118 protein-coding genes, 1 pseudogene and 1 riboswitch (1 of these 120 cut by a window edge) are annotated in these 114,505 nt (G+C 51.9%); of the genes and pseudogenes, 74 read left to right on the top strand and 45 right to left on the bottom strand.

The features are described from left to right. Positions 1-301: the 5' end (the start) of a DMT family transporter gene (locus tag AC1W8Y_RS11700; RefSeq protein WP_482014656.1), read on the bottom strand. It extends 605 nt beyond the left edge of the window; the window shows 301 of its 906 coding nt (coding positions 1-301); its start codon is at positions 299-301; its stop codon lies beyond the left edge, outside the window. A gap of 74 nt (positions 302-375) precedes the next feature. Here AC1W8Y_RS11700 and AC1W8Y_RS11695 point away from each other — a divergent pair, with 74 nt between their 5' ends. The 5 genes from AC1W8Y_RS11695 (at position 376) to AC1W8Y_RS11675 (ending at position 3,829) form a co-directional block, all read left to right on the top strand. Further along, positions 376-1,092: an ArsR/SmtB family transcription factor gene (locus AC1W8Y_RS11695; RefSeq protein WP_482014655.1), complete on the top strand. Its 717-nt coding sequence runs from the start codon at positions 376-378 to the stop codon at positions 1,090-1,092. 85 nt (positions 1,093-1,177) lie between these two features. Further along, a complete protein-coding gene (locus AC1W8Y_RS11690; protein ID WP_482014654.1) occupies positions 1,178-1,435 on the top strand; it encodes a type II toxin-antitoxin system Phd/YefM family antitoxin in 258 nt (85 codons plus the stop codon). Beyond that, complete coding sequence (locus tag AC1W8Y_RS11685) at positions 1,425-1,688, top strand: Txe/YoeB family addiction module toxin (RefSeq protein WP_482014653.1); 264 nt, start codon at positions 1,425-1,427, stop codon at positions 1,686-1,688. The genes AC1W8Y_RS11690 and AC1W8Y_RS11685 overlap by 11 nt, the downstream gene beginning before the upstream one ends. Before the next feature lie 289 nt (positions 1,689-1,977). Further along, positions 1,978-3,237, top strand: a complete 1,260-nt coding sequence (locus AC1W8Y_RS11680) for an MFS transporter (RefSeq protein WP_482014652.1) — start codon at positions 1,978-1,980, stop codon at positions 3,235-3,237. 7 nt (positions 3,238-3,244) lie between these two features. Next, positions 3,245-3,829, top strand: a complete 585-nt coding sequence (locus AC1W8Y_RS11675; protein ID WP_482014651.1) for a uracil-DNA glycosylase family protein — start codon at positions 3,245-3,247, stop codon at positions 3,827-3,829. 74 nt (positions 3,830-3,903) lie between these two features. Here AC1W8Y_RS11675 and AC1W8Y_RS11670 read toward each other — a convergent pair whose 3' ends face one another. Then, positions 3,904-4,833: a Bug family tripartite tricarboxylate transporter substrate binding protein gene (locus AC1W8Y_RS11670; protein WP_482014650.1), complete on the bottom strand. Its 930-nt coding sequence runs from the start codon at positions 4,831-4,833 to the stop codon at positions 3,904-3,906. A gap of 554 nt (positions 4,834-5,387) precedes the next feature. On the opposite strand from AC1W8Y_RS11670, the gene AC1W8Y_RS11665 reads away from it, so the two are divergent. The 4 genes from AC1W8Y_RS11665 to AC1W8Y_RS11650 all read left to right on the top strand — a co-directional run bounded on the left by AC1W8Y_RS11665 (position 5,388) and on the right by AC1W8Y_RS11650 (position 7,692). After that, positions 5,388-5,894 carry an HPP family protein gene (locus AC1W8Y_RS11665; RefSeq protein ID WP_482014649.1) on the top strand — a complete coding sequence of 169 codons (507 nt, stop codon included), beginning with the start codon at positions 5,388-5,390 and terminating at the stop codon, positions 5,892-5,894. Positions 5,895-5,961: 67 nt separating this feature from the next. Then, a complete protein-coding gene (locus AC1W8Y_RS11660; RefSeq protein ID WP_482014648.1) occupies positions 5,962-6,867 on the top strand; it encodes a DNA-3-methyladenine glycosylase 2 in 906 nt (301 codons plus the stop codon). A 98-nt stretch (positions 6,868-6,965) separates the two neighbouring features. Further along, positions 6,966-7,166 (top strand): DinB family protein, encoded by a 201-nt coding sequence (locus AC1W8Y_RS11655; protein WP_482014647.1) that lies wholly within the window; start codon positions 6,966-6,968, stop codon positions 7,164-7,166. A gap of 127 nt (positions 7,167-7,293) precedes the next feature. Beyond that, a complete protein-coding gene (locus tag AC1W8Y_RS11650; RefSeq protein WP_482014646.1) occupies positions 7,294-7,692 on the top strand; it encodes an MAPEG family protein in 399 nt (132 codons plus the stop codon). Between the two features lie 159 nt (positions 7,693-7,851). Here AC1W8Y_RS11650 and AC1W8Y_RS11645 read toward each other — a convergent pair whose 3' ends face one another. Together AC1W8Y_RS11645 and AC1W8Y_RS11640 are read right to left on the bottom strand one after the other, a co-directional pair. Then, positions 7,852-8,430: a phosphorylase family protein gene (locus AC1W8Y_RS11645; RefSeq protein ID WP_482014645.1), complete on the bottom strand. Its 579-nt coding sequence runs from the start codon at positions 8,428-8,430 to the stop codon at positions 7,852-7,854. A gap of 27 nt (positions 8,431-8,457) precedes the next feature. Further along, positions 8,458-9,123: a DsbA family oxidoreductase gene (locus AC1W8Y_RS11640; RefSeq protein WP_482014644.1), complete on the bottom strand. Its 666-nt coding sequence runs from the start codon at positions 9,121-9,123 to the stop codon at positions 8,458-8,460. Between the two features lie 155 nt (positions 9,124-9,278). Here AC1W8Y_RS11640 and AC1W8Y_RS11635 point away from each other — a divergent pair, with 155 nt between their 5' ends. Then, the gene (locus AC1W8Y_RS11635; protein ID WP_482014643.1) at positions 9,279-10,151 is read left to right on the top strand and encodes a DMT family transporter; all 873 of its coding nucleotides are present in this window, start codon (positions 9,279-9,281) and stop codon (positions 10,149-10,151) included. Between the two features lie 115 nt (positions 10,152-10,266). After that, on the top strand, positions 10,267-10,848 hold the full coding sequence (locus AC1W8Y_RS11630) for a nitroreductase family protein (protein ID WP_482014642.1): 582 nt from the start codon (positions 10,267-10,269) through the stop codon (positions 10,846-10,848). 60 nt (positions 10,849-10,908) lie between these two features. On the opposite strand, the gene AC1W8Y_RS11625 is transcribed toward AC1W8Y_RS11630, so the two are convergent. Beyond that, positions 10,909-11,481, bottom strand: a complete 573-nt coding sequence (locus AC1W8Y_RS11625; RefSeq protein ID WP_482014641.1) for a TMEM175 family protein — start codon at positions 11,479-11,481, stop codon at positions 10,909-10,911. A 120-nt stretch (positions 11,482-11,601) separates the two neighbouring features. Between AC1W8Y_RS11625 and AC1W8Y_RS11620 the strand changes: the two genes are divergently transcribed. Continuing rightward, positions 11,602-12,774 carry a mandelate racemase/muconate lactonizing enzyme family protein gene (locus AC1W8Y_RS11620; protein ID WP_482014640.1) on the top strand — a complete coding sequence of 391 codons (1,173 nt, stop codon included), beginning with the start codon at positions 11,602-11,604 and terminating at the stop codon, positions 12,772-12,774. A 3-nt stretch (positions 12,775-12,777) separates the two neighbouring features. Here AC1W8Y_RS11620 and AC1W8Y_RS11615 read toward each other — a convergent pair whose 3' ends face one another. The 4 genes from AC1W8Y_RS11615 to AC1W8Y_RS11600 form a co-directional block, all read right to left on the bottom strand. Beyond that, positions 12,778-14,319, bottom strand: a complete 1,542-nt coding sequence (locus AC1W8Y_RS11615; protein ID WP_482014639.1) for a hypothetical protein — start codon at positions 14,317-14,319, stop codon at positions 12,778-12,780. 79 nt (positions 14,320-14,398) lie between these two features. Continuing rightward, positions 14,399-15,580 carry a hypothetical protein gene (locus tag AC1W8Y_RS11610; RefSeq protein ID WP_482014638.1) on the bottom strand — a complete coding sequence of 394 codons (1,182 nt, stop codon included), beginning with the start codon at positions 15,578-15,580 and terminating at the stop codon, positions 14,399-14,401. A gap of 20 nt (positions 15,581-15,600) precedes the next feature. After that, positions 15,601-16,266, bottom strand: coding sequence for a cupin domain-containing protein (locus AC1W8Y_RS11605; RefSeq protein WP_482014637.1), 666 nt, complete (start codon positions 16,264-16,266; stop codon positions 15,601-15,603). Positions 16,267-16,406: 140 nt separating this feature from the next. Beyond that, entirely contained in the window at positions 16,407-16,748 is a 342-nt protein-coding gene (locus AC1W8Y_RS11600) for a BON domain-containing protein (protein ID WP_482014636.1), read from the bottom strand. On the opposite strand from AC1W8Y_RS11600, the gene AC1W8Y_RS11595 reads away from it, so the two are divergent. From AC1W8Y_RS11595 to AC1W8Y_RS11585, 3 genes are all read left to right on the top strand, one after another. Continuing rightward, positions 16,747-17,028 (top strand): hypothetical protein, encoded by a 282-nt coding sequence (locus AC1W8Y_RS11595; protein WP_482014635.1) that lies wholly within the window; start codon positions 16,747-16,749, stop codon positions 17,026-17,028. The genes AC1W8Y_RS11600 and AC1W8Y_RS11595 overlap by 2 nt on opposite strands. Positions 17,029-17,042: 14 nt before the next feature. Next, positions 17,043-17,429: a translational machinery protein gene (locus AC1W8Y_RS11590; protein ID WP_482014634.1), complete on the top strand. Its 387-nt coding sequence runs from the start codon at positions 17,043-17,045 to the stop codon at positions 17,427-17,429. A gap of 61 nt (positions 17,430-17,490) precedes the next feature. Then, positions 17,491-18,300, top strand: coding sequence for an SDR family NAD(P)-dependent oxidoreductase (locus AC1W8Y_RS11585; protein ID WP_482014633.1), 810 nt, complete (start codon positions 17,491-17,493; stop codon positions 18,298-18,300). 114 nt (positions 18,301-18,414) lie between these two features. Here AC1W8Y_RS11585 and egtB read toward each other — a convergent pair whose 3' ends face one another. After that, entirely contained in the window at positions 18,415-19,653 is a 1,239-nt protein-coding gene (gene egtB / locus AC1W8Y_RS11580) for an ergothioneine biosynthesis protein EgtB (RefSeq protein WP_482014632.1), read from the bottom strand. Continuing rightward, complete coding sequence (gene egtD, locus AC1W8Y_RS11575) at positions 19,643-20,593, bottom strand: L-histidine N(alpha)-methyltransferase (protein WP_482014631.1); 951 nt, start codon at positions 20,591-20,593, stop codon at positions 19,643-19,645. Before egtD ends, egtB begins: the two co-directional genes overlap by 11 nt. Positions 20,594-20,681: 88 nt before the next feature. Between egtD and AC1W8Y_RS11570 the strand changes: the two genes are divergently transcribed. From AC1W8Y_RS11570 to AC1W8Y_RS11515, 12 genes are all read left to right on the top strand, one after another. Beyond that, positions 20,682-20,966 (top strand): DUF427 domain-containing protein, encoded by a 285-nt coding sequence (locus AC1W8Y_RS11570; RefSeq protein WP_482014630.1) that lies wholly within the window; start codon positions 20,682-20,684, stop codon positions 20,964-20,966. Between the two features lie 399 nt (positions 20,967-21,365). After that, positions 21,366-22,967, top strand: a complete 1,602-nt coding sequence (locus tag AC1W8Y_RS11565) for an ABC transporter substrate-binding protein (RefSeq protein ID WP_482014629.1) — start codon at positions 21,366-21,368, stop codon at positions 22,965-22,967. Further along, complete coding sequence (locus AC1W8Y_RS11560) at positions 22,968-23,909, top strand: ABC transporter permease (RefSeq protein WP_482014628.1); 942 nt, start codon at positions 22,968-22,970, stop codon at positions 23,907-23,909. Continuing rightward, positions 23,909-24,799 (top strand): ABC transporter permease, encoded by an 891-nt coding sequence (locus AC1W8Y_RS11555; RefSeq protein WP_482014627.1) that lies wholly within the window; start codon positions 23,909-23,911, stop codon positions 24,797-24,799. Before AC1W8Y_RS11560 ends, AC1W8Y_RS11555 begins: the two co-directional genes overlap by 1 nt. A gap of 15 nt (positions 24,800-24,814) precedes the next feature. Next, positions 24,815-25,807 carry an ABC transporter ATP-binding protein gene (locus AC1W8Y_RS11550; RefSeq protein ID WP_482014626.1) on the top strand — a complete coding sequence of 331 codons (993 nt, stop codon included), beginning with the start codon at positions 24,815-24,817 and terminating at the stop codon, positions 25,805-25,807. Beyond that, positions 25,800-26,813 (top strand): ABC transporter ATP-binding protein, encoded by a 1,014-nt coding sequence (locus AC1W8Y_RS11545; RefSeq protein ID WP_482014625.1) that lies wholly within the window; start codon positions 25,800-25,802, stop codon positions 26,811-26,813. The genes AC1W8Y_RS11550 and AC1W8Y_RS11545 overlap by 8 nt, the downstream gene beginning before the upstream one ends. A gap of 150 nt (positions 26,814-26,963) precedes the next feature. Further along, positions 26,964-27,347, top strand: a complete 384-nt coding sequence (locus AC1W8Y_RS11540) for a VOC family protein (protein ID WP_482014624.1) — start codon at positions 26,964-26,966, stop codon at positions 27,345-27,347. A gap of 57 nt (positions 27,348-27,404) precedes the next feature. Next, on the top strand, positions 27,405-28,460 hold the full coding sequence (locus AC1W8Y_RS11535) for a hypothetical protein (RefSeq protein WP_482014623.1): 1,056 nt from the start codon (positions 27,405-27,407) through the stop codon (positions 28,458-28,460). Between the two features lie 27 nt (positions 28,461-28,487). Then, positions 28,488-29,738, top strand: a complete 1,251-nt coding sequence (locus AC1W8Y_RS11530; RefSeq protein ID WP_482014622.1) for an MFS transporter — start codon at positions 28,488-28,490, stop codon at positions 29,736-29,738. Between the two features lie 70 nt (positions 29,739-29,808). Beyond that, complete coding sequence (locus tag AC1W8Y_RS11525; RefSeq protein WP_482014621.1) at positions 29,809-30,591, top strand: class II glutamine amidotransferase; 783 nt, start codon at positions 29,809-29,811, stop codon at positions 30,589-30,591. Between the two features lie 34 nt (positions 30,592-30,625). Beyond that, entirely contained in the window at positions 30,626-31,636 is a 1,011-nt protein-coding gene (locus AC1W8Y_RS11520; RefSeq protein WP_482014620.1) for a CorA family divalent cation transporter, read from the top strand. A gap of 11 nt (positions 31,637-31,647) precedes the next feature. Further along, positions 31,648-32,511, top strand: a complete 864-nt coding sequence (locus AC1W8Y_RS11515; protein WP_482014619.1) for an ion channel — start codon at positions 31,648-31,650, stop codon at positions 32,509-32,511. A 6-nt stretch (positions 32,512-32,517) separates the two neighbouring features. Here the strand turns inward: AC1W8Y_RS11515 and AC1W8Y_RS11510 are convergent, their stop codons facing one another. The 11 genes from AC1W8Y_RS11510 to AC1W8Y_RS11460 all read right to left on the bottom strand — a co-directional run bounded on the left by AC1W8Y_RS11510 (position 32,518) and on the right by AC1W8Y_RS11460 (position 42,623). Then, positions 32,518-33,606, bottom strand: coding sequence for a YeiH family protein (locus tag AC1W8Y_RS11510; RefSeq protein ID WP_482014618.1), 1,089 nt, complete (start codon positions 33,604-33,606; stop codon positions 32,518-32,520). Between the two features lie 100 nt (positions 33,607-33,706). Beyond that, positions 33,707-34,882 carry a UxaA family hydrolase gene (locus AC1W8Y_RS11505; RefSeq protein ID WP_482014617.1) on the bottom strand — a complete coding sequence of 392 codons (1,176 nt, stop codon included), beginning with the start codon at positions 34,880-34,882 and terminating at the stop codon, positions 33,707-33,709. A gap of 15 nt (positions 34,883-34,897) precedes the next feature. After that, positions 34,898-35,179: a UxaA family hydrolase gene (locus tag AC1W8Y_RS11500; RefSeq protein WP_482014616.1), complete on the bottom strand. Its 282-nt coding sequence runs from the start codon at positions 35,177-35,179 to the stop codon at positions 34,898-34,900. A gap of 88 nt (positions 35,180-35,267) precedes the next feature. After that, positions 35,268-36,068 (bottom strand): inositol monophosphatase family protein, encoded by an 801-nt coding sequence (locus AC1W8Y_RS11495; RefSeq protein ID WP_482014615.1) that lies wholly within the window; start codon positions 36,066-36,068, stop codon positions 35,268-35,270. Then, the gene (locus AC1W8Y_RS11490; RefSeq protein ID WP_482014614.1) at positions 36,065-37,066 is read right to left on the bottom strand and encodes an alcohol dehydrogenase catalytic domain-containing protein; all 1,002 of its coding nucleotides are present in this window, start codon (positions 37,064-37,066) and stop codon (positions 36,065-36,067) included. The genes AC1W8Y_RS11495 and AC1W8Y_RS11490 overlap by 4 nt, the downstream gene beginning before the upstream one ends. A 17-nt stretch (positions 37,067-37,083) precedes the next feature. After that, entirely contained in the window at positions 37,084-37,848 is a 765-nt protein-coding gene (locus AC1W8Y_RS11485; RefSeq protein WP_482014613.1) for an SDR family NAD(P)-dependent oxidoreductase, read from the bottom strand. Next, positions 37,845-39,158 (bottom strand): sulfopropanediol 3-dehydrogenase, encoded by a 1,314-nt coding sequence (hpsN, locus tag AC1W8Y_RS11480; RefSeq protein ID WP_482014612.1) that lies wholly within the window; start codon positions 39,156-39,158, stop codon positions 37,845-37,847. Before hpsN ends, AC1W8Y_RS11485 begins: the two co-directional genes overlap by 4 nt. Before the next feature lie 29 nt (positions 39,159-39,187). Next, positions 39,188-40,228, bottom strand: coding sequence for an ABC transporter substrate-binding protein (locus AC1W8Y_RS11475; RefSeq protein WP_482014611.1), 1,041 nt, complete (start codon positions 40,226-40,228; stop codon positions 39,188-39,190). A 30-nt stretch (positions 40,229-40,258) separates the two neighbouring features. Further along, the gene (locus tag AC1W8Y_RS11470) at positions 40,259-41,056 is read right to left on the bottom strand and encodes an ABC transporter ATP-binding protein (protein WP_482014610.1); all 798 of its coding nucleotides are present in this window, start codon (positions 41,054-41,056) and stop codon (positions 40,259-40,261) included. An 8-nt stretch (positions 41,057-41,064) separates the two neighbouring features. Continuing rightward, on the bottom strand, positions 41,065-41,820 hold the full coding sequence (locus tag AC1W8Y_RS11465; protein WP_482014609.1) for an ABC transporter permease: 756 nt from the start codon (positions 41,818-41,820) through the stop codon (positions 41,065-41,067). Next, positions 41,817-42,623, bottom strand: a complete 807-nt coding sequence (locus tag AC1W8Y_RS11460) for an ABC transporter permease (protein WP_482014608.1) — start codon at positions 42,621-42,623, stop codon at positions 41,817-41,819. The genes AC1W8Y_RS11465 and AC1W8Y_RS11460 overlap by 4 nt, the downstream gene beginning before the upstream one ends. A 196-nt stretch (positions 42,624-42,819) precedes the next feature. On the opposite strand from AC1W8Y_RS11460, the gene AC1W8Y_RS11455 reads away from it, so the two are divergent. The 6 genes from AC1W8Y_RS11455 to AC1W8Y_RS11430 all read left to right on the top strand — a co-directional run bounded on the left by AC1W8Y_RS11455 (position 42,820) and on the right by AC1W8Y_RS11430 (position 50,082). Then, positions 42,820-43,830 carry a LacI family DNA-binding transcriptional regulator gene (locus AC1W8Y_RS11455; RefSeq protein WP_482014607.1) on the top strand — a complete coding sequence of 337 codons (1,011 nt, stop codon included), beginning with the start codon at positions 42,820-42,822 and terminating at the stop codon, positions 43,828-43,830. Next, a complete protein-coding gene (locus tag AC1W8Y_RS11450) occupies positions 43,808-44,269 on the top strand; it encodes a hypothetical protein (protein ID WP_482014606.1) in 462 nt (153 codons plus the stop codon). Before AC1W8Y_RS11455 ends, AC1W8Y_RS11450 begins: the two co-directional genes overlap by 23 nt. A 61-nt stretch (positions 44,270-44,330) precedes the next feature. Continuing rightward, positions 44,331-46,388, top strand: coding sequence for an O-linked N-acetylglucosamine transferase, SPINDLY family protein (locus tag AC1W8Y_RS11445; RefSeq protein ID WP_482014605.1), 2,058 nt, complete (start codon positions 44,331-44,333; stop codon positions 46,386-46,388). 33 nt (positions 46,389-46,421) lie between these two features. Then, positions 46,422-47,573, top strand: coding sequence for a DUF3095 family protein (locus AC1W8Y_RS11440; RefSeq protein ID WP_482014604.1), 1,152 nt, complete (start codon positions 46,422-46,424; stop codon positions 47,571-47,573). 153 nt (positions 47,574-47,726) lie between these two features. Next, positions 47,727-49,070, top strand: a complete 1,344-nt coding sequence (locus AC1W8Y_RS11435) for a 2-hydroxycarboxylate transporter family protein (RefSeq protein ID WP_482014603.1) — start codon at positions 47,727-47,729, stop codon at positions 49,068-49,070. Positions 49,071-49,101: 31 nt separating this feature from the next. Continuing rightward, complete coding sequence (locus AC1W8Y_RS11430; RefSeq protein WP_482014602.1) at positions 49,102-50,082, top strand: Bug family tripartite tricarboxylate transporter substrate binding protein; 981 nt, start codon at positions 49,102-49,104, stop codon at positions 50,080-50,082. Positions 50,083-50,105: 23 nt separating this feature from the next. Here AC1W8Y_RS11430 and AC1W8Y_RS11425 read toward each other — a convergent pair whose 3' ends face one another. Next, a complete protein-coding gene (locus AC1W8Y_RS11425; protein ID WP_482014666.1) occupies positions 50,106-51,101 on the bottom strand; it encodes an alpha/beta fold hydrolase in 996 nt (331 codons plus the stop codon). 154 nt (positions 51,102-51,255) lie between these two features. Here AC1W8Y_RS11425 and AC1W8Y_RS11420 point away from each other — a divergent pair, with 154 nt between their 5' ends. Both AC1W8Y_RS11420 and AC1W8Y_RS11415 read left to right on the top strand, forming a co-directional pair. Next, positions 51,256-52,005 carry an alpha/beta fold hydrolase gene (locus tag AC1W8Y_RS11420; protein WP_482014601.1) on the top strand — a complete coding sequence of 250 codons (750 nt, stop codon included), beginning with the start codon at positions 51,256-51,258 and terminating at the stop codon, positions 52,003-52,005. 10 nt (positions 52,006-52,015) lie between these two features. Then, the gene (locus AC1W8Y_RS11415) at positions 52,016-52,525 is read left to right on the top strand and encodes an N-acetyltransferase family protein (RefSeq protein WP_482014600.1); all 510 of its coding nucleotides are present in this window, start codon (positions 52,016-52,018) and stop codon (positions 52,523-52,525) included. Here AC1W8Y_RS11415 and AC1W8Y_RS11410 read toward each other — a convergent pair. Next, the gene (locus tag AC1W8Y_RS11410) at positions 52,522-53,571 is read right to left on the bottom strand and encodes an NAD(P)H-dependent flavin oxidoreductase (RefSeq protein WP_482014599.1); all 1,050 of its coding nucleotides are present in this window, start codon (positions 53,569-53,571) and stop codon (positions 52,522-52,524) included. The genes AC1W8Y_RS11415 and AC1W8Y_RS11410 overlap by 4 nt on opposite strands. A gap of 185 nt (positions 53,572-53,756) precedes the next feature. On the opposite strand from AC1W8Y_RS11410, the gene AC1W8Y_RS11405 reads away from it, so the two are divergent. The 5 genes from AC1W8Y_RS11405 to AC1W8Y_RS11385 all read left to right on the top strand — a co-directional run bounded on the left by AC1W8Y_RS11405 (position 53,757) and on the right by AC1W8Y_RS11385 (position 58,360). Beyond that, on the top strand, positions 53,757-54,260 hold the full coding sequence (locus AC1W8Y_RS11405) for a hypothetical protein (protein WP_482014598.1): 504 nt from the start codon (positions 53,757-53,759) through the stop codon (positions 54,258-54,260). Beyond that, positions 54,257-55,621, top strand: coding sequence for an MATE family efflux transporter (locus AC1W8Y_RS11400; protein WP_482014597.1), 1,365 nt, complete (start codon positions 54,257-54,259; stop codon positions 55,619-55,621). The genes AC1W8Y_RS11405 and AC1W8Y_RS11400 overlap by 4 nt, the downstream gene beginning before the upstream one ends. Beyond that, entirely contained in the window at positions 55,618-56,490 is an 873-nt protein-coding gene (locus AC1W8Y_RS11395; protein WP_482014596.1) for a DMT family transporter, read from the top strand. The genes AC1W8Y_RS11400 and AC1W8Y_RS11395 overlap by 4 nt, the downstream gene beginning before the upstream one ends. 101 nt (positions 56,491-56,591) lie before the next feature. Next, positions 56,592-57,437 carry a methylated-DNA--[protein]-cysteine S-methyltransferase gene (locus AC1W8Y_RS11390; RefSeq protein WP_482014595.1) on the top strand — a complete coding sequence of 282 codons (846 nt, stop codon included), beginning with the start codon at positions 56,592-56,594 and terminating at the stop codon, positions 57,435-57,437. A 134-nt stretch (positions 57,438-57,571) separates the two neighbouring features. Then, positions 57,572-58,360: a substrate-binding domain-containing protein gene (locus AC1W8Y_RS11385; protein ID WP_482014594.1), complete on the top strand. Its 789-nt coding sequence runs from the start codon at positions 57,572-57,574 to the stop codon at positions 58,358-58,360. Between the two features lie 59 nt (positions 58,361-58,419). On the opposite strand, the gene AC1W8Y_RS11380 is transcribed toward AC1W8Y_RS11385, so the two are convergent. Then, entirely contained in the window at positions 58,420-59,196 is a 777-nt protein-coding gene (locus AC1W8Y_RS11380; protein WP_482014593.1) for a DODA-type extradiol aromatic ring-opening family dioxygenase, read from the bottom strand. A gap of 83 nt (positions 59,197-59,279) precedes the next feature. Between AC1W8Y_RS11380 and AC1W8Y_RS11375 the strand changes: the two genes are divergently transcribed. From AC1W8Y_RS11375 to AC1W8Y_RS11360, 4 genes are read left to right on the top strand one after another with little or no spacing between them, the layout of a single operon-like run. Further along, positions 59,280-59,513: a DUF2798 domain-containing protein gene (locus AC1W8Y_RS11375; RefSeq protein ID WP_482014592.1), complete on the top strand. Its 234-nt coding sequence runs from the start codon at positions 59,280-59,282 to the stop codon at positions 59,511-59,513. A gap of 13 nt (positions 59,514-59,526) precedes the next feature. Further along, entirely contained in the window at positions 59,527-60,162 is a 636-nt protein-coding gene (locus AC1W8Y_RS11370; protein WP_482014591.1) for a DsbA family protein, read from the top strand. A gap of 26 nt (positions 60,163-60,188) precedes the next feature. Next, complete coding sequence (locus tag AC1W8Y_RS11365; protein WP_482014590.1) at positions 60,189-60,770, top strand: peroxidase-related enzyme; 582 nt, start codon at positions 60,189-60,191, stop codon at positions 60,768-60,770. A 36-nt stretch (positions 60,771-60,806) separates the two neighbouring features. Then, a complete protein-coding gene (locus AC1W8Y_RS11360) occupies positions 60,807-61,574 on the top strand; it encodes a class II aldolase/adducin family protein (protein ID WP_482014589.1) in 768 nt (255 codons plus the stop codon). Here the strand turns inward: AC1W8Y_RS11360 and AC1W8Y_RS11355 are convergent. After that, positions 61,571-63,004, bottom strand: coding sequence for a high affinity choline transporter 1 (locus AC1W8Y_RS11355; RefSeq protein WP_482014588.1), 1,434 nt, complete (start codon positions 63,002-63,004; stop codon positions 61,571-61,573). The genes AC1W8Y_RS11360 and AC1W8Y_RS11355 overlap by 4 nt on opposite strands. A 72-nt stretch (positions 63,005-63,076) precedes the next feature. Further along, the gene (locus AC1W8Y_RS11350) at positions 63,077-63,577 is read right to left on the bottom strand and encodes a DUF1993 domain-containing protein (protein WP_482014587.1); all 501 of its coding nucleotides are present in this window, start codon (positions 63,575-63,577) and stop codon (positions 63,077-63,079) included. 72 nt (positions 63,578-63,649) lie between these two features. Between AC1W8Y_RS11350 and AC1W8Y_RS11345 the strand changes: the two genes are divergently transcribed. Next, positions 63,650-64,387: a queuosine precursor transporter gene (locus AC1W8Y_RS11345; RefSeq protein ID WP_482014586.1), complete on the top strand. Its 738-nt coding sequence runs from the start codon at positions 63,650-63,652 to the stop codon at positions 64,385-64,387. Here AC1W8Y_RS11345 and AC1W8Y_RS11340 read toward each other — a convergent pair. Beyond that, positions 64,377-65,624, bottom strand: a complete 1,248-nt coding sequence (locus AC1W8Y_RS11340) for a glutamate carboxypeptidase (RefSeq protein WP_482014585.1) — start codon at positions 65,622-65,624, stop codon at positions 64,377-64,379. The genes AC1W8Y_RS11345 and AC1W8Y_RS11340 overlap by 11 nt on opposite strands. An 87-nt stretch (positions 65,625-65,711) precedes the next feature. Here AC1W8Y_RS11340 and AC1W8Y_RS11335 point away from each other — a divergent pair, with 87 nt between their 5' ends. Beyond that, entirely contained in the window at positions 65,712-66,866 is a 1,155-nt protein-coding gene (locus tag AC1W8Y_RS11335; RefSeq protein WP_482014584.1) for an alpha-hydroxy acid oxidase, read from the top strand. 8 nt (positions 66,867-66,874) lie between these two features. Here the strand turns inward: AC1W8Y_RS11335 and AC1W8Y_RS11330 are convergent, their stop codons facing one another. Continuing rightward, on the bottom strand, positions 66,875-67,705 hold the full coding sequence (locus AC1W8Y_RS11330) for a phosphodiesterase (protein ID WP_482014583.1): 831 nt from the start codon (positions 67,703-67,705) through the stop codon (positions 66,875-66,877). 105 nt (positions 67,706-67,810) lie between these two features. On the opposite strand from AC1W8Y_RS11330, the gene AC1W8Y_RS11325 reads away from it, so the two are divergent. Then, complete coding sequence (locus tag AC1W8Y_RS11325; RefSeq protein WP_482014582.1) at positions 67,811-69,376, top strand: alkaline phosphatase D family protein; 1,566 nt, start codon at positions 67,811-67,813, stop codon at positions 69,374-69,376. On the opposite strand, the gene AC1W8Y_RS11320 is transcribed toward AC1W8Y_RS11325, so the two are convergent. From AC1W8Y_RS11320 to apaG, 6 genes are all read right to left on the bottom strand, one after another. After that, positions 69,377-70,456, bottom strand: a complete 1,080-nt coding sequence (locus AC1W8Y_RS11320) for an AI-2E family transporter (protein ID WP_482014665.1) — start codon at positions 70,454-70,456, stop codon at positions 69,377-69,379. It lies immediately after the preceding gene. Continuing rightward, positions 70,453-71,400, bottom strand: a complete 948-nt coding sequence (locus AC1W8Y_RS11315; protein ID WP_482014581.1) for a D-2-hydroxyacid dehydrogenase family protein — start codon at positions 71,398-71,400, stop codon at positions 70,453-70,455. Before AC1W8Y_RS11315 ends, AC1W8Y_RS11320 begins: the two co-directional genes overlap by 4 nt. Before the next feature lie 63 nt (positions 71,401-71,463). Beyond that, positions 71,464-72,198, bottom strand: coding sequence for a DsbC family protein (locus tag AC1W8Y_RS11310; protein ID WP_482014580.1), 735 nt, complete (start codon positions 72,196-72,198; stop codon positions 71,464-71,466). A 29-nt stretch (positions 72,199-72,227) separates the two neighbouring features. Then, positions 72,228-73,394 carry an FAD-dependent monooxygenase gene (locus AC1W8Y_RS11305; RefSeq protein WP_482014579.1) on the bottom strand — a complete coding sequence of 389 codons (1,167 nt, stop codon included), beginning with the start codon at positions 73,392-73,394 and terminating at the stop codon, positions 72,228-72,230. Next, complete coding sequence (gene mltA / locus AC1W8Y_RS11300) at positions 73,391-74,701, bottom strand: murein transglycosylase A (RefSeq protein WP_482014578.1); 1,311 nt, start codon at positions 74,699-74,701, stop codon at positions 73,391-73,393. Before mltA ends, AC1W8Y_RS11305 begins: the two co-directional genes overlap by 4 nt. A 14-nt stretch (positions 74,702-74,715) precedes the next feature. Continuing rightward, complete coding sequence (apaG, locus tag AC1W8Y_RS11295; protein ID WP_482014577.1) at positions 74,716-75,090, bottom strand: Co2+/Mg2+ efflux protein ApaG; 375 nt, start codon at positions 75,088-75,090, stop codon at positions 74,716-74,718. 68 nt (positions 75,091-75,158) lie between these two features. On the opposite strand from apaG, the gene rpe reads away from it, so the two are divergent. The 10 genes from rpe (at position 75,159) to AC1W8Y_RS11245 (ending at position 86,741) form a co-directional block, all read left to right on the top strand. Further along, positions 75,159-75,857, top strand: a complete 699-nt coding sequence (gene rpe, locus AC1W8Y_RS11290) for a ribulose-phosphate 3-epimerase (protein ID WP_482014576.1) — start codon at positions 75,159-75,161, stop codon at positions 75,855-75,857. A gap of 298 nt (positions 75,858-76,155) precedes the next feature. Continuing rightward, complete coding sequence (gene trpE / locus AC1W8Y_RS11285; RefSeq protein ID WP_482014575.1) at positions 76,156-77,682, top strand: anthranilate synthase component I; 1,527 nt, start codon at positions 76,156-76,158, stop codon at positions 77,680-77,682. Between the two features lie 13 nt (positions 77,683-77,695). Further along, positions 77,696-78,289 (top strand): anthranilate synthase component II, encoded by a 594-nt coding sequence (locus AC1W8Y_RS11280; protein ID WP_482014574.1) that lies wholly within the window; start codon positions 77,696-77,698, stop codon positions 78,287-78,289. Beyond that, positions 78,286-79,317, top strand: a complete 1,032-nt coding sequence (trpD, locus tag AC1W8Y_RS11275; protein ID WP_482014573.1) for an anthranilate phosphoribosyltransferase — start codon at positions 78,286-78,288, stop codon at positions 79,315-79,317. Before AC1W8Y_RS11280 ends, trpD begins: the two co-directional genes overlap by 4 nt. Then, positions 79,314-80,105 carry an indole-3-glycerol phosphate synthase TrpC gene (gene trpC / locus AC1W8Y_RS11270; RefSeq protein ID WP_482014572.1) on the top strand — a complete coding sequence of 264 codons (792 nt, stop codon included), beginning with the start codon at positions 79,314-79,316 and terminating at the stop codon, positions 80,103-80,105. Before trpD ends, trpC begins: the two co-directional genes overlap by 4 nt. 24 nt (positions 80,106-80,129) lie before the next feature. Continuing rightward, positions 80,130-81,605 (top strand): polyphosphate:AMP phosphotransferase, encoded by a 1,476-nt coding sequence (gene pap / locus AC1W8Y_RS11265; RefSeq protein ID WP_482014571.1) that lies wholly within the window; start codon positions 80,130-80,132, stop codon positions 81,603-81,605. Then, on the top strand, positions 81,602-82,522 hold the full coding sequence (locus tag AC1W8Y_RS11260; protein ID WP_482014570.1) for an HpcH/HpaI aldolase/citrate lyase family protein: 921 nt from the start codon (positions 81,602-81,604) through the stop codon (positions 82,520-82,522). The genes pap and AC1W8Y_RS11260 overlap by 4 nt, the downstream gene beginning before the upstream one ends. Before the next feature lie 8 nt (positions 82,523-82,530). Then, a complete protein-coding gene (locus tag AC1W8Y_RS11255; RefSeq protein ID WP_482014569.1) occupies positions 82,531-83,244 on the top strand; it encodes a uracil-DNA glycosylase in 714 nt (237 codons plus the stop codon). Positions 83,245-83,717: 473 nt separating this feature from the next. Continuing rightward, positions 83,718-85,502, top strand: a complete 1,785-nt coding sequence (locus tag AC1W8Y_RS11250; protein WP_482014568.1) for a DEAD/DEAH box helicase — start codon at positions 83,718-83,720, stop codon at positions 85,500-85,502. Between the two features lie 15 nt (positions 85,503-85,517). Further along, positions 85,518-86,741: a class I SAM-dependent methyltransferase gene (locus AC1W8Y_RS11245; protein WP_482014567.1), complete on the top strand. Its 1,224-nt coding sequence runs from the start codon at positions 85,518-85,520 to the stop codon at positions 86,739-86,741. Here AC1W8Y_RS11245 and AC1W8Y_RS11240 read toward each other — a convergent pair. Next, positions 86,738-87,841, bottom strand: coding sequence for a tRNA nucleotidyltransferase/poly(A) polymerase-related protein (locus AC1W8Y_RS11240; protein WP_482014566.1), 1,104 nt, complete (start codon positions 87,839-87,841; stop codon positions 86,738-86,740). The two genes, AC1W8Y_RS11245 and AC1W8Y_RS11240, sit on opposite strands and share 4 nt — an antisense overlap. Further along, a complete protein-coding gene (locus tag AC1W8Y_RS11235) occupies positions 87,838-90,012 on the bottom strand; it encodes a lytic transglycosylase domain-containing protein (protein WP_482014565.1) in 2,175 nt (724 codons plus the stop codon). Before AC1W8Y_RS11235 ends, AC1W8Y_RS11240 begins: the two co-directional genes overlap by 4 nt. A gap of 58 nt (positions 90,013-90,070) precedes the next feature. Between AC1W8Y_RS11235 and AC1W8Y_RS11230 the strand changes: the two genes are divergently transcribed. Beyond that, positions 90,071-90,703: a 5-formyltetrahydrofolate cyclo-ligase gene (locus AC1W8Y_RS11230; protein ID WP_482014564.1), complete on the top strand. Its 633-nt coding sequence runs from the start codon at positions 90,071-90,073 to the stop codon at positions 90,701-90,703. 6 nt (positions 90,704-90,709) lie between these two features. Here the strand turns inward: AC1W8Y_RS11230 and metF are convergent, their stop codons facing one another. The 4 genes from metF to AC1W8Y_RS11210 all read right to left on the bottom strand — a co-directional run bounded on the left by metF (position 90,710) and on the right by AC1W8Y_RS11210 (position 94,445). Continuing rightward, a complete protein-coding gene (gene metF / locus AC1W8Y_RS11225) occupies positions 90,710-91,552 on the bottom strand; it encodes a methylenetetrahydrofolate reductase [NAD(P)H] (protein ID WP_482014563.1) in 843 nt (280 codons plus the stop codon). Then, a complete protein-coding gene (locus tag AC1W8Y_RS11220) occupies positions 91,552-91,884 on the bottom strand; it encodes a phage holin family protein (protein ID WP_482014562.1) in 333 nt (110 codons plus the stop codon). Before AC1W8Y_RS11220 ends, metF begins: the two co-directional genes overlap by 1 nt. A 138-nt stretch (positions 91,885-92,022) precedes the next feature. Further along, complete coding sequence (gene ahcY, locus AC1W8Y_RS11215; RefSeq protein ID WP_482014561.1) at positions 92,023-93,438, bottom strand: adenosylhomocysteinase; 1,416 nt, start codon at positions 93,436-93,438, stop codon at positions 92,023-92,025. 75 nt (positions 93,439-93,513) lie between these two features. Next, a riboswitch (S-adenosyl-L-homocysteine riboswitch) is annotated at positions 93,514-93,614 on the bottom strand. 33 nt (positions 93,615-93,647) lie between these two features. Next, entirely contained in the window at positions 93,648-94,445 is a 798-nt protein-coding gene (locus AC1W8Y_RS11210) for an N-acyl homoserine lactonase family protein (protein ID WP_482014664.1), read from the bottom strand. Positions 94,446-94,702: 257 nt separating this feature from the next. On the opposite strand from AC1W8Y_RS11210, the pseudogene AC1W8Y_RS11205 reads away from it, so the two are divergent. Further along, positions 94,703-95,095: pseudogene (locus tag AC1W8Y_RS11205) on the top strand (carboxymuconolactone decarboxylase family protein); the annotation flags it as partial. 125 nt (positions 95,096-95,220) lie between these two features. Further along, positions 95,221-96,129 (top strand): NAD(P)-dependent oxidoreductase, encoded by a 909-nt coding sequence (locus tag AC1W8Y_RS11200; protein WP_482014560.1) that lies wholly within the window; start codon positions 95,221-95,223, stop codon positions 96,127-96,129. Between the two features lie 69 nt (positions 96,130-96,198). On the opposite strand, the gene AC1W8Y_RS11195 is transcribed toward AC1W8Y_RS11200, so the two are convergent. Both AC1W8Y_RS11195 and metK read right to left on the bottom strand, forming a co-directional pair. Next, a complete protein-coding gene (locus tag AC1W8Y_RS11195; protein WP_482014559.1) occupies positions 96,199-96,399 on the bottom strand; it encodes a DUF1289 domain-containing protein in 201 nt (66 codons plus the stop codon). 1 nt (position 96,400) lies between these two features. Next, on the bottom strand, positions 96,401-97,567 hold the full coding sequence (gene metK, locus AC1W8Y_RS11190; protein ID WP_482014558.1) for a methionine adenosyltransferase: 1,167 nt from the start codon (positions 97,565-97,567) through the stop codon (positions 96,401-96,403). 212 nt (positions 97,568-97,779) lie between these two features. Here metK and dapF point away from each other — a divergent pair, with 212 nt between their 5' ends. From dapF to AC1W8Y_RS11120, 14 genes are all read left to right on the top strand, one after another. Next, positions 97,780-98,697: a diaminopimelate epimerase gene (gene dapF / locus AC1W8Y_RS11185; protein ID WP_482014663.1), complete on the top strand. Its 918-nt coding sequence runs from the start codon at positions 97,780-97,782 to the stop codon at positions 98,695-98,697. A gap of 95 nt (positions 98,698-98,792) precedes the next feature. After that, positions 98,793-99,464 carry a DUF484 family protein gene (locus AC1W8Y_RS11180; RefSeq protein ID WP_482014557.1) on the top strand — a complete coding sequence of 224 codons (672 nt, stop codon included), beginning with the start codon at positions 98,793-98,795 and terminating at the stop codon, positions 99,462-99,464. A gap of 30 nt (positions 99,465-99,494) precedes the next feature. After that, positions 99,495-100,478 (top strand): tyrosine recombinase XerC, encoded by a 984-nt coding sequence (gene xerC / locus AC1W8Y_RS11175; RefSeq protein ID WP_482014556.1) that lies wholly within the window; start codon positions 99,495-99,497, stop codon positions 100,476-100,478. A 235-nt stretch (positions 100,479-100,713) separates the two neighbouring features. After that, positions 100,714-101,808, top strand: coding sequence for a CobW family GTP-binding protein (locus AC1W8Y_RS11170; RefSeq protein WP_482014555.1), 1,095 nt, complete (start codon positions 100,714-100,716; stop codon positions 101,806-101,808). A 45-nt stretch (positions 101,809-101,853) separates the two neighbouring features. Next, a complete protein-coding gene (dksA, locus tag AC1W8Y_RS11165) occupies positions 101,854-102,318 on the top strand; it encodes an RNA polymerase-binding protein DksA (RefSeq protein ID WP_482014554.1) in 465 nt (154 codons plus the stop codon). Between the two features lie 57 nt (positions 102,319-102,375). Then, complete coding sequence (hslV, locus tag AC1W8Y_RS11160; protein ID WP_482014553.1) at positions 102,376-102,912, top strand: ATP-dependent protease subunit HslV; 537 nt, start codon at positions 102,376-102,378, stop codon at positions 102,910-102,912. A 4-nt stretch (positions 102,913-102,916) separates the two neighbouring features. Next, positions 102,917-104,248, top strand: coding sequence for an ATP-dependent protease ATPase subunit HslU (hslU, locus tag AC1W8Y_RS11155; protein WP_482014552.1), 1,332 nt, complete (start codon positions 102,917-102,919; stop codon positions 104,246-104,248). A 230-nt stretch (positions 104,249-104,478) separates the two neighbouring features. Then, on the top strand, positions 104,479-105,570 hold the full coding sequence (locus AC1W8Y_RS11150; protein WP_482014662.1) for a branched-chain amino acid ABC transporter substrate-binding protein: 1,092 nt from the start codon (positions 104,479-104,481) through the stop codon (positions 105,568-105,570). A gap of 127 nt (positions 105,571-105,697) precedes the next feature. Continuing rightward, positions 105,698-106,633, top strand: a complete 936-nt coding sequence (locus tag AC1W8Y_RS11145) for a branched-chain amino acid ABC transporter permease (protein ID WP_482014551.1) — start codon at positions 105,698-105,700, stop codon at positions 106,631-106,633. A 19-nt stretch (positions 106,634-106,652) separates the two neighbouring features. After that, on the top strand, positions 106,653-107,777 hold the full coding sequence (locus AC1W8Y_RS11140; RefSeq protein ID WP_482014661.1) for an ABC transporter permease subunit: 1,125 nt from the start codon (positions 106,653-106,655) through the stop codon (positions 107,775-107,777). Positions 107,778-107,802: 25 nt separating this feature from the next. Then, the gene (locus AC1W8Y_RS11135; protein WP_482014660.1) at positions 107,803-108,585 is read left to right on the top strand and encodes an ABC transporter ATP-binding protein; all 783 of its coding nucleotides are present in this window, start codon (positions 107,803-107,805) and stop codon (positions 108,583-108,585) included. Between the two features lie 10 nt (positions 108,586-108,595). Beyond that, complete coding sequence (locus AC1W8Y_RS11130) at positions 108,596-109,318, top strand: ABC transporter ATP-binding protein (RefSeq protein WP_482014550.1); 723 nt, start codon at positions 108,596-108,598, stop codon at positions 109,316-109,318. Between the two features lie 336 nt (positions 109,319-109,654). Next, positions 109,655-111,199 carry an inorganic phosphate transporter gene (locus tag AC1W8Y_RS11125; RefSeq protein ID WP_482014659.1) on the top strand — a complete coding sequence of 515 codons (1,545 nt, stop codon included), beginning with the start codon at positions 109,655-109,657 and terminating at the stop codon, positions 111,197-111,199. A gap of 223 nt (positions 111,200-111,422) precedes the next feature. After that, positions 111,423-112,349, top strand: a complete 927-nt coding sequence (locus AC1W8Y_RS11120) for a dihydrodipicolinate synthase family protein (protein ID WP_482014549.1) — start codon at positions 111,423-111,425, stop codon at positions 112,347-112,349. Here the strand turns inward: AC1W8Y_RS11120 and AC1W8Y_RS11115 are convergent. Both AC1W8Y_RS11115 and AC1W8Y_RS11110 read right to left on the bottom strand, forming a co-directional pair. Continuing rightward, entirely contained in the window at positions 112,303-113,451 is a 1,149-nt protein-coding gene (locus AC1W8Y_RS11115; RefSeq protein WP_482014548.1) for a hypothetical protein, read from the bottom strand. The genes AC1W8Y_RS11120 and AC1W8Y_RS11115 overlap by 47 nt on opposite strands. Then, on the bottom strand, positions 113,417-114,505 hold a 1,089-nt coding region (locus AC1W8Y_RS11110), incomplete at its 5' end, for a hypothetical protein (RefSeq protein WP_482014547.1). The genes AC1W8Y_RS11110 and AC1W8Y_RS11115, both read right to left, overlap by 35 nt.

Genomic DNA, 114,505 nt, shown 5'->3' with positions numbered 1-114,505 from the left:
CGTATTGCTCAGCCCAAGCAATCAAGGTGAATGGGATCACACTATTCAAAGAAGCCTGTACGAATAGTCGCTTCCATACAGCCCAGCTACGAGGCATAGCTACACCAGATACTGACATCCACCCAATTAATAGTAAGCCTGCAATCAACGTCCTTGCCGCGATAAGTGTTACAGGAGGAATAGTCTCAACACCTACGCGGATAAAAGTATAAGAGGCACCCCAAAGTGTTGAAAGCAGTATAAGCAAGAAGATATCAACTGCTTTACTAGTAGCCAGCGCCGTTTGTTTAGTTGTTTGCATAGCGGCAACCTTGATTTATTAAAGTTGCCATAATATTCTTTGTATCGCAATAATGCTTCGATCACGGTCAAACCATGGATAGCAAAGTATTAAACGTCGATATTTCTATCGTAGCGGCAGCAATAGCTGATCCAACTCGGTCGCGAATGCTCTGCTGCTTAATGGATGGCCGTGCTAGAACCAGCACAGAGTTGGCGTTGATTGGAGAAGTTACCCCATCCACGGCAAGTTCTCATATTACAAAACTAAAAGCACGTAGTTTAGTAACAGAGGTAATTCAAGGGCGACATCGATATTTTCAACTCGCGGATGAACAAGTCGCCCACGCGCTAGAAGCATTAATGGTTATAAGTGAAAGTTCGCTCAGGAAATATGAGCCAAACACACCTAAATCACTTCGAGCGGCAAGAACTTGCTACGACCACATGGCTGGTACTTTCGCAGTTGAATTGCATGATCGGCTAATTGACCTCGACTGGATAACAAAAACTTCGAAGAAAAAATCAAATTATCAACTAACTGATTTCGGAGTGGTTTCGCTTAACGCTTTGGGCGTTGAAACGTCACTACCGCCAGCGTCCCGCAGAGCTTTGGTATGCGCCTGTCTTGATTGGAGCGAAAGGCGTTTCCACTTAGGCGGAACAATTGGGGCTACCTTGTTAACATTTTTCTTGAATAACAAGTGGGTTACTAAAGACCTGAATAGCCGAAGCCTTAGTATTACGAAGCGCGGCTATGCTGGATTGGAGTCTTATTTCGGTATATCGAGCAATCAATCACCAAGATCCTAGCTGACCACCTGGGGGTGCGATGGCTTGTACTAAAAATCCACCTTCTGTATACTTGTACAACTTACAAGACAACTTCGAGTCAATCATGCGGGTTATTAATTTTTCTGATGCCAGAAACCAATTCAAGCAAGTTATTGATCAAGTCGTGGCAGATTGCGACGTGGCCATTATCTCTCGCAGGGATGCCGAGGACGCAGTTGTCATGTCGTTGGATACCTACAACAGCATGATGGAAACATTCCATTTAATGAAATCTCCTGCGAACGTAAAACATCTGGAGAAATCATTGGCGCAGTACCGTAAGGGGCAAGTCAAGCCAAAGGCTTTGGTAGATGCTAAGTAAGCTCGTGTGGACTAATGCCGCATGGTCTGACTATGTTTATTGGCAAGGGCAGGACAAGAAAACGCTCAAACGCATCAATCTATTGGTCAAAGAAACTATGCGATCGCCAGAAGATGGAATTGGTAAACCCGAAGCACTTAAAGAGAATCTATCTGGTTTATGGTCTAGACGCATAGACGATGTCAATCGCTTAGTCTATGCGATTGAAAAAGACCAGTTAGTCATTATTGCTTGTCGCTATCACTATGAGTAAACCCTGAACGATTTGGATCGAACATCCTCAAGCCCTGGTCGATTCCGCCTCGGGCCACCATCTGATTACTTAAAAACCCTAGCGTTCGCGCTCACCCAGTGATAAAAGACGATAGTTACGTTGGCAAGAAGCGTCGGGGTGATAAAAAGAAGAACAATATATTTGTTTGGGAAACGATGGGAAGTATATAAATGTCAATTATCAAAAGCACAAGCCAACTGCGTGCCATCTACAAAGCACTCTTAGCAGGCTTGAAAAGCTCAACCGACAAAGCCAGCGAGGCTCAGCGTTGAGCGTTCAGGGGCAGGTGCCCAGCAGCATTCACGACCCACTCCCGCCAGCTTTTCACAAGCTGGCGATCTCGAATTTATTGGCTCAATCTGCAGAGCAGTTGACCTTGGCTGCTGTGCCCATTGTGGCTGTGCTCATGCTTCAGGCTGGTCCCGGACAAATTGGTGTGCTTGCCGCAGTCCAGTCATTGCCTTTTTTGCTGTTCTCCATGCCATTGGGTTTGTTGGCCGATAGCATGTCGCGCAGAAAGCTCATGCTCCTTTCCGAAATACTTCGGGTGCTTGCCTTGATGGTCTTAATTGCTGGCCTGCTGCTTGATCAAATCAGCTTGCCCTTGTTAGCGGCTGTCGGATTTTTTGCGGCTGTGGGAACGGTTGGCTTCAGTGTCAGTGCACCTTCTTTGGTGCCCGCACTGGTCAATAGAGAAAATTTGGCCAAAGCCAATGGCCGCTTGGAGCTGGCAAGGAGTATGGCATTTGCGGGTGGCCCAGCCTTGGCGGGGGCCCTCATCGCCTGGATGGGCGCTTCGACGTCCTTCGTTTTGTCTTTCATGCTCTCTTTGGCTGCCGTAGGTTTTTTAAATCAAATCAAAGAGCCGGCCAGACAAGCAGCACCAGACAGACATCCTTGGCTAGAGCTCAAAGACGGGGCCCATTTTGTTTGGACCCATGAACTTTTACGACCCATTTTGTTCACTTCTGTGGCGTGGAATATCTCTTGGTTTGTGTTGCAAGCCATCTATGTTCCATATGCCATTCGCACCTTGGGCATGAGTTCGAGTGCGGTTGGCCTCACACTAGCGTGTTATGGCGCTGGCATGATTTTCGGATCACTCATGGCATCCAAAATTGTGGCTCGCATTGCATTTGGCAATGCCATATTGCTGGGGCCATTTTTCTCGGTTTTGGCAGCGGCTGTCATGGCGGCTACTCATTTTTGGCCAACGTCCGCAGTGGCTGGCTTGTCATATTTTCTTTTCGGATTCGGCCCAATCATCTGGACCATCACTTCCACCACACTCCGCCAGAGTGTCACCCCCAACACCTTGATGGGGCGAGTCACCGCCATCAACATCGTGGCGGGTACGGGCGCTCGCCCGATAGGCGCTTTGCTGGGTGGCTTAGTAGGCGAGACTTTTTCAGATTTAGCCAGCTTGCTGGTGGTCGTCGCAGGCTTTTCTGTTCAGGCAATTATCATCAGCCTTTCTAGAGTCAGGTCCCTTCAATCCTTAAGTGAACTACGAGAAAGATCAAACTAAATTTGACATGACGCAAACTCTCGCCAGGCTCGTTCAAGAAATCCGCTCTTGTACCTTGTGTACCGAGCATTTACCGCTGGGCCCAAGACCCATTATTCAGGTCAGTAGCGCGGCCAACATCCTCATCGTGGGTCAGGCGCCTGGTAGCCGAGTTCATGAAACAGGAATCCCATTCAATGATCCAAGTGGTGACCGTCTTAGGGAGTGGATGGGCATTGATAAGGAAGTCTTTTATGACGATAGCAGGATTGCTTTGATGCCAATGGGCTTTTGTTTTCCTGGGACAGGTAAATCAGGCGACCTACCTCCAAGACCAGAATGTGCTGCTACATGGCGAGTCAAACTGTTGGAGCGACTACCCAATATCAAGCTAACCATTGTTGTTGGTCAATACGCTCAAGCATGGCATTTAGACAAAAGCAATAAAGCGAATTTGACTGAAACAGTCGTGGCGTGGAAGAGCTATTGGCCTAAGGCAATTCCTTTGCCACATCCAAGCCCCAGAAACAATATTTGGCTAAAGAAAAATCCTTGGTTTGAGGTAGAGGTTTTACCTTCGCTCAGAAGGAAGGTGAAAGCGCTATTGAAATAGGCTCAGGCATCCTCGGCGCTGGCCGACTCTGCCTCGGGCTGCCCGATGACTTTCTATTCTGAATAGATTCCTTTTTATTCGAGTTCAATATGGCGATCTTTTGCTACCTTGGTCCAGCGCGCAATGTCCTCTTTAATATAGGCATCAAATTGTTGTGGTGTCATGGGCATGAGCGTCATGGCTTCACTTGACATTTTTTCTGCGAACTCTGGGCTGGAGAGTACGTTATTTAACGCTGCATTCAACTTAATGACGATTGGCTCTGGAATGTTAGCAGGGCCTGCAATGCCATACCATTGCTGTCCATCAAAGCCTGAGAAGCCTAATTCTTGGAACGTTGGGATGCTAGGTTCTGCAGGGCTGCGCTGCTGACCTGTGACGGCCAACGCACGAACCCGATCTGACTTGAGATAAGGAATCGCAGCAAACAAAGTGGGGAGCATGGCATTGGTTTGTCCACCAATCAAATCAGTGAAGGCTGGTGCAATACCGCGATAGGGCACATGAACCATCAAGACATCAGCAGCCATCTTAAATTGTTCCATCCCAAGATGCGTGAGTGTGCCGGGACCTGAACTGCCGTAGCTCAGCTTGTCTGGATTTTTTTTGGCATAGGCAACGAACTCAGCCAAATTTTTCGCAGGCACTTGGGCATTTGCAATCAATACATTGGGTGTGGCACCAATCATACCGATGGGTGTGAAATCTTTCGACGCGTCATAGTTAAGTTTACGAACTGCAGGATTGGTTCCGTGGGTGCCTACATAGGCAATCATGAGTGTGTAGCCATCTGGGCTTGCTTTTGCAGTTGTCATAGAAGCAATTGCACCACCGGCACCGGATAAGTTTTCCACAATGACGCTTTGGCCAAGGTTCTTAGAGAGGCGTTCCGCGACTGCTCGAGCGATATTATCGAGCCCACCCCCCGCAGCGACAGGCGCTATGAGCCTGATCGGTCTTACTGGGTAAGTATTGGCAGTTTGAGCATAACCGCTTAGGCTCATCGTCAAGCTAAACATAGCGACGAATGCTGACAAAAAAATCGGCATTGACTTGTTAATCGATGTACACATATCTTAGATCCAAACCATGATGATGTATTTACGTTGTCAATCTTCAAATGCTTTGGGGAAAAACTGTTAACTTTTTAATGCAGAGATGAGTTCACAGTAGAAAAACAGGACAAAATGACAAAGCTATGTATGACGATGACAGTGTTGGGAAGATAGTACCGCCGAATGACACGATGAAAACAAGCGAGATACCTTCATGGCTTCAAGCCGCTCGTGATGCTTGGCAGTGGCGTGGTTCAGGTAGGCCTGATTTTGCGCAATTACCTAAACGAGGCCAAGTGTCGGTTTGGGATTTTCCACGCCCCCTCCCGGGATCTGAACTTTTAAAAACCAGTCAAACCTCAGCCAGGTGGATTTTATGGTGGCGGGATTACACCAGCGCGGGTTGGCCCGTTTAAAGGGGGCACCGGAAGCGCCGGGTGGTAACGACAACATATTTTGTGATCAGCGTTTCAAAAGCTCATCAGTCGCTATATGATGCCAACATGAAAACCATATTACTTCGATTGCTTTGGGTCTCAATCGGCGCTGGTGTCGCCATTACGTTAACCCTGCTTGCAACCAAAGCAACCACGCCACTGTTACTCGCCTCGCTTGGTGGCACAACATTATTTTTGTTTGGTTTATCGACGACACCCGCAGCTCAGCCACGAGCCGTTTTTGGTGGACATCTATTGAGCAGCTTGATTGGTGTCGTTTGCGTTCAAACGTTGGGTGACGCGACATGGGTATCGGTCGTGGCCGTCGTGATGACGATTAGCGTCTTACTCGTCACACGTACCGTGCATCCCCCGGCAGGCGCCAACCCTTTGATCATGATTCAAGCACATGCCAACTTTAGCCATATAGGACTCACGGTGCTAGTGGGGATAAGTATTATTTCTGCCGTCGCTTGGCTCTGGAGCCGCCTCGGCGTTGGCACTAAGAAATATCCGGTGTCATGGGATCAACCCTCTCCCCCCACGTTGAACTGGGGTATTTGGGGTGACTAGGATCACATGAGAAAGCTCACTGCCAACTGTGATAGTGGCTACTATCGCCAGACCTTGGTGACTCAAGATGAGCACTCTTGATTCAAGGCAGCCCCCCCGCCTGCAGCTGTCATACCATCCTCCCTACCATGTTCAGTCTGTCCTTCATTTCTTTGCAGTTCGTGCCGTACCCGGATTAGAGTGCGTAACGACCGAACCAGATGGGTCGGCAGCGTTTGCACGCGTTTTTCAAATTCAAGTTCAAGGTCATCGCCATGTCGGATGGGTTCATCTTCAATTTGAAGAGAACGCTGACTGTGTCAGCGTAGGCTTGAGCGACACCCTGTTGTCTGTCGCGCCAGCGGTGCTACAACAAACTTGCTGGGCGTTAGATTTGGACGCCGATTGCAAAGCGATTGACGCGGCGCTCAAGGTTGATTTTCCGCATTGCCTAGGTTGGCGGGTACCTGGTGCATGGGATGGTTTTGAGACAGCGGTACGCGCTGTATTGGGTCAACAAATCACCGTTACGGCAGCAAGAACGCTGACCAAGCGGCTGGTTCACACCTTTGGTGTGCCCGTCTCGACACCATGGCCTGAGCTGACGCATGCATTTCCCACACCCCAAGTTCTCTTACAAGTGACTGAGGATGAATTGGGTCAACTAGGGATAATTAAACAACGACAAAAGGCCATTCACGCACTGGCCCATGCGGTGCTTCACGAGGGACTCGTGTTGAATCCAGGGCCGCAGACATCAAGGACTGTCGAGGCACTGATGCAATTGCCGGGCATTGGGGATTGGACGGCACAGTACATCGCCATGCGCTGTCTGCGCTGGCCCGATGCATTTCCAGCGGGAGACGTTGCGATTCAAAATTGCCTGGATGTGCGGGGTCACAAAAAACCGGCGCTCGAAGCCGTATCGCTTGCAAAAAAGTGGCAACCTTGGCGCAGTTATGCCGTTATCCGACTTTGGCACGGGGGATTCTAATGTCGTTTCAGTATAAATATATAGACTCGCCCCTTGGTGAGATTCTCATCGCAGCCAGTGATGAAGGGATCAAAGGTTGATAGCCTTGGTCGGAAACGGTGACTGATCAGTGGTTGCAGGGAACACTCACTTACACGACTTCACGGGGCATCCCAGCCACGAAACCAATAGACCGGTTGGTTGTTCATATTTTCAATCACCAAACGCACCATCGCGGGCAAGCGCACTGCTTGCTCACGCATTTTGGGGTCACCCCAGAGGACACTGATTTCCTGGTCATGCCAAACTTCCCCCACTAACGCCGATTTTCAAACTCAGTAAAAGCCATACTACTGGCTCGTCCGCTTTTTACTTTTTGCTAACATCTGAGGCATCGGCAGAATCATGACCCTTACTATATTTACACTCTCAACCTGTGAGCACTAAATGCTATTAGTTACTTCTTTGATCAGCGCCGCCTTAACTATCATTTACATCAAGCTTTCTTTTGCCGTCATTGGACTTAGACGGAAAAATAAAGTGAGCCTTGGTAGCGGTGGCCACGTCGATCTTGAAAGAGCGATTCGTGCCCACGGCAACTTCGCCGAGTATGTGCCACTAGCGATTATCTTGATTGGCTGTCTCGAATTGAATGGGGCGCCGTGGTGGTTGGTGGGGATTGCAGGCTTAGCATTGATTGCTGGTCGTTTGCTACATGCTGCGGGCATTAGCGTCGCGCCTCCCGATTTTAGTCAGCGGGTGTTGGGCATGAAATTTACTTTCTACACCCTGATCGCTCTCGTGATTGCGAATATCGGTTGGGCTTTATATAAACTCGTGCTGTAATTTATCCATCAACGTCAGGTGAGTTTCATCACTGGAGATACTCATGCTAGAACTGCGCCCGAATTGTGGCGGAGAGCTGGTTGCCCGCCCTCGTCGACCAGCAGACAAGGTTGTTAAATACCCCGCATCCACCCATCGTGTGTTTAAGGGTTGGTCGTATCAGTCAGGATGCCTGTCACCGAACTGACGTTGCAACTTTTCGATAAACAAGGTTTGCCCTTGATTAACTTGTTGCGACCATGTTTGAGCAGATACCTCGTTCGCGTCATCCGAGATAAATTTGTAGGATAGCCAGTCGATATCATGTTCGTGGGCGACAGACGCTATGGCGAACAATTCCATGTCGACCACATCAACGCCGTGCTCGATTAGCCAATCATCCTGTTTCGTGACAAAACTATCACCGGTTCCACAAACGTGGCCGTCTACCGCTGATACATATCTATTGGGTTTACTGGAAAACGGTACTGACCCTCTCGGTGCCAACGGCTCAGCAATCATGTCTCTCTGTACGACAGAACCAATTTCTATCAACCCAGATAAGTGGGGCGTGATTTTCCCCACCGTGCCAAAATTAACAATTAAGGCAGGCGCGTATTCTTTGATGGCTTTGAAGGTTGCAATCGCTGCATTAATTTTGCCCACACCAGCGTAAACAACCGGAATATTCGCCGGCAAGACCTCACGACCAAGTTCTTCTTCAAGTGCGACAATAACAACCAACGAACGTTTAATCATGTGACCATGGTGGCGTAGAAAAATCGATTAACTTGCTCTGAGTAATCTCTCGAAGGCATTCACAAACGCGTCGGGTGGTTGAGCACCCTGCAAAAGATACTGATCGTTGAGAATGATCGAGGGAACAGAAGAAATACCCGCATCGGTATAAATTGCTTGCTCTGCTCTGACGTCTGCAGCGAACTCATTCGTCGCGAGTATTCGATGAGCACGAGCGGGATCCAGCCCTGCCCGACTGACGGCATCTAACAAATTCTGTTCATCGTCCAGGCTCACGGCTAAACAAAAGTAGGTATTGAGCAATTCTCTTTTTAGAGCAGCTTGCTTGAACGCATCGTTCTCTTTGGCTGCCCAGTAAAGCAACCGATGCGCATTAAAGGTGTTGTAAACCCTTTTACGGCCTTCAGGATGAAACGAGAAGCCTGCCTCGTGTGCATTCGCTCGTATGCGCTTTTGATTCGCGATTACCTGATCTGGGCTCAGGCCATATTTCTCGGTGAGATGTTCAATCGCGTCTTGCCCACCCACTGGCATCGTTGGATTGAGTTCAAAAGGCTTGAAATGCACTTCAAAATTAACCCTATCACTCAATTCAGCCATTGCTTTCGTCAAGTTTCCCAAACCGACGGCGCACCAGGGGCACGCCACGTCAGATACAAAGTCAATTTTGATGGTGGGGTTCATCGCATCCATTTTAAAACGTCCCTCTATGACCTAGTCAGGTTTGCGCTCAAGCGCGAATCATACGAGTTTAGTGACATCTGTGCCGACGGCGACGTTTACTCACGTAAAACGGCCTAAAATCGGTGCGGCCACAAATCTAACAAAGACAACAGCATCCATCGCTCATGAAATTAAAGCTCGAAAGCGCAATTGCACCACTATTCGTTTTAATTTGGAGCACTGGGTTTATTATCGCTCGACTTTCAATGCCCTACGTTGAACCCGCTACGTTTCTGTTCTGGCGTTTTGCGGGGGTTTTGATGGCGATGGCAGGTTTGAGCCTGATTTGGAAAATCACTTGGCCGAGCTGGTCGCAGGTCAAACACATTGCCTTTGCAGGCCTTTTGCTTCACTTTGGCTATCTCATCGGCGTCTGGTGGGCGGTACGTCTGGGGATGACTGCGGGTTTAGTTGCCATCATCGTTGGATTGCAACCAATTTTGACGGCCTGGTTCTCTGCATGGGTCTCTGAAAAAGTGACACCGAAACAGTGGTTAGGTTTAGGGTTTGGTTTTGCAGGCGTGGCATTCGTGGTCGCCGAGAAAATTGGGTTCGCTCATCTCCCCGTCACCGCCTATTTTCTGGCTTTTGGGGGGTTGCTATCCATTACCTTCGGCACGCTTTATCAAAAGAAATTCTGCCCGGTGTTTGACCTGAGAGCCGGTTCATCTATCCAGTTTAGTATCTCTGCACTTGCCTGCTTTGTTTGTATGTATTTCTTCGAGTCAGGGGTGATGGTCTGGAATCTACCAGTGGTTTCTGCACTGTTATGGGCCATTTTTCCACTGTCCATCGGTTCGATAAGCTTGCTTTTCATGATGATTCGCAAGGGCGCAGCAACCAAAGTCACCAGCTTGCTCTATTTAACGCCACCCACGACCGCTGCGATGGCATGGCTATTTTTTCATGAACCCTTTACGCTCATGATGGGGGTTGGGTTGAGCCTGACGATGATGGGGGTGGTCTTGGTCAACGCTCGTCAAAAATCACCCATCTAAAGGATCGCCGTCAACAAGCTTATGTTTGTTAACAGACAGACCACGTTAACGATTTTCTTAGATGATCTGTGAGGTAAACCACCGGTTTATCCCGAAGACGAAGAGAGAATCCATCATGAGCCAAGAAAACCAATCCGTTATCGATATGATTAATGCACGACATTCTGTGCGGTCGTATTTATCCAAAAATGTCGATAAAGAAACGATTAAGCTTTTGTTGCGGTGTGCCGTGAACGCGCCTACCGCAATGGATGAAGAACCGTGTGAGTTTCTCATTATCCAGGATCAAGCGGTCTTAAAAGAAATATCGGATATCGCCAAACCGCTGCTGATGAAAACCAAGCCAACCACCCTCAATACAGGTCGACACGGTTCACTTCACGTGATCGATCCGGATCTCAATATCTTTTATGAAGCGGATACCTTGATTGTGATTCTTTCGAAACAGACAGGCTACTTCGTTGATGCGGATTGCTGGCTGGCGGCAGAGAGTCTCATGCTTGCTGCGACTTCGATGGGGCTAGGTACGTGCGTGATCGGGTGTGCCGTCGAAGCTTTGAATTTGATTGATTTAAAAACAAGACTTGGTCTTGACGCAAACGTGCGGGCGATTGCCCCCATTATCTTGGGGTTTCCTAAGGGCGAGACAACCCATACACATCGAAAAGAACCTAACATCGTCTCTTGGGTGGGCTAACTTTCTCAGGGGTTGCTGGGTCATTAGGCAAACGAGTTTGCGCTGCAACGTCACGAACGTTTAACGCAATGCCCGCTCAATACGCATGTCTGGGATAAGCCACAGACAGGCCACAGCAATATAGATGACGGTTGCCATCCACGGGTTCAGAAAAGACAACGCGATCCCGCAGACATAGAGCGCTGGGGACAACTTCCCCTTCCAGTCACGACCGATCTCGCGACGCAACGCCGATGCAGGCCCTTGCGTCGCAATAATGGCCGCTTGTAGTATCCAGTAAGAGAGCGCCGCGGCAAGCAGTACCAATCCGTATAACGCGGTTGGTAGCGTCGACAGCTGATTCTCACCCATCCAGCCCGTTGCAAATGGTAAAAGAGAAAGCCAGAACAACAAGTGCAGATTCGCCCACAATACACCCCCGGTGACAGTGGTCGCCGCATGCAGTAAATGATGGTGATTGTTCCAGTAAATCCCAACATAAACAAAGCTCAGCACATAGCTAAGAAAAACCGGCATAATCGGCATCAGCCCGTCAATGGTGGTGTCATGCGGGACTTTCAGTTCGAGCACCATGATCGTGATGATGATGGCGAGTACGCCATCACTAAATGCCTCTAGTCGATTTGTTCGCACTGCCAGTCCTTTTTAGGGTTAACGTCTTCGCTCGGCTCGTCGCGATGGCTTAGGCGCTCGCACAAGGCCAAACTTTCATTAAACTATTGTGACATACCCTCAGCTCACCCCGAAGACCACATGAAAATCACTGAAATCAGAGAAGTCACTCTCCCTATTAGTTCTCCGATCAGAAATGCTTACATCGACTTCACGAAAATGACCTTGAGTCTTGTCGCTGTCATGACTGATGTTGTGCGCGATGGTAGGCCAGTGATTGGATACGGCTTTAACTCTAACGGGCGCTATGGTCAGGGCAAGTTAATGCGCGAGCGCTTTATCCCACGAGTCATGGAGGCAGACCCTGAGGCTTTGTTAGACGATGGTGGCAAGAATCTAGATCCTCACAAGATTTGGGCAGCAATGTACACCAACGAAAAGCCCGGCGGCCACGGTGAGCGGTCAGTCGCCATTGGTACCATCGATATGGCTGTCTGGGACGCTGTGGCAAAAATCGAAGACAAGCCTCTCTTTCAGTTGCTTGCAGAACGCTATGGTGATGGGAAGCCCAACCGCAAGGTCTTCGTTTATGCGGCGGGTGGCTACTATTACCCAGGTCAAGATCACGAAAAGCTTAAAGACGAAATGCGTGGTTATATTGACCGCGGTTACACCGTGGTTAAACAGAAAATTGGTGGGGCGTCGCTGGACGAGGATTTGCGTCGAATCGATTCAGTTTTGAGTGTACTGAAGGATGGTCAGCGGCTCTGTGTCGATGCCAACGGACGCTTTGATCGAGATACGTCGGTTGCCTACGCCAAAGCGCTATCGCAATACGATTTATTTTGGTATGAAGAAGCAGGCGATCCGCTGGATTATGAATTGCAGGCGAATTTGCGCCATTATTATCAAAACCCAATGGCGACGGGTGAAAACCTGTTCTCAATGCAAGACGCACGCAACCTCATCCGCTATGGCGGTATGCGACCTGACCGTGATTATCTTCAATTTGATTGTGCCCTTAGCTACGGTCTTGTTGAGTATCTGCGTACCCTGAATATGCTGAAAGAGCATGGGTGGTCGGCTAGCCGCTGTATCCCGCATGGCGGACACCAAATGTCTTTAAACATTGCCGCTGGCCTAGGCTTGGGTGGTAACGAAAGTTATCCCGAATTATTTCAACCGTTCGGGGGGTTTCCCGATGGTGTGAAAGTTGAAAATAGCTATATCACCATGCCAGATTTACCGGGCATCGGGTTTGAGGGCAAATCTGATTTAATCAAAGTCATGCATGAACTCTCAGGTCAAGTGTGACCACTACGGGCGCAACTGACCTTTCTCGAAAACATAAACGGTGCTTGATCCGCAGGTTTTAACAAGCATCGGTGAACCACCGGCGCGCTCGAGCGTTTCTGGTTGTATCTGCCAAGCCCGATTGACATGATTTGAACTGACCGCAAAGTCATAACTTTTCTTAAAACGATTGATTGATATGAAGAACGGCATGGGGTCTAGGTTGACCGAGTACTGAGCCACGGACAGATTCAGTCGACTAAAGGTTTGGAGATATCTTGCATCCCAGTATTGTGCCAAACCTTGACGTGCGCCCGTTGATTCCAGTGCGTCATCGATGCACGATATCTCGCGAGGGTAGTAATGAAGACTGAGCTCATCGGATTTCAATAGATCAGAGGATGCGATTGTCAGCAGCGACACGAGCGTCACCACCAGGGTCAACGCGATCAACGTGAAGTAGTGTCGCAACCAATGCGCAAGGCCCCACACCACAATGATAAGAGGCCAGAAAAACAGCGGTATTAAATACCGCGCCCCAATGGCCGGAAGATTCGTTAAAAAAAGTAACGACGTGACAGTAGAAACAATCGACAAGCACGAAAACAGCACCAGCCAATCGAGTTTGAATGGTTCGCTTTTGTCTTTGAAAAATCGTTGAAAAGCACCACCCACCATCACCAGATACAGGACTGCCACCAACATCAATAGGGGATAAACCGAGATCGTATGAAGAACAATATCGGCAATGTTGTCTAACCGTTGCAAGCTGCCTTTGATGCCGATATGCGGATTGGGGCGCGTCGTATTCAAGGTGGTGAGCAACTTGGATGAGAAAAATCCTGTCGTCGATGCAAGGCACATAAAAGACAGTCGATAAAGTAGCTTGCGTGTGCAGTGATGACGTTCAATCAGGGCTTGGCAAAGGGTGATCGCCGTCAGCGGTATTAGCGCCTGCGTAATAAAAAAGCTATCGGAAACCGTTGAAAGAAATATGAGTGCACAGAAAGACAAAAGCGCAGACTTATTTCTTTTAACCAACCCCTCTGACGAGTTGATGCTTAGCCAAAGGGTGATCGAAAATAGCGACGCCAAAAACACACCAAAATGAAAGACACTCACCAGCATGAGCGCAAAAGGCCCACCCGATATGAAATCAAACGGCTTATTGCAAGACAACGCAAACAAACTTAGCACCGCAACTACCAATGCCGCGGATACTGAAGGTTTTGGTATGGTAATTTTTCGACCAACAGACCAAAGCACGAGAAAGAGCAAGGCGGTTTGCGCGATGGCAACCGCTATGATCTGAAGATACGGACTCAGCCCAGCGCAATAGGCAAGCAAGAAGAGACCCAGATCGGGAAAAAAATACGGTGCTGGGGGCAAAGACCACTCAGACAGGCGCCCCCCCTTGGCCACAAGATCTTCGATAAAAGAAGGTAGAAACAAGGTATCTGAGTTCAGCAGATGCCCCTGGATGGCACCACCGCCCAAGAACTGCACAACGATGTTTGCAAGGCAAAGCGCACAGATCGCAATCGCAAATAAATTGAATCGTTTCATGGCTTATTATCGCCATATTTGCCGATTTTAAATAGTTGCCGCTAATGATTTCACCCCCGTGAGGGTGTCTCGCTCAAAGTCAATGAAACTGAAAGCCCGAGACACAACAGTGCGGGATTCGTGTCCAATGCGCTAGCAGAGCAACTGCACAAGTCAAGGCGACAACCACAGTGACTGCGCCTGCATCGATGGCCTTATCCTTCGACGGATCACTCTTATCCTCGCTATGGCATGCCGCTGCAAAATAGGCAATCGTCAAAAGACTGGCACTGACATATATCCAACGCCCCCAATCGGTTGCCATCACATACAGCGGCAACTGACATGCCAGTGAACCCAGCACAGCGACAAGATACTGTGCCCGCGCTTTCGCAAATGCAGGCTGTCGCATCCTCAAGAAGATCGGACCAACGGACATGAGCCATCCGAGCACTAACGAGACGATGGCCCAGCCTGTGACCAAGAACCCAACGTTGGCAATCCCTTGTCGCATCGTATAACGCATTGTTTCAATCGCGCCACCATTCCACTTGGCAAAGTCTGTTGGGCTAATTGCTTGAGTAATCCCAAGCAACACTGTCTCAGTCACAGGGGGCTGAAACACAGTGATCGCCACCAACACTGCGGCTGACGGCAAGAGAATCCAACCCATCTCAGTGAGGCGGTATGGACGAGTATTGAACATCAACGCTAAAAGCGTCAAGAACAACGGATAAAAAAAGAATAACCCTTCATGCATCAACGTAATGGACAACAGTATCAGGCTCAACGAAACCGTTCGAGGTATCGCTTTCCCATTCTGCGCCCGTAACGCAAACGCCATGAACAGTGCCAATAAAACGACTTCTTTGCGGGCGCCACCCCAGCGATCCAAGACTGGAAACAAGAACGTGCATGGCGATAACAGCACGAACCAGTCACCCACGTATAACGTGCGCCGGTATTGACAAAGTTTTGCCATCCCGAGGTAAAGGATCGCGAGACAAACGGCTTTGGCCAGAAAGACCATCGACTCGGGCGACAGTTGCACGACATGTGCAGCATGGATCAGTAAAAATCCCGCGAAGCCTCGCCGCGTCAACCCACCGCCATAATTGATCAGCCACTCACCGACGGTATACACGTCAAATTTGTTCGGTAAGCTTTGTTGCCAGGCAATCAAAATGACAAAACCGCAAAGCAAGAGCAGTGCTAGACGTAATACAGTTTTTGAAAGTGTCGCGTTGATTTGCATCGAAAACGGATCTGAGAGTAGACGCACACGCGATCTATGGTTAACAGTTAGACAGAATGATGGAGGTGCCCAGTTTTGACGTAGATTACCGCACCCTCTGCTTTGGTCAACGGCGCATGTTTGCTATACCTGGGGCTCCTGATCCACGAGCCCGCACGGTACGATCCATGCTCATCGTGAAAAACACCTTCAAGCACAAAAATTTCTTCTCCGCCGGGATGCACATGGAGATTAAAAATTGTATTGGGTGCCCAACGCACGAGCGCCGTGCCAACCCCGTCAAAATCATGCAAAGGCATGACGGACAAGCCCGGAACCATGCCCGGATACCAAGGCGCAGTCACCGTGTCAATGCGCGTGCGTGCTGAGTCTCTTGAATGAAATTGTCTCAGTTTGACGAATAAGGTACAGCCCGAGAAGGATCGAGGTGCATGCGTGCTTCCAGGGGGATTGCGCAGGTAAGTACCCGCAGGATAGTCGCCGTGATCGTCTGAAAACATGCCGTCCAGGACGAGAATTTCTTCTCCGCCATCGTGTGTATGTTCACTGAAAGCGGCGTTCGGCTCGTATTTGACGACGGTCGTCGCACGAGCGACTTCATCACCAATTCGATCAAGCGGCTTTCGATAAACCCCCATGGCAGGAGACCTATCCCAATTGAGATCGAGAGTGTCGATCACCACCCGTTGGCTAAAATCAGCATTTACATTCATTTGATTGTCTAACTTGGATGAGTCGACCACGTTAGCACACAGAAGCGAGAGGGAGAACTGATTTTGTCGCTGTCTCGAGCATCAGCGCAACGACTCATGCCGGACGAATCCGGCATGCCGAGCAAAAAAACAAGCGCCTCTTAAAACGTTAACGCTTTCGAATCAACCGCTTTTACCCCTTTGACGTTTTTGGTCAAGTCAATCGCCAACGCACGTTCAGCGCCGCTACCGACCCTGCCATCCAGCGTAACAACACCCTGCTTCGTGGTCACCGCAATGTCTGTCCCTACGACATTACTTGAATAGAGCAAAGTCGACTTAACTTTGGTCGTAATCCAACTGTCGGACACGGACTGTTCGGTGGTGCCAACGAGTGTATTGGCCGCAACAACTTTGGGTGGACTCACCAGAATTCGATTGGTCACGGACACGACACCACGCGTGTTGGCAGCTAACCGTGAGCTTGGTGGATTGGTTGCCATGCTCGGTGGTCTAGACGCCATCGTCTTCACCGCAGGGATTGGTGAACACAGCAGTCTTATCCGCGGGCGAATTTGTGCCGCAGCAATTTGGCTTGGCGTTGAACTTGATCCGATTGCAAACACCACCGGGCTATGCAAGATCAGCAAGCCCGGGAGTCGCGTTTCAATATGGATCATCCCGACCAATGAAGAGTTGATGCTCGCGCGCCACACACAAGACCTGCTCATCAATCAAGTACTAACGGATGGGCAGGCTGAGTTTGCAAACCACTTATCCTGAAATGAGAGAAACAGATGCATAAAAATCATGCCGTTATTTGGATGGATCACCGTGAAGCGCACGTGCTCTACTTTGCCGGCGGTCAGGATGAGTCTATCCATAGCCAATCGACACATACACACCTGCACCACAAGGCACACGAAATAGGAAGCGGCAATGCCCCCGAAGATAGAAAATTTTTCGACAATGTCATTGCTGCTTTGAAAGACGTGGGCGAAATTCTGATTATCGGCCCTGGCTCTGCGAAGGCAGAATTCGCGACCTACATCCAAGCCCATCACCCCGAGATTGCTAAGCACATTGCCGGTGTCGAAACGGTAGACCACCCGACTGATCCGCAAGTGTTGGCTTATGCCAAAAAGTACTTTGCCCGCATCGACTCAGGCAAGTTTGCCCATTGACATTGCGCGCATGGCAAAATAGCGTCTAGCCGCCCAGCTCAGAGGCGGTGGGAGACGTAGCATGCAATTTTCTAACAAAGTCGCGATCGTGACTGGTGCTGGTGGGGGTTTGGGGCTGGCCATTTGTGAAAAACTGGCACGCGGTGGTGCTGCCGTGGTGGCACTGGATTACTCAAAAGCGATGGCAGACAAAGCCGTTGCTCATATGCTAGCGCTGACTCAACAACCCTGTGTATCCCTCGCTGTCGACGTGGCCGATCATCGATCGGTAGAGGGCGCATTTAAACTCATTGACGAAAAATTTAAGCATATCGATATACTGGTCAACTGCGCCGGTGTTCGAGAGGTCAAAACCATTTACGACTTAGCGCCGGAAGAATGGTTAAGAGTCATCGACATTAATTTGAATGGGCCCTACTTCTGTGCTCGCGAGGCAGCACTGCGCATGCGCACAACGGGTGGCGGGGCGATTGTCAATATCGCTTCGGTCGCCGGCATGATGGGGCTCACCCATCGCCCAGCCTACAACTCAAGTAAACACGGTCTGATAGGTTTGACCCGCAATCTGGCACTCGACTTGGCCGCAGATGGTATTCGCGTCAATGCTGTTGCGCCTGGCATTATCAGAACCCCACTCACTGATGCTTATTACAGCGATCCTCAGTTCATCCAGGGTCTGAATGAATTGGTTCCGATGGGGGCAGGGGGCACTCCCGAAGACATTGCAGATGCGGTTGCGTTTCTATGTTCGAAAGAAGCAAAATTTGTCAACGGCGTGGTCTTGCCAGTCGATGGTGGTTGGGCCTCAAGCAAAGGCTACACCACTGGCAAAGGCTCAGCGCAATTCACCTCTGCCAAAAATCAAACTTGAATGTTGAATATCTCTCAACACTCATCCCCCAGCAAGATCGAGATTACCCTTTTACAGTTGTTATCGATGCTGTGGGGTACGTCTTACACCTTGATTGCGGCACTTGGATACAAACTACGCGAGATCTCTCGCTAGCCGAAGGCCCGTCATTTGCCATCTTGCTCGTGTCGGAAAAAAATTGCGATACGTCGGGCGACTATGCCCGACTGTTGTATAGGCCGAACTGCCTCGCAAGACCATCTGGTTCACCATGAATTTACCGTTGTATTCACCGGCGATCCCCCCCCAAGGCTGATAACCCGGGTATGCGCTGTAAGAGCTACTTGTCCACTGCCAAACTTCACCGAACAAATCGGGTACAGACGCTCGATTGGCTTGTGCAAAAACCTCCCACTCATGCTCTGTGGGTAGTCGCGCGCCCACATAGCGATCAAGCGATTGGCTTGCCCATCGAGCAAAGGCGTCAGCCTCGAAATAGCTGATATTGCTAACGGGCGCTTGATCTTCTAACGGTACCCGACCGCTCAAAGAAAAATGGCTGAAACAGGACTTTGTTGCTTGCGGAATCCAATATAAAGGTGCCGTGATATTTTCTCGTTGCACCCATGCCCACCCTTCATCCAACCACCAGCGCGAATCTTGGTAACCACCACTGTCGATAAACGCTAGCCATTCATGATTTTTAACTAAAGTATTACTGATTGCATAGGGTTGCAAAAACACGGGATGGCGAGGCGCTTCGTTGTCAAAATGAAAGCTAGCACCGGTGTAACCAACCTCTTGCAGACCCGACTCGCCTGGTATCCAAACAAAGGGGTTAGAGGCTATCAGCCGTTCTGTACAACTGTCATAGGCGGGATAAAGCGAATTACTAGAAAGCAGATGTCGAAGATCGGTCAACAATAACTCTTGATGCTGTTGCTCGTGATTAATCCCTAACTCGACGATCCAAGTCAACTCGGGCGATGGCATTGCTTTTAAGAGCGCCTCGACCCGCTCATCAATGTTTGTGCGCCACTCGATGACCTCGCTCAAACTCGGACGCGTCAGCAGGCCACGTTGCGCCCTGGGGTGCTTGTCGCCAACCCCGTTGTAATAACTGTTAAACAACACCGCATAGTGAGGGTTCCAGAACTTGAACGCAGGTTCAAACGGTTTGAGCACCATCACTTCATAAAACCAAGTGACATGCGCCAGATGCCATTTCGCGGGACTTGCCTCTTCCATCGATTGCGCTTGGCAATCCTCGGGGCTCAGCGGACGAATCAACTCGGTCGAGTATTTTCTAGAGCCGTGAAAGCGAGTAAGCAGGGCTCTCTGGTGCTCAATCATGAGTGCATCTTTATTGTGCATAAATCACTGCAAAATATTGTTTGGGGTCGGTCCAGACATGAAAGGCTTGATAGCCCGCGGTGGTCAGCAGTGACTTTATCGAATCGATGGTGTATTTGTGAGAGTTTTCTGTATGAATCAGTTCACCACGGGTAAATAAGCGGCGATTGCCCTGCCAAGACACAACAACGTCTGACACGGCTTCGAGGTAAAGCTCGACTCGATTCATCTCGTGGTTAATCTTGATCACATGACGAAAATGCTCGACGTCAAAGTCTGCGCCCAACAGCCCATTCACGACACGCAAAATATTCAGGTTAAAGGCGGCGGTCAGCTTGAGCGGATCGTCGTAGGCAGGACGCAAAACGTCTTCGCCTTTCATGAGATCAACACCAATGAGCAATCCACCGCTTGGTGTTTGCGACTTGATCTGCTTTAACAAATGCTCAGACTCTGCCGCCAGAAAATTGCCAATACTCGAACCGGGGTAAAAAAAGGTACGCCGCGACAGTGGCAAACTTGCGGGCAACGAAAAGTTGGACGAAAAATCCATGCCTATGCCGTACATGTCAATTTGTGGATATTTGTTTTGTAGCTTAGGAACAACCTCGCGCAAGTAGTCAATCGAAAAATCAACTGCAACATAAGAGCTTGGCTGGATAGCGTCAAACAGGCTCTCTGCTTTCTGACAATTGCCAGCGCCAAGATCAATGAGACTGGTGTGGTGACCAATGGCTTGAGCAATCTCTTGCCGGAAAGTATTGAATATATCTTTCTCAGTCTTAGTGGGATAGTATTCAGGCAGCAACGTAATTGCTGTAAACAAATGCGACCCGAGATTATCGTAAAGAAATTTAGGGGAGATTGATGCGGTCGGTGCTAGCAAACTACGGGTCAGTTCTGCAACTAAGTGCGATTGATTCAACGGCTGACTATCAGTCAAAAAAACTGGCTCAAGCATGGGGGCCTATCGCTTAAAAAGTAGGTTCTCTTTATACCGCATTCACATCATCATCGTTCTAATTGAACACGAGCAACAGGGGTAAACAATGAAGGCACTATGGAACAATCAAGTAATCGCAAGCTCAAATCAGACGCAAGTGGTAGAAGGTAACCATTATTTTCCGCCCGCTGCCCTGCAAATGCAGTTTTTTAAACCTTCAAACAAGCAAACCATTTGCTCTTGGAAAGGTACGGCGAGTTATTTTGACGTCGTCGTCGGCGACAGCGTCAACGATGCAGCCGCTTGGTTTTACCCCGATCCAAAATCGGCTGCGAGCAATATTGCCGGATATGTTGCCTTTTGGAAAGGCGTTCAAGTCATTGCAGACTGAAGTTTCAAGACTCAACTGTGATCGGGGTGTTACTCAACATCCCTGCCATATGTTCGCGCACGAGTGCCTGCACAGCGTCGCTACTTAAATCGTCCTGACGAATGTCGAAGCTCATCTTCTAAATTCCTGTTAACCGACTCAGTGCCCCTCACATGACTGGGATCTTTGCCAAATACATCCTCAGCATAATTGAAAATCCCTGGTGCTTGGTCGGCCAAGGGTTTACCTGTATGGATCACGCAGCGGAACGCTCTACTATCCATACACTTGTATCTTTGAAGATGCTGCAAAGAAAGAAAACTCAGCCGGATGGCGATGTGATCCGTGTATATTAATCGTGCTTAGGCACACTTTTTGCTTCACCAGTTGCATCAACCTGTTTACTCAAAGGGGTTTTCAATGAATTTCAACCGTCGCAGTATGTTGAAGGGTGCCGCAGGACTAGGGCTTGCCGCCTCGGGCGTGGTAGGTGCGCCTGCTTTCTCGCAGGCTTCAAATCGAATCTTGAAGTTTGTCCCTCAAGCCAATTTGGCTAATTTCGACCCCATCTGGGGAACGCAATACGTGGTGCGTAACGCAGCTTCGCTCGTCTGGGACACGCTTTATGGCGTTGACGATAAGCTTCAACCCAAGCGTCAGATGATTGACAGCGAAGAGGTGTCGAGCGACGGTTTGACATGGACATTTAAATTACGCGCTGGCTTGAAGTTTCATGACGGAGAGCCCGTGCGTGCGGCGGATTGCGTCGCCAGCATTACCCGCTGGAGCGCCCGTGATCCGATGGGGCTCATGCTCAAAGCGATACAGAAAGAACTCGTCGCCGTCAACGACACGACATTTAAATGGGTGTTATCGGCACCTTATCCAAAAATGATGCTGGCGTTGGGCAAGACAGGTACGCCTGTCTGCTTCATCATGCCCGAGCGTATTGCCAAAACAGACCCCTTCAAACAAATCGAAGAGTACGTGGGTTCGGGCCCGATGAGTTTTGCAAAAAGCGAATTCAAACCGGGTGCGTTAGCCGTGTTTGAACGCTTTAAAGATTATCAACCCCGTCAGGAGCCGACCAACTGGATGTCGGGGGGCAAGGTCATCCATTTTGACCGTATCGAGTGGATCATCATGCCCGATGCCGCAACGGCATCGGCTGCCTTGCAGAACGGCGAGATCGACTGGTGGGAGAGCCCCCTCCCCGATCTCGTACCGCTACTCAAGCGCAACAAGAATATCGCCATCGACATCGCCGACCCGCTTGGCAACGTGGGGGTGTTCAGGTTGAATCATCTCTTTGAGCCATTCAGTGACATCAAAATCCGTCGTGCAATTCAGATGGCGATTAACCAAGAAGATTACATGCGGGCTGTGGTGGGTTCTGACGACAAACTCTGGAAGAAACTTCCGAGCTTCTTCACGCCAGGCACATCTGTTTATTCTGAAGCAGGCGGCGACGTGATGAAAGGCACCGGCAATATCGAGGGCGCCAAAAAGCTGTTAGCAGAAGCAGGCTACAAGGGACAACCTGTCACGTGTGTTGTGGCGCAAGATGTTTCCATCACGAAGGCGCAGGGCGAAATTACTGCCGATATTCTTAAAAAGATTGGCATGAACGTCGACTTCGTTGCGACTGACTGGGGCACCGTCGGCCAACGCAGGGCTTCAAAAAATGAACCGGGCAAAGGTGGCTGGTCGATGTTCCATACGTGGCACGCAGGTGCTGACTGCGCGACTGTGGCTGGCAATATCGGCGTGCGGGCCAACGGCGACAAAGCGTGGTTTGGCTGGCCGAATAGTCCAGCCACTGAAAAAGGGATAGATGCTTGGTTCGCCTCGGCAACGCCTGACACAGAAAAAGCCGCGATTGCAGCGATTAACAAGGCAGCCATGGAAGACGTCGTCTATATCCCCACAGGATTCTTCTACTCTTACCAAGCATGGCGCACCAGCCTTTCGGGTGTTGTGGCTGGCCCATTGCCATCGTTCGCCGGGGTCAAGAAAGCCTAGATGTTTAGCTATATCGTCCGGCGTGTTTTGGCGACCATCCCTGTGATGGTCATCGTTGCCCTGTTCGTTTTTAGTCTGCTATACATCGCACCGGGAGACCCGGCTGCGGTGATAGCAGGCGATCAGGCGAGCCCTGAGGATGTCGAAAAAATCCGCACCAATCTAGGGCTAAACAGGCCATTTTTGGTGAGGTTTGCCGAGTGGTTTTTTAATTTGCTCCAAGGTGATCTGGGAACTTCCATGTTCACCGGCATGAAAGTGACCGCTTTGATCGGTCAGCGCATTGAACCCACCCTATCGCTCATGATCATCACCTTGATCATTGCGGTCACGATTGCTGTGCCGATCGGCGTCCTCGCCGCCTGGAAGTCGGGTACTTGGATTGATCGCTGCATCATGGCGATATCGGTGGCCGGTTTTTCTGTTCCGGTGTTTGTGGTGGGCTATTTGCTGTCTTTTTTCTTCGCGCTTGAACTAGACTGGTTTCCGGTACAAGGCTACGTTTCTTTCACTAAAGGTTTCTGGCCTTGGCTTGAGACGCTTGTTCTGCCTTCGGTTGCGTTGGGTTTTGTCTATATTGCGCTGATCGCGCGCATCACTCGGGCAACCATGCTTGAAGTACTCTCGCAAGACTACATTCGGACCGCCAAGGCAAAAGGCATGGGTCAAACGGGCATTTTGTTTGTGCATGCGCTTAAAAATGCCGCCGTACCGGTGGTCACTGTCATTGGGATTGGCATCGCGCTACTCATCGGTGGTGCCGTCGTGACCGAGAGTGTTTTTGCGATTCCCGGTTTGGGTAGACTCACCATCGATGCCATTCTCAGACGTGACTATCCACTCATTCAAGGGTTGGTGGTGGTCTTTAGCTTTGTTTATGTGCTGGTGAACTTGTGCGTCGATGTGATCTACACGCTGGTTGACCCAAGGATCCGCTACTAATGACTCATTACGCTGCAGCGCCCGAGCTACCGGATATTTTGCCCGTCGTTCGCGTCAGAAAGGGCTGGATCGGCTTTATCTTCAATCATCCGACGGTTGCGATCGGGTTAGGTCTGATCTTTTTAATGCTCTTGCTGGCAGTTGCCGCGCCTTGGCTCGGCACTGTTGATCCAACAGCGCTTGCACCGATCAAGCGCAACCGAGAACCATCGTTGCAATTTTGGTTTGGTACAGACGCGCTGGGCCGAGATATTTATTCTCGCGTTTTGTATGGCGCGCGGGTATCGTTGATTGTTGGCTTTGCAGTCGCCGTGCTCGCGTCACTGAGCGGTCTGCTCATTGGTCTGATTTCAGGGACCTTTCGACGAACAGACGCCGTCATCATGAGAATCATGGATGGGTTGATGTCCATCCCTCCCATTTTGCTGGCGATTGCCCTGATGGCCCTCACCCGTGCAAGCGTCGAGAATGTCGTATTAGCGATTACGATTGCCGAAATCCCAAGAGTGTCACGATTGGTGCGCGGGGTTGTCCTGACGCTACGCGAGCAACCGTATGTCGATGCGGCGATTTCGTGTGGCTGCCGAATACCCATGCTGATCTGGCGGCATATCTTGCCGAATACTTTGGCCCCCCTCATGGTGCAAGCCACTTACATCTGTGCGTCTGCCATGATCACAGAATCGATTTTGTCGTTTATCGGGGCAGGTGTACCACCGATTACGCCGTCATGGGGCAACATCATGGCGGACGGACGAACGCTGTTTCAGATCAAACCCTACATTATTTTTTTTCCCGCTGTATTTTTATCGTTGACCGTCTTGGCGGTCAACCTTGTGGGTGACGGGTTTCGCGATCTTCTTGACCCGCGAAAATCCAAGGCGACCTAACCGGAGAACTTTACTTTGCCACTGCTTGAAGTCAAGGATCTGCAAACTCACTTCCGCACCCCGGACGGTATCAATCGTGCGGTGGATGGCGTTAGCTTTGTGGTTAACGAAGGTGAGACCCTGGCCATCGTCGGTGAATCGGGTTGTGGCAAATCTGTGACCGCCATGTCTATCTTGCGCTTGATCCCTGAGCCGCCTGGCAAAATTGCCGGGACGATCCGGTTCATGGATCAGGATTTGCTAGCGTTGTCTGACAAGCAGATGAGAGCGATACGTGGCAATGCAATTTCAATGATTTTTCAAGAACCTATGACCAGCCTGAACCCAGTGCTGACCATCGGTCGTCAGTTGTGTGAGACTTTACGTTTGCATCAATCCATCAGTCACTCGCAAGCCAGCGCACGTGCGCTGGAAATGCTTGATCTTGTTGGGATCTCAGAGGCCCCGCGGCGCTTGACCGAGTATCCCCACCAGCTTTCTGGCGGTATGCGGCAACGCGTGATGATTGCGTTGGCTCTTGCCTGCAACCCACGTTTGTTAATCGCCGACGAGCCCACCACTGCTCTTGACGTCACCATTCAAGCGCAAATTCTGGATTTGATGGCTGATCTAAAAAAGAAGATTGGTGCCGCCATCGTTTTGATTACACATGATCTGGGGGTAGTCGCAGAAGTCGCCGAACGGGTGATGGTGATGTATGCGGGACGCAAAGTTGAAGAGGCACCGGTCGGTGAACTCTTTGCACATCCGTTGCACCCTTATACACAAGGCCTGCTCGGTGCAGTCCCAAAGCTTGGGGCTTCTGCCCAGGGCAACACGTCCCGTTTAAGAGAGATCCCCGGTCTCGTGCCAAGCTTGAAGCAAAAAATAAAAGGCTGTGTTTTTGCTTCGCGTTGCCCCTTAGCGAAAGAGCCTTGCCATGAAATCGCCCCCGCCCTGCAGGATAAGGGTAACGGGCACTGGGTCACCTGTCATTTTGCTGGCGAAAACGCTTTTTCTCATGACTAACAGACCTCTTCCATCCGCCACCACCAACAGTGAGCCACCCGTGTTACTCGACGTTCGCGGGTTAAAAAAATTCTTTCCTGTCAAAACGGGCTTGCTCGGCAAAGTGACGGGTCACGTTCATGCTGTCGATGACGTTTCGTTCAGTATCCGCAAGGGCGAAAGCCTTGCGCTGGTCGGTGAGTCTGGTTGTGGCAAATCGACCGTGGGCCGCTCGGTGCTCAGGTTATTCGATCTGACTGCTGGGGAAGTTTGGTTGGATGGTGTGAAAATCGATTCGCTCACGGCAAGCGCCCTCAGGCCTTTGAGAAAACGGATTCAAGTCATTTTTCAAGACCCCTTCTCTAGCTTGAATCCTCGAATGAAGGTGCGCGACATCATCGCCGAGCCTATCCGCAATTTTGGGCTCGCAACGAACTCAGCAGAGATCGACGCGAGGGTCGCCAAACTCTTAGAACGTGTGCGGCTCGGTAAGGATGCAGGTAGTCGTTGGCCTCACGAATTTTCTGGTGGTCAACGTCAGCGCATTTCAATCGCGCGTGCGCTGGCAGCAGAACCAGATTTGATTATTTGCGATGAAGCTGTCTCTGCACTTGATGTGTCGGTAAAAGCACAAATCGTGAATCTGCTTCAAGACTTGCAACAAGAACTGGGGCTCGCCTTACTCTTCATCAGCCACGATCTCGCTATCGTCGAACACATGGCGCATCGCGTGGCGGTCATGTATCTCGGTAAAATTGTCGAAATTGCTGATCGGACGCCACTGTTCTCAGCGCCGTTGCACCCTTACACTCAAGCACTACTATCGGCAGTGCCATTGCCAGATCCCACCTCAAAGACCCACAGAATCGTGTTGCAAGGTGACGTACCAAGCCCAATCAACCGCCCAAAAGGTTGCCATTTTCATACTCGCTGTCCTGTGGCGTTCGATCGTTGCCGCCTCGAAATGCCGGCTTTAAAGGCAACGGCATCCGGTCATTTGGTCAGTTGCCATTTAGTTGGCGAATGATTGAGCCCCTTTACCACTAGGGCATCGCCGCAAAACGCACACGGGTTTGACGAGGTCGTTTTGACGGCACTCACAGAGCGGGTTAAAAGGATACTGCAGTCAACATAAGACAGCCTGTCCCAGGGCGGTTAAATTTATAAGGAGAGTTTAATGTTCAGTCATGTGATGGTGGGCGCAAAGGATTTAGAGGCGTCGAGAAAATTTTATGACGCTGTGCTGGGTGCATTGGGTACTGCCCCTGGGGTAATCAATCGCGATATCAGATATTTTTACCGTAACCCCAAGGGTAGCTTTTCGTTTACGCTGCCCATTGATGGCGAAGAAGCCTGTCACGCCAATGGTGGGACAATCGGGTTTGCCGCAGCGTCTGCAGAACAGGCGCTCGCCTTTCACGAAGCTGGCATTGCCAATGGCGGCACTGCCTGCGAAGATCCACCGGGTTACAGAGAAGGCCCAACTGGCAAAATTTACTTGGCTTACCTTCGAGACCCTGCCGGCAATAAGATTTGCGCACTTTACCGACCCGCTAGCTAATAAGTCGTTGCAGATTGGTCGCGAGTGGGTTTCACTCGCGTCACAAGCAATAGACCGATGAACGACGAGTCGAAACCCAAAGAACCGATACAAGCTTGGCGTGCTGTCGCCGAGTGGTATCACGCTTACTTCACGGGTATCGTTCTTTACACAGTCTCGCGAAAGGGCCCGCAGGAGACAGCGCGGTTTGTCTACGAAATATTCTGCCGGCAACGCTTAGAGCGGTTTTTACCCGGCCTGCAAAAGCTTGGGCTGGATCGGCTTCCCCATGCCGTTGCGGCCGCACAATATCACTATCTATCGAATCACATTGGCGGCGTCTCTGTTGAGTACATGCCAGAGAGCAATCGAAAAGCGTGGATCCGGTATGCGGCCCCTCGTTGGCTTTGGTCTGGGACCGCACTTTGTGGCATCCCGCCAAGTGTTTCGACCGCGATGCTCGAAGGATGGCACGCTCAGAATGGTCTCATGCTTCAAAACCCGAGACTTGGCTTTGTCTGCACCAAGCAGACTGTCGATGGTCAGTCTGGCCTTGAAGGCTATTACTACGAGTATGACCATGAACTGACAGCCCAAGAGCGCTTGCGCTTCGCACGCGACGAAGAGGCACCTGACTTCAATCCCGAACTGGCACCCACCTTGCCCATCGACACATGGCCTGCGGCCAGACTAGCCAAGGCGCACCGCAATTACGCCATTGAATACGTTCGCTCAGCGTTCCCCACCGCACTTCAACTTTGGGGGCCAGACGAAGCAGCACATCACTTACGAATGGCGGGCAAGCTGATCGGGATGCAGTTTTATCATGACACTGCACAACATCTCAGCGGCGATTATGGTCGTGATGCCTTTGGCTTTGCACGTTTCATTGCCGATCTGGGTGTTGCGCACGGCGATAAGACAAATTTTGCGAATACAGGGTCTAGTTTTCGCGTCAATCAGGAGAGTTGGGTTTTTATGGATGGCATTGACAGCGTCGCCCCGCTCTTGGCAAGTGCCTGGAACGGTCTGATTGAAGGCGCCATGCAAGCACACAACCAACGATTGCAGTTGAGTTTTCATCAAGAGCGCGTGGGCCAGCAATGGCTGCTCTCGTGGCAAATCAATGGCTAAGCGAACCGGTTGAACCAAAAACTGATCATGAACAATTCACCGGCAACTATCAGACGCACTGCTTTGGGTGTTCTGTTATTTTGCACCGTGATTGGCGCCATCTCTCGAGGTGTAAGCGAAAGTTTTGCCGTTTTTTTGCTGCCAATCGCACATGAGTTCAACGCGGACCGCGGCGCCCTGACGGGCACCTATTCCGTCTATATGGTTGCGCTGGGCGTGATGTCTCCCATCGCTGGGACGATCTTTGATCGGTTAGGCGCCCGCCTCTGTTACAGCGTGGGCCTATGCGTGATGGGATCAGCCTATCTGTTGGCGTCTCAATCGAGTGCACTGTGGCATTTGTATTTGACGACTGGGCTGGGCGGCGCCATCGGGGTAGCGATGATTGGGATGTTGCCTGCTTCGAGTCTTGTGAGCCGTTGGTTTCAGAAAAGGCTACCGACAGCAATGGGCGTGATTTCTGCGTCTCTTGGCACGGGGTTACTGCTCTTTTCACCCATGATTCAAGCGCTCGTCCAACAACATGGCTGGCGAATCACATTTCAGATCCTGGGCGCACTCTTGCTGTTCGTGATGGTGCTCATTCAGTTTTTACCGTGGGGCCGCATCTCGTTGGGATCCCCCGTCATTGCTGCCGTCAACCGTCAACGAGCCAATGCAGGCGACACTTGGACGCTTCAGCGAGCCTCACAGACGCTCGTCTTTTGGGCGCTATTTGCCGTGATGTTCTTCACCTCTGTCAGCACTTATGCTGTTACCGTCCAACTCGTCGCCTATCTGGTGCATTGCGGATTGTCTCCGATACACGCGGCAACCATTTATGGCCTGGCAGGTATGGCCTCCATCGGTGGCATTATCGTTTCCAGTATGTTGGCCGAGAAAATAGGTGAAGTCAGGGTAGCCATCGTTTCCTATGGCTCCACCATCGCTGGTCTCATCGCCTTAGCGTGTTTTGCCCAAACACCAGTGACAATCGTGCTTGGCCTTTTTATTTTACTGTTCGGAACTATGCAGGGGTCGCGTGGTCCATTAGTTGCTGTCCTGTCGTCCCGAAATTTCGCAGGCGGTCGCCAGACAGGCATTTATGGGGCTGTCCTGTTTGGCATGGGCATGGGTGGTGCATTGGGCAGTTGGGGCAGCGGCGTTCTTTACGACCTCACAGGTGGCTACTTAGCGAGCTTTGTTTTCTCGGCGAGCGGCGCAGCCTGTGGGATGCTACTTTTTTTAACGGTGCCTGGTCTCGGAGGTGGCAAAAAGCGAAGCCCTCGGGTTGTCTAGACAAAAATAGTAAAATATGTGTAAATTTCACGTCAAAGAATAATAACGAGGTAACAATATGTGCAGATGGATGGCCTATTCTGGCGATAGCATCTACCTTGAGGACTTGCTTTACAACCAAAAAAACTCGCTGATTTCACAAAGCCAACGAGCCACCAAATCGGCATGCACGACCAACGGCGATGGCTTTGGTGTGGCCTGGTACGGTGAGAGAAAGAAACCTGGTTTATTCAAAGACGTTCTGCCCGCATGGAACGATGAAAATCTGCGAGAAATCAGTCAACACATCAAGAGCAATTTGTTTTTCGCGCATGTCAGGGCGGCCACCGGGACCGCTGTCTCTCGCATGAACTGTCATCCGTATGCCTACGAAAACTGGTCCTTCATGCACAACGGGAAAATTGGCGACTGGCATCTGCATCGCCGAGAAATCGAAACGCTGATTTCGTCAGCGTTCTACGAGCACAGGCACGGCACCTCTGATAGTGAGGCACTGTTTCTACTGGCGCTTACCATGGGTCTGATGGACGATCCCGTCAAAGGCGTGAGCCTAGCGTTGGCGAAGGTCGTTGAAATCATGCAAAAAACCGGTTCTACCGAGCCGCTGCGGTTTTCGGCCGCCTTGAGCGATGGGCAATCCATTTGGGCCTTTCGATTTTCGAGCGATAACGACTCGCCCAGCCTTTTTTACGGGGCTGCCAGCACGCACGATGGCTTGGCGAAACCAGGCAGTACGACGACCATTGCCTCTGAACCCTCAGACAGCGACTTCAGTCACTGGACTCGCGTGCAAGAATCAAGCTATATCCACTGCCTGAATGGTCACATTTCAGTCAACAGAATGATGGTCTAATTTGGGATAAATCATCCCTCATTAATACATCCTCATGACTGACCAATTGTGCGTATCCATCCCAACCGATGGCGTTGTCTGTGCTTGGGCAATGTCGCCTAGCGGCAAGCAAATTGAACTCAATCTCGACGATATTAGCAACGTCATCGCAGACGATCAGTTATCCGTTTGGCTTCATTTGAATTTATCCAACTCGAACGTTCAACGATGGATAGAGAAAACACCTTTGGTTCCGGCCAGGGCGGTTGACCTCATCAAAGAAGGCATCACAAGAAGCCGGGCCGAAAAAGTAGAGAAAGTTCAAGAATGCTTATTCATGGTCATGAATGATGTCGAACATGAATTTGGCTCTGATGATCTATCGTCTCCCCTGGGAACGCTTTGGGTCATCTTGACGCCCAGGTTAATGATTTCACTGAGGCATCGTCCGTTACACACCACAGACACCCTGCGGTCAGAGTTACGAACCGGTCAAATCAAACCCACGTCTTGCGTCGAACTGTTGCACGAGCTACTAGACCTGCGCGCTGAATTTCTGCGTAGCCTATTATTTCAACTATCAGAGCAAATGGACGATCTCGAAGAAGCTCTGCTCAAAGGTCTCGAGATTACCGATCACGAATCATTGCGACGCATCCGCATTCAGTGCAGCCGCCTCAGACGTCAATTCGGGCCCGAGCTTGTGGCCCTGCATCGATTACAGAAACATCTGCCCAACTGGTACACAAACCATGACAAGGTCAAGTTGATTGATGACCTGGATGTGTTGTCCTTTCTCATTCAGGACACCAGCCACTTACACGATCGGGCGAAGATGTTGCAAGATGAACATGCTGCGCAAATGGCAGAACTTAACTCGCGAAACTTGCAGGTGTTGTCAGTGATGACGGTGATTTTTATGCCGATGACATTGATCACCGGCATCATGGGCATGAACATGGAGGATCTGCCAGGCCTCAAAGAGTCGTTTGGTGTCATCATGGTGCTCATGGCACTTTCAGGCACTGTGGTCTACAGCGTGTTGAAGTATCGAAAGATCATCTAGGGTTATTGCACATGTTGCAAAAAAAAGATCAACTTTTCGCCCGAATCCACCAATCGACCAGGGCAGCACTTTCGGTCACGTTCGGTGATTTTTATCATACCGTGGTGCGGATGGCGTGGTTCAAATTTATTGCTGCCTTTATCATCATTTTTTTATTCAGTAACCTGGTTTTTGGATCTCTGTACGCCCTCAACCCCGACTCAGTCGCAGGGATGAAGAACACTGGCTATCTCGAGTATTTCTTTTTCAGTGTGCAGACACTGTCAACCATTGGCTATGGCTCGATGTATCCGCAAACGCTCTATGGGCAAGTGCTGGTGACTTGTGAAGCGATGTTCGGTCTACTGGGGATGGGGATGTTTGCAGCCCTCGGATTTGCCCGTCTTTCGTTACCGAAGGCACGCGTCTTGTTCAGCAACAAGGTGGTCGTAACCACCTTTGATGGGATCCCCAGTTTGATGTTGCGCGTGGCTCAGGCCCGAAGCAATCGGATCATCGATGCGGAGGTCAACTTGAGCATGTTGTTACGCGAAACAACGGCCGAGGGGATACAGATTAGACGCCTCTCCTACCTGACCTTGCAACGCGACAGAATCCCGCTCTTGAGTTTGACTTGGTTAGTCAGACACACCATCGATGAGACAAGTCCCTTGTATCAGCTTTCAAAAGAAACGCTTGAAAATGGCGACTTCGGACTCATTGCCATGATCAAGGGGATCGATGAGACCGTATCGCAAACCATACATGCCAACCACATGTACGGCTATCAAGACATTCAATGGGGCTACCGTTTTGTCGACATGCACATCAAAAACAGGGACACTGGCGAAACAACGGTCGACATGAGCGTGATTAACGACACCATACCCGCGTGATTGAGCTCAGATTTTTCCAATACCAAACAGAAAGATGCCTGTCAGCACAAACAGTGCAATAAAGACGGTCTCACCGACGAGCATCACCACAGGTTTCCAGCCCAGGGTCATCAGTTCTTCAAATGAAGTTTTTACCCCCGCGGCTGCAATTGCGGTCACCAGCATCCAGCGCGACGTGTCACTTGCAATGGCAATCACAGACGGGCTAAGCACCCCAACGCTCGACAGAAGCACCAGCACAATAAAGGCCAGCATAAACGTCGGGATTAACGGCACCGACGTCTTTTTGGTTTTCTTTTCGGTGTTGACATCAAAAACGGTACCTTCCACATGGTCTTGCCGCTCGTTTTTAGCGTCTTGCGCGAGCGTCTGTCGTTGAAAAAGTAGCGAGATAATGACCACGGCTGGCATCAGCAACATGACTCTGAAGAGCTTGACCACAGTGGCCGTATCGCCAGCCTCAGGGCCTAAGAGCATACCGGCGGCGACCACTTGGGCGACATCGTGAATCGTGCCGCCTAAAAAAATGCCAGACTGTGACGGCGTAGCACCGATTAGCTTAAGCCCAAACGGATAGATGACCATGGCAACCGTGGACAGCACCGTGACCCCAACCACCGTCAAGAGCGTGAAACGATCGTTCTCTTTGCTCTGAGGCAAGACAGATGAAACGGCTAGTGCCGCAGAGGCGCCGCAAATGGCGACGGCCCCGCCCGATAAGACCCCTTCGGCGGCAGGACGTTTAAGCCAACGCGACAACAAGTAGCCACAAAAAATCGTCCCAGCCAAACCCATCATGATCAATAAGCCCGTTGACCAGCCAAGTTTACCCACTTGCGTCAAGGTAATGCGTGCCCCCAGCAGCGCAACACCGCCACGCAGCACCGTGCGACCGCAAAACCCGACGCCCGGGCCAACCTGCACATTCTTGGATAGAAAATGAAAGGCCAGCCCCATCAACAGTGCGTATAAAAGTTGAGGCCCACCGTAGTGCTCGGACACAAACGTCGCTGCCAGGGCGATCACGCCGCACACTAACGTGCCTGGTAGATTCTTTGTAACGAAAGTGCGTGCCGAGCCAAGGGATAGGGTCATGCTGGAGTCGATGTAGGAAGACAAACCGCTTTGCCTTTGAAAGCGGGACAAAAACACAGAGGACTGCAATTTTACACAGCCCCCCGTGTCTTGCAGCGCGTTACGCGCTTTCGAACAGGCGAGTCATCACAAACTCGCGATGGCCCAGCGCTTCAGCGGCCGTATAACGACCGTTGATCGTACGCATCATGACTTCCAGCAACTGGTCGCCCGTTTGATCCATCGTACGCTCGCGTTGCAGCAAACCAGAGCAATCTACGTCGATGTGCTCACTCATGGTGCGAACCGTGCGGGGATTTGCGCAGATTTTGATCACGGGAACAATCGCATTGCCAATGACGTTGCCCTGACCTGTTGGGAAGAAATGCACAACAAAGCCAGAGGCTGCACACAGCGTCACCATTTCAGCCGCAGCGGAAGATGAATCCATGAACCACAGACCTGAATGCGATGGCACTTCCGCTTTATCGATGACGCCGTCGACGGTACATTTCTTACCGATTTTCTGGATGTTTCCGAGCGCCTTTTCTTCAATCGTTGTCAAACCACCCGCGATGTTACCTTTGGTGGGCTGTGACTCAGACAGATCGGTCGTTTTATTACGATTGATCATGTCCTGATACCGGTTGAACATATGCATGAACTGATCACGAACCTCGGGCGTCTTGCAGCGCGCCGCGACGATGTGCTCTCCGCCCGTGATTTCGGATGTTTCGCCGAACACCAAGGTTGTCCCTAGCGCGTGCAAGGTGTCGAAAGCATTGCCTACCGTGGGGTTAGCACCACAGCCTGACGTGGTGTCCGATTCACCGCATTTGGTCGATACCCAAAGTTCAGAAATTGGGCACTCAACACGTTGCTTTTCAGATGCCCACTGCACATATTCTTTGGCAGCTCTGCTAGCACGCATAATGGTCTCGTGATCCCCATGACCTTCGATACCAAAGCCAACCACTGGTTTGCCCGTTTTGGCGATCCCATCGACCACTTTCTTGGTCCAGCCGTCTTCAATACCGATCACGACAACCGCCGCGACGTTAGGGTTGCAGCCTGCGCCAATCAAGGTCGCAAAGTGCAAATCCAAGTCAGCGCCAAATTGCAGGCGCCCATAGGGATGCGGGATCGCCATGGCGCCTTTGATGTTATGCGCAACTGCTTCGGCTGCCGCATTGGACAAGTCGTCCAGTGGCAGAATGACGACGTGGTTGCGCACACCCACGCGACCGTTTTCACGGCGATAGCCCCAGAAGGTGGCGTCTTGAGTCAGAAATGACATGAGAGGATTCCTTTATTACCAGCGTTTTGTTTTGATGTTGTGGACGTGGGCGTGCTCACCTGCTTTGATATCTGCCACCACCTTGCCAATGTCTATCCCGTATTTGATAACGGTCGCGCCAGCAGCCAAATCCTTCATGGCAACCTTATGCCCCAGGGGAATATCAGCGATACAAGGCACGGTAATCGTGCGGTCTTCATCCAAAATCAACGCAGTCAGCTGTTGGCCAGCTTTAACGCCCTCGGTGACAACAACAGCCACGCTGTCGTTGGGGTCGTGCAATACGCAGTGAATCATTTGCGCTCCTCTAGGTTTAAATAAGAGCCATTCAGATGAACTGTCTGACTCGCTTTGACAAAAACGTGTTTACAACAAAGAACAAAAATCATCTCAGCAACAGCTCGCGCCAAGCATCGGCCAGGCCGGGGATTGAAGCCGCGATCTGATCAGAGGCAAGTACCGCCTGATCATCCAGCGAAAACACACAACCACCAGCTTCTTCAATCAGCAATACACCAGCCGCAGCATCCCAGGGGCCCATCGCACGCTCCCAAAATACATCACACCGCCCGGCAGCCAGATACGCCATTTCTAACGCCATGCTACCAGAACGACGTACGCCACCAAGGGCGCGCATGACAGCGCCGAGCTGAGCCAAATACGCGTCCATGAACAAGGCTTTGGGTTTTGGGAACACGGTCGCGGCCAGCCCTTCAATCAGTGAACCCGTGGTGGCCACCTGCAACCTGTTGCCGTTCAAATAAGCACCATGGCCTCTGACGGCAGAGAAAACTTCATCACGATAGGGGTCAGCCACACAGGCCACTTGTGGTTGACCTTGAATCACCAAGGCCAATGAAATACTGCACTGCGGATAGCCGTGCACAAAATTGAGGCTACCATCAATGGGATCGACTACCCAGACGGCACCCTTCGCTGGCCAGTGACCACCCCCTTCTTCACCAAGAAAGGCGTGCTCTGGAAACCGCGCATGCAACTGATCTTTAAAGAACGTCTCGAGCTCACGGTCGAGGTCGCTAGAAACATCACCCGCTGCTTTGACCGTGACCTTGCCTGCCCTAGCCCCACGACGCTCGCGCAGCATGCCCATCCCTTCACGGGCAAGCGCAATGGCAAACTCGCAGGCCTCTTGCAGCCGTTGATCAGCAATCGGGGCAGGCGTCATGGGCAGAGGATGACCTTCGCTGAAGAGGCAATCCCTTTATCCAAATCACGGAAGGCTGCGGCACCGTCCTGCAAAGCACGCACGTCAAGCCAAGCCAGATTGCCAAACACGCCTTTGTAGATCAATTGCACAGTGGCACGCAGATCGGCCGTTGTATAGGTATACGTACCCAGCAAAGTAATCTCGGCGAGCGTTAGCCGGCGCATATCGATTTCGCTGGCCCAATCCTGCAAGCCGACATGCATCACCACACCACCTGCTTTCACGCTGGCGATAGCGGTGACGCGCGTAATTTTTGATCCAACCGCGTCCATCACATAATCAAAAGACGCTTGCGCTGGCGCTGCTTCTTTAGGATTGTAAGTTTTCACACCTGCGTGCTGTTCGAGTTGTTCGCGGCGCAGTGGGTTGATTTCTGCAACCGTGATGTCTGTGCAACCGTAATGTTTCAGTAGCAAGGCCGACAGCATGCCGATTGCACCACCGCCCAAAATCAGAACTCGGCACTCGGGAATCGGTCTGACCAGCACACGCATCGACAGATTGATCGCATGTAATGCCGTCGCCGCAGGTTCTGTGACAGCCGCATGGATCGGTGACATGTCCTGAGGCATCTCAATCAAAGAGGAGGCCGGGATCGACATTTGCTCAGCAAAAGCGCCAGGCCGCGTCATCCCCACCATCGTTCTATTGGCGCAGAGATTATTGCGACCTTGCACACAAAACTCGCACACCCCGCAGGTAATAAGCGGATTGCCTGTGACGCGAGTACCAACCGCATAACGGGTCGATGCAGTTTCAAGGACCGTACCGCAAAACTCATGACCTAGCACCAAACCGGGCAGACGACGTGGATCATGTCCATGATAAGCGTGCATATCCGAGCCGCAAATGCCGACCGCGTCAATTTTCAGAATCACTTCATCCTGTTCAAGTACGGGATCCGGTAATGTCTGTAACTGGACTTCGTTAGGTTGGGTGTAGACCAAAGCATGCATGGTGAATGTCCTTTTCGTTATTTAGCCGTAAAGCCGCCATCAATCATGATGGTCTGACCAGTGATGTAAGCAGAGGCGTCGCTAGCAAGAAACACCGTCAGACCATACAAATCTGCCAGCTCACCATTACGACCAATGCAGGTCTGCTTGGCGTTGTGCTGAACCAATTCTGCATTACCAAAAACGGGTGCAGTCAACGCAGTCGGAAAAAAACCGGGCCCTATCGCGTTGCAGTTAATCCCTTGGGCTGACCATGCTTGGGCAGTGGCTCGCGTCAATTGAACGATACCGCCCTTGCCAGCACCGTAAGGTGCGCTATTGGGAAACGCGCGGTAGCTTTGCAAGCTGGCAATATTGATGATCCGCCCCCAGCCTCGCGTGGCCATCTGAGGGGCCAGGGCCTGGGTCAAGAAAAACGGCGCACTCAAATGAAGGTTAATTTGGGTTTGCCAGGTCGTTGGGCTGACGTCGGCAAACGCTTCACGTTGATTGATGCCCGCCGCGTTGACGAGGATGTCGATCGCACCCGACGCCAACGCGCGTTCTGCGCCCACTTGAACTGCTTCAATATCCGCAAGATCACAAGACACACAGCTTGCCTCAATGCCTTGATGATTGAGGCGTTGGGCAGACTGCTCGAGTGCCTCTAACCGGCGGGCCATCAGCACGACACGGGCACCTGCTAACCCCAGTGCAGTCGCCATCGCCTCACCAATGCCAGAGTTACCCCCTGTCACGAGCGCCGTCTTACCTTGCAAAGCGAAAAGAGAGGCTAGCTTCATACCTCGACGGGCACGCCCAGATCAAACGTTTCAGTGGGGAAATATTTCGCCAAGCGATCATCGGCCGTGCGGGCATGTGCCTCCATCCCCTCCAAACGTGAAATGCGCGCAGTCACTTCACCGATGTCACGAGCCGCTGCACGCGTCATTTTTTGCCACGTCAGTGTTTTCATGAACTTGTGAACAGAAAGGCCACCCGAATAACGCCCGGCACCTTTGGTCGGCAGCACATGGTTGGGACCACTTGCTTTGTCACCGTACGCAACTGTCGTTTCTTCACCGAGAAACAATGAGCCATAACAGGTCAACGTGTCTAGCCACCAATCCAAATCACTCGCATGAACTTCAAGATGCTCAGAGGCGTAACGATCCGACAATGCGGCAACTTCTTCACGGCTATCACAAACAATCACTTCCCCGTAATCTCGCCAGGCACAGCCTGCAGCATCGCGCGCAGTGGGTGGCAAGGCTTCGATCAAGGCAGGGATGCGCTGCATGACGTCGCGTGCCAGTTTTTCACTGGTGGTAAACAACCAAGCGGGCGATTCGTGGCCGTGCTCGGCCTGACCCACTAGATCACTGGCGACAATGGCTGGATCGGCCGTTTCGTCGGCAATCACCGCCACTTCTGAAGGGCCTGCAAAGACATCAATCCCCACTTTGCCAAACAGGGTCCGTTTAGCTTCCGCGACGAATTTATTGCCGGGCCCGACAATGACATCGGCCGGCTTGCCGCTGAACAAGCCGTACGCCATGGTGGCAATTGCTTGAACCCCACCAAGGGTCATGATGACATCCGCACCCGCTTTATCAAAGGCGTACATGAGGTAAGGGTGCATTGGGCCGCCTCTGAACGGGCCCGAGCACGCGATGATCGTTTTGACGCCAGCTGCTTTCGCCGTCGCAACGCCCATGTAGGCGGAGGCAATGTGCGCATAACGACCCGCTGGCGCATAACAACCCGCGACATTGACGGGCAACACTCGCTGCCCAGCGGTTACACCAGCATGCAACCCCGTGCTGAACTCACTCATGGACTGACGCTGAGCGACAGCAAAATCAAACACTTGCTTGATCGCAAAGTCAATGTCTTGGCGAACTTGCTGTGGCACTTTTGCGGCGTTCGCATCCAGCGCTGCTCGGGTGACAATGAAATCACCCTCCCACTTATCCAAAACCTTGGCATAGTGACGCACCGCTTCAACACCATCCTTTTGAATGGCTTCAAGCATTTCGTTGACGACCTTTTGGGCTGTCGCGGTTTCGGTCTCTGGCGTCTTGGCGGCTTTCTTCAAATACTGGATGCTCACTTGCATTCTCCAAAATTAATCGTTCGTGCTTATTTACTCTGGGCAAACTCTCGTAACTTGGGGTCGTCCTGGACAAGTTTGAGAAAGTCGCCCGTGACGTACTGATTGACGTCTGGCACAGTTGGGATTGCCCCTGTCTCTTTCATAAAACCACCAATGGCGGTAAGCCAGCCATCGACCTGTGATGCACCTTTGCTACGATCAAACAGTTGGATCTGAGCAGCTAAGTCAAAAGTTGGCTGGGTGTCAAACTCTTTGTTCATCATGGCTTCACTGATATTGACACCACCCTTGCTGTAGAAGTCTTTCATCAGGACAAGGGATTCCTCGTGATGATTGCTTATCCATGAAAAAGCACGAAAATAGACGGCAAGGTACTTGGCAACCAATTCAGGATGCTCTCGCGCATAATCACCTCGGGCAATGAGCACTCCAGGGACGGTCGCGCCGCTATCTTTGCCACTGCACACCACTTTGGCGTCTGCTTTGTCTTCAACGGTATAAATATTGGGCGCCCACAAACCTGTCAGATCAGCGTTACCAGATGACAAGGCTGAGATAATCTCTGCCTGGCCCATATTCTTTACCAGCACATCTGATTTGTTCAGCCCATATTTTTTCAAACACGATCGAACAGCGTAATCGACCGTAGAGTTTGCAGTGAGCATAATCGTTTGACCACGCAAGGTAGCCACTGGGTCCTTGGCAAACTCAATGGCTTTATTTTTACTTGCTACTAAGGCGTTAGCGGCAGACTGGTCATTAGTAATGCCAATGGTTTTAATCCCAAAGCGCTGATAGCCAAGTACAGCAGGCACCGACCCAGTACCACCGACATCCCAAGACTTCGCCGCCGCAGAGGCGATTTGTGGCACACCCGCTGGGAAGGTGCTGAACTCAGGCGCTAGACCGACCTCCTTCCACCACCCTTTCTCCGTGGCAACATAGTAGGGCAATGCCCAATAAAGCGCGGGCTGATAACTAATCTTGATGGGTGTCAGCGTTTGTGAAAATGCAGATGACGCCCAGAATGAGGCGATAAACAAGCTGGCAAGAGATTTTTTTAACATGGTTTGTTCCTTTGCAACACTGGTGAAATATTAATGATCGATCCCTGCGTGCTCTTCCCTCAGCGACTTCCAGATTCGCGTGCGCAGGTGCACGAACGACTCTAGATCCATGACATCCTCGATGCGTTGTAGCGTGTCCCAGTTTTCAGCTTCGCGCACCGGTTTAATATCAATGACCTCTTTGACTCGACCTGGCCTAGCCGCCATGATGACCACCCGATCAGCCAGATAGACGGCCTCTTCTACCGCATGCGTAATAAACAGCACCGTCCGCGGGTTCTTGCGTGCCAGCTTAACCAGCTCTTCTTGCATCACCACACGCGTCTGAGCATCTAACGCACCGAACGGTTCATCCATGAGCAACACATCGGGGTCAAGGGCATAGGCGCGAGCGATCGCGACCCGTTGCTGCATACCGCCCGACAATTGATGCGGATACGCGGATTCATAGCCTTGCAAATTCATCAGGGAGATATAGTGGCGAATGATCTTGTCGCGCTCTTGCGCGGGGATTTGCTTCGCACGCAGTCCAAAATCAATGTTGTCATAAACTGACTTCCACGGAAACAGCGCAAACTGCTGGAAAACAACCGCGCGATCGGGACCTGGTGCGACGACCTTCTTGCCTGCCACCGTCAATGCTCCGGACGTCGGAAACTCCAAGCCCGCTGCCATGCGCATACAAGTCGTCTTGCCACAACCCGAGGGCCCCACGATGGCAACAAACTCTTTGTCGCGAACCTCAAGATCAAACCCTTCAATGATGGGCACTAAGCTCCCATCGCGCTTGAAGACACGTCCGATTTGCTGGAATAAGATATTGCTCATATTTTTTTCTAATGAATTTGTCTGTGTTTCAGCAACACGATTTCAAGACGCCGTAGCGCAATGTCAATCAGCAAACCGACCATACCAATGGCAAGCATGCCACTCATGACGATGTCAGTTGCAATCGCGCCCTGACCTTTGACCATTACATAGCCCACGCCGCTCGACGCGACAATCAGCTCAGCACCGACAAGCGATAGCCATCCTGCCCCCGCGCTAATCCGCAGACCTGCAATGATGCTTGGGATAGCCGCTGGGCACAAAACCTCGGTCAATGTTCGATAATGACCGACGCCCAGCATGCTTGCGGCCTCTAAGTAACGAACTTCGATGCCTGTGGCACCTCGGTAGGCGTTGATCAAGCAAGGCGGGAAGGCACCCGCAAAAATGATCAAGGTCGGCCCGCCAATCCCGGTACCAAACCATAAGGCGGCGAAAGGCAACCAGGCAACGGGTGCGATGAATCTCAACCCATCAAACAAGGGCGACACCAGATCATCCAGCCAGCGAAACCAGCCCATCAGCAAACCGAGTGGCACCCCAACGATGGCAGCCAAACCAAAGCCCAATGCAAAGCGTTGTAGGCTAGAGGCCATATGTTGCCAAAGCGTATATCCGGCAAACGGGTGAATCGCCAAGTCCACCAGTCGCATCATCACCACGTGGGGCAAAGGTAGGAATTGACTTGGCGCTAGGTCGAGCGCCCCTGCCAAGTACCAAATCCCCAAGAAGGCGCAGGCGCCAGCAAACGACAGACCTTTCATGATTCCACCCTCACCACTCGCCAAGGTATCGCTAGGGTCTCGATCCAACCAAGCACCGCCGTGGTCACCGCCCCGCACGATGCCACAAAGACCATCGCCACCAGAATCATTGCCGGGTAAATATCTTGCGCGCCTTGATTCAGGATGCTACCCAAGCCATATAGCGCGCCCACCAATTCAGCTGCCACCAGCGTGGTCCAGCTCGCCTGCAAGGAGAGACGCAGTCCGGTGAAAATCATGGGTGCAGCGCCTGGCACTAACACCTGCGTTGCAAGCCGCCAGCCCCGAATCCCCAGCATACGGGCGGCTTCAAGGATAGGGGTGTCAATATTGCGCACACCCGTATAACTGTTAATCACCGATGGCACGAACGCGGCAACAAAAATCACCAGTAACTTTGCGGCGTCACCCAAGCCGAGCCAAACGATCGCCAGCGGAATCCAAGCAAGGGGCGGCATCGGACGTAGCAGCAAAAAAGCCGGATTTAAAAAGGCTTCAGCCCGACGTGAATGCCCCATCAACAGCCCGAGTGGCACACCCACGACGCTGGCAATCGTAAAACCAAGCAACACCAGTTTCAGACTATGCAAAATATGTTGATGCAACAATCCATTGCCATACCCAGAGAACGCGATTTGTTCAAATGCCACCCAGACGTCGATCGGCATTGGGAATCGTGCAGCCGATACCCAACCAGTCACCACAGTCAATAGCCACCAACTAACCAGCACCAGCGCGACCGACCCCAACCTTAAGAAGAGGCGGCGCGAATGAGGAAACCATGACTGGGCTTTTTGACGCATTGCTAGCACTTGTCTCGTTATTTATTTATATGTAAGCGTTTGCATCAATTAAACACGAATAGATTATTTGCTGTCAATCAAAAACTTGGCAGCTATCTGTTATATAGGGGAAATCACCTATTAACTCAGCGTAATCATGCTTTGCTTTCGATGCAAACGCTTGCAATTTTTACTCAACTAGTCGATCATAACGACCATGCACAAGACCGTACGGATCGAAGATGTCGCTAAAGTTGCTGGGGTATCTACCGCCACGGTGTCGCGCGCACTCTCTCAGCCCCAACGGGTGCGAGAAATCACTCGCCGCTTGGTGCAAGATGCCGTCGACAAACTAGGTTATATCCCTGATGCGAGCGGCCGAGCCTTGGCTTCTGGGCGCACTAAAACGGTTGGCTGCCTCATCCCAACCCTTGATCACGCCATTTTCGCGCGCAGCACAGAAGCCCTTCAAACGACATTAGCAGAGGCAGGCTATCAGTTGCTCGTTGCCAGCCATAATTACGATCTCGGTCACGAAGTACTCTTGGCTCAAGCCTTGCAACAGCGTGGCGTCGACGCCATGGTATTGGTCGGCGCCAAGCACGACCCAGCGCTCTGGAAAATGCTGCTCTCCTGGCGCCGCCCCGCCATGTTGACTTGGGTCTGTGACCCTCGCTTGCCATCGGTGGGTTTCGACAATCATGCGATTGGCGCGCTGGCTGCCCGACACTTGTTAGATCTGGGACACCGGCGGATTGGATTGATCTCTGGTTTCACTAAACACAACGACCGTGCGCAGGCGCGCTTTATGGGGGTACTTGAGACACTCATGGCGGTCGGCATCAACCTGGAACCGCACTGGGTCAGCTACCAAAATTTGAATATCAGTGGCGGACGTCTCGGCTTGCTCGAACTGTTCAAGCGTGGCCCCGCCCCCACCGCTGTCATCTGCGGCAATGATCTGCTTGCCACGGGCGCATTCCTTCAGGCGCAAAGGCAAGGCTTAAAAATCCCTGACGACTTGTCTATTTGTGGGGTCGATAATCACGAGCTGGCCAGCGAAATGAGCCCGGGCTTGACGACGGTCAGTTTGCCAACAACCGACCTAGGTCGGATTGCCGCCATACAAATACTCGCCGCCTTGGCGGGCGAGCCTATCGCCCAACAGTCGCTCTTGCCTATTAGCCTGATCAAGCGGGGCACGAGTGCGCCGCCTGCAACTCAGTGAAACATCTTTGCCATTGCCTGAATCGCATTGGTTTTGGTGCCGTCAACATCCATCCCGGCCCACTGATGTAGAAATGTTCGATATCCAGAGGCCCTGCTCGATACAAACCTTGATCAGCCAAGTCTCGGCGGCTATTTACCGACTGTTGTCGAAGCTTGCCAGTGAGTTAACCCAGAGCAAACACATTCGGGTATTGCCCATCACCTGGTCAACAAAAAAGACAACCAAAGCAAAATTCAGAGCATTCTGTTGCATTCCTCTGACCATCACCAAAGACGAACTTGAGCGACGTGTTCGTGCTTTTGGACTGGGTGATGGAATTTCTAACATTCATGTTATCGCACAAGGTAGGACCTATCTTCTTGCCGACAACAACAGTCACTTTTCTATCGATGATGACGTCATCATTTTGCACGGCGTTAGCTTTAAAAAGATATAGCCTGCACCTCAAAAATTAAGTAAAGTGGCGCCATCTTCCGACAAGCAAAGGTAACGCCGCCATGCTGCAAGCGCCGAATGAGCCGACCGACGCATCCCCCATCCCTTCGGCGCAACAGGCCGACCTTTTAAAACAAATTCAGCTATTACAAACCCTCCAAAAGGCCTTCGGCTTTCACCAGCAGGGGCAGTTTGATGAGGCCCGCGCGCTTTATGAGCGTATCCTTGACACCGACCCTAAGAACTTTGAGGCACTACAGCTGCTGGGGGCGATGTCTAACCAGACACAAGAATTCCAGCGCGCGGTCGAATGCTTGACCGCCGCCATTGACTTGAATCCTGACTACCCCGAAGGGTATAGCAACCGAGGTTGTGCTTATCGAAGTTTGAAGCAATACCGTGAAGCGGCGCAAGATTTTCAACGGGCGATTGCCCTCAAGCCCGCTTACCTTGACGCCTATTACAATCAAGGAAACTTACAACTCGAATTAAAGCAACTCGACGAAGCAATGACGAGCTTTAACCACGTCATTGCCCTCAAACCAGATCATGCGCAAGCTCATCTCGCGCGTGGCAACGTCTACCAAGAGGCCAAACAGTTCGACAAGGCCCTCGAATGTTACGACCAAGCGATTGCCCATCAGCCTGCTTATGCAGAGGCATATAACAACGCCAGCATGGTGTTGATTGAACAGCGTCAATGGCGAGACGCAATTGCCGTGGGTTCGAATGCGCTTGCACTCAAACCCGGTTACGACTTTCTGCGCGGCATCCTGCAACATGCCAGAATGAACATCTGCGATTGGGAAGCATACACAGACAACGTCGCCGACATTGTTGCCCGCGTTGAAGCATCAGAAAAAGTCTGCAATCCCTTTGCACTGCTTGCCCTGGTGGATGATCCGGCAGTCCAATTGCAGTGCGCGACGATTTACGCTCAAGCCAAATTCCCGACGAGCAAGGTGCTTGGCGATATACCCAGAGCTGCCCAGGCACCTAAAATCAGAGTCGGATATTACTCAGCTGATTTTCATCAGCACGCGACCGCCTACTTGATAGCAGAGCTTTTCGAAAAGCACGATAAAAGCAAATTCGAGATGATTGCTTTCTCGCTCGGGCCTAACAAGCCCGATGAGATGCGCACACGCCTCCAGGCATCATTTGATCAGTTTTTAGATGCGTCAGCGCTAAGTGACCTTGAAATCGCCCAACTGAGCCGAGCGCTTCATATCGACATTGCCGTTGATCTCAAAGGCTACACCGCAGAGAATCGAACGGGTATTTTCGCTTTTCGTGCAGCCCCGGTGCAAGTCAGTTATTTGGGTTATCCCGGCACCTCAGGTGCTGACTTTATGGATTACATCGTTGCCGATCACGTCGTTATCCCAGACACGAAGCGCGATTGTTACAGCGAACAGATTGTCTACCTGCCGCAAAGCTATCAGGTCAACGATAGGCAGCGAAAGATTTCGGATAAGCGTTTTTCTCGTGCAGAACTTGGCTTACCTGAGCAAGGATTTGTCTTCTGTTGTTTTAACAAAAACTACAAAATCACCCCTCACCTATTTGCTGCCTGGATGCGAATTTTACAAGCAGTGGATGCAAGCGTGTTGTGGCTTTTTCAAAATGATGTCAACGCCTCTAATCATCTCAAAGCAGCCGCCCAACAACATGGGATTGATCAGGATCGACTGGTTTTCGCGAGCGAAATCCCCATGTCTGAACACCTCGCCAGACATCGCGCAGCCGACCTTTTTTTAGACACACTACCGTACAACGCGCACACCACCGCCAGCGATGCCCTCTGGGCTGGCTTACCCGTCATCACGCTGATCGGCTCGTCATTCGCGAGCAGAGTGTCTGCGAGTCTGCTGACCGCCATCGACTTACCAGCATTGATCACCACGTCCTTGCCAGAATATGAAGCGTTAGCCATCGCACTGGCCAAGACGCCGGATCGTCTGCAAGCGCTAAAGCAGAAGCTATCTGACAACCGAATGACAACGCCCTTGTTCGACACGCCAAGGTTCACCAAACAACTCGAAGACGCCTACCAGCAGATGATGGCCCGATACTGGGCTGGATTGGCACCGCAAACACTGGTGATTGAAGCCGCCTAGCAACTGACATCGACTGGACTCTGGATGACAACGATGGAAACCCTTGATGCAGCAAACACCAGAGATTTTTACAAAAATCTTGCTAGCATTCATGAAATTATCGATGTCACCAACCTTGATCTGTACGTTGACGTACCTGAGGATTGGTCGATTTTTATGACAGATGTCGTGGCGTCGTCTGCCGCCATTGCAGCCGGGCAGTATAAAAACGTCAATATTGCCGGTGTGGCAACCATCACGGTGATCCAAAATATCTGCCGAGGGCTCGAGCTACCGTTTGTGTTTGGTGGAGACGGTGCGGCCTTGCTAGCCCCTGATGAGGTGACCCAGACCATCGGTGATGCCTTGATCAACCTCGCCAAACAAGTTCAGCAACAACTGCAACTGACCTTGAGAGTGGGTTGCATCCCGATCAAAGTCATCCGAGGCCTGGGGGCAAATATTCAAGTGGCGAAATTCGAGCCTAGCCCAGAGAACCAGCTCGCCATGGTGACAGGCGGTGGTCTTCAAATCGCGGACAAATTACTGAAAGCCGAGGACAGCCGCTACTTGATTCGCAGCGATCGTGAGGTGACGATTTCACTAGAGGGATTGGAATGTCGCTGGAACGAAGTCAGCTCGGTCAATGGTCAAATGATGACGCTTATCGCGCAAGGGATGCAGGGCTCATTGACCTCATACCGGGAAATTATTCAACAAATCAAGCGGGTAGCGCCAAATTCCCGCCCGTTGCGGCATGACAATATCCCGATGACGTGGCCTCCTAAATTTGTCGTGGCCGAAATGAAACTCAAAACAAAAAATCTGTTAGCGCGTTGGATACAAACAGCTCGTGTAACGCTACTGACGGGTATCTTTACGCTGATTGTCAAGACACAACGAACTAAATCTGACTCAGTGACGGCCAAGTACCTAGATTTGCTCACGAGAAACACCGATGACATCAAAATTGATGACTATCTGCGCATGGTCATCGATGTCAGCCCCTCCCAGGCGGCTGAAATTCTCGCTTTGTTAGACACGCTGGAAAAATCCGGTCATATTAAGTACGGCGTCCATTTTTCAGATTCAGCACTGTTCACCTGTCTGGTTTCTTCGCTGGCCGTCCACACACACTTTATTGATGGTAATGATGGGGGCTATGCCCTTGCTTCAAAGCATCTCAAGCAAAAATTCGCAAACTAATCGAATTCATTAGGGTAAGACATAGTATCTGCGGGCTACCAACTAGCCAACCGCGTTATATCATTGGGCACATTCAATCCATGCTTATTTGAAGCAAGCCCCCCTGCGCAGCCATTGGGCAGGATAGTCATCGCCGTGCCAAGGAGAAAAACAATGGGATCACCACCCAACACACCGCAAACCGAAACCACCAAAGCGGGATTCTGGCCACAGGGGTGGTGGAAATTGATGGAATTCAGGATCGGTATTTTTCCGTTTCCTATTTATATTCTCGCTGGCTGTTTGATCGCAGGACTTGTTGCGATGAACAAACTGCCCAATGAAATATCCATCGCCATTGTCATGTTTGCGTTTTTCGGGTTCACCCTCGCTGAAATAGGCAAGCGGATACCGATTATCCGAAATATTGGGGCAGCCGCCATTTTCGCGACCTTTATCCCTTCAGCGATGGTGTACTACGATCTGTTGCCCAAAACAATCGTCAAAGTCACCTCAGACTTTACGAAATCTTCAAATTTTCTCTATCTATTTATTGCCAGTATCATCGTAGGCAGCATTTTAAGTATGGATCGCCAAGTCCTTATCAAGGGCTTTCTTAAGATCTTTATTCCCTTGGCGGCTGGCACCGTTGTCGCTGGCTTGGTGGGGACAGGGGTCGGCACCTTGTTAGGCTTAGGCACTTACCATACATTCTTTTTTATCGTGGTCCCTATCATGGCGGGCGGCGTCGGTGAAGGGGCCATCCCCCTGTCGGTAGGTTACGGTCAAATCCTGCATCAAGATCAAGGCGAGTTATTTGCAACCGTGCTGCCACCTGTCATGATTGGCAGTCTAACGGCCATTCTTCTTTCCGGCATTTTAAACTTTGTCGGCAAACGCTATCCGCAGTTCACGGGCGAAGGAAGTCTGCAACCCGGCAGCGAAAACGCACCTGCCAAGTCGTTACAAGAAGACAACTCAATTAAAACCGATGTGACTCACATTGCAGCCGCTGGTGTCACAGCGCTGGTGTTATACATCGTTGGCCTTGTTTGCTTCAGGCTCTTTGATTTGCCAGCCCCCGTTGCCATGCTGTTTTGCGCCGTCGCAGTCAAGTTAACCAGGGCAGTGTCTCCTCAGCTAGAGGAGGGTGCTTATGTTGTGTATAAATTTTTCTCTACCGCCGTCACGTACCCCCTGCTGTTCGCAATCGGCGTATCGATGACACCGTGGGACAAACTGATCGCCGCTTTCAATATTGCCACGGTTATCACTATCGTTGCCACTGTGGTCACTTTAATGGCCGTTGGCGCTCTAGTCGGGTATTGGTTAAAAATGTACCCTATCGACACTGCGATTGTGAACGCCTGTCATAGCGGGCAAGGGGGCACAGGAGACATTGCCATTTTGACGGCTGCCAACCGGATGACCTTGATGCCATTCGCGCAGATTGCGACCCGAATCGGTGGGGCAGTCACCGTCACCCTTGTGCTGGTTATCCTGTCCCGTATTTCTTAGCTATCCGTCAAAGTACAACTGAGGCAGACAAATGAAACGTTTTGGCTATTCGTTAACCTCGTCGTTAGCTGCCTGTTGGCTTTGTTTCATTTCGCCCTTCGCGGCGCACGCTGGGGCTTATCCAGACCAACCGATACGAATCGTTGTGCCTTACCCTGCAGGGGGGGGCACTGACTTTGTATCGCGCCTCGTCGGCACGAAGCTGGCAGAGCTCACGGGCTGGCAAGTCATTATCGAAAACCGCCCCGGCGCAGGCGGTAATTTGGCGGTCGATGTCGTGGCCAAAGCACCACCAGATGGCTACATGCTGGTGATGGCACAGCCAGATAACGCCAGTCTGGGCCCTTGGCTTTACTCCAGCGTCACCTACGATACGGTCAAGAGTTTTGCGCCAGTGATCCAGGTTTCGGTCACCCCGGAAGCAATCGCGAGTTCAGCCAAATCGTCCATCAAAACCCCAGAAGATCTCGTCGCCAAGGGCAGATCACCCGAGGGGCTCAAGTGGTCAACCGCTGGCGCCGGCACCATGGGGCATTTGGTCGGCGAAGACTTCAAGAGTCGAACTCAAATCAACTTGCTTCAAGTGCCTTACAAAGGTGCTTCACCAGCACTGACGGACGTCATGGGCGGCAGCGTCGACGTTTACATTGGCACACTCGCCTCTACCGTTGCGCTCGTGGAGAGTGGACGGTTGAACCTCGTTGCCGTGGCGACCTCAAAACGCTCACCCCGATTTCCAGAGGTGAAGACACTAGACGAAACCGTTGCAAAAGGGGTGGATTTTGGGGTTTGGATGGGCTTGTTGGCCCCCGCAGGCACTCCTCCCGACAGAGTCAGTCGATTAAATCAGGAAATTAATCGCGTGCTGAAAATGCCCGATGTGGCCGCGAAAATGGCAGAGACAGGTGTTGAGCCAGTTGGCGGGACATCTGCAGAATTTGCTTCGTTTGTAAAAAAAGACTATGAACGCTGGGGTGTCTTAGCTAAAACGTCCGGGGTCAAATTAGACTGATCCGCCGCGCGGCCGGGCCTGGTTTATCGATGCGACCGGGTCATCGCGTCAAGTAACACTTTATTGAACATGTCGGGATCTTCGATTTGAGGCGCATGACCGAAACCGGGAAACTCAACGAGCGCACCTTTAGGAATCGTTTTAATCACTTGCTTGCCCAACTCGCTATAGCGCCCCAGTTTGGCTTTGACGTCTGGCGGCGCAATATCGCTACCAATCGCAGTGGTGTCTTTATCCCCAAGCATCAGGGTCGTGGGCACCATCAATTTCGAAAACTCATAGACGACTGGCTGAGTGAAAATCATGTCATAGATCAGCGCAGAATTTAAGGCAACGAGTTTATGCCCGGGGCCGCGGTTCAACCCTGCCAGCATCTCAACCCACTTGTCATATTCAGGCTTCCATCGTCCAACGTAATACACATTTTTCTCGTATTCTCGGATGCCTTGCGCTGACACCTTCAGTTCACGTTCAACCCACTGATCAACGGTACGACTCGGCACGCCGAGGGCTTTCCAATCTTCCAAGCCGATGGGGTTGACCATCAACAACTGTTCTGTGTCTCTTGGATACATCAGCGCAAAGCGCGCGGCCAACATACCGCCCGTCGAATGGCCTAAAACAATCACTCGTGAGGCTTCAATGCTCTGCAACAGTGCCATGGTGTTTGTAGCTAGCTGCTGAAAGCTGTACTGGTAATGGGCTGGTTTGGTGGACGCACAGAAACCGATCTGGTCTGGCACGACCACGCGATAACCGCTTTTGGATAAGGCGGCGATGGTGGTCTCCCAGGTCGCGCCGCAGAAATTCTTGCCATGCATCAGCACCACGGTGTGCCCATTGGGCTTACCTGCCGGATTAACATCCATGTACGCCATTTGCATTTGCTGGCCTTGCGATACAAACCGGTAGTGCTTCAATGGGTACGGATATTGAAAACCTTGCAATTCAATCCCATAGGTTCGCTCTTGCGCCATCACCGCCCCCCCCAGCTGAAGCAAGACAAAGCCCAAGCACATCAAAGTTTTACTCATCAACAAACGCATTGCAAAAAACTCCTGGATTAAAGTGGTGCTCGCACTGAGTGTGGCAATTTCTCGTATAGTCAGATGTGATAGCTGCACGATACTTAAAAGCCATCGTCTTGAAAACCTATTTACCGGAGCCAACACTATGCCGTTCTACGAGAAAGGGGCTGTCAGTATCCATTACGAAGAAGAAGGTGATGGCCCACCTTTGTTGATTATCCCTGGGGGCGGCTTAGACTCATCGCGAGCGTTCTTCTCAACGCTCTCTCCCTTTGACCCCATGCAGGCGTTTAAGGACAGTTACCGTTGTATCACCATGGATTTACGCACAGCGATCAGCGGTAAATCGAGCGGCCCGTTAGAAATTTCGCGCCCTTGGGATGCCTTTACCGATGATCAACTCAACTTAATGGACTATCTGGAGATAGAAAAGTTCCTGGTCATGGGATTTTGTATCGGCGGCCCATTTATCTGGAATTTGCTCAAGCGTGCCCCTGACCGTGTCATCGCGGCAGTGAGCGCACAACCCAGCGGTTGGCGCCACGAAAAGCCTCGTCTGGGATACGAAAGCAATATGGCGAAATGGGGTCCTGCCATTTGTGCCCAACGTCCCGAGTTAAATATGGCGATGATCGAAGCGTTTCTGGACAATATGTATTTGAAACGTGCTGACTTTGTTTACACCGTCGATCGCGACTTTGTTAGCCAATGCCAGACACCCGTCTTCGTGATGCCTGACGATAGTCCGCCGCACCCCTACGACATTGCGATGGAAGTGGTACGCTTGGCACCCAAAGCAGAGGTCAGCATTTACCCTTGGAAGACATCCCCAGCATTAATCCCGGTCGCCGTAGCACAAGCACGCGAATTTTTGGCACGCCAATCCAGCACTTAAAGAATCAGTTATGGAAATCAGAGACGCCTTACCCGCCGATGCAGGCAGCATTATGGCAATCTACAACGATGCGGTGATCAATACCACCGCCATCTGGAACGACATCACGGTCGACGCACCGAACCGAGTGAACTGGATGGCTGAGCGACAAAAGCTTGGCTATCCCGTGCTGGTGGCTGTCGATGCGCAAAACAACGTGCTCGGTTACGCCAGTTTTGGCGACTGGCGGGCATTCGACGGCTACAAGTACACCATCGAACACTCGGTGTACGTGCATAAGGACGCTCGTGGATCAGGGATAGGCAAACAACTGATGCAAGTGCTGATCCTCAGGGCAAAATCCCTTGGTAAGCATGTGATGGTTGCCGCGATCGAGGCAGGCAATGAGGCCTCGATTGAGTTGCACAAGAAAATCGGCTTTATCGAAGTCGGCATGATGCCCGAGGTGGGCGTCAAATTTGGCCGATGGCTTGACCTCGCCTTCTTGCAGCTCAAACTGAGTGACGCCCCCCCACCTTAAGCCACCCGAGAGATCGCCAGCTCTTCACCGAGCGATTGCATCAACTGAGCCGCCGACGTGGCTCTCGCTTTTTGATAGGCTTGGCCCACCCATAAGCTCTGATATTCGCCATCACTTTCCCGGGCAGCCCATTGCCGGATAGGCCCCGTCGCGGTGTTCTGAATTGGAAAAGGTAAATACGGTTGATCTTGCATTCGGCGGATGAATTCGTTATCGATGCCTTGGGCCCGTCTGCCAGAAAAGGCGCGCGTATAAGCGACAGCGCGCTTTGGTTGACGCAAAATCAGATCCTTGTGTGCTGCACTGGCACCCGATTCATCCACGCACAAAAACGCGCTACCCATTTGGACAGCCGTCGCACCACGCGCCAGCTTCGCCGCGATATCAGCACCTGTCATCACGGCACCAGCCGCGACAAGAGGTAAGCGGATATGCTGCACCAGTTCAGCCAGCAGGTCGTCGACGCTTAAATTCTGATCGCTACCGTCTGGGTCAAAAATACCTCGATGTCCGCCTGCTTCAATACCTTGCGCCACCACAAAATCAGCCCCCGCTTGCTCAACTAAAACAGCTTCATGGATTGACGTGGCGGTCATCCCGACACAAATACCCAGCGATTTGGCCTTCGCAACGATTTCAGGCCCGGGGATACCCAGATGAAACGTCACAATGGCTGGACGGTGATGCCAAACGGGCGCTAACTGGTCGGGTAGGTTCGGAAAAAAGGGGGCTTCGGGAACCTTCAATACTAAGTCTCGATCTGGCGCCACCGCTCTTAACGCTGCCAAGGCAGCCTGTTGCTCAGTATCCGACGGTAAATCAACCGTTTGAAACACAAAAAAATTCGCATTGATCGGGCCTGCTGTGATTGACTTGGTTGCTGCAAGATCCTCACTGATTTTCTGTGGTGTGCTGTAGGCAAAACCAAAACTCCCAACGCCACCAGCATTTGCCACAGCGGCTGCGAGTGCTGGGTTATTGATGCCTCCGGCCATCGGCGCCTGAATCACAGGTAGCCGCAATTGCGTGAAATTAAAGGCTGTCATTGTTTAAACCATGTCGTTATTGGTTGAGTGGCTTGTGCAACAGGTGGTGGATGCATGAGAAGACGCTGGCGAGCATCCCGCTGGCCTTACTTTAACAGGACTCCCTTTGCGCACACACAGATGTAGAATCTCTTTGTCGGATCGTAAAAAATTGGTTAGAAAAACACCTCACCGGAGATTTCACAATGGGCTTGACTCTCGAAGACTTTGCCGCGCAGTGTCGCGCGACGCTGAAGGCTCATCCAGGCTCGGTGGGGGTGACTCAAGTCGCGACCTTGTTGTCTGCAGCGCTCAAAGACGCCGCCTTCGTCAATGAATGTATCAGCGACCAAACCACCGAACGCGATGTCATTTATCAAGACCCCGAACTGGGCTTCTGTGTCGTGGCGCATCGCTATGAAGGCGCTAAAACAGCGCCACCCCACGATCACGAAAGCACTTGGGCTATTTACGGACAAGCCCGCGGTGAAACCGAAATGTTCGATTACGAGATCATCGAGCCGGCCACCTTCGATAAGCCTGGCAAAGCAAAAATGACGAAATCCTATGCCCTGACACCCGGGGTGGCACATGCTTATCAGATTGGCGATTTGCATTCCCCTAAACGCACGGGACCAACCGCACTGATTCGGCTAGAAGGCAAAAACCTCGCAGGCGTTAAACGCATGGCCTTTGACGTCGTCGCGTGACGCAGGCTCGTCGCGCCCGGCTTGAGGCCATGCTCTCGGGGCCCATCCTGCCCACCTTGATCGGATTGGCCTGGCCTAACGTGTTGATGATGATGGCTCAATCAAGTACAGGTTTGGTTGAGACTTGGTTCATTTCGCGCTTAGGGGTGAGCGCTTTAGCGGGTGCTGCAGTGGTGTTGCCAATCATCATGCTGATGCAAAGCATGTCGCAAGGGGCCATGGGTGGCGGCATTTCCTCGGCGATTGCCCGTGCGCTCGGCGCAAAAGATAACGAGCTCGCCAATGAGCTCGTGCTGCACGCGATTGTGCTCAACGGTGCTTTAGGGGTCTTCAGCTCAGCGGTGCTGTTAATGCTGCGTCAGCCACTTTTTCAATTGATGGGGGCAACCGGCGAGGCGCTAGAGCAAGCGATGGCCTATTCAAGCGTCGCCTTCACCGCCCTCGCGTTGATGTGGGTGATGAACGCATTAGCCAGTACGATTCGAGGTGGGGGCAACATGCTCGTCCCCGCGACGGTCAACTTAGTCGGTGCACTGTTGCTGGTGCCCATTTCACCGTGTTTGATTTTCGGTCTGGGGCCCTTTCCGACACTGGGCATCGCAGGTGCTGGCTGGGCATTGGTGCTGTATTACTTTACGGGTACCGTGATTTTTCTCTGGTACTGCACCTCTGGTCGCAGTCTGGCTCGACTGCAGGCTAGTCGGCTGAAGTGGTCCCCTCTGCGTAACATTTTGGTCGTTGGCGGGGTTGCCATGATCAACCCTCTCTTGACCAACGGTTTGATTGCGTCGACGACCGCGTTGGTCGGGGCATTCGCAGGGACTGCTGCGCTGGCAGGTTACGGCACAGCTGCCAGACTCGAATACTTTATCTTCCCCGTGGCCTTCGGTATCGGGGCACCACTGGTCGCGATGGTCGCCTCCAATTTAGGGGCTAAACAACCCGAAAGAGCCCTGCAAATTGCCCTGACTGGGGGTGCCCTATCGTTTGTACTTTCAGAGACCATCGGCCTGCTGGCGGCTATTTGGCCAGAAGCCTGGATGGGGCTATTCGGGGCAGAACCAGGCATGCTTACCGCAGGGGTGTCTTTCTTGCGGATCGTAGGGCCCTGCTTTGGTTTTTTCGGCATGGGGTTTTCGCTGTACTTTGCGTCGCAGGGGGCACAGAGACTATTCTGGCCCATTACTGCAGGGATACTGCGGCTTTTCATCACCGCCGTGATTGGTTGGTGGGTCTTGCAAAGGACACAGTCTTTGAACTGGTTTTTTGCTGCCGCTGCATTCGCCATGTTCACCTACGGGATGGTGGTTGCCATCGCCATCTACAGTCGAACGTGGTTTCAGCGCACAAGAATTCAATGACCCGCACGCAGGCATTACTGTCGATCCATACGGTTGCATTCTGTTTTGGCATGTGCGGCATTCTTGGCGAACTCATTGACGCCGATGCGACAACGATCACCTGGGCTCGCGCTTCATGTGCGGTTATTTTTTTGGCAATCGCGAGCCCAGTTGTCATGGGAAGCAATATTTTGACCCTGTCGAACCTAGCGACACATTGGCGACCCGTCCTGTTATCAGGCCTCTGCCTCACCATCCATTGGGCCACATTTTTTCAGTCGGTCAAGGTGGGAGGGATTGCGGTTGCCACCCTCGGTTTCGCCAGCTTTCCCGCCTTCATTACGCTGACCGAACGCTTTATTTTACGTGAACCGGTTGATCGGGCCGAATGGATTCGCCTTTTATTCGTGACCGCCGGACTAATACTGGTCACCCCATCCCTGACGCTGGCTGATCGGGCGACAGCGGGTTTATTGTGGGGTCTGTTGTCTGGGGCCACGTTTGCAATGCTGGCCGTCATTAACCGACACGCGCTCAATGAGGTAAACGCTTTCCAAGTCGCCGCCTGGCAAAACCTGCTAGTCGTCGCGTTGCTCAGTCTTTGGGCCATCCCTAACGTTGGCGGTATCAGTTTGTCGAGTTGGGCATGGATACTTGTTCTCGGTTTTGTGTGTACAGGGCTGGCGCATTTGCTGTTTATCCTAAGCTTGCGCGTGCTGCATGCGCGCACTGCGGGTCTCATCGTATCGCTTGAACCCGTTTACGCAATCGCCTTTGCTTGGGCACTGTTTAATCAAACACCTTCTTTGAGAACCCTACTGGGTGGGCTCATGATGATGGGTGCCATACTGAGTGCCAGCCTCGCTGTCCGGCAACAAGCGGCGTTGTGATCTGTATGAGGTCAACACTCAGCGCAAGAATCGGGTTTGATTGATGTTTTGCTTTGTTTATGCTGTCGGCATCACTGTCCCGATCTATTTAGGCACTCGCGATGACTGAGCTCACCCCCCTCTACCAGCATTATCAAATCGTAGAAAAGGCGATCCATTACATTCGACAACACGTTGACCGGCAACCCTCATTAGCCGATATCTCACAAGAAGTCGGCCTGAGCGAGTTTCACTTACAACGAGTGTTCACCCAATGGGCTGGGATTTCGCCGAAAAAATTTCTGCAATTTCTCACCAAAGAACAAGCCCTGCTGAACCTTCAATCCTCCAAAGACATCATGACTGCTGCTTGGGAAAGCGGCTTATCAGGCCCAGGGCGTTTGCACGACTTGATGATCATGACCGTCGCCATGACCCCTGGCGAAATCAAAGCACAGGGCAAAGACGTGCTGATTGAATATGGCTTTTATGCATCGCGCTTCGGGCTTGCCCTGATTGCCTGGACATCCCGTGGCATCTGTCATTTGGCCCTCAACGAGCAGCAAGACGACTCGCTGCGTGAGCTCATCCATCTTTGGCCACACGCCACCGTGACACGCAAGCAAGATCAAGCCTTACGCTTGGGACAAGATATCTTTGAGCCCTCCACCAAACAGAAAAAGGTCAAGGTCGTGCTCAAGGGCACCAACTTTCAACTGAAAGTATGGGAGGCCCTCATTAAAGCGCCGATCGCGTCGGTCATCTCATACAGCGATGTTGCGAACGCCATTGGACAACCAAAAGCGCAACGTGCTGTCGGTAGTGCGATTGCGAAGAACACGCTGGCTTATTTAATCCCTTGCCATCGAGTCATTCGCGAGTCGGGTGAATTTGGCAACTATCGCTGGGGGATAGACAAGAAAGCCGCTTTGCTGGCATGGGAGACCGCCCAGGCGCACCAAGCTTAGCTAACCGAGCCAGTGCCAGAGAACGACTGCTCAACGTCTGTTATAAATTACCCCGTGGCTTGACGTTTCGTCAAAAGCAAACGAAAACATCGACCCGCAGATTACTCTGGGTTATTAACGGTTGAGAGAATAATATGAAAAAGCCTTGCTCACGAAAGATCCTATTTAGCCTGATTTTTTCCCTCACGATTTTGGCGCCCGCGGCTTATGCAGCAGAAATCAAGGTGGTCAGCTCAGGTGGATTTGCCCAAGCCTACAAACAGCTCTCTGCAGACTTCGAGAAGCAAACCGGTAACAAGCTCGTATCAGGTTGGGGCCCATCGATGGGTACCACCAAAAATGCCATCCCCGTGCGTCTTGAACGAGGCGAAACGATTGATGTGGTCATCATGGTGGGTGGTTCGTTAGACGAGTTAATGAGTCAAGGCAAACTCGTGCCCGGCAGCAAAATTGTCTTAGCAAACTCGCCGATTGCGTGTGCGGTCAAAAAGGGGGCGGCCAAGCCGGACATCAGCACGGTGCAAAAACTGCGAGCTGCTTTTTTAAATGCAAAAACGATTGCGTACTCTGACAGTGCGAGCGGTGAATACATCAAGAAAGAACTGATGGATAAACTCGGTATCGCTGAGCAAATGAAAGATAAAGCGCGGCAAATCCCCGCCACACCCGTCGGTGAGATCGTTGCGAAAGGCGAAGCCGAAATTGGTTGCCAGCAACGCAGCGAACTGATGGCAGTCGGCGCTGGGATTGAACTGATCGGACTTCTGCCCGATGACGTGCAACTGGTCACACCTTTCTCGGCCGCTGTGGTTGCCAACACAAAAGTACCGGACCAAGCGAAAGCGCTGGTAGAGTTTCTAGGATCACCCAACAACGCGAAAAAGATTCTGGCGACGGGACTCGAACCCGTCCACACGAAATAGCAAAGCCAGCGACCAAGGGCGAGACTGATCGAGGACGGTTCGATCAGCGCTTGGGCTGACTATTGCCAGACGAAGGTATCCATCGACAGAAACCCGTACCTCACGCCACCCTCAAGGACTGAAAACATGTCATGAGCGTCATGCGCCCCCAGAGCGACCAATAACGGCAAGAAATGATCCTCGGTTGGATGGGCGCGCGCCGCGCAAGGGGCCAGCTCGCGATAATCGAGCACCTGATCCACCGCATTTTTACGTACCGCTTCACGAACCCAATCAACGAAGTCAGTGACATAGGGCTGTGGCTCGCGCAATCCCAACCGAAAGTCTGCGAGGTTATGGGTCAGCGAACCAGATCCAACAATCATGACCCCTTGCTCACGCAACGGCGCCAGCAGTTGGCCCATGCGATAGGCCTGCGCAGGGTTCAAGCTGCGAGGCATTGACACTTGAAACACGGGCAAACTCGCGTCTGGCGAGAGATAGGTCATCGGAACCCACGCACCGTGATCCAGACCACGGCTAGGATCCGGACGGCTAGGTATCCCGCCTTCGTTCAATAATTGCAGCGCTTTGAGTGCAAACGCTGGGGATCCCTGGGCGGGATATTGAATGTCATACAACGGCTTTGGGAAGCCATAAAAATCGTGAATAGTTGCCAAATTCGACCCTGTGGTGACCTCCACTTCGGTGGTCTCCCAGTGAGGTGACACCATTAAAACGGCGTTGACATCACTTAATTGACGACCAAAATGCGTCAGTAAAGGCCCCACGGCGCCGGGTTCTAATGCAAACGTCGGGGCGCCGTGAGAAACGAACAGGACTGGGGATTTGCTCATGATATGTACTCAGCAAGACAAAAAAATAAGATAGACTTTTAAATAAACTCAGTTACAGTAAGTCTAGTAGAGACAATACACCTATGTTCAAGTTACCGAGTTTTATTTTCGCGTCCGTGATGGGACTCTGGATGTCGATCACCGTCACCGTGGTGATTACTGTCTATCGCGTCGGCCTGCATCCCAACCTTTTTTGGATATGGTTTGAAGTCTGGTTGATTACCTATCCGCTGGCTGTCCTGTGTATCTTGCTCTACCGTCCTTCAGCGATGAAACTAACCAACTACGTCGTGAGCAAACTGACACCATCCGATTAAAGCCGGCAGCAACATGTTAATGAAAAAAGACGCCTACTTTTATTACGACATCATCTCTCCCTTCGCCTATCTGTTCATGAAGGCTTGCGCCAGTCTCGGCGATCGTGTCAATCTGATACCAAAGCCGATTTTTTTACCAGGTCTGTTACGCCTGCAAAACAATCGAGGGCCTGCCGAAATACCCGCAAAACGAGAACACCTCTACAAATTTTGCGTCTGGCGTGCAAAGCGTCTGGGGATCGCGTTTCAGTTTCCACCTAAGCATCCATTTTCGTCTGCAGCGATACAGCGTCTGTTGTTGCAACAGCAAGCAGATTGGCAGATGATCGAAAGGGCCTTCGACTTTGTGTTCTTAGATGGACGTGACCCAAACGCTGAGTGGCCCGCCTTTTGCGAACAGCTCGGCTTGCACGCTAACACCGAAAGCCCTCAGGATGAGGCCATCAAAGCGGCGCTCGCGGATGCCACGCAACAGGCGTCTGAGGCGGGCATCTTTGGGGTGCCAAGCGTGTGCATTGATGGTCACGTTTTTTGGGGGTTGGACACCATCGACTGGGTACATGAATACTTGGATGACCCAGACTTATTCAAAGACTCGGCCTACCAGCGAGCGGTACAAACCGAAAACCCTTTACTTTCGAAACGCTAAACAATAAGAACCACTGAGACATAACCATGATTGATCGATATGCTTTTCCTGATCTAAATGCTCTGCCCGATGACATTAAAGACCGTATTCTGGCTACGCAAGAAAAATCCGGCTTTGTGCCCAATGTTTTCTTAATGCTGGCCCGTCGGCCAGCTGAGTTCAGGGCTTTCTTTGCGTATCACGATGCCCTCATGGTCAAAGAGACCGGGTCGCTGACCAAAGGTGACCGAGAAATGATCGTGACTGCAACCAGCGCTGCTAACCAGTGCTTGTATTGCGTCGTCGCTCATGGGGCCTTGTTGCGGGTGTTCGAAAAGAAACCGCTGATTGCCGATCAGGTGTCGGTCAATTACCTTAAAGCCGATATCAGCGCTCGCCAAAAAGTCATGCTCGATTTTGCGCTCAAGGTTTGTCTGCGCGCCAACGAAGTCGCAGATGAGGATTTCGCCGTGTTGCACCAGCATGGTTTTGATGATGAAGATATCTGGGATATCGCCACGATTACCGCCTTCTTCGGCATGTCAAACCGGATCGCCAACTTCTCTAACATGATGCCCAATCCCGAATTTTATATGTTCGGTCGACTGCCACGAGAACCCAAAAAGTAACTAATATTCATTAAATTTCAAAAAAGGAGACTCAACATGTCAGCACGTCATTTAAAAATAGCCGGTCAGCCCGATCCTGTTTGGCAAGCCAAGGTGCATCTCGCCGCAGCATTGAGGCTTGCGGTCCGCGATGAACTCGAGGAAGGCATCGACAATCACTTCACCATGATGGTGCCCGGCTACACCGATCGTTTCATGATTTTGCCCTTTGGTTTTCATTGGTCGGAAGCCCGTGCCAGCGATATCCAGATTTTCAACGAGCAAGGTGAAGTCCTCGAAGGCGAGGGCAAGATTGAACGCTCTGCGCTGTGCATTCACGCACCCGTTCATCGCATTACCGGTGCCAAGGTGGTGTTGCATACCCATCAAACTTGGGCACTTGCCTTGAATATGCTCAAGGACAATCGAATTCTGCCAGCGAGTCAAACAGCGGCCTTTTTTACTGGCCGAACTGCCTACGATGACACCTATACGGGTCTGGCTGACACCATGAGCGAAGGCGAGCGACTGTGCGCACAGATTGGCGATAAAAAAATATTGTTCATGAAAAACCACGGTGTCATGGTCGTTGGTGATACGGTCGCCGAGGCCTATAAGCGCTTGTACAAGCTTGAGCGCGTTTGTCGTGCTCAGGTGCTCGCGATGAGTACAGGTCGCGAGATCGAAGTGCTTTCAGACGAGGTCGTCCACACCGTGAACAACCCCGCCCCGGGTAATAGCCACTCTACAGAAGAGCGTGATGAGCTTTTCTTTGCCGCCATGATGCGAGTGCTTGATCGCGAATCGCCAGGCTATGCGGATTAATGCTCACTGACGGCTTGGTCCGCGGGGATAAGATCCGCTTTTGGAATGTATCCCCCGACCAACATACCCACAAGGCTGGCCATTAACCCAGCCAGTTGCGGAGGGACGGCAGCGTCGGGGGCCGCCATCTCGCACACAATCCACACCACCAGCCCCCCCAGGACGGACAGCAAACCAGACAACGCGTTTGCACGCTTCCAGTAGACGCCAAAAGCCAAGGGCACGAACGCTGCCACCAGCGTGATTTTGTAAGCGCTCTCAACCATTTTAAAAATAGACAGCTGCGAATTGATGGCAAAGAAAGTGACAATCAAGGCGAAGCATAGCACCGTGATTCGCATCATTCTCAACAAATGTCGGTCGCTGAGGTTTTTAAACACCCCTTTTAGAATATTCTCGGAAAACGTCACAGAAGGCGCCAACAAGGTCGCACTGGCGCAGCTCTTAATCGCAGAGAGCAATGCCCCAAAAAACATCACCTGAGCAAATATCGGCGCGTGATCCAGCACCAGCCGCGGCAAAATCAACTGTGAATCGGTATCAATGTAACGCTTGACAAGGTCAGGGTCGATCAGCGTTGCTGAGTACGCCAAAAACAATGGCACGAAAGCAAAGATGAAATACATCACCCCGCCAAGCACCGCCGCTTGTACGGCGATATTGACATTTTTAGACGAGGTAATCCGCTGAAACACATCTTGTTGCGGGATGGATCCCAACATCATCGTGAACAGCGCGGCGATGAAGCCCAAGATTGATACCCAATCCATGTGCGGCCAAAAATTGAACTTACCAGACTGCGCCGCATGCGTGATCACAGCGGACACCCCTCCGGCAGATTGAGAGAACTCACCCCCGATATAAAGCATGCCGATGACGATAATAATCATCTGAAGAAAGTCGGTGATCGCCACCGATAACATACCGCCAAACAGGGTGTAAATCAGCACACTGCCCGCGCCGATGATCATGCCAGTTTCTTGCGAAATCGCCTCGTCTGATACCACGTTGAACACAAGGCCCAAAGCCTTAATCTGCGCGGCTACCCAGCCAAGGTAAGAAGCCACGATGCACAGCGTGATCAAAATTTCGACCACGCGACCGTAACGTTCGCGAAAATAATCACCGATCGTCAACATCTTGCGGTTGTACAGATGGCGGGCAAAAAAAACACCAACCAAAATCAAACACAGCGATGAGCCAAAGGGATCAGCGACGATCCCACCTAACCCTTCTTTAAGAAAGGTCGCAGGGATACCAAGGACGGTTTCAGAGCCAAACCAAGTCGCAAAGACAGTCGCAGTCACAATTGGCAGGGGTAGACGATGACCCGCAGCGGCAAAATCCGCCGTATTCTTGACGCCCATGGCGGCAACCAGGCCAATGGCAACCGAGACTACCCAATACCCAATGACGAACCAGAGAAGCATCTCTCACCCCAATTTTTGCGAAAAACCGTCAGGAATTTTTGGCAGATTATACGGGGCGAGAGCACACGACCCTTACGCCAGGAAGTCGCGTTTACCGATATCGACGCCGTTTTCGCGCAACAGGTTGTAGGCTGTTGTTACATGAAAGAAAATGTTCGGCAACATCCAATCAGTCAAATATGACTGGCCTGTGAATTCGAACTGATTGTCGCGAACCATAAACTTAATTTCGCGTGCCTCGCTGCCATCAATCTGTCCCGCTTGAATTGAATCAAGGAATTCGATGGTTTTGGCGATGCGAGCCTGCAATTCTGGAATCGTAGTTTCATTATCTTCATACTTCGGTGGCTCGATGCCTGCCAAACGAGCAACCCCACCTTTAGACATATCCGTGGCGATCTGTACTTGTTTGCCCAGAGGGAACATATCCGCCACAAGGCGCGATTGAACAAGGTTAGCCCCGTCAAAACCCTTCGTCTGCGCGTATGCCTCGCCTTTACCTAAGATCGCCGACAGGTTGGTCAACATTTTCTTGATCAAGGGTACGGATGCTTGGTACATTGAAATCGTCATATCAGTCTCACTAACGTGTTAAGTGCAAAAAATGGGTCGTGCGTCCCGATCATAACAGTGCAAAAAGAGAGCATGCAGCCACTCACCGACTCATCTAATCCGATTCAATTGCGTCGACAGCATCGCTATTACGATCTGCTAGTGGCAGCCTTCGTCACGGTATTGCTCTGCTCGAACGTCATTGGCGCAAGCAAAGCGGCTCAGATTGAACTGCCTTTTTTCGGCACCGTCGTTTTTGGGGCTGGGGTCTTGTTCTTTCCCATTTCTTACCTCTTTGGCGACATCATGACCGAGGTCTACGGCTATGCCTACGACAGACGCGCAGTCTGGTGCGGGTTTGCCGCACTGCTTTTTGCTGCAATCATGTCTTATATCGTGGTGAACCTGCGCCCAGCGCCTGGCGACTACAGCATGCACCTGCAAGAAGGCTTAGAAACCGTCTATGGCAATACTTGGCGAATCGTCGCGGGATCTATCATCGCGTTCTGGTCCGGTAGCCTCGTCAACAGCTTCGTTTTAGCCAAAATGAAGATCGCGTCGTCGGGACGCCATCTTTGGTTTCGTACCATCGGATCAACAGCAATTGGTGAAATGGTTGATTCAAGCTTCTTTTATATGCTTGCGTTCTACGGCATCTGGCCAACCTCGCTGGTCATCAAGGTGGCGGTCACACAGTATTTCTTAAAGACGGCCTGGGAGGTCATCGCGACCCCCCTCACGTATGTTGTCGTCAACTTCCTTAAACGCAAAGAGCAAGAAGACTATTACGATCGTGACACCAACTTCAATCCCTTCAAAGTCAAGGTTTAGAGATTGCTTCGATTAACCGTGTCGTGATGTAGAGACGTGGTTCAACGGAGGGCACCAAGATATATTCGGCGCTATTGCTGTGAGCCCCAAACCCTTGTGGACCAAAACTTTCAAGCACAGCGCCTTTAGCCTGCAGCGCGGCAAAGGCAGCATCGGTACCACCGCCGGTCGCCTGTTCGATGACCGTTAAGGGCCATTTAATCTCTTCTGCAATCGCTTGGGCTTGCTTAGCAACAGCTCTGGCGGCATCGGTGGGGCTCAACGGTGGACGAGTTCTGACAAAATTTAACGACACCTCGGTCTCGGGGATCAGTTTGTTTTTGATTCGCTCTCTCAACGTCGCCTCAAGATAATCAAAGTCTACCGTGCGTTCTGCGCGTGCATCCCCCGTGGCGCTTGCGTCGGGCGGGATCATGTTGGCAACACTACCGGCTTTGGCCAATGTCCAGTTGAACTTGAGTCCTTTCGCCGGATCAGATAAGTCTCGTGTTTGCAAGATCTGATGAGACAACTCATAGAGTGCGTTGCGACCAAAATCTGGGTTGGCCCCTGAATGAGAAGCTCGGCCTTTCACATTCATCGTCACACGAGCAATGCTTGAGGTCGCTAGCCGCACGTAGTCAGCTTTGGTGCCGCTTCCCTCGAACGACATCACCACGTCATTTTCTCGACCAAGCGCGGTGAAATAGTCATGTGATACCGGCGAGCCGATTTCCTCATCACCGTTAAACAGCACCGTCAATTCACCGAAACTATCGATCTTAAGTGCTTTGACCATTTCAAGCGTATGCAACACCATCGCGACACCGCCCTTGTCGTCAGCGATGCCTAACCCAAACGCTTTGTCGCCTTCGACGCGAAACGGTTGCTGCGCTAAATCACCCTTTTGATAGACAGTATCCATGTGAGCGATGAGCGCAACGTGCTTAGTGCCACGACCTTTGATGGTCGCTCGTACCATCGCGCCAGCCTTGCTGTCCGCCGGTGCCGCGATCACCTCAAAGGGGATATCGAGCGCTTTGAGCTTGTCTTCAATAACGCCTCTGACTTTGAGCAACCCCTCTAAATCGCGGCTACCTGACTCAACAGACACCAGGGCCTTGAGGGTCGCGAGATACTTTGGTACTTGTTGTTTAGCCATTTCAGCGACCGCTTCAGACTTGGTCGCAGCGGTTACGGCGGTCTGAGACAAAGCCAACGTCGATCCGAGTACCGTCGCCATTAAAAATCGCTTCATGGGCGCATCCTTAGGTAATTTTTGTTAATTTTTGCTAATCTCTGCTCAACATCATAATGTAATGATTCGCTGGAGACCACAAAAACCATGGCTGTCATCACCAACATCGAAGACCTGCGCATCTTGGCTCAAAAGCGCGTGCCGCGCATGTTTTACGACTATGCAGACTCTGGCTCTTGGACAGAAAGCACCTACCGTGCCAATGAAGGCGATTTTCAAACGATCAAGTTGCGCCAGAGAATTCTTCACAACATGGAGAATCGGACAACGGCCACCACCATGATAGGGCAAAAGACGGCCATGCCACTGGCCATTGCACCAACGGGGCTGACGGGCATGCAGCACGCCGACGGTGAAATCCTGGCGGCGCGCGCTGCCCGGGATTTTGGCATCCCCTTCACGTTGTCGACCATGAGCATTTGCTCAATTGAAGATGTCCAGAAAGGGACGGATGGCCATCCCTTCTGGTTTCAACTCTATGTGATGAAAGATCGCGATTTCATCGAACGTTTGATTGATCGCGCCAAAGCGGCGAACTGTTCGGCGCTGGTGTTGACCTTAGATTTGCAAATTTTGGGACAACGCCACAAAGACCTGAAAAACGGGTTGAGTGCCCCGCCTAAGCTGACCATCGCCAACATGATCAACATCGCAACGAAACCGCGCTGGGCGTTGGGCATGCTGGGTACCCCTCGCCGCCAGTTTGGCAATATCGTCGGTCACGTTAAGGGGGTCAGCGATATGAGCAAGTTAAGTGAGTGGACAGCCTCGCAATTTGACCCCGCGCTGGATTGGAGTGATGTTGAGTGGGTCAAAAAGCGTTGGGGTGGCAAACTGATCTTGAAAGGTATTCAAGATGTTGAGGATGCCAAGCTAGCCGTCAATAGCGGCGCAGACGCTTTGATCGTCAGCAACCACGGGGGCCGTCAGTTAGATGGTGCAGAATCCAGCATCCGCAGTTTGCCCGCCATCGTTGAGGCGGTTGGCGGCCAAATTGAGGTGCACATGGATGGTGGGATTCGTAGCGGGCAAGACATCCTCAAGGCACGTGCCTTGGGTGCCCAAGGCTGCTACATCGGTCGTGCCTTCCTATACGGCTTGGGCGCCATGGGTGGTCAAGGGGTCACCAAAGTACTTGAGATTTTGCACAAAGAACTCGACCTGACCATGGCTTTTTGCGGCCACACCAATATCGAAAACGTTGATAAGGGCATCCTGCTCCCCGGTACCTTCCCCGTTTAGTTTGCCACTCAATCGATCAGCGCCCCCTCCATATGAAAGGGATAGGGCCCTTCGTACTGGCCCGTACAGATTGTATGGGTGACCAAGCGACCCGAGTCGCTGTCCCAAGCATGTACGCGATAGCCTGGCGGTTCGAGTGACCAGGCAGGCTCTGCCGCTCGATCTAAGTCGAGGCAAATCTGGTGGGCGGGCGATGGTGTGGTGCTCGCCACGGTACCGCCAAACCTTACGTCAATTGCGCGATGCAAATGACCGCAAATGATGCGCTCAATGTTAGCGTGACGCCTAACAATCGCTTCGAGCGCTTCTGCCCCTTCAAGTAAACCAATCTTATCCATGTGCCCTATCAGGGTCTTAAATGGTGGATGATGCATGGCAATCACGACCGGTTCATGGGTGTACTCGTTCAGCGTTTTTTCAAGCCAGTTCAGTCTCTCAGCGCATAGCTCGCCGTGACTTTGGCCCGCTACGACGGTATCCAGCGCGATCAAGCGAATGGCACCAAGCTTGACGGTGTATTGAATATACCCATCCACACCCAGGTAGGTATGCTCTGGAAACCGCAACCGTAGCTGCTCTCTATCGTCATGGTTACCAGGCAGTAAATACACTTGACTCTGCAACGGCGCCAAGAGACTTCCTAAATAGTCATACTCAGCGGCACGACCAAAATCCGTTAGATCCCCCGTCATCACCACCGCCTGCGGTTGTTGTGGCAATCGTCCCACGGACTCGACGGCTTGACGAAGATAGGCCGCGGTATCCAACCGGTTATAGGCGCGACGCCCAGGTTCGCGAATGTGGGTATCTGAAATCTGAACAAATAGTTGAGTCGTCATGGGTTGTTCTCGCCTGGTTATACAGGCCGAGTATAACGAGCTGATGTCACACGAAAGAATTAGAATCAGGTGATATTCAAGAGCCGACCCATCAAAGGATTCCACATGCTTACTCGTCGTTCATTGCTTCAAGGGGCTCTCGCCAGTGCTGCGGTAGTGGGTTTAACAAGGCAAGGTTGGGGTCAACAAGTTTGGCAAAAAAATCCGTTTTCGATGGGTGTGGCATCAGGGTCGCCTGACAGTTCATCCGTGGTGTTATGGACTCGACTTGACCCAATGGCGCTTGACGCCGCAGGTCTTGTGGATAAACCCATCGACGTTGTCTGGCAAATGGCACACGACGAACAATTTACCCGTGTCGTCGCCAAAGGCGTCGTCGTCGCTGAACCCGCCTTTGGCCACGCGGTACACGCAGAAGTGGGCGGGCTTGAGTCTGCTCGCCAATATTTTTATCGTTTCATGACCGGTGACGCGATCACCTCAACTGGCCGAACACGAACCTTCCCGAAACCAGATGCTGCAGTAGATCGTCTGAGACTATCCTTCGCATCCTGTCAGCGCTGGGGCGATGGTTATTACAGTGCTTATCATCACCTGGCCAAAGAAGATCTGGATTTTGTCTTTTTTCTGGGAGACTATATTTACGAGTACCCTGCGTCAATCCCACCTATCCGAGAGACAACCGGCGGGTGGGTCAATACGTTGCAGGACTATCGAGCGCGCTACGCGTTGCATAAATCGGATCCAAATCTTCAAGCAGCGCATGCCGCCTTCCCCTGGATGATGATCTGGGATGATCACGAGGTACAAAATGATTACGCGGGTGAAATTCAAGGGCATTCAGGTGCACCCGTGACAGACTTCCCCGCAAGGCGACTTGCCGCCTATCAGGCGTATTACGAAAACATGCCGGTGCGGCGAGCAAGTTTTGCAAAACTACTCACGCAGCAGAGTCATCAAGCTCGTCTATTTGACCGGATCGCCTACGGGCGCCTAGCGAATCTGTTTAGTCTAGATGACAGGCAGTATCGTGATCGCCAAGTTTGCAATCGCGACAACAGTTTTGGATCAGGCATGATTGAAGCCAGCAAATGTCCCGTCTGGACAGACCCCAGCCGCACTTTGCTGGGTTTTGATCAAGAGGCTTGGCTTAAAACACAGTTTTCTAACAGCAAAACTCAGTGGAATGTCATTGCGCAACAAACGCTTTTTGGCACACGCGTCAGTGAAGTTAAAGGCGTTGAAAAATTATGGAATGATGGTTGGGATGGCTATGACTCAGCGCGCCAACGCATGATTGGATCTATGGTGGAGACGAAGCTGACTAACCCCATCATGGTTGGTGGTGATGTACACGAGAACTGGGTCGGTCATATCAAAGCTGATTACAACGACCCTAAAAGTGCCATTATCGGTGCTGAGTTCTGTGGCACCAGCATCACGTCTAAACCGGGCACAACGCAAGAACAAGCAAATCAAGCGCTCGTGCGAAACCCCCATTTCGTTTACGCAAACACAGAATACCGAGGATACGGCGTCATGGACTTCACCCTTAAGGGGGTCACCACCACCTTGCACGGTGTGAAAGATATCAGCCGCCAGAACTCAGACAGGCTGACTCTGGCAAAGTTCTATGTCGCCAGCGGCCACTCAGCGATTCAGACACTTTAATTAATCTGGTAATTTTGGGGGAGCTTGCTCTCTAATCTCTAGCACCCACTCGCGCCAAATTGCCACCAGCAAGGCCATCAAGACGGGGCCAATAAACAGCCCCACAACACCGAGCGTTTTAAGTCCACCAATCAAACCAAAAAACGTCGGCAAAAAGGGAAGCTTCACCGGCCCGCCCACCAGTTTAGGTCTGATCGTTTTATCCACAATAAACAATTCGATCGTGCCCCACGCAAAGAGCCCGATGCCGGCGACGACGTGCCCCGATCCCACCAGAAAGAGAGAAGCCAGCGTAAAGCAAAGTGGGGCCCCACCTGGCACCATCGCCATAAAACCAGTAACCACGCCTAACAAGACATGTGACGGCACACCGGCTATCCAATAGGCCACCCCAAGTACAAACCCTTCACCAATAGCAATCAACCCCATGCCTGTGACGGTCGAACTAATCGTATTGGGCACCACTCGTGAAAAGCGATGCCACCGGTCCGGCAAAATCCGATTTCCAATGAGGTCGAGCTGACCAACGATTCGAGTGCCATCGCGATAGACAAAGAGCAAAGTGATTAGCAAAAACAATAGCGCTAGGCTACTTTGAAATAAGTCTCCGGACGCCGAAAGTACTACTCGATAGATATTGCCAAGATGCTCGCCACTGAAGGTCTCGATCAAAGCACTTAACGCTCGGGGTTCAGAAAGGTAGTCTATCCAGTAGCCCGCCAACTTGTCTCCGACGAATGGCAGGGCCTGAATCCAATCAGGCACACCCATCCCGCCTTTATTCGCAGCGATCAACCAGACAAAGACATTTCGAGCTTCTTTGATCGAATAGGACAGCGCAAAACCGATGGGAACAATCAAGACAAGAACAATGAAAGCCAAGGCAGTGCTAGCTGCCAGTGTATTTTTGTTTCCACAGATCTTGAACCATCGTTGATACAGAGGCCAGCTGGCAAAGCCGATAATTAGCGCAGCCAGTACAGGGACGAGAAAACCTCTGAAAAAATAACCAGCAATTGCCAATAACAAAATCAATAAAATTCTGGCCACAAGGTGCACGGGTAAGATAGGTTGCATCAGGTCAGTACTCTAATAGGATGACCCGCCACCCAAGCGTTGATGGCGGCAATGACGTTAGGGTAGTAATTGGCAAAATTCTCAGGTGTAGCGTAACCAAGATGAGGCGTCAGTATCGTTCTCGGTACCCGACGCCAGGGATCATCCTCAGGCAATGGTTCAGTCTCAAACACATCCAATCCTGCACCACCAATTTTGCCTTGCTCGAGCGCTTGTTTCAAGGCGGTCAAATCGACCAACCCTGCACGCGAAGTGTTAATCAAAAAAGCCGTCGACTTCATCGATGCGATAGCGCTCGAATCAACAATACCGCGAGTACGTGCGCTCAGTACCAGGTGGACGCTCACAGCATCTGAGGTACTAAACAACGCTTCCTTGGTCACCATGCGAACGCCAGCCTCAGCAGCACGCTCTTCGGTGAGGTTGGGGCTCCAGGCGACGACATCCATACCAAAAGCCAGGCCCACCTTGCCCATTCGCTGACCGAGATTGCCCACGCCCAGTAAGCCAAGCCGTTTGCCACCGAGCGTTGGTGGCATTTGAGTTTGCCACAATCCCGTCTGCATATTGACGTACTCTTGAGGAATCCGCTTAAACAACCCCAACAACAACGCCCACGCTAACTCAGTGGTCGCACCACTGCTTTGCGGGTCACCGGGCGCGCCAGCGACGACAATCCCTCGTTGTCGGCAAGCATCGAGGTCGATCGAATTATTGCGAGCCCCCGTGGTGATTAACAACTTCAATCGTGGCAGCGCGTCAATGACGGTAGCAGGAAAAGCCGAGCGCTCGCGCATGGCAACGATCACATCGAAGGGTTGTAGCGTCTCAACCAGTGCAGACGGTTGAATATACCGATCAAAGAACTGTGTCTCAGCGTCGAGCGACGCCCAGTCAGCCAGCCCTTGCGCCACGCTCAAATAGTCATCCAATATGGCGATCCGCATGCTTATCTCCTCTTTACCTGCTAACTGTTGTTATTTCATTGCCCTGAGGGAGAAAGACAGGCTCTATTTCAAACGCTTTTCAAATTCATCCATCGGAATAGCGCCGCCGACTCGTCCACCATCGGCAAATAGGATCCCTGGGGTACCACGTATCATCAGCTTCTTGCCAAGCGCGAGCATTTGATCAACCGGTACCTTGCACTTTCCTTTGGTCGGTTTCAATCCCTTCAGCATCCATTCTTCCCAGGCGGCAGCGGGATCGGCACTACACCAGATGTCCTTGACCTTCTGGGTCGAATCTTCTGACAAAATGGGATAGGGGAAGGTATAGACGGTCACGTTATCAATCCCGTTGATCGCTTGACGCAGCTGTTTGCAATAGCCGCAATTTGGGTCTTCGAAGATCGCAACTTTGCGTGTTCCTTGGCCATGGACCTGTTTGATCGCTAACTCAAGCGGTAATTGATCGAAGGGGATTTGGGACAACACGTCCAAGCGCTCTTTGGTGATGTCACGGCGCGTTTTGGCATCAATCAACGTGCCATCCAAGACAAAACTGACTTGCTCGTCGGTGTAGACGATATCCATGCCAAGCTGCACTTCGAACAACCCATAGGGCGTCGGTCGAACCGCCGTGATCGCGGTTTTATCGAATCGCTCAAGAAAGCGCTTTTGCACCGAGCGCACTTTCTCGTCCATATTATCGCCCGCAGCGATCCCTGCCGTCGGGATCACTGCCAAGACGGACAGCACCAAGCCGAGAAGACTTGCTGGGACACTTAACCAACGCTTAGTCATATACTGGAACCCCTCTGGGTATCGAAAGCTCAACCGGACGCGCCTGAGACGATCTGCCGTTTAATAAATGGTAACTTGTTGACGAGGTCCATGCCAACATTGCGAATCCACGAAACGGGTCGTGAGCGATCAACGAATAAGCGATGCAATCCGTCAGTGGCCAATCGCATGGCCATCAGGTGCTCTGCGCGTGCGCGGCGATAACGTCGCAACACCATCGGATCGCCTGCCGACAAAAACGGCTCTCGATCGCAAACCACGGCAGCGAGTGCTTTCACATCGCCGATTCCCAGGTTCAGGCCCTGACCTGCGAGCGGATGGATGCGATGCGCCGCATCGCCAACCAACGCAACGCTGTTACCGATCATAGGCGATTTACTCATGACCAGCGCAAACCCCCGTACATCGCCGTTGAGGGTCAACTCACCAAGGCGACCTTGCGTCGCCAGCGCCAGACCGTTTCTAAGGTAAGTCGCCTGATCCGCAACCGGCAAGCCCAAAAGACTGGCCGCCAGATCGTCCCGCAATGACCAAACCATGGATACTTGGTGCCCCGCTTGAGTCGTTGGCAACGGCAACAACGCCAGTACACCTTCAGGACGAAACCATTGAAACGCCGCATTGAGGTGCGGAAGTTCACTTGTCAAGTGAGCGATCACGCCCGTGTGACCATAGGGATGATCTTCACTCGATAGTTGTGCCGCTTGCCGCACAGGCGAATGAGCCCCATCTGCACCGACTAATAGTGCCGCGTCAACCGTGGTCCCTGTTTCGGTGGTTACTGTGTTGGACAAGACAGACGCAAACTTATCGTTCACCCAAGGCACACCGACAATCTGCACGGCCTGTGTCAACGCCCGTTCGAGTTCTGTGGATTCTACAATCCAGGCCATTTCACTGCGAGCATCTTGCCAAGCGCTTAAGTCAACTCGTCCCCCCGCATCGCCATAAACTTCCATGGCTTGCACGCGAGTCAATCGTGATTCAGGCAACAAGGGCCAGATCCCGATCGCGTTCAGAAACTGTTGACTCGCTGGGGATATGGCATATACCCGAGGACAAAAGACGTCTGCCTGTGACGCAGCAATTTCGCGTTTTGGTCCGAGCAAGGTCACTGCTTGACCCCGGCGAGCCAAGGTTAATGCCAGCGCCATGCCTACAATACCAGTGCCACAGACAACAATAGGCGACTTCATCTTGCGCTTGGTGCCCCGGCGGATTTAGGCCATAACAGCCACATTTGGCCTGATTGCTTCATCCGGCCAGCCATTGCACCGGCCTCATCACCAGAGCCCCAATAGAAGTCGGCTCGTGCCGCGCCTTTGATCGCGGTTCCGGTATCCTGAGCAAACACTAATCGGTTCAGTGTTTGCGGCGATGCTGGATAAGTGGTTGCTAAATAGGCAAGCGATCCCAGGGGAGTAAAGCTAGTATCTACGGCTATCGACCGTTGTGCCGATAGGGCAATCCCTTCAGCCCCCTTGGGGCCTCTTTCAGGATCAGTAATCACCTCTTCTCTGAAAAACACCAGCGCAGGGTTGGCGTTGAGCATCTCATTGACTCGTGTCGGGTGACGCTTGGCCCAATCGCGGATGTTCTGCATCGACGTCTGCGCCAGTGGCAACTCACCTTGATCGGCTAGCCATTTACCGATAGATACGTAAGGGTGACCGTTGTGATCTGCATAGGCAACTCTGAGCGTTTGCCCAGCGCCTGGGCCTTCTGCCAACAGCACACGACCAGACCCTTGCACCTGCAGAAAGAAATTATCAACGGGGTCGTTTAACCAGACAATCGCAGGCGGCTTATTCGGATGTGCCTCAAAAGCAGCCCGCGAGTCATACGGCACGACTCGATTGCCTTCAACCTTGCCTCGCACGCGTTTGCCAGCGAGCTCTGGATAGACTTTACCCAGGTCGATGGTCAGTAAATCAGCGGGCACCGTGTAGAGCGGCCACAGGTAGACCCCGCCCTTATTGCGAGACCCTTTAACCAGTGGCTCGTAGTAACCAGTCACCGTATTACTTGCCGGTTTGCCGTCTGCGCCTTGAATGCGCCACGGTTGAAGCCACGTCTGTAAAAAGGCTCTTACCGCCACGGAATTGTCAGCGGCAGGCGCCTTACTCGCGTCTGCCGCCGCCGCACAGACGGGTTGCCAAGCACGCGGTGCGGCGCGCGCAGGGCCGGCCAGATTACCGCTGGTCGGTCTGACCAAACCGCGACAGTTACGAATAAAAATCGACCAGACATTTTTCAAATCATCTGACGCCCAACCAGGCAAGTCTGTCCAGCCTACCGATACATACTTACCCGACAATGGCCTGACGGCCGTGTCTGGCAGGGCAGATAAGGGTGGCACCACCAGCGGGCCCTCCTCAGCGGGCAGCGCAATCTCGGGCGATACGCTCGAACTCACGGGGGGCTGACCCGTCGAACACGCCGCCAACAAGAGACAAAGCAACGCAACGACCAAAAAGCGAGCGAATTGACAGGAAGCAAACATACGTTTCGCCGTGGTTAGTGAAGGGTACGTGGCATGGCTAAAACAAACTCGGGTATCGAGACTTCAAACGGAATGCCATTTTCACCCACACAGTGATAAGTGCCGCGCATGGTACCCACCGGTGTCCCTAAAGGACAACCACTCGTGTATTCGAAAGTTTCACCAGCGGGGATAAGCGGTTGCTGACCCACAACGCCAAGGCCTCTGACCTCTTGCTCGACCTGATCACCATCGGTGATGACCCAATGACGGCTAATGACCTGTGCAGGTCGCTCGCCCACGTTCGTGATGCGAACGGTATACGCAAAAACAAACTGCCGCTTTGCGGGATCGGATTGCTCAGGCAAAAAGCGAGGCTCAACGGCAACTGAGAGTTCGTAAGGTTTCACACAAAGTCCAAATTTAAAAACAAAATCACTGCAATAATAGAGCTAACCTACTGAGGCAAACGCTCATCATGCCAGAAACTAAATCATTGCCCCCAGCACGCATCGCCCCCAGCATTTTATCTGCCGACTTTGCTCGTTTAGGCGAAGAAGTTAAAAATGTACTGGCCGCTGGGGCCGACTGGATTCATTTTGACGTCATGGACAACCATTATGTTCCCAATTTGACCATAGGGCCTATGGTTTGTGAGGCTATTCGGCCGTTCGTCGATGGGCCGATTGACGTCCATCTGATGGTCGAACCGGTTGACGCCATCGTCCCGATGTTTGCAAAAGCGGGGGCCAACATCATCACTTTTCATCCAGAAGCGTCAAAACATGTCGACAGGACGCTTGCTCTCATCCGCGAACACGGGTGTCAGGCTGGCTTGGTTCTGAACCCAGCGACTTCGTTGAACTATCTTGATCATGTGATGGACAAAATCGATATTGTGCTGCTGATGTCAGTCAACCCTGGCTTTGGCGGCCAGCGTTTTATCCCGCAGACATTGAAAAAGCTGAGAGCCGTCAGAACGCGCATCGATGAACATGTCGCACGAGGCGGTCAGCCCATTGCCCTCGAGGTGGATGGTGGGGTCAAGATAGATAACATTCGTGAAATCAGGCAAGCAGGTGCAGATGCTTTTGTTGCAGGCTCTGCCATTTTTAGTCAGCCGGATTACGCCGCCGTGATCAAACAGATGCGCGAACAAATCGCATTGGCGGGTTAACCCTAGCACTCACTGACGGTGCACGCCAAGTCATGACGTGCAAGACCACGAACTGAATGCTATATTAGGTCTACGTAAGCCATGCAGCTGGGTATTCTCACTTGCATCGACCAAGAGATTTTTAAAATGAAGATGACCCCTTATACGATTTCAGCCGGCGCCTATTGGCGCTGGTGGCGTTCGTATCTCGGGTAATGGTTCATTGACAGTCTGCTTGTAGGTGGTCCACCACACAAGCAATAAGTAGCAAAACCAAGCCCGCCTGAAGATGGTCGGGCTTTTTTTTTAGGTTTTTGAAATGAAAGAAATCGAATTCAACGCACTCGCAGCCCAGGGATATAACCGTATCCCATTGATTACCGAAACCTACGCTGATCTGGATACGCCGCTCGCGCTGTACCTGAAACTAGCGCACAACAACAGCACTGGCCGCAAGAACACTTGCTTGCTTGAGTCTGTCGTTGGCGGTGAGCGCTTTGGACGATATTCGTTTATCGGCTTGCCCGCGCGCAACCTGATCCGCTCACGTGGCACTCGCATTGAAGTCGTCTGTGATGACAAAGTGATTGAGACTCACGAAGGTGATCCGCTCGCTTTCATCGAGCAATATCAGGCGCGGTTTAAAGTCTCATTGCGCCCAGGTATCCAGCGATTTGCGGGAGGGTTGGCTGGGTATTTTGGTTACGATGCCGTGCGCCACATGGAGCCCAAGCTTGGGCCGGCAAAAAAACCTTATCCCAAAGGCATGGGTGAAGGCCCGCCAGATATTTTGTTGCTGCAAATAGACGAACTGGTCATTGTTGACAATCTGAGCGGCAAAATTTATTTCATGGTTTATGTCGATCCGGCAACATCTGAAGCCTACGCAAAGGGTCAGCAACGCCTCAAGGACTTGCGCATGCGCCTGCGCAAACCCGCCGATATCCCGTACAGCTATGCAAGCGTATTGACGCAAGAACAGCGTAGCTTTGCCAAGCAAGACTATTTGACCGCCGTCTTGAAAGCCAAAGAGTACATTGCGGCTGGCGATTTGATGCAAGTGCAAGTCGGTCAGGTCATCGCTAAGCCTTTCAGCGACTCAGCCTTGTCCTTGTATCGCGCCTTGCGCTCGCTGAATCCGTCTCCCTATATGTACTACTGGAATTTCGGCGACTTCGAAGTCGTCGGTGCGTCACCCGAAATTCTGGTTCGACAAGAGAAGTTGCCTGCCCCAGAGGGCAAAATACCTGAAACTCGTGTGACCATTCGCCCGCTTGCCGGGACCCGTAAGCGGGGTGCCACCCCAGACGAGGATGCCGCGATGGCAGCCGAACTACTTGCAGACCCTAAAGAGCGTGCAGAGCACGTCATGTTGATTGATCTGGCGCGCAACGATGTCGGTCGGGTGGCCAAGATTGGCTCAGTTGAAGTGACCGATACGATGGTGATCGAACGCTATTCACATGTCATGCATCTGGTCTCCAACGTCACCGGTACCCTCAAAGCGGGCACCACCAATATGGACGTTTTGCGTGCCACCTTCCCTGCCGGTACGTTAACCGGTGCGCCTAAGGTTCGAGCCATGGAGCTCATCGATGAATTAGAACCTGTCCGTCGGGGCATCTATGGCGGTGCCGCTGGTTACCTGAGTTATAGCGGTGAAATGGACGTTGCGATTGCGATACGGACCGGCATTGTCCAAAACAATATGCTTTATGTGCAGGCTGCAGCGGGTATTGTTGCTGACTCAGACCCAGAAAAAGAATGGCTTGAGACAGAAGCTAAAGCTCGTGCAGTCCTGAGAGCAGCAGAACAAGTTCAAAACGGTCTAGACGATCCAATCTGACAGGGAGATTGAAATGTTACTGATGATAGATAACTATGATTCGTTTACCTACAACCTGGTTCAGTACTTTGGTGAACTGGGTGAAGATGTTCGGGTCTATCGCAATGATCAAATCACCCTCGACCAAATCGAAGCGCTGAACCCCGATCGTATTTGTATTTCACCCGGGCCTTGCTCACCGGCCGAAGCGGGCATTTCGGTGGGGGTCATTGAGCGTTTTGCCGGTCGCAAACCGATTCTTGGCGTGTGCTTGGGCCATCAGGCGATCGGTGCCGCCTTTGGTGGCAATATTGTGCGCGCTCAAGAAATTATGCATGGCAAAACATCACTGATTACCCATGCACAGTCGGATGTCTTTAAGGCGCTCCCCTCGCCTTTCACCGTGATCCGCTATCACTCGTTGGCAATTGAAAGAAAGACCATCCCCGATTGCTTACAAATCACGGCCGAGACCGCTGATGGCGAAATCATGGGTGTCAGGCATAAAACCTTGCCCATTTATGGGTTGCAGTTTCATCCAGAATCGATCCTGTCAGAGCATGGCCATGCCATGTTGAAGAATTTTCTAGAGCTCGATGAACGCACGATGCATGAGGTGCAAGCATGAACATCACACCTACCGAGGCGCTAGCACGTTGCATTGAACATCGCGAAATCTTTCATGATGAGATGCTGCATCTGATGCGCCTGATCATGAAAGGTGAAATGCCTCAAAATCTTGCTGCGGCCATTCTCATTGGCCTGCGCGTTAAAAAGGAAACGGTCGGAGAAATCACCGCAGCGGCAACCGTCATGCGTGAATTCGCCACGCCCGTCCACGTGTCCAATACAGACACCTTAGTGGATATGTGTGGCACGGGTGGCGACGGTAGCAACACATTCAATATTTCGACCGCTGCCATGTTTGTGACAGCTGCCGCTGGTGTGCCCATCGCCAAGCATGGCGGCCGAAGCGCCTCATCTTCGTCAGGCAGTGCCGATGTCCTTGAAGCACTTGGCGCCAATATTTCACTCACCCCCGTACAAGTGTCAGACTGCATCCACGAGCTGGGCATCGGTTTTATGTTTGCGCAAGCGCATCACAGCGCGATGAAACACATTGCACCGGTTCGCAAAGAACTGGGCGTCAGAACGATGTTCAACCTGCTCGGCCCGCTGACCAACCCAGCGGGTGCGGCGAATCAGCTCATGGGGGTTTTTCATCCGGATTTGGTGGGCATTCAGGTTCGTGTACTGCAGCGCTTAGGGTCGCGCCATGTCGTCATCGTTCACGGCAAAGATGGGTTGGATGAGGCCTCGCTCGGGGCGGCAACGATGGTTGGTGAACTTAAAGACGGCGTCGTCAAAGAGTACGAAATTCACCCTGAAGAATTTGGTTTAAGCATGGCATCGAACCGTTCGTTGCGTGTCGAAAACAAAGAGCAATCTGCGGTTTTAGTACGACAGGCGTTATCCAATACGCCCGGCTCTGCACGCGATATCGTTGCGCTGAACGCGGGCCTGGCAATCTACGCGGGCGATAAAGCGCCAACGATGAAAGCTGGCGTTGAGATGGCATTTAACACCCTTGCGAGCGGCGCAGCGTTAGCCAAACTTGACGCGTTTTGCGCAAAAACCAGGACATTTCAAACATGAGCGATATTCTAAAAAAAATCCTGGCAGTCAAGGCAGAAGAAGTCACTGCCGCGCGCCACATGCGCAGCGAAGCTGAGATGCTGCGCGAAGCACAAGCGCGGCAAGATGTCAGAGACTTTGCTTCAGCCATTGAAGACAAAATTGCCGCAGGTGGGGCTGGCGTGATTGCCGAGATCAAAAAGGCGTCACCCTCAAAAGGGATTTTGCGCGAAGATTTCAAACCAGCAGAAATTGCGGCTTCTTATGCCAAACACGGTGCTGCTTGCTTATCTGTCTTGACCGACGTTCAGTTTTTTAATGGATCGCACGATCACTTAAGGCAAGCACGTGCAGCGTGCACGCTCCCTGTTTTGCGCAAAGATTTTATTATCGATCCCTATCAGATCATCGCAGCGCGCGCGATGGGCGCCGATTGCATTTTGCTCATTGTTTCAGCACTCACGCTGCCACAACTTCTTGAATTCGAAGGTTGTGCGTTTGACTTGGGTATGGATGTTTTAGTAGAAGTGCATGACAGCGCTGAGCTTGATGTCGCCCTGCAAATGCAAACCTCGCTGCTCGGCATTAACAATCGAAATCTTCGTACCTTCGAAACTTCGTTGCAAAATACCTTAGATCTCTTACCGCGAATTCCCTTAGACAGACGGGTTGTCACAGAAAGCGGTATCCTCAAACCAGAGGATGTCGAACTCATGAGAAAAAATGACGTCCATGCTTTTCTGGTGGGTGAGGCTTTCATGCGGGCAAAGGATCCTGGGGCCGAGCTCGCCAGACTTATTGCTTCTTGATAACACGAAGGGGTGAGCGCATCCATGTTTGAAGAGTCCGAATCCGACCCGCAGCTGTCTGACGCGGACAGAAAGAAACTCGAAGCAGATTTACGCGTCAAGTTGTTACTTGAGCAATATCGGCATTTAAGCGTCAAAGACGAGTCGTTGGTGATTCTAGTCAGTGGGATCGATGGTGCGGGTAAAAGTGAAACCATCAATTTGCTGAATGAGTGGATGGACCCGAGACACATTCACACCATTGCTTTCCCCGACCCCAGTCCTGACGAATTGCTGTTTCCCAAGGTGCGCCGTTTGTGGATGAGTCTGCCGCCAAAAGGGGCCATTGGTATTATTTACGGCGCAGGCTATGTACAGTTGATTGATCAGGTCTTGAAGAAAAATCCCAATCACGACAAACTAGCCAGCGATATTCTCTATTTAAAGCGACTCGAAGCCGATCTAGCTGCCAATGGCGTTCGCTTGCTGAAGCTTTGGTTTCACCTATCTCGCTACGCTCAGCACAATAGGACCAAAACCTTACTTGCCAATCCGTCGACCGCTTGGCAAGTTGGCCAGGGCGACAAAAAAGTACATAAGCATTTTGACAAACTGCGAGCTGCGGGTGAACGAATCATCGAAGCGACCGATGCCCCGTATGCGCCATGGATTGTGATCCCAAGCGCGGATGCCAACCTCAGAACCGTAAGAACCGCCCAAGCAGTGCTGCAAGCGCTTAGGCGACCTTCAGTCAAAGTCCCTCAGTTACATGACTCTGGTGCACCCATTCTGGCCAAAAATCATAAAAACGCACTGGATCGGGTCAATTACACCTTAACCATTGAGAAGAGTGCCTACGAGACCGAGCTCTTTGATTGGCAAAATAGATTGGCCGCTCTAGTCAGGGATGAAAAGTTTAAAACCAGATCCCTGGTCTTGGTGTTTGAAGGCAATGATGCCGCCGGTAAGGGAGGGGCAATACGTCGTGTCACCCGTGCGATTGACGCGCGTCAATTCACCGTCATGAGTGTGGCAGCCCCAACGAGAGAAGAGCAATCCCGACCTTATCTTTGGCGTTTCTGGAAAAACGTCCCCACCCGCGGCAGGATCTCGATTTTTGATCGGTCGTGGTACGGCAGAGTACTCGTTGAACGTGTCGAAAAGCTCATCCCACGGCGGGCTTGGAGTCGCGCTTACAGCGAAATTAACGACTTTGAGCAACACCTGACGAACCATGGCACGATTGTGCTGAAATTCTGGTTAGCTGTGACATCTGATGAGCAACTCAAACGGTTTCGCGAGCGTGAACAATCGCCTTTCAAGCAGTTCAAAATCACAGATGAGGATTGGCGTAACAGAAGCAAATCAAAAGCCTATCTCGCAGCAACCAAAGAGATGTTCGATCACACGGACACCCCCTATGCCCCCTGGCATGTTCTATCCGCTAACGATAAAAAGCATGCTCGTGTTGAAGTACTCAAAGCAATCGTTCTCGCACTCGAAGGTGCCTATAAAAAATGAAGCAATTGTCCCCCTCTTTGCCTTTTAGCTGGCGCTCTATGTTGTTTGTTCCGGCCAGCAGCGACCGGTTTTTGGAAAGCGCCTTACGCCGTCCAACAGACTGCATTCAGCTAGATCTGGAAGACAGCGTAGCGCCTGACTTGAAAGACAGCGCACGCGGTCGGATCGGTGAGCTGGCGGATCGTGCAGATGCCGCAGGTTACGATGTCATCGTTCGTATCAATCGGCCGATACGGATGTTAGTGAGAGACATCGAAGCCTGTGTTCGGACGTCAGTCAAAGCCTTAACGCTGCCCAAAGTACCTGATGGGTCGTTTATTCGGGCAGTCGCCGAAATCCTCGACGAGTGCGAGGTTGAAGCTGGCTTGCCGTTGGGTCACACCAAGCTCATTGCGATGGTCGAAGACGCCAACGGTTTACACCATATCGATGAGATCGCCCAAGCTCATCCTCGGCTGTGTGCGCTGATTATCGGGGCTGAAGACTTGGCGGTATCCATGCGGATGGCGGTTGATCCCGATAGTCTTTACGTCCCAAACGTCTTGGCTGTTGCTGCCTGTCGCCGGGCAGGGATTGCACCGATTGGGTTTGTGGGCTCAGTGGCTGACTTCGCCGATCGAGAGAAGTTTCGCGAGACCGTACGCCGCGCTGCACGACTGGGATTTGAGGGTGCGTTCTGCATCCACCCCTCGCAAGTTGAAGCTGCTAACGAAGCCTTTAGCCCACCTCAAGCCAGTGTTGATCGCGCTCGTGCTTTACTCGAAACCTATGAGGCAGAATGTCGCGCCGGTCGCGCTGCTTGCACTTTTGAAGGGCGCATGGTGGATGCCCCCGTCGCCATGCAAGCACGTTTAGTGATTGACCGAGACGAGGCGTTGAAAGCCATGCTGGCTCGGCGCACGGCGAAACAAAATTAGTTTGACCCGTGACCGTCGCACACAATCAACTGCTCGTGGCGAATCTGGATCATCACGTGCAGAGGCTGCCCGATCATTGGCGACGTTTGTTAGAACAAACTGAGGCGGCGACTGTTTTAACGCGACTGAGTGCATTTCTCACGGCGCGTTTGGCGCACGGCGCAATCATTTACCCGGACGCCCCCTTCAAGGTCTTGCATCGTCTTACGCCTTGCGCCACTAAAGTCGTGATCCTGGGACAGGATCCCTATCATGGCCCCAATCAAGCACAAGGCCTAGCGTTTTCAGTACCTGATGACCAGAAGTGCCCCCCTAGTCTGCGCAATATTTTCAAAGAAATTCAACGCGATTTTACCGGCACCTTGTCGACCAACGACCTAACACGTTGGGTTGACCAAGGGGTATTGCTGCTGAATACGGTTTTGACCGTTGAAGATGGGCAACCAGCTTCGCACGCCAAGCAAGGATGGGAGTCAATTACCGACGCTGTCATCTCAAGTGTTGCCGCAGATCCCTCCCCCAAGGTGTTTATGCTGTGGGGAGCACATGCGCACAGCAAAGCGACGTTAATCGCTTCAGCTGGTCAACATTTGGTGCTCAAGTCCAATCACCCTTCTCCTTTGTCCGCCATGCGCCCCCCCTTGCCGTTCATCGGCAGTAGACATTTTGTCCAGGCGAACGCGTGGCTGCTCAGCCGGGGACTGGCGGCAATTGACTGGTAATGCGCGTCGTTTTCCCTGACGATCCGTTCGTCAAACGACGGTTAAGAGGTCTGGTTTTATTCGTGAGTTGCAAATTAAAGACACATTTGCATGCCGAGGTGCATTTCGGGTTTACCCCAGACAAAAATTCCGCTACACTTTGGGTCGCTGCAAATTAGTAGTTTCAAACGAAACAGCCGTTTCACCCGAAACCACCAAAATGGCACTGATGCTGATGTTTAGCTCACGCAGCCTCTGTCCGACAACGATTAGATACCCTCTCATTTCGTTGATAACCCGGTCAGACCGCCCTCATCATCGATTCCTGACCTCCTTTCCTTTCGTGGGCAAAGTTACAAAGACAGCGGTTTTGTCTTCGCAGCCCAGACGTTCGGTTGATTCGGTCGGCACGATGCTCGATTCAACCGACGATCACCGGTCCACCTCTTTTCCGGGCTCGTCATATTGACCATGAACTGGTCAAAAGGAAAGTCATGTCCTTCGATTCGTTGGGGCTAGCCCCCGCATTGCTCTCTTCTATCCAAGAAACGGGTTTCACCACCCCAACCCCAGTACAGCTTGCTGCGATTCCCGCAGCGCTGGCTGGCAAAGATTTAATGGTTTCGTCGCAAACTGGCAGTGGCAAAACAGCAGCTTTCATGTTGCCTGCGTTACACAAGATTGCGGGTAAGCCAGGTACGAAAGGCCGTGGCGTTCAGGTGCTGGTATTGACACCAACCCGTGAACTTGCTTTGCAAGTCAGCGAAGCGACCGCAACCTACGGTGCTAATCTCAACGACCTGCATATTGCTACCGTTGTCGGCGGCATGCCCTACGGCGCACAACTCAAAGCCCTGTCACGTCGCGTCGACGTTTTAGTGGCAACCCCGGGTCGCCTGCTCGATCACTTGCAAGCCCGTCGCGTTGATTTGTCTGCCGTGCACACGCTGGTGCTCGATGAAGCCGACCGTATGCTCGACATGGGATTTATCGACGATATCAACACCATCGTTGATCGTTGCCCAGAATCGCGTCAAACACTCTTATTTTCTGCAACGCTAGACGGTACAGTTGCAAAACTGGCGGCTCGCATGATGCGTGACCCAGAGCGTATCGAAATGGCATCGCAATCGGATCGCCACGCGAATATTACTCAGGCCCTGCTTTACGCGGATGATGTCCACCACAAACTGCGCTTGCTTGACCATGTCTTGCGTGATGCAGAAATGGATCAAGCCATTGTTTTCACCGCTACAAAACGCGGCTGTGACGATCTTGCCAACCATTTATCTGACCAAGGTTTTACAGTCATGCCCTTGCATGGCGACATGAACCAGCGCCAACGCACCCGTACCCTCGAACAAGTTCAAGATGGTCACGTGCGTATTTTGGTGGCAACCGATGTTGCGGCGCGCGGTATTGATGTCAAAGCCATCAGCCATGCGATCAACTTCGACCTACCCATGCAAGCAGAAGACTATGTCCACCGTATTGGTCGTACCGGTCGCGCAGGTCGCAACGGTTTGGCGTTTACGTTAGCCGTTCACAGTGAGCGTCACAAGGTGCGGCGCATCGAACACTTTATTGGTCATCCTATTCCTTCTGAAGTGATTGCTGGCCTTGAGCCACAGCGCGCACCAAAAATGCGTCCAGAAGGCGGCGCTGGCGGCCGTGGCGGCGATCGCTTTGGCGCGTCACGCGGTGGGCCACGCTCTGGTTCTGGCAGTAAGCCACGTTCGGGTAGCAACGCTGGTGGTTCACGTTTCGGTGGTGATCGTGAGGGTGGTTTTGCGCCCCGTGGCGAAAAATCATATGGTGAGAAATCGTTCGGTGGTGAAAAATCCTTCGGTGCTGCCAAATCCTTTGGTGATCGCGATCGCAGCTTTGCACCTCGTGGCGAAAAATCGTACAGCGAGAAGTCATATGGTGAAAAGTCGTTTGGTGGTGGCAAACCATTTGCACCCCGTGGCGACAAGCCCTTTGCTGCTCGTGCTGACAAACCCGCAGGTGAAAAGAAATTTGGCGGTGATCGTGACCGCAGCTTCGCGCCACGGGGTGACAAACCTTTTGCAGCACGCAGCGACAATCCTTACGCCGGCAACGGCAAACCAGCCCGCCCCTCGCGTGAGTTTGCGCCTCGTGCCGCGGCACCCGCAGGCAAGTCTTTCGCTCCTCGTGGTGATGGCCCAGCTCGCTCAGGTGCTGGTCGACCTGTTGCGCCTCGAGCGGCAGCAGGTGCCCCACGTCGCGGCTTCAATTTCGATGGCGGTCGCCGCTAAAGAGATGGTTAAGTGATGTCCACCGATCATTCGATTTCGGTGAGTGCAGACGCGATGGCGCATAGTCAACGCGTCTGTTCTTTTTTGTGTGACCAGGTGACGGAACGAGGTGGCTGGATACCTTTCAGTGTGTGGATGCATCACGCACTGTATGCGCCAGGCCTGGGCTACTACGCAGCGGGCAGCGTTAAGCTTGCCAACGATCATTGGGCCACCGACAACTTGGCCGGGGATTTTATTACTGCGCCTCAAATTTCACCCTTGTTCGGTGAGACGTTAGCCAATCAAGTTGCTGAAATCCTGACTCACTGCCAAAGCGTTCAGGTACTTGAGTTTGGTGCCGGTAGTGGTGCCTTGGCAGATCACGTGTTAACTCGTCTCGAAGCGCTGGGGATCCAGGCTCAATACAGCATTCTTGAAGTATCGGCCGACCTGAAAGCCAGACAACAACAAAGGCTTGCAAAATGGGCGGCGCGCGTTAGATGGTTGGATCAGACGCCAACATCGTTCGTTGGCTGTGTGCTGGCCAACGAAGTGCTGGATGCGATGCCCGTCGACCTTTTCGCCTGGTCTGTCCCGACAGAAGCAGGCTATGCACCGCAAGTCTTGCAACGTGGGGTGAAGATCAATGAGCCCTATGACCTGCGTGATCCATCAACGATGTTTCTTTGGCAAGACAGAATGGCTGACAGCAGGCTAGCAGAGATTGTCGCCTCGCGTTGCGCACCCATGCCAGATTACCGTTCAGAGCTCAACTTGCAGGCCGAAGCATGGGTCAGAGACATGGGGGCGTGGCTCACGAAAGGGGCTGCCATTCTGATTGATTATGGATTTCCGCGAACCGAGTACTATCATCCACAGCGCCATCGCGGTACCTTGATGTGCCACATTCAACATCGAGCACACGACAACCCACTGCTTGCCCCTGGTCTTCAGGATATCACTGCGCACGTCGACTTTACTGCTATTGCTGATGCTGCCTTAGCCGGTGGGATGGAAGTCTTAGGCTACACCTCACAAGCCCGATTTTTGCTCAACGCTGGGCTGACAGATCTCATGATGGCTGGACAACAGAGCGACGGCTTCAGCACGGCAGCTCGTGTGACCATGAATCAGACTGCGCAAAAACTTATTTCTGAAGCTGAAATGGGTGAACTATTCAAAGTAATGGTCATTGGGCGCGAAGTGGACTTGCCTCTGACTGGCTTTCGTCGAGGCGATCGAACGCACCAACTCTAACAAGCCTGGCCAGTTGCTTTCAGCGCACTCAATCGTGCCTGACGAATCGCTGATTTAATTAAAGACGGGTCTCTCAAGTTTGAGATGACCTTACCGGCATCGACGCTACGCACCGCCTGAAGACGATGAAACCATGCACTAACCGACTGGTTCGTCAATAGTGCCGCTGTCTCAAGCAGTCGTTCGAAACGCTCAGGTTTGCGTAAGCCATCGCAACGTTCAATTAATTCCAACACGCTGTCGGCATCTGCCGTAGGGGCACTAACCTGCTCGATCACGAGGGGCAATAGACGTGCCATGTCGGCGCAATCGTTTGGCACTCGCAGATGCTCTGACAAGGCTTTTGTATCCCATGTATCAAGACACATCACGGCATAGCGGCACGCAAGGGTCATCTCAGGGTGCGGGGCTAGTGCATCCAGGGCGATCCTCACTCTCTGGCTATCTACCCAGTTTGACAGGATATAAGGTGTTGCGTGCGAACGTGCCAGCACCTCAAACATTCGTGATGGTTGAGCACTCAACAATCCGCGCGATAGCTCTTGCCAAACACGCTCAGGGACAAGGTGACTGACTTCGCCCGTATCACTCATCCGTTGGCAGAGCGCCAGCGTTTCATCGGCAAGTTCAAAGTCTGTGAATCTTGCTGCAAAACGTGCCAGTCTCAATACACGAACGGGATCTTCTTCGAAAGCCGGCCCAACATGACGAAATACGCGTAACTGAAGATCGACTTGTCCGCCAAGTGGATCAACGAGTACCCCATCTAGACCCCGTGCCATTGCATTGATTGTCAAATCACGTCGCGACAGATCTGCTTCTAACGTGACATCAGGCCCCGTATGAAAAGTAAAACCCTGATAGCCCCGACCTGACTTTCTCTCGGTTCGGGCCAGGGCATATTCTTCTTTTGACGTCGGATGCAAAAAAACCGGAAAGTCACCGCCAACAGGGGTAAATCCGCGCTCGGACATCTCTTCTGGCGTTGCACCGACGACCACCCAATCTTGGTCTCCTGCCGGCAAGCCTAAGAGCTCGTCTCGGACAGCGCCGCCCACGACGTAGATCTGCAAACCGTCAACAGGATTCGCGTTGCTCACGGCAAAACACTGTTGCCATAGGGTTGCGGCTCAATACGACCAAGTCGCTCTTTCAACGATTGCGGCTTGCCGGTGAAGGCGACGGCATAATAGGTCGCATTCGACAGCACATTTTTGACGTAATCACGCGTCTCATTAAACGGTATCGTTTCGGCGAAAATGGCGCCTTCAACCGCATGTGTCAGCGAAGCGCGCCATTGCTTGGGCCGGCCGGGGCCGGCGTTATATCCTGCGCTGGCTAGCACTTGCGAGCCACCAAGATCTTCCAGCACCATTCCCATGTAGCTTGTCCCCAATTTTGTATTGGTATCGAAATCGATGACTTGCCCAGGTTGAAAATCTGTCATGCCAATTTTTTTCGCGACCCATTTCGCTGTCGCTGGCATGACTTGCATCAATCCTGATGCCCCGACCACCGATTTAGCATCCATGATGAAACGCGATTCTTGTCTAATCAAACCATACACCCACGCAGGATCGAGTGAAATGGATTTTGCTTGCGCCACCACCTTGTTTTCAAATGGGGCTATATAGCGTTGGGTGAAATCATGTTCGCTCACCGTCCGATCAGACGTGTTGACAACACGATCGTAAATATCAACGGTACGAGCTAGCTCTGCGGCAGCGAGCAACTGCCGGTCATTCATCCCGCGCAGGGCGAAATTCCATTCAGGCACGGCATCGGGCCGATTGCCTCGCTTAAACAGCGCGATCGCTCGTTGCAACCCAAGTTGAGTTTTAGCTTGTTGTAGTTCTTGAGGGGTCACAGGCAGTGCAGCGGACGGTACGGTAATCTGCTGGCCGAGTTCTTCGAGAGCCAACTGACCATAAAAATTAAACTGTTGACTGGCCTGAAGGTAACTCGCCTTGGACTGGTCGACTTTGCCGGTCGCTGCCAACCCCCTTGCCTTCCAATACAGCCATGCAGATTCGTTTTTCATGTTGGCGGGCATCTGATCGATACATTGAACGACCCACGTCCAATCCACTTGCCGCTGTCGAAGGGCTGCCCGAATGCGCCAAGCGTGGTTGTTATCCGTTAATCGAATCAAGCCCGCTTGGTGATAATAGCCATCTGCGCGCGGATCAAGCGTCCCCATCGCTAGCAGTGCCATCTGTGCATACACCCAGCTCAACTGCTCAGTAGGTAACTTGGCTTGCCACTCTCGTTTCAGGTAGGCTTCGGTGGTGCTCCAGTCGCCGCGCGCCATTCTTGCCAAGGCAATGGCAATCATCTCATGACGCATGGCCGATCGGGGGCCGGATTGCGTTGTTAGCCATTTAAGCGGCTCTCGGATCATCACATCGTACGCTTGCATATCTACTTTATCGAAGACGTAAGACGCGAATTTTCGAGCATCTGCTACCTTGTTTTTTTCAATCGAATCCTCAAGCAGCGGGCTAAGGTCTTTGGTCGTTAACACCTGATCAGCAACGAGTTGATCAAATAAAGCCCAGCAGGCCGAACCTGAGGCGAACACTTTAACGGCTTGTGATGCACTCGCACGTTTGCCCAGGACGTGACTAGCCTGCAATTGTGCGCAGTCAATTTGACTATTGCTGTTGGTGATCGCACCGAGCTTGCCGACAGTGTCGAAATCTCGCGTCGCTGCAGCCATCAAAACCCATTCGCCCCTTAATTTATCAGCCAAATAGGTGCCTGCATGTCGCTGCAAAAACGTCGACATTCGTTCATCCAGGGCCGGCGTTCGATTGGTGGCTAGCTGGTTACGCAAATCCCAAAACTCTGGATAGATCCCTAAAATATCGGTGCTCGATGACGACACGAGCGTCGATAACTGCGCCCATGCTTTTTTAGTCATCGCATCTCGGGCATTTGCTACAGCTAAAGCGGCAGGCGTATCCTCAGAGGTCGTCAGATTCTGCAACTTGACGGGGGCCGCGCTAATCTTCGCCGGCACTGTTTCAGCACCCACTGGGGGTGCTTGACGTGTCACTGGCGTCGCTGCCCCTGCAACGTCATTCACCGTCGCTTCTGACCCGAGCGCAGCGGTTGCCTCGGTGACGTCTTTGGGTACGAGGGTTCCATCGGGTTGTATCGTGAGACGAGTCTGTGCGGTCACCACGCCGCTATAGCACCCAATTGTGCAGACTGACCAGGCTACAACACCCGCGACAAGTAAATTCTGATACTTTGTATGCTGAACCATTTCAAACCTTAATCTCGGTGCTTAACAAAGCACCCACCATTTAAATACTGAACCACTCATGCCCAAGAATACCCCAGACCTGATCCGCAAACACTTGATTGACCGTCGATCACAGATCACCGTTGCAGAGCGCCAACGCGGCAGTTTGTTAATTCGAGGTCGACTCTTTACTTGGTTGGGTTTAGCATCAGATCGGGCACAGGCCAAAGGGTTCAACCGGCCCTTGGTCGTTGCCGCGTTTTGGGCATTGGCCGACGAGCCAGACCTAGAACCACTACTACAGCAATGGGATGAAGCGGGTATTGTGGTTGCGCTACCAATCATGGTGCAAAAAGACGCACCACTTGAGTTTCATCGCTGGTCCATCGACACCGAGTTGCGTACAGCCGGTTTTGGGGTGATGGAGCCACCAAGACAGCAAGCGCTCGTCCCCGATGTGATCCTCGTCCCCACTCTGGGCTTTACCGCGTTGGCCGATCGCATCGGTTATGGCAAAGGGTTTTACGATCGTACGCTGTACGATCTACGCAAACGAGAATTTGACCCCGTGACGGTTGGGATCGGGTGGGATGAAGGGCTGATTGACCTCGACTTCCCCGGGTATGAGCCACGCGACCACGATCAATCGCTTGACACCGTTCTCACGCCAAGTGGTTGGACCCCCGGAGAAGTCAATCCGTTCGAGCGTTGAGTGTCGTTATTGCGTCAGACCACGCCAAATCGCCAGGGTCGCCTCTGCATTGTTGAGCGTATAAAAATGCAAACCTGGCACTTCATTTTCAATCAGCGTCTGGCATAGTTGCGTGACCACCTCAGCCCCAAAGGCTTTGATAGAGGCTTTGTCGTCTCCCATTTCTGCCAGCCGCAAACGGATCCAGCGAGGCACTTCAGCCCCACACATCTCCGAAAACCGCATCAACTGATTGTGATTGGTAATCGGCATGATCCCCGGCACGATGGGGATATCCACACCGCGGGCAGTCGCACGATCAACAAAATCAAAATAAGCGTCTGCATTGAAAAAGTACTGGGTAATGGCACTATCCGCCCCCGCCTCGACTTTACGAACGAAGTGATCTAAATCTCTCTCGGGTCCGGACGCCTGAGGGTGCATCTCAGGGTAAGCGCCAACTTCGATATGAAACCAGTCACCCGTTTCGTGACGAATAAACTCAACCAAATCGCTTGCATACCGCAGTGCGCCTTCGTTCAACCCCATGCCAGAAGGCAAATCACCACGCAAGGCAACAATGCGTCTGATGCCTTCTTCTTGATATTTGGCCAACAGCGCACGAAGCTCGTTGTGCGAAGCACCAATACAAGACAGATGCGGGGCGGCATCGCAACCCATCTCTCGCAAGGTACGGACTGTTTCAAGCGTGCCGTCTCGCGTTGAGCCGCCCGCACCAAAGGTAACGCTGCAATAGTGAGGCTGCATGACAAGCATTTTCTGCGCGCCGACGACTAACCGCTCTTGTGCGGCAGTATCGCGGGGAGGAAAAAACTCGAGACTAAACATTGAATCAGAAGAAACCGACATCACGCGCCCGTCAAACGTGCCAATAAACCGGAGATGACGCTATACAAAATGGCACCAATAACCGCCCACCAGAAGCCTTCAACTTTGAAGCCGCTCAAAATGGAACCTGCGAACCAAAAAACGAGCGCATTCACAACAAATAAAAACAGACCCAGCGTCACAATCGTGACAGGCAAGGTCAGCAAGATCAATACTGGTTTAACCAGCATGTTGAGCAAGCCCAGAACAACTGCTGCAAGCAGCGCCGAGCCAAAGCCGGTCACCACAATACCGGGCAGCAAATACGCCACGATCAGCAACGCAACTGCATTCAATATCCAGAGCAATATCATGTTGGGATCCCCTTGTTTTTATAAACCACCAGCATACTGCGCAAACGCGATGCTTGCGCAGTATGCCCAATTACCACAACATAGATCACACACAAACGACCACTGACAAACACAACCCGTCGTAGCCGCCCAGTTTCATCAATAACGGTAAGCGTCGCTCTTGAAAGGACCTTGCTGACTGACGCTGATATACGCAGCTTGCGCCGGTGACAGTTCGGTCAATTGAGCGCCAATTTTCTTCAAATGCAGGCGCGCAACCTTTTCGTCGAGATGCTTGGGTAGCACGTAGACTTGACCTGATTGGTAAGCCTCGTTACGGGTAAAGAGCTCGATCTGTGCAATCGTCTGGTTCGTGAACGAAGACGACATCACGAACGAAGGATGGCCCGTACCGCAACCCAAGTTAACAAGACGCCCTTTAGCCAGCAAAATAATCCGTTTGCCATCGGGGAAAATGACATGATCGACCTGAGGTTTGATTTCTTCCCATTGCAAATCTTCGATGCCAACCACATCAATTTCGTTGTCGAAGTGACCAATATTACAAACGATTGCTTGGTCTTTCATCATGTCCATGTGGGCACGGGTGATGACGTTGTAGTTGCCCGTCGCAGTCACGAAAATATCGGCTTTGTCGGCGGCTTCTTCCATGGTGACAACTCGGAAACCTTCCATGGCGGCTTGTAGCGCGCAAATCGGATCAATTTCTGTTACCCAGACTTGAGCACGCAACGCAGCCAATGCTTGCGCTGACCCTTTACCCACATCACCGTAACCTGCAACGACTGCAATCTTGCCGGCAATCATCACGTCTGTCGCACGCTTGATGGCATCCACCAGTGACTCGCGGCAGCCGTACAAATTGTCGAACTTTGACTTCGTGACTGAATCGTTAACATTGATCGCCGCAAACGCGAGTTCACCTTTTTTCGACATCTGATACAGACGCAGAACACCCGTGGTGGTCTCTTCCGTCACGCCTTTGATGTGAGCCAAGCGGGTTGAGTACCATTTGGGGTCGCGCTTTAGTGTCGCCTTAATCGCACTGAACAGAACGATCTCTTCTTCTGAGCCAGGTTGATCCAGAACACTGATATCCGATTCTGCTTTCGTACCGAGATGCAGTAACAACGTTGCGTCGCCACCATCATCCAAAATCATGTTGGTGTAATGACCATTGGGCCATTCAAAAATCTTATGGGTGTAATCCCAATACTCAGTCAGTGTTTCGCCCTTGGTGGCGAATACTGGCGTACCAACAGCGGCGATGGCAGCGGCAGCGTGATCTTGTGTGGAATAAATGTTGCAAGAGGCCCAACGTACTTCAGCGCCAAGCGCCTGCAGGGTCTCAATGAGGACAGCCGTTTGAATGGTCATGTGCAGGCTGCCGGTGATGCGAGCACCTTTCAACGGCTTCGTTTTCGAGAATTCTTCTCTCGTTGCCATCAAACCAGGCATTTCTGTCTCGGCGATGGCAATTTCTTGACGGCCCCATTGTGCAAGGGACATGTCGGCGACGATGTAATCGGTAAATTTTTCAGTCACAGTGTTCATAGCGGTAAGCTCCGGTAGGCCTGCGAAGCAACTGCATTGGCTGAAAATGAGCCACCGCAATCGCTGCTAAGCAGGATTGGGTGAGCGCCGTTAAAGTTGGAGGATACCAACGGTAACGTGTAAGCCTTTGAGCCTGGCGGGTAGCTGAGTGCCCCGTCGCAACGCTCCTCAAAAGCGCTGCCATTGTACCTAAAAATCAGGGCAAACACCTACTCGTTTGGCGAAAGATGCAAAGCCACAATATCGTCGTTGGGATCACCCCAAAACGGATAGCGTTGTCGCACCTGGGGATCATGCCCAGGCACAAGGTGGGCGGGCGAGTCAGCTAGGCCACGCAGGGTGTTGTAGCCCGCCAGCATATCGCCGACATGGAAGACAATCGGAAAAGGCGACTGCTTGTCCATATTGTCGTAATAGTGACTGGCATCAGAGGCAAGTACCACCCAACCTCTGTCGGTATGCACGCGCAATGACTGAAGCCCTTTGGTGTGGCCGCCAATTTTTACCACTTCAATACCCGGCGCCAGTGTGTATGCCCCTTCGTGAAAATCGACGCGATTGGCATACACGCGACGAATCAACGTGACAACATCCTCCACATCATAGGCATGTCGAAAGATACCGGCACACATATGACGGCCGCACGCAAAATCAACCTCGTCATCCTGGATATGAAATCGCGCATTCGGTAATAAATCGATATTGCCAGCATGATCGTAATGAAGGTGTGTCAGCACCACGTCCTGAACCTGTTCAGCTTGTATGCCGAGCAGCGTTAGCGCCGCAATCGGGCAGCGTAACAGCGTTCGCCCGCGCGCTTTGGCTTGTCTTTCATTGAAACCGGTGTCGACTAGCCATGCTCGGTCACCCGTTCGAATCACCCAAACGAAATAATCCATGGGCATTTGATCATCGTGAGGATCGGTCGAAATAAAATTGTCACGTCGCAACCGATGCTGCATGGTGGCGTAACGCATTGCGAATACTTCGTAGGTTGGCAATGTCATCGGGTCTTCCGTCATTTTTTTGTATTTCTTTTTTCAACAGTAAGGTTGTAGAGGTTGACCAGCATTGAGTCAAGCGCAGATCAAGCCAAACAAACTGCAAGCACGGCGAGTTGCATCCAACTAGCGCGCGAGGCGATTCAATAGCATCGCCACATAATGCCTTGACAGACGGAAACCTAAACCTTGACAATCCAAGGGGTAGCTCAGACAAGCGCTGAGACCATCACGCTCAACTAATCATATTCACGGAGCCCGACATGTCAAAAAAAGAAACAACCAATAAACTGTGGGATGAAGGGCTGAAGACACGCCGCGAAGTCCTTGGCGCCGAGTACGTTGACGGCTCGATTGCCAAAGCGAATGAGTTTCAAATGGCTTTTCAGCACATCACCACAGAATGGTGCTGGGGCTACGCATGGAACCGTCCAGGCCTGCCACGCAAGACCCGTAGCCTACTCAACCTGGCAATGCTGACGGCACTGAATCGTTCGGCCGAGATCAAACTGCACGTGCTAGGCGCGTTGAACAATGGCGTCACCGTTGAAGAGATTAAAGAGACTCTCTTACACGCAACCGTTTACTGCGGCATACCAGCTGGCCTCGACGCCTTTAAAGCCGCCAATCAAGTGTTGACCGAGCAAGGTGCATTCGACAAACTCACTGCCACAAAAAAGACGACAGGCAAGAAATCTGCGGCCAAAAAAGCACCCACTAAAAAAGTACCCGCTAAAAAAGCAGCAGCAAAAAAAGCGGCCACAAAAAAACCCGTTGAATCATGAGCGCCAAACCGTCAATTGGCTTTATTGGCATAGGTAGCATGGGCTGGCCGATGGCCAGCCTCATCCTCAAAGGCGGGTATCCACTGCAAGTGATCGATGCCTCTGTTGAGCGGGCGCAGTCTTTTGTCGCAACGTTCGGTGGCGCAGCCGCTGTTAGCTACAAAGAGCTGGCGGCGGCGTCAGACATCATCATCACGATTTTGCCGACGAGTGCCATCGTGGAAAGCGTGCTCACCGGTCCAGCCGGTCTTTTGGCGGGCCTCAAAAAAGATAGCGTTGTCGTTGAAATGAGCTCAGGCGTACCTACCGCCACGCGTGAGCTTGCCTCCTTAGTCGAAGCCGCTGGCGGTCACTTGGTTGACGCCCCAGTGTCGGGGGGAGTCCCCCGTGCAAAAACCGGTGAACTGGCCATTATGTTTGGCGGCAGTTCAGCGCTGCTAGAACGCGTGAGGCCGGTGTTAAATTGCATGGGAACGGCCATTACCCCCACTGGTGCTGTCGGATCAGCCCACGCCATGAAAGCGCTCAACAACTTGGTCTCTGCGGGTGGCTTCCTGATTGGTATTGAAGCGCTCATTATTGGTCAGCGCTTTGGTCTTGATCCCGCAGCGATGGTGGATGTCCTCAACGCCTCGACAGGCATGAACAACTCGACACAAAAAAAGTTCAAGCAATTTGTGCTGTCGGGCAAATACAACTCTGGCTTCGGTTTGGATTTAATGGTCAAAGACCTGGGTATCGCATTGGGTATTGCTAAAGACACGAACACGCCAGTCCCGTTCGCCGCCCTCTGCAATGAACTCTGCGCAGCATCCGCGGCCATGCTTGGCCCAGGGCAGGATCACACTGCTGTGGCGAAACTAAGCGAGATGTTAAGTGGTACTAAGCTGTCCGTGAACGGATGATCATGGGTGGGGGGATATGGCGCACGCAATTTTTGACCATGCGATAAACTTTTTGGTGCAATCACCCCTCTAGTTGCGCCGAGGGTAACCCTCGGCGAGGATTCTGTGCCAAACCACCCCTTTCTCTTCGTCGGTCATCAAGACCCAATTAGAGACCTCCATGACGGTGCGACCGCAACCGCGGCACGTATCGTCAAAAAGCGTCGAGCAGACCGCCACGCAGGGTGAATCGGCTCGAGGCTTTGGTTGACTGTTGGACGTGTCGCTCAACTCAAACGCCTTTTTTCAAGGCATCAGCCTTGTCGGTGGCTTCCCAGCTGAATTCAGGCTCATGACGCCCAAAGTGACCGTAGGCTGCCGTTTTGCTGTAAATCGGACGCAATAGATCAAGCATATTGACGATGCCTTTCGGGCGCAGATCGAAATGTTCACGCACCAACAACGACAACCGCTCATCAGGCACAACACCCGTGCCGTGCGTGTTGACAGTAATGTTGATTGGGTCAGCAACACCAATGGCGTAGCTCACTTGCACTTCGCACTGTTGCGCTAAACCAGCAGCGACAATATTCTTGGCAACATAGCGTGCTGCGTAAGCTGCTGAGCGATCGACTTTTGATGGGTCTTTACCTGAAAACGCACCGCCGCCATGGCGGCAAGCGCCACCATAAGTATCAACAATAATCTTGCGACCTGTCAGACCGCAATCACCTTGGGGGCCGCCAATCACAAACCGGCCTGTCGGATTAACCAGAAACTTTGTTTGAGGGGTCAGCAGACCGTCAGGAAAACAAGGGCGAATAATGTCTGCGATCACGGCCTCGCGGATCATCTCTTGTGACGCCTCAGGCGCATGCTGTGTCGACAAGACGATGGTATCGACTTCAACAGGCTTGCCGTTAACGTAGCGGAAAGTTACCTGTGATTTAGCATCAGGGCGAAGCCAAGGCAAGCGTCCATCTTTACGCAACTCACTCTGGCGTTGCACCAAACGGTGTGCATACCAAATCGGCGCAGGCATTAAGTCGGGGGTTTCATTACATGCATAACCAAACATCAAGCCCTGGTCACCAGCGCCTTGATTGAGGTAATCCTCTGAGGTGCGATCAACGCCCTGCGCAATATCAGGCGACTGCTTATCGTAAGCAACCAATACGGCGCAACCTTTGTAGTCGATGCCATATTCAGTGTTGTCATACCCAATTCGTTTAATCGTGTCGCGCGCGACTTGGATATAGTCGACATTGGCGAATGTCGTGATCTCACCAGCCAGCACCACTAAACCGGTGTTGCACAGTGTTTCAGCGGCGACGCGAGCGTTCGGGTCTTGGGTGAAAATAGCGTCTAGGATTGCGTCAGAAATCTGATCCGCTACTTTGTCGGGGTGGCCTTCTGAAACCGATTCAGAGGTGAAAAGATAATCACTTGCTTTTGACATGATGGCGTCCTTGCTACTGACTAGGTCAGCGATGGGTTAGTAGGTGCGCTGCACCCCTTACCTATGCCATCAAGAAAATTAGACGTATGGATCCGGGCGAGACGCTTTAGCGGATTTTTTCGTCACTGATTGGGCATGTCATCCACAATCCAGCAACAGGCGCCCCGCAAGTTGTCGTTTAACTCAGCGCCTATGCAGTATTTTAAGCCAAAATTGGCGATAATAGAACCATGATCTGGAACTTCACCAAAATGCATGGCGCCGGCAACGACTTTGTCGTGCTCGATGGGGTTAGAACCCCCATTCAAATGACCCCGCAAATCGCACGGGCTCTCGCTCACCGACAGTTCGGGATTGGGTGCGACCAAATTTTGCTGGTTGAACATCCTTCGCATCCTGAGGCCGATTTCAGATACCGCATTTTTAATGGCGACGGCAGCGAAGTCGAACACTGCGGCAACGGCTCGCGCTGCTTTGTGCGTTTCGTGCACGAACAAAAGCTATCCTCTCGCAACCCGTTAAAGGCTGAAATTGCCACCGGCCTCATCACTCTCAACGAATTGCCCGATGGGGATGTCACGGTCGAGATGGGACAAACCCGCTTTGACCCGGCGAGCCTGGGCTTCGACGCCAGCGAACTGGCCACCAAAGCGCAAGGCATCGATACGCTGTATGCGCTGGCACTCGACGCCCCCACAGGGCAAATCGATGCAGGTCCGTCAACTGTCTGGTTGTCTCTGGTTCAGATTTCCAACCCCCATGCGGTTCAAGTCGTTGAGCATGTGGATACTGCGCCCGTGAAACAGGCTGGGCCACTGATCGAGTCGCACCCTAGATTTAGTCATCGAGTCAATGCGGGCTTCATGCAAGTGGTTGACAGGCACAAGATTCACCTGCGCGTCTACGAACGTGGCGCAGGTGAAACACTGGCTTGCGGCACCGGTGCGTGTGCTGCCGTTGTAGCGGGCATTCGACGAGGTTTACTGGATAGCCCCGTCAAGGTGAGAACACATGGCGGTTGGCTCACCATTGAGTACGATGGCACTCGATTGCAGATGACAGGGCCTGCCACCACCGTTTATTCAGGCCAGGTCGATATTGAGAAGCTTGTGGCCTCTATCCCCGATTGAAGGGGTATCCCCTAACCGTTCGACAAACCCAGAACTTTGCTCTGATTGCATTGTCCTAAATTCACTGTCACACACTTAGCGACTAAAAATACACCATGACTGAACTGATTACTGCGCACAGCGTTGCTAAATTTCTGCAAGAAAACCCTGAATTTTTTACTCAGCACGCTGAACTGTTCTCGTCTCTTGAAGTACCCCACCCTCACCAAAGTCGAGCAATTTCACTGGGTGAGCGCCAAATCCTGACACTTCGCGACCGGTTACGCGAGTTTGAGTTTCGGCTCGCCGACATGGTGCGCAACGCCTCACAAAACGAAACCACCACCGAGAAATTGAATCAGTGGTGCTCACGTATCTTGGCTGAACCAAACGTCACCCGTTTGCCAGGTGAAGTCGCACTTGGCTTGGCTGAGGTATTTGACCTGCAAGAAGCCGCACTGCGTGTTTGGGGACTCGACTTGCCAAACGAAGGCGTGGCGGCGCCAGTTTCAGAGGATGTTCATATTTTCGCGGACGGCTTGGTTAGCCCTTACTGTGGTAACAACACAGAATTTGTCGCAGCGACGTGGCTGCGCAACAAGCCAGCGTCCTTAGCCATCATCGCGCTGCGCAGTCCCGGCGATACCGCGACGTTTGGTCTTTTAGTGCTAGGGTCTGATGATCCTCAACGATTCTCACCGGAAATGGGTACCCAGTTTCTAAGCGTCGTCAGTCGATTGGCGGGCGCTGCCCTGTCGCGGTTAAAACACCCCGCCATTGTTGTTTAACAGACACAAGTCGAACCCAATGTGAGCACGGTGAGCAAACACAGTTCCTCTGAAGAGATCTCTACCTCCGTGCTGCCGGCCGAAGCTGAACAGTGGCTCGAACATTTGCTGCACAATCGGCGTTATTCACCCCATACCTTGGCAGCCTACCGGCGAGATCTCGCTAAGTTGGTGCAGCTCACCAACGGCAAGCCGCTTAACCAAATCGTGAATGGGCAGATCCGACAGTTTCTTGCTCGGTTGCACGCACAAGGGCACGGTGCCAGAAGCTTGGCAAGAACCTTAGCAGGGTGGCGTGGTTTCTATCAATGGTGGGCACCGCTGGCAGGGCTTACCTCCAATCCGACGGCAGACGTCAAAGCACCGAAAGCGAGCCGCGGGTTGCCCAAAGCACTATCGGTGGATCAGGCACAGGCCCTGCTTGATGCGCCTGTCATGCGCGCGATGACTGATCCACTAGCCCTTAGGGATCAAGCCATGTTTGAACTGTTCTATTCGAGTGGGTTGAGATTAAGCGAGCTTGTGAGTCTGGATATTCACTATTGTCAGCATAAGAACTACACATCGCTCAGCTGGATCGATTTGGTGGATCACGATGTTCATGTATTAGGCAAAGGCGGCAAGAGACGTAGTGTGCCCGTTGGCGCCCAAGCGGTCGACGCACTCAAGCGATGGCTTGAGGTTAGATCACTTGTTTTAGCGGCAAACCAAAGTAGTGAAGACGTACTTGCGTTGTTTCTCGGCAGCCGCGGTAAACGCATCCACCCCAGAGTTGTTCAATCGCGCTTAACCAGACTGGCCACCTTGGCTGGGCTACCAACCACCATTCACCCGCACGTGCTCAGGCATAGTTTCGCCAGTCACGTGTTGCAGTCTGCGCAAGACTTGAGAGCAGTTCAAGAAATGCTGGGGCACGCCAATATTTCAACAACCCAGCTCTATACAAAGCTCGACTTTCAGCATTTGTCGAAAGTTTATGACCAAGCCCACCCCAGGGCAGGTCGAAAATCGTAGCGCCGCAGCCCCCCCCGGGTCTTGAATTCGCCGGTTTTGCCCCCATTGATAGCACTCAGGTCTCGAATCGGTGCTCGATGCCGACTATTGTTAAAGATTTTTGATGATCTTTAACCCTTTTTTTGGTTATAACTCTTAGCTTATTTGCGAACCTAGGTTAAACCCGAAGTTATTTGTATTTGCCGGTAACAATTCACTGTGCTGTAATCCGGCGTTACTTGAAAGGCTTTACCCAATGAATTCAACAGCTGATATCGAAAAAATGGTGCCTGTGACGATCCTCACCGGGTTTCTGGGTGCGGGCAAAACCACTCTGCTCAAGCGAATTCTGACCGAGTACCACGGTAAGCGTATCGCAGTGATTGAAAATGAATTCGGACCAGAGAGCATCGACAACGATTTGTTGGTGCAAGATTCAGACGAAGAAATCATTGAACTGTCGAACGGCTGCATTTGTTGCACCGTGCGCGGCGACCTGATGCGCACCTTGAACGATTTGCGTACACGCCGTCAAGGCGGTGAACTTAACTTCGAGCGGGTCATTATTGAAACCACCGGCATGGCCAACCCTGGCCCGGTTTGTCAGACGTTTTTCATGGATGACGACATCGCCGAGTACTACCGTCTTGATGCTGTCGTCACCATCGTAGACGCCAAGCACGGCATGGAAACACTGGATCAGCAAGAAGAAGCGCAGAAGCAAGTGGGTTTCGCCGATCGCATCTTGGTGTCGAAAATAGATCTCGTCAGCGATGCCCAATACCAAACGCTGCGCCGTCGTCTGATCAAAATCAATCCTCGGGCATCCATCGAGGCAGTGAACTTTGGCGAAACTGACCTCAAGCAAATTATCGATATCAGTGGATTCAATTTAAACGCCATTTTGGATATCGATCCTCAGTTTCTCGCAGATGAACATCCAGATGCGGCGCACGATCATGATCATCCAGATCATGTTCACGGCCCCGATTGTGACCACGACCACGGCCATGATCATCATCACCATCACCATCATGCGCCTGCGCACAATGACGATATCAGTGCCTTCGTTTTCAAATCGGACAAGGCTTTCAACCCGGAACGCCTAGAAGAGTTTCTAGGCGGAGTAGTACAAGTGTATGGCCCGGATTTATTGCGCTACAAGGGCATTTTGTACATGAAGGGGATCAACCGTCGCATGCTCTTCCAAGGAGTGCATATGATGATGGGTGCCGAACCAGGCAAACCTTGGTTGGCAAATGAAAAGAAAACCACAAAAATGGTTTTTATCGGACGTAAGTTACCCAAAGAGATCTTCACCAAAGGTCTCGAACAATGTCTGGTGAAGTGAATCCGGCGCCATGATGGTGCGGTGCTTAATTAACGGAGTGTTTTGATGGCTACGAAGGCAGCAAAGAAGAATCCAGAAGCGACGGGTGATCTGTCGGAGAACAACCTGCCTACTGAAGACGAGTTGATGAAGATGCCCGAATCTGAATACATGAACGAGCGTCAACTCGGCTTTTTCAGAGACAGACTCAGACAGCTTGAGCGTGAAATTCTCAGCAACGCCGGGACCACCACAGAGCATTTGCGCGAAACCCAATTCGTGCCTGATCCTGCAGACCGTGCAACGATTGAAGAAGAGCATGCCCTTGAGCTTCGTACGCGTGACCGCGAGCGCAAGCTGTTGAAAAAGGTGCAGCAGTCCATTGCGCGTATCGATAGCGGTGACTACGGTTGGTGTGAAGAAACGGGTGAACCGATCGGTGTTCCGAGGCTGCTGGCTCGACCGACGGCGACCTTGTCACTCGAAGCGCAAGAGCGTCGCGAGATGCGCCAGAAAATGTTTGGTGATTGACAGCAATCAGTCATGGGCGGGGGAAGTCGACCCAGCCCTATCATGACCGCAGCAACTATGGAACAATTTCACGGCACTACCATCGTCTCAGTCCGTCGTGGCAATCAAGTTGCCTTAGGCGGCGACGGACAGGTCACCCTGGGCAATATTGTGATCAAAGGCACGGCGCGCAAAATCCGCCGCCTTTATCACGACAAGATTTTGGCTGGCTTTGCCGGCGCAACAGCAGACGCCTTTACGTTACAAGAAAGGTTTGAGGCCAAGCTCGAAAAGCATCAAGGCAATTTAATGCGCTCGGCCGTCGAATTAACCCGCGACTGGCGTACCGACCGCGTTTTGCGCAGACTCGAAGCGATGTTGATTGTTGCTGATCGAGATCACACCTTGGTTCTGACCGGCAACGGTGATGTCTTAGAGCCAGAAAACGGCATTGCCGCCATTGGATCTGGTGGTGCTTACGCGCAATCTGCCGCCTTGGCACTGTTGCGCAATACCGAGCTCAGTCCAGAGGTGATCGTCAAGCAATCACTTGAAATCGCTGGAGACCTCTGCATTTATACCAACCAGAATCACCTGATCGAAGTACTCAATTAGCCCTATGTCTGCCTCAACGATGACACCCGCCGAAATTGTCGGCGAACTCGATAAGTACATTGTCGGTCAGCAAAACGCAAAAAAGGCCGTTGCCGTTGCCCTACGCAATCGCTGGCGGCGCCAGCAAGTCGCTGAGCCATTGCGCCACGAAATTCATCCAAAAAATATTCTGATGATCGGGCCAACCGGGGTTGGCAAAACTGAAATCGCCCGGCGTTTAGCGAAATTAGCGGACGCGCCGTTTATTAAAATCGAAGCGACCAAGTTTACCGAGGTTGGGTACGTTGGGCGCGACGTTGACACCATTATCCGCGACCTGGCCGAAATCGCGATCAAGCAGACGAGGCAAGCAGAGATGAGTCGTGTTCGGTTGCAAGCCGAAGATGCGGCAGAAGATCGAATTCTGGATGCGCTCATTGCCCCTCCCCGAGCCGCAGACGGCACCCCACTTCGAGAAGAAACGGCCACTCGCCAGACGTTTCGCAAGCGGTTTCGTGAAGGGATGCTAGACGCGACTGAAATTGATATTGAAGTGGCGACACCAATCCCCCAACTTGACGTGATGGGGCCACCCGGGATGGAAGACATGGCCGAACAACTGAAAGGTATGTTTGCGGGCATGAATCGCGAGAAAAAGAAGACTCGAAAAATGACGGTCAAAGAAGCGTTCAAGCTTTTGATCGACGAAGAAGCCGCCAAGCGTATCAACGACGACGATATCAAAACTGAAGCCATCAACCGGGTTGAGCAACACGGGATTGTGTTTCTGGATGAAATCGACAAGATTGCTGCGCGACAAGACAGCGGCGGCGCCGAAGTTTCTCGCCAGGGTGTTCAACGTGACTTGCTGCCATTGGTCGAAGGGACCACCGTTTCGACGAAATACGGCATGGTGAAAACGGATCACATCCTCTTTATTGCGTCTGGTGCATTTCACTTAGCACGACCATCAGATCTGATCCCTGAATTGCAAGGTCGTTTTCCGATTCGTGTTGAGCTTGATTCATTGACCGCTCGGGATTTCGTGCAAATCTTGTGCGATACCGATGCATCACTGACGAAACAATATGGTGCCTTACTTGCGACCGAAGCAATACAGCTAGACTTCTGCGACGACGGTATCGCTCGTTTGGCAGAGCTGGCTTTCGATGTCAATGAACGCACCGAAAACATCGGGGCACGGCGTCTTTACACCGTCATGGAAAAGTTGCTTGACGATATCTCTTTCAACGCAACGGCACACGCTGGGCAAACCATCAAAATCGATGCCGCTTATGTCAATCAGCAGCTTGAAGAGGTTGCCTCAAGCCAAGATCTGGCACGCTTTGTGCTGTAGACCTCTACCTACATTCATGCACTGAGCCTAAGCCCTTTATTGTGGCACTGGTATGACAGTTTCATTTTCTGATCGGCCGGTGAGGGTTATCCCTGTTTATTCTTAGTGTTTTTCGTTGCAGTTACGCTGTAATATCGCAACGCGTGTATCCGCATGAGTCCTAACAGGAGAACCCTATGTCACTCAACAAGATTGTTAAGTTGTTACCCGTCGCTGCGGCGATTGCTCTGATGTCAGTTGGCGCTAACGCCAACGCACAAGAAGTCGTCAAAATTGGTCACGTCGGTCCTTTGACTGGCGCTATTGCTCACCTTGGCAAAGATAACGAAAACGGCGCCCGTTTAGCTGTTGAAGAAATCAATGCAGCTGGCCTGATGATTGATGGCAAAAAGGTGACTCTCGAACTGGTCACAGAAGATGATGCTGGTGACCCAAAGACAGGGACAGCTGTGGCACAGAAACTGGTTGACGCGGGTGTTGTAGGCGTTGTCGGCCACTTGAACTCAGGCGTATCTATCCCAGCCTCGAAGATCTATAACGACGCAGGTATCGTAGAAATTTCTCCTTCTTCGACTAACCCACAGTACACCTTGCAAGGTTTCAAATCGACCTATCGTGTCGTTGCAACGGATGCGCAGCAGGGCCCAGCCTTGGCAACCTATGCCACGAAAACACTGAAAGCTAAAAACATCGCCATCATTGACGATGCGACTGCCTACGGTAAGGGTTTGGCTGATGAGTTTGAAAAGAAAGCCAAAGCCAATGGTGGTGTGATTGTTGCTCGTGAAGCAACCAATGACAAAGCAACCGACTTCAAAGCGATTTTGACCAAGATCAAAGGTAAAAAACCTGAAGTCATCATGTACGGTGGCATGGACGCAACGGGCGGCCCATTGACCAAGCAAGCTTCTGAACTGGGCATTAAAGCCATGGTTGTTCAAGGCGATGGCGCTTGCACGGACAAAGTAATTGAGCTGGCTGGTGATGCTGTCAAAAACATCGTTTGCTCAGAAGCTGGCATGTCTTTGTCGAAAATGGCCAAAGGTGCAGATTTCGCCAAGAAATATGAAGCTCGCTTCAAAACACCTATCCAAGTTTATGCTCCTTTCACCTATGACGCGGTCTATGTGATCGCTGATGCCATGAAGCGTGCCAATTCAACCAAGGCTGCCGCTATTTTGGCTGCAATGCCTGCAACAAACTATGACGGCCTGATTGGTCACATCGCTTTTGATGCAAAAGGCGACATGAAAGAAGGCGTCATCACGCTTTATCAGTTCGGTAACAAGAAAAAAGAAGTGCTTGACGTCATGAAGATGTAATTGACCCGCTTAACAGCGTGTGTCAGTTTGATTAACAAGCACTAAACGCACGGCACCGCGGATGATTGCGGTGCCGTTGTTTTTCACTGAGTCTATTTTTTTCGACTTGGCAGCAGGAGATACATTCATGGATATCTTTATCCAGCAATTAGTCAATGGCCTGGTACTTGGCAGCATTTATGCGCTGATTGCGCTGGGCTACACCATGGTTTATGGCATTTTGGGCATCATCAACTTTGCCCACGGTGATGTGTTGATGGTGGGTGCGCTGACCGCTCTCTCGTCGATATTGATGCTGCAACACTACATGCCCGGGTTGCCGCAGTGGTTGACCCTAGTCATCGCGACGCTAATCGCCATGCCCGTTTGTGCGGCACTTTCCTATGGGATCGAGCGAATCGCCTATCGCCCCCTACGCAATGCCCCTCGCTTGGCGCCGCTGATTACCGCCATTGGCGTCTCTATCATCTTACAAACACTGGCCATGATTATCTGGTCGCGTAATCCTATGATTTTCCCGACGCTGCTGCCGTCCATGCCAATCGACATTTTCGATACGGGCGCCGTCATTACGGGCAAAGAGATCGTCATCATCATCATGTCATTCATTGTGATGGTTGGTTTGCTATTGCTAGTCAATAAAACCAAGCTCGGTCGTGCCATGAGAGCAACGGCTGAAAGTCCTCGCGTTGCTGGTTTGATGGGGGTCAACCCCAATTTCGTTATCTCTGCCACCTTCATGATCGGCGCAGCGCTCGCAGCGGTTGCCGGTGTCATGATGGCCACCAACTACGGTAACGCCCATTTCTACATGGGCTTCATCCCAGGTCTTAAGGCCTTTACCGCTGCGGTGCTTGGCGGTATCGGTAACTTGGCTGGTGCGATGGTGGGTGGCATTCTTCTGGGGCTGATTGAAGCGCTTGGTGCTGGTTATATTGGAGATCTGACGAATGACATCTTTGGCTCAAATTACCAAGACGTTTTCGCCTTCATTGTGCTGATCATCGTCCTGGTCTTCCGTCCGTCCGGCATTATGGGCGAACGTGTCGCCGATCGCGCATAAGGGGATCGAGATCATGTCTATGTTAAAGATGAACAAAAGCGCCTCTATCGTTGCCTTGATCGCCTTGACGATTGCAGCACCAGTGTTAGCGCAAACGCTCGGCGGTAATTACTGGGTCCGTATCCTTGATTTCGCCTTGCTTTACATCATGTTGGCGCTTGGCCTGAACATCGTCGTCGGCTTTGCCGGTTTACTCGATCTGGGCTACATCGCCTTTTACGCGGTTGGCGCTTATTTGATGGGGTTGCTGAGCTCGCCGCACCTTTCAACGCAGTTCGAATTCATTGCTGGCTTGTTCCCGCAGGGGCTGCACCTCGGTTTTTGGTGGATCCTGTTAATTGCTGGCCCAGTCGCTGCGCTATTCGGTGTCCTCCTTGGTGCGCCAACCCTGAAGTTGCGCGGTGACTACCTTGCTATTGTGACCTTGGGGTTCGGTGAAATTATTCGTATTTTTATGAATAACTTAGACCGGCCACTGAATATCACCAACGGGCCCAAAGGCATTAATGCCATTGATCCAGTGGTATTTTTCGGCGTTGATTTCTCAAAAGCACATGACTTGCTCGGGTTCAAGCTTTCCCCCGGTGTCATGTACTACTACTTGATCGTTGCTCTCACATTAGTGGTTATTTTTGTGAGCGTGCGTTTGCAACGCTCGCGGATAGGACGGGCGTGGGTAGCGATCCGTGAGGATGAAATTGCTGCGAAAGCGATGGGTATCAACACACGAAACGTCAAGCTGTTGGCGTTCGCGATGGGTGCTGCGTTTGGGGGTGTGTCAGGCGTTGTGTTTGGTGCTTTTCAAGCGTTTGTTTCACCTGAGTCTTTTGTGCTGTGGGAGTCCATTTACGTACTTGCCATCGTAGTGCTCGGTGGCATGGGGCATATCCCTGGTGTCATTCTCGGCGGCATCTTGTTAGTCGGGTTTCAAGAATTCTTGCGCGAAGTGGCCGTCCCTGCGCAAAAACTACTCTTTGGTGAGGTCGTGGTCGACGCCGAAGTCATACGCCAATTGATGTTCGGGCTAGCACTGGTGGTTGTGATGTTGTATCGCCCAGCAGGTCTGTGGCCTGCGCCCAAGCGTGAAGATCGTCCGGTGACCAGAATGCGTGGCCATACTAGCCGTCTGGATGGAGAGGTTTGACATGACAACAACTAATGCAACAACAATGTCCACTGACACCAGCGGTTTCGTGTTGTCGGTGCAGGGCGTTAACAAACGGTTTGGTGGGCTGCAGGCGTTATCCGACGTGGGGCTGCAAATCAGTCCGGGCGAAATTTACGGCCTGATTGGCCCTAACGGGGCCGGCAAAACGACGTTCTTTAACGTCATTACCGGTCTTTATACCCCTGACTCAGGCGAGTTCAAACTGGGTGGCCATACCTATCAACCGACAGCCGTGCATGAGGTGGCCAAGGCAGGTATCGCGAGAACGTTTCAGAACATCCGCCTGTTCGGCGAAATGACGGCCCTCGAAAACGTCATGGTTGGTCGCCATGTGCGCACCAAAGCGGGTGTGTTTGGTGCGGTTTTCAGACCACCTGCGATCCGGCGCGAAGAAGCTGAAATTGAGGATATGGCGCACGATTTGCTCGACTATGTAGGGATTAGTCAACACGCCAATCACACGGCTCGCAATTTATCTTATGGGCACCAACGTCGCCTGGAAATCGCTCGTGCGCTGGCCACCGAACCAAAATTACTGGCACTCGATGAACCAGCTGCAGGGATGAATGCGACAGAAAAAGTGGAGCTTCGCGGTCTGCTGGACAAGATTCGCGCCGATGGTCGGACAATCTTGCTGATTGAACACGATGTCAAACTGGTCATGGGCTTATGCGATCGCTTGACGGTGCTGGATTATGGCAAAGTCATCGCGCACGGGCTTCCCCAAGACGTTCAAAAAGACAAGGCAGTTGTCGAGGCTTACCTCGGCACGCCTGCGCACTAAGGCTAGCATCATGAAAGACATCCTCTTAGAAATTACTGATCTCAAAGTCGCTTATGGCGGCATCCACGCTATTAAAGGGATCAATCTCGAGATTCGCGACGGCGAGCTCGTGACCTTGATCGGTGCGAATGGTGCGGGCAAAACAACGACGATGAAAGCCATTACTGGGTTGCAAGGCTGGGTTGCTGGAGACGTCAAGTATCTTGGCAAATCCATCAAGGGTGTGCCCAGCCATGAATTGCTCAAACAGGGTCTCGCGATGGTGCCCGAGGGCCGAGGCGTGTTCACTCGGATGACCATTGTCGAAAACCTGCAGATGGGTGCCTACATTCGCACAGATGCGGCCACCATTGCCACTGATATCGAGCGTATGTTCGGGATTTTCCCACGACTAAAAGAACGGGCGAATCAGCTTGCAGGCACGATGTCGGGCGGCGAACAGCAGATGCTGGCTATGGCGCGCGCACTCATGAGTCAACCAAAACTCTTGTTGCTTGATGAACCATCGATGGGCTTGTCGCCCATCATGGTGCAAAAAATCTTCGAAGTGGTCGACACTATTTCGAAAGAAGGGGTGACCGTCTTGCTGGTTGAACAGAATGCCCGGCTGGCTTTACAAGCAGCAGATCGTGCCTACGTGATGGATTCAGGTCTGATCACGATGCATGGTAATGCCAACGACATGCTGGACGATCCGAAAGTCAAAGAAGCTTATTTAGGGGAAGGGGCCTAACCGTCACGACCCACTCAGGTGTTGCAAAAGCTCGCCAAAGAACGGCGAACAATTGTAAACAATTGCAAACCAAACTAAGCATTAAAACCGCCCGCACTGCCTTGAACGCTAAGGCCAGTGCGGGTTTTAATTTTTTGACGAGCAGCTGTCTGATTGATTTTTCGACACAACTGTAAGCTTTTTGTCATGTGAACGTCATGTAGTGAATCTACGATCAAAGCCCTTTGTTCTCGAAGAAGCCGATCCATGGAAACCGCTAGCACTGCCGCGCCGCACGTCGCCCCCCATCACGGACATCACCCGCATCACGCAGTCAAACCCAACTTTGATCAGCCCATGGGTGCGGCAACAAAACTGGTTTTTCTAGTGATTGTGTTGGCAGCGCTTGGATACGGCGCTTTCAGCATTTTCTCTGATGTCAGCGCAAGTGGTCACGCATCCACTGAGCTTTTACCCTACCTATTACTTGGCTTAGCATTGTTCATTGCCCTCGCCTTCGAGTTTGTGAACGGCTTTCATGACACCGCCAATGCGGTCGCTACCGTCATTTACACGCATTCACTGCCTCCCCAGTTCGCCGTCGTGTGGTCTGGCATTTTCAACTTCATTGGCGTACTGGTATCCAGCGGCGCAGTTGCTTTTGGCATTATTTCGTTGCTACCTGTTGAGCTAATCCTGCAAGTGGGCTCTAGCCAGGGCTTTGCCATGGTCTTTGCACTGCTCATTGCAGCTATTCTCTGGAACTTAGGCACCTGGTGGCTCGGTCTGCCCGCATCATCCTCACATACCTTGATTGGTTCGATCATTGGGGTTGGTATTGCTAACGCACTGATGCATGGGCGTGATGGCACCTCGGGGATCGATTGGGAGCAAGCAGGCAAAGTCGGGACAACACTGCTGGTTTCCCCGCTCGTCGGTTTTATTTGTTCCGCCTTGCTTCTATTGGCCATGCGGGCGCTGGTAAAAAACAAGAAGCTATACGAAGCGCCTAAAGACAATAAGGCACCGCCATGGTGGATTCGCAGTTTGCTGGTACTCACGTGTACCGGTGTCTCTTATGCGCATGGCTCCAATGATGGCCAAAAAGGAATGGGGCTCATCATGCTGATTCTGGTCGGTACCGTACCTTTGTCGTACGGCTTAAACCGCGCCATGCCGGTTGACCAGATCACTCAGTTTGCTGCAGTTGCCGAGGTTTCAACCAATTCGATCATCAAGCTCGCGCCAGCCGCTGCGCCCGCAGATCCACGGATGGTGTTGACAAACTATATTCGCACCAAAGAGCTTACCCCTGAAGTTCTGCCTTCCTTAGCAGCGCTGACAAGTAGCGTGGGCAAAGACGTCAAAGCCCACGACTCGCTTGCAAAGCTTCCAGCCGAATCGATTGGCAACGTACGCAATGACATGTACCTTGCCTCTGAAACGATTCGTTTTATCAAGAAAAACCCCGCGGCAAAGCTGGACGAAGATGCATCCAAGAATCTGACGGAGTTTCAGAAACAATCAGACAATGCGACAAAATTTATCCCACTATGGGTGAAAGTCGTCGTGGCGATTGCACTGGGTTTAGGCACCATGATTGGCTGGAAGCGTATCGTTGTGACGGTAGGTGAGAAGATTGGTAAAACCCATCTGACCTACGCGCAAGGTGCCTCGGCCGAGCTCGTTGCCATGATGACCATCGGCGCTGCCGATATGTACGGCTTACCCGTGTCCACCACACACGTGCTCTCTTCTGGTGTCGCTGGCACCATGGCGGCCAATAAGTCAGGTCTGCAAATGTCGACGATCCGCAACTTGTTGATGGCTTGGGTGCTGACGCTGCCCGCTGCAATTATGTTGTCAGCCAGTTTGTATTGGGTATTTGTACAGCTGTTCTAAATGAGGCCCTGCGGCCTCTGCGGTGGGTTCAGTTGCCATATCTCTTAAGGATTGAGCGACTGAACCCATCAAGTACCAGCGCGAGGCAGCAGATGCTTATCACAGCGTTTCAAAAAGTGTCTCGCCCAAAGTCTGGTACATTTTATTTTGCACCAACTACATCGCTGACGATCAATCATTGCCTGTCAAGATCGTCTGGGCCGCTTACCCATTTGGATATCAGATGACTGTCTCACACCTACCTTCCTCTTTGCCAGCGGTACTGTCGCCTGTGCTGACGCCATTTAAAGCCGATGGCACGCCTGATGGAAAAAAGCTCTTAAAACAATGCCAATGGTTGCAGGCGAATGGGGTCGGACAAGCCATCTTCGGCACGAATTCAGAAGCGAATTCGATGTCGATTTTTCAAAAGCTGGAGGTGATGGCAGCGTTGATTGAAGGTGGCTTGAACCCCAGCCATCTCATGCCTGGAACCGGTGCCTGCTCGGTGGATGAAACGGTCAGAATCACGAGTCAGGCGGTAAAAAGTCATTGCGCAGGCGTCTTAATGTTGCCACCGTTCTATTACAAAGATCTCAGTGATGATGGGCTATTCGCCTATTTTTCGGAAGTTGTACAAAAAGTGGGTGACGCAAACCTGCAGCTATACCTCTACAACATCCCACCGGTCACAAAGATTGGTTTTAGCCTGCCCCTCTTAGAACGTCTTGTTAAAGCCTATCCTAAAACGATTGTCGGGATGAAAGACAGTTCAGGTGACTGGCCCTACACCGAGTCGGTCATTCGGTTGCTGGCCTCCACGGGATTCAGCGTATACGCAGGCAGTGAGACGTTCTTACTTCGCACCTTAAGGGCTGGAGGAGTTGGCTGTATTTCGGCGACCGCAAACGTGAATCCAAAGGCGATTGCTCACTTGGCTGATCATTGGCAGACAGATGATGCCGATCGACTTCAGGCTGGTTTGGATGAGGTTCGCGGGGTTTTTGCTAAATTTCCCATGATTGCCGCCATGAAGGCTGCAGTCGCTCATTTTGCGCAGGATTCTGAGTGGTTACGTGTACGCCCCCCCTTACTGCCTTTAGGGGCTGAGCAACAACGTGCTCTCATGGCCGAGCTTGAGAAGATTCACTTCGCCATGTCGGGTTTATAGCTTTTGTTGGCTCGTTGCACGGCAAGATAACGTCATGCTGTTCTTCGTCAGACAGATCGGGGCAACCATCGCCGTTCAAACCCGCTAAACCAAAGTCACTTGACACGGTCAACCTCGAACTGCGCGATGAGCCCGCTGCAACAGAGGGATTCACCAACGGGTTGATGAGTGTCACTCCGGCAGCCGCATTTGTCGTTGGGGCAATTGCCACCACCGTTTTGCTATTTAGAGTAACAGGAGTTACAGGCTTGATCGGGTTGACTGGAGTTACCGGATTCACTGGGGTTGCCGGGTCGACTGGGGGCTCTGGGTTGATTGGCGGGCCACCAAGGATATTCAATGTTGGTGAAGTTACCACCACAGTCCCGTTAGAGAAGGACCAACCCCCAAGACCAATATACGCATACTGCCCTGCGTTTTGCTGTGTCACTGTTGCTGTGGGCACCCCTGTTAATCCAGTATTGCTAACCATTGTGTTGTTATAAGTTACCCCAGAGATAGCCGTATCAGCCCCCATCACAAAAGTATTGCCCCCCATGCTCGTCGTTAAATCACCTTTGGTATACCCGGCGTTCAGGGCCGCCACGGTCAAGGCTGGGGTCGCACTTCCGTAAAGCTTGCTATACGATATGCCACTTAAATCCAACGAAAAAATCGGCTTAGTGGCATCTCGAAACAATGCTTGCACTGGGGCACCGAACGCAATCAAATTTCCAGTTCCATAGCCTGTATCACCGGTTCCCCACGCAGTATTGAGTGCCACGCTTTGTTGGTGGTTAACAAAAGGATTTAGGCTAAAAGACTGGGCTACATATAGCAAAGGAATAACCGAGCTTACATCGGTGGTGAGCGGTGATCCCGCGTATATAAACATATTAAATACTGGGTTAGCGGGCGATCCTACATTGCCAAATGGATCTACCGTGGTGACGTTCGCTAACCCCGTGATAATACCTCTCGCGTCTCCTGCTTGCAGTTGGGTGCCGGCAACGAGATTGACCGTTCCGGACGTCTGAAATGAACTGCCCGGGCCAAACGAAAGCGCACCAACACCTGAGGTCAGCACATTAACCAAGCCGGTGTACGTAGTATACGTTGCCACCGTATACAGACAGCACACCAGTACCGATAGATGAGGCTAAAGAGCTCGCTATGTTTCCGATAGATGGTAATCCAATCGTGATGTCACCTGGTGCAATATTGCCGGTTGTAATGCTTCCGCCCACAGCAATTCGTCCATTAGCAACGCCTGACTGTGCATTAATAAAATTAATCGAACCGCCCGATGTGTCAATCAGCAATGCGCATTTAGAACCAAAGTCACCTATTTTTGCATTACCTCCATTGGTTTCAATGCCAATGCTACCGTAAGTGACCATACTGCCTTGCGTTGTATCGACGTTTCCGCCTTTGGTGACTAAGTACAGATTGCCCGCTATCAGGTTAATCCGTCCAGAACCGGCAGCAAACGTAATGCTATTGTCTGCAGACAGCGTTAAAGATGCTGTGTTTAATCCAGTCAGTGAAAATGGATTTATCCCGAGGGCGCTGTTATAGATGATGTTTCCGGTCGTTGGTGCTGTGCCTGTCACAGAATTCGCCACACCGCCACTGCCCGCGCTTGTGGTTATAAGAACGTCCGTACCGTTTGTTATCGCAGCAGCAATGTCAGTGGCTAAAACCACTGAGTGTCCCTGCACTAGCGGCACAACAGTGTCGTTAATTTCGACGTCGACGGGATCGAGCAGCCATTTGGCCGCCTTAACAGACACGCCAACCGATTTCAAAATGGACCCAGATGTTTCTACAAAGCCACCGACAGCCTCAAGCGTCGCACCGCTCACGTTGGTATTGGCCGCCAACACACCCGTCGAGGTGTCACGACCAATCACGATGTTGCCACCCGCATTGCTGGCATCGGTACTATTCGCTTTGATACTGCCAGCGACTGCGATCTGACCGGCATCGGCCAGAATCGTCACATTACCGCCCTGCTTACCCGACACGTCGATGCTGCCAGAGACCGAAATCGCTGCCGCATCGTTTAAAGCGCCCGCCTGAATATAAACCTGACCGCCTTCGGCCACGATCGTGCCATTGCTGGTGTTGGTCACCGACGCATTGACCGCATCGGCGCTCACCACCAGCTTGATCTT

It is taken from the genome of Jezberella sp., assembly GCF_964834465.1.
Note: the sequence above shows the minus strand (reverse complement) of the source record. Positions and strands in the feature narration are given on the sequence as shown.

Coding starts and splice junctions, on each gene's coding strand:
- AC1W8Y_RS11560 (WP_482014628.1), top strand. CDS start 22,968: ATGTTTAGCTATATCGTCCGGCGTGTTTTGGCGACCATCCCTGTGATG.
- AC1W8Y_RS11340 (WP_482014585.1), bottom strand. CDS start 65,624: ATGAAGCGATTTTTAATGGCGACGGTACTCGGATCGACGTTGGCTTTG.
- AC1W8Y_RS11515 (WP_482014619.1), top strand. CDS start 31,648: ATGTTGCAAAAAAAAGATCAACTTTTCGCCCGAATCCACCAATCGACC.
- AC1W8Y_RS11665 (WP_482014649.1), top strand. CDS start 5,388: ATGAAAACCATATTACTTCGATTGCTTTGGGTCTCAATCGGCGCTGGT.
- AC1W8Y_RS11535 (WP_482014623.1), top strand. CDS start 27,405: ATGAACGACGAGTCGAAACCCAAAGAACCGATACAAGCTTGGCGTGCT.
- AC1W8Y_RS11345 (WP_482014586.1), top strand. CDS start 63,650: ATGCAGCCACTCACCGACTCATCTAATCCGATTCAATTGCGTCGACAG.
- AC1W8Y_RS11585 (WP_482014633.1), top strand. CDS start 17,491: ATGCAATTTTCTAACAAAGTCGCGATCGTGACTGGTGCTGGTGGGGGT.
- AC1W8Y_RS11315 (WP_482014581.1), bottom strand. CDS start 71,400: ATGCGGATCGCCATATTGGATGACTATTTGAGCGTGGCGCAAGGGCTG.
- AC1W8Y_RS11350 (WP_482014587.1), bottom strand. CDS start 63,577: ATGACGATTTCAATGTACCAAGCATCCGTACCCTTGATCAAGAAAATG.
- rpe (WP_482014576.1), top strand. CDS start 75,159: ATGCCAGAAACTAAATCATTGCCCCCAGCACGCATCGCCCCCAGCATT.
- hslV (WP_482014553.1), top strand. CDS start 102,376: ATGGAACAATTTCACGGCACTACCATCGTCTCAGTCCGTCGTGGCAAT.
- AC1W8Y_RS11555 (WP_482014627.1), top strand. CDS start 23,909: ATGACTCATTACGCTGCAGCGCCCGAGCTACCGGATATTTTGCCCGTC.
- AC1W8Y_RS11600 (WP_482014636.1), bottom strand. CDS start 16,748: ATGGCAACCAATCCACCAAGCTCACGGTTAGCTGCCAACACGCGTGGT.
- AC1W8Y_RS11120 (WP_482014549.1), top strand. CDS start 111,423: ATGACTGTCTCACACCTACCTTCCTCTTTGCCAGCGGTACTGTCGCCT.
- AC1W8Y_RS11145 (WP_482014551.1), top strand. CDS start 105,698: ATGGATATCTTTATCCAGCAATTAGTCAATGGCCTGGTACTTGGCAGC.
- AC1W8Y_RS11390 (WP_482014595.1), top strand. CDS start 56,592: ATGACTGAGCTCACCCCCCTCTACCAGCATTATCAAATCGTAGAAAAG.
- AC1W8Y_RS11525 (WP_482014621.1), top strand. CDS start 29,809: ATGGCCTATTCTGGCGATAGCATCTACCTTGAGGACTTGCTTTACAAC.
- AC1W8Y_RS11650 (WP_482014646.1), top strand. CDS start 7,294: ATGCTATTAGTTACTTCTTTGATCAGCGCCGCCTTAACTATCATTTAC.
- AC1W8Y_RS11500 (WP_482014616.1), bottom strand. CDS start 35,179: ATGATTCACTGCGTATTGCACGACCCCAACGACAGCGTGGCTGTTGTT.
- AC1W8Y_RS11430 (WP_482014602.1), top strand. CDS start 49,102: ATGAAACGTTTTGGCTATTCGTTAACCTCGTCGTTAGCTGCCTGTTGG.
- metF (WP_482014563.1), bottom strand. CDS start 91,552: ATGTCGGTTTCTTCTGATTCAATGTTTAGTCTCGAGTTTTTTCCTCCC.
- egtB (WP_482014632.1), bottom strand. CDS start 19,653: ATGCACAATAAAGATGCACTCATGATTGAGCACCAGAGAGCCCTGCTT.
- AC1W8Y_RS11565 (WP_482014629.1), top strand. CDS start 21,366: ATGAATTTCAACCGTCGCAGTATGTTGAAGGGTGCCGCAGGACTAGGG.
- AC1W8Y_RS11250 (WP_482014568.1), top strand. CDS start 83,718: ATGTCCTTCGATTCGTTGGGGCTAGCCCCCGCATTGCTCTCTTCTATC.
- AC1W8Y_RS11520 (WP_482014620.1), top strand. CDS start 30,626: ATGACTGACCAATTGTGCGTATCCATCCCAACCGATGGCGTTGTCTGT.
- dksA (WP_482014554.1), top strand. CDS start 101,854: ATGGCTACGAAGGCAGCAAAGAAGAATCCAGAAGCGACGGGTGATCTG.
- AC1W8Y_RS11410 (WP_482014599.1), bottom strand. CDS start 53,571: ATGACAGCCTTTAATTTCACGCAATTGCGGCTACCTGTGATTCAGGCG.
- AC1W8Y_RS11595 (WP_482014635.1), top strand. CDS start 16,747: ATGCTCGGTGGTCTAGACGCCATCGTCTTCACCGCAGGGATTGGTGAA.
- AC1W8Y_RS11150 (WP_482014662.1), top strand. CDS start 104,479: ATGTCAGTTGGCGCTAACGCCAACGCACAAGAAGTCGTCAAAATTGGT.
- AC1W8Y_RS11335 (WP_482014584.1), top strand. CDS start 65,712: ATGGCTGTCATCACCAACATCGAAGACCTGCGCATCTTGGCTCAAAAG.
- AC1W8Y_RS11490 (WP_482014614.1), bottom strand. CDS start 37,066: ATGCATGCTTTGGTCTACACCCAACCTAACGAAGTCCAGTTACAGACA.
- AC1W8Y_RS11305 (WP_482014579.1), bottom strand. CDS start 73,394: ATGAAGTCGCCTATTGTTGTCTGTGGCACTGGTATTGTAGGCATGGCG.
- AC1W8Y_RS11530 (WP_482014622.1), top strand. CDS start 28,488: ATGAACAATTCACCGGCAACTATCAGACGCACTGCTTTGGGTGTTCTG.
- AC1W8Y_RS11510 (WP_482014618.1), bottom strand. CDS start 33,606: ATGACCCTATCCCTTGGCTCGGCACGCACTTTCGTTACAAAGAATCTA.
- AC1W8Y_RS11635 (WP_482014643.1), top strand. CDS start 9,279: ATGAAATTAAAGCTCGAAAGCGCAATTGCACCACTATTCGTTTTAATT.
- metK (WP_482014558.1), bottom strand. CDS start 97,567: ATGTCAAAAGCAAGTGATTATCTTTTCACCTCTGAATCGGTTTCAGAA.
- AC1W8Y_RS11620 (WP_482014640.1), top strand. CDS start 11,602: ATGAAAATCACTGAAATCAGAGAAGTCACTCTCCCTATTAGTTCTCCG.
- AC1W8Y_RS11460 (WP_482014608.1), bottom strand. CDS start 42,623: ATGCGTCAAAAAGCCCAGTCATGGTTTCCTCATTCGCGCCGCCTCTTC.
- AC1W8Y_RS11495 (WP_482014615.1), bottom strand. CDS start 36,068: ATGACGCCTGCCCCGATTGCTGATCAACGGCTGCAAGAGGCCTGCGAG.
- AC1W8Y_RS11170 (WP_482014555.1), top strand. CDS start 100,714: ATGAATTCAACAGCTGATATCGAAAAAATGGTGCCTGTGACGATCCTC.
- AC1W8Y_RS11475 (WP_482014611.1), bottom strand. CDS start 40,228: ATGTTAAAAAAATCTCTTGCCAGCTTGTTTATCGCCTCATTCTGGGCG.
- AC1W8Y_RS11640 (WP_482014644.1), bottom strand. CDS start 9,123: ATGGATGCGATGAACCCCACCATCAAAATTGACTTTGTATCTGACGTG.
- AC1W8Y_RS11380 (WP_482014593.1), bottom strand. CDS start 59,196: ATGAGCAAATCCCCAGTCCTGTTCGTTTCTCACGGCGCCCCGACGTTT.
- AC1W8Y_RS11370 (WP_482014591.1), top strand. CDS start 59,527: ATGTTAATGAAAAAAGACGCCTACTTTTATTACGACATCATCTCTCCC.
- AC1W8Y_RS11325 (WP_482014582.1), top strand. CDS start 67,811: ATGCTTACTCGTCGTTCATTGCTTCAAGGGGCTCTCGCCAGTGCTGCG.
- AC1W8Y_RS11375 (WP_482014592.1), top strand. CDS start 59,280: ATGTTCAAGTTACCGAGTTTTATTTTCGCGTCCGTGATGGGACTCTGG.
- AC1W8Y_RS11130 (WP_482014550.1), top strand. CDS start 108,596: ATGAAAGACATCCTCTTAGAAATTACTGATCTCAAAGTCGCTTATGGC.
- trpE (WP_482014575.1), top strand. CDS start 76,156: ATGAAAGAAATCGAATTCAACGCACTCGCAGCCCAGGGATATAACCGT.
- AC1W8Y_RS11590 (WP_482014634.1), top strand. CDS start 17,043: ATGCATAAAAATCATGCCGTTATTTGGATGGATCACCGTGAAGCGCAC.
- pap (WP_482014571.1), top strand. CDS start 80,130: ATGTTTGAAGAGTCCGAATCCGACCCGCAGCTGTCTGACGCGGACAGA.
- AC1W8Y_RS11210 (WP_482014664.1), bottom strand. CDS start 94,445: ATGACATTGCCAACCTACGAAGTATTCGCAATGCGTTACGCCACCATG.
- AC1W8Y_RS11540 (WP_482014624.1), top strand. CDS start 26,964: ATGTTCAGTCATGTGATGGTGGGCGCAAAGGATTTAGAGGCGTCGAGA.
- AC1W8Y_RS11415 (WP_482014600.1), top strand. CDS start 52,016: ATGGAAATCAGAGACGCCTTACCCGCCGATGCAGGCAGCATTATGGCA.
- AC1W8Y_RS11230 (WP_482014564.1), top strand. CDS start 90,071: ATGCCCAAGAATACCCCAGACCTGATCCGCAAACACTTGATTGACCGT.
- AC1W8Y_RS11330 (WP_482014583.1), bottom strand. CDS start 67,705: ATGACGACTCAACTATTTGTTCAGATTTCAGATACCCACATTCGCGAA.
- AC1W8Y_RS11615 (WP_482014639.1), bottom strand. CDS start 14,319: ATGAAACGATTCAATTTATTTGCGATTGCGATCTGTGCGCTTTGCCTT.
- AC1W8Y_RS11505 (WP_482014617.1), bottom strand. CDS start 34,882: ATGTCATTTCTGACTCAAGACGCCACCTTCTGGGGCTATCGCCGTGAA.
- trpC (WP_482014572.1), top strand. CDS start 79,314: ATGAGCGATATTCTAAAAAAAATCCTGGCAGTCAAGGCAGAAGAAGTC.
- AC1W8Y_RS11245 (WP_482014567.1), top strand. CDS start 85,518: ATGTCCACCGATCATTCGATTTCGGTGAGTGCAGACGCGATGGCGCAT.
- ahcY (WP_482014561.1), bottom strand. CDS start 93,438: ATGAACACTGTGACTGAAAAATTTACCGATTACATCGTCGCCGACATG.
- AC1W8Y_RS11135 (WP_482014660.1), top strand. CDS start 107,803: ATGTCCACTGACACCAGCGGTTTCGTGTTGTCGGTGCAGGGCGTTAAC.
- AC1W8Y_RS11260 (WP_482014570.1), top strand. CDS start 81,602: ATGAAGCAATTGTCCCCCTCTTTGCCTTTTAGCTGGCGCTCTATGTTG.
- AC1W8Y_RS11360 (WP_482014589.1), top strand. CDS start 60,807: ATGTCAGCACGTCATTTAAAAATAGCCGGTCAGCCCGATCCTGTTTGG.
- AC1W8Y_RS11355 (WP_482014588.1), bottom strand. CDS start 63,004: ATGCTTCTCTGGTTCGTCATTGGGTATTGGGTAGTCTCGGTTGCCATT.
- AC1W8Y_RS11420 (WP_482014601.1), top strand. CDS start 51,256: ATGCCGTTCTACGAGAAAGGGGCTGTCAGTATCCATTACGAAGAAGAA.
- AC1W8Y_RS11435 (WP_482014603.1), top strand. CDS start 47,727: ATGGGATCACCACCCAACACACCGCAAACCGAAACCACCAAAGCGGGA.
- AC1W8Y_RS11645 (WP_482014645.1), bottom strand. CDS start 8,430: ATGATTAAACGTTCGTTGGTTGTTATTGTCGCACTTGAAGAAGAACTT.
- AC1W8Y_RS11220 (WP_482014562.1), bottom strand. CDS start 91,884: ATGATATTGCTCTGGATATTGAATGCAGTTGCGTTGCTGATCGTGGCG.
- AC1W8Y_RS11445 (WP_482014605.1), top strand. CDS start 44,331: ATGCTGCAAGCGCCGAATGAGCCGACCGACGCATCCCCCATCCCTTCG.
- AC1W8Y_RS11630 (WP_482014642.1), top strand. CDS start 10,267: ATGAGCCAAGAAAACCAATCCGTTATCGATATGATTAATGCACGACAT.
- AC1W8Y_RS11470 (WP_482014610.1), bottom strand. CDS start 41,056: ATGAGCAATATCTTATTCCAGCAAATCGGACGTGTCTTCAAGCGCGAT.
- AC1W8Y_RS11455 (WP_482014607.1), top strand. CDS start 42,820: ATGCACAAGACCGTACGGATCGAAGATGTCGCTAAAGTTGCTGGGGTA.
- AC1W8Y_RS11395 (WP_482014596.1), top strand. CDS start 55,618: ATGACCCGCACGCAGGCATTACTGTCGATCCATACGGTTGCATTCTGT.
- trpD (WP_482014573.1), top strand. CDS start 78,286: ATGAACATCACACCTACCGAGGCGCTAGCACGTTGCATTGAACATCGC.
- AC1W8Y_RS11125 (WP_482014659.1), top strand. CDS start 109,655: ATGGGTGCGGCAACAAAACTGGTTTTTCTAGTGATTGTGTTGGCAGCG.
- AC1W8Y_RS11685 (WP_482014653.1), top strand. CDS start 1,425: ATGCTAAGTAAGCTCGTGTGGACTAATGCCGCATGGTCTGACTATGTT.
- AC1W8Y_RS11365 (WP_482014590.1), top strand. CDS start 60,189: ATGATTGATCGATATGCTTTTCCTGATCTAAATGCTCTGCCCGATGAC.
- egtD (WP_482014631.1), bottom strand. CDS start 20,593: ATGCTTGAGCCAGTTTTTTTGACTGATAGTCAGCCGTTGAATCAATCG.
- AC1W8Y_RS11695 (WP_482014655.1), top strand. CDS start 376: ATGGATAGCAAAGTATTAAACGTCGATATTTCTATCGTAGCGGCAGCA.
- hslU (WP_482014552.1), top strand. CDS start 102,917: ATGTCTGCCTCAACGATGACACCCGCCGAAATTGTCGGCGAACTCGAT.
- AC1W8Y_RS11670 (WP_482014650.1), bottom strand. CDS start 4,833: ATGAGCCTAAGCGGTTATGCTCAAACTGCCAATACTTACCCAGTAAGA.
- AC1W8Y_RS11200 (WP_482014560.1), top strand. CDS start 95,221: ATGAGCGCCAAACCGTCAATTGGCTTTATTGGCATAGGTAGCATGGGC.
- AC1W8Y_RS11425 (WP_482014666.1), bottom strand. CDS start 51,101: ATGTGCTTGGGCTTTGTCTTGCTTCAGCTGGGGGGGGCGGTGATGGCG.
- AC1W8Y_RS11465 (WP_482014609.1), bottom strand. CDS start 41,820: ATGAAAGGTCTGTCGTTTGCTGGCGCCTGCGCCTTCTTGGGGATTTGG.
- AC1W8Y_RS11440 (WP_482014604.1), top strand. CDS start 46,422: ATGGAAACCCTTGATGCAGCAAACACCAGAGATTTTTACAAAAATCTT.
- AC1W8Y_RS11690 (WP_482014654.1), top strand. CDS start 1,178: ATGCGGGTTATTAATTTTTCTGATGCCAGAAACCAATTCAAGCAAGTT.
- AC1W8Y_RS11405 (WP_482014598.1), top strand. CDS start 53,757: ATGGGCTTGACTCTCGAAGACTTTGCCGCGCAGTGTCGCGCGACGCTG.
- AC1W8Y_RS11140 (WP_482014661.1), top strand. CDS start 106,653: ATGTTAAAGATGAACAAAAGCGCCTCTATCGTTGCCTTGATCGCCTTG.
- AC1W8Y_RS11545 (WP_482014625.1), top strand. CDS start 25,800: ATGACTAACAGACCTCTTCCATCCGCCACCACCAACAGTGAGCCACCC.
- AC1W8Y_RS11605 (WP_482014637.1), bottom strand. CDS start 16,266: ATGAATGTAAATGCTGATTTTAGCCAACGGGTGGTGATCGACACTCTC.
- AC1W8Y_RS11180 (WP_482014557.1), top strand. CDS start 98,793: ATGACTGAACTGATTACTGCGCACAGCGTTGCTAAATTTCTGCAAGAA.
- AC1W8Y_RS11570 (WP_482014630.1), top strand. CDS start 20,682: ATGAAGGCACTATGGAACAATCAAGTAATCGCAAGCTCAAATCAGACG.
- AC1W8Y_RS11660 (WP_482014648.1), top strand. CDS start 5,962: ATGAGCACTCTTGATTCAAGGCAGCCCCCCCGCCTGCAGCTGTCATAC.
- AC1W8Y_RS11280 (WP_482014574.1), top strand. CDS start 77,696: ATGTTACTGATGATAGATAACTATGATTCGTTTACCTACAACCTGGTT.
- AC1W8Y_RS11235 (WP_482014565.1), bottom strand. CDS start 90,012: ATGGTTCAGCATACAAAGTATCAGAATTTACTTGTCGCGGGTGTTGTA.
- AC1W8Y_RS11385 (WP_482014594.1), top strand. CDS start 57,572: ATGAAAAAGCCTTGCTCACGAAAGATCCTATTTAGCCTGATTTTTTCC.
- AC1W8Y_RS11675 (WP_482014651.1), top strand. CDS start 3,245: ATGACGCAAACTCTCGCCAGGCTCGTTCAAGAAATCCGCTCTTGTACC.
- mltA (WP_482014578.1), bottom strand. CDS start 74,701: ATGTTTGCTTCCTGTCAATTCGCTCGCTTTTTGGTCGTTGCGTTGCTT.
- AC1W8Y_RS11310 (WP_482014580.1), bottom strand. CDS start 72,198: ATGACTAAGCGTTGGTTAAGTGTCCCAGCAAGTCTTCTCGGCTTGGTG.
- AC1W8Y_RS11485 (WP_482014613.1), bottom strand. CDS start 37,848: ATGAAGCTAGCCTCTCTTTTCGCTTTGCAAGGTAAGACGGCGCTCGTG.